The 105,975-nt window shown below is 70.1% G+C and carries 93 protein-coding genes, 4 tRNA genes and 1 pseudogene; 70 read left to right on the top strand and 28 right to left on the bottom strand.

Annotation, left to right across the window (positions count from 1 at the left end; translation table 11 throughout):
- The 3 genes from ACLBXX_RS02110 to ACLBXX_RS02100 all read right to left on the bottom strand — a co-directional run.
- The coding region (locus tag ACLBXX_RS02110) for a biotin/lipoyl-containing protein (RefSeq protein ID WP_447656599.1) at positions 1-381 on the bottom strand (381 nt) is incomplete at its 3' end.
- Positions 382-443: 62 nt separating this feature from the next.
- Positions 444-1,817, bottom strand: coding sequence for a dihydrolipoyl dehydrogenase (gene lpdA / locus ACLBXX_RS02105; protein WP_447656598.1), 1,374 nt, complete (start codon positions 1,815-1,817; stop codon positions 444-446).
- The gene (locus ACLBXX_RS02100; protein WP_447656597.1) at positions 1,814-3,301 is read right to left on the bottom strand and encodes a leucyl aminopeptidase; all 1,488 of its coding nucleotides are present in this window, start codon (positions 3,299-3,301) and stop codon (positions 1,814-1,816) included. The genes lpdA and ACLBXX_RS02100 overlap by 4 nt, the downstream gene beginning before the upstream one ends.
- Before the next feature lie 85 nt (positions 3,302-3,386).
- Between ACLBXX_RS02100 and ACLBXX_RS02095 the strand changes: the two genes are divergently transcribed.
- The 3 genes from ACLBXX_RS02095 (at position 3,387) to ACLBXX_RS02085 (ending at position 6,589) form a co-directional block, all read left to right on the top strand.
- Positions 3,387-4,307: a proteasome assembly chaperone family protein gene (locus ACLBXX_RS02095; protein ID WP_447656596.1), complete on the top strand. Its 921-nt coding sequence runs from the start codon at positions 3,387-3,389 to the stop codon at positions 4,305-4,307.
- A 249-nt stretch (positions 4,308-4,556) separates the two neighbouring features.
- The gene (locus tag ACLBXX_RS02090; protein WP_447656595.1) at positions 4,557-5,897 is read left to right on the top strand and encodes an RNA polymerase sigma factor; all 1,341 of its coding nucleotides are present in this window, start codon (positions 4,557-4,559) and stop codon (positions 5,895-5,897) included.
- Positions 5,894-6,589 (top strand): coenzyme F420-0:L-glutamate ligase, encoded by a 696-nt coding sequence (locus ACLBXX_RS02085; RefSeq protein ID WP_056367335.1) that lies wholly within the window; start codon positions 5,894-5,896, stop codon positions 6,587-6,589. The genes ACLBXX_RS02090 and ACLBXX_RS02085 overlap by 4 nt, the downstream gene beginning before the upstream one ends.
- A 67-nt stretch (positions 6,590-6,656) precedes the next feature.
- Here the strand turns inward: ACLBXX_RS02085 and ACLBXX_RS02080 are convergent, their stop codons facing one another.
- Positions 6,657-7,679, bottom strand: coding sequence for a sugar-transfer associated ATP-grasp domain-containing protein (locus ACLBXX_RS02080; protein WP_447656594.1), 1,023 nt, complete (start codon positions 7,677-7,679; stop codon positions 6,657-6,659).
- Positions 7,680-7,722: 43 nt separating this feature from the next.
- On the opposite strand from ACLBXX_RS02080, the gene ACLBXX_RS02075 reads away from it, so the two are divergent.
- Both ACLBXX_RS02075 and ACLBXX_RS02070 read left to right on the top strand, forming a co-directional pair.
- Positions 7,723-8,448, top strand: coding sequence for an alanine racemase C-terminal domain-containing protein (locus tag ACLBXX_RS02075; protein WP_447656593.1), 726 nt, complete (start codon positions 7,723-7,725; stop codon positions 8,446-8,448).
- A complete protein-coding gene (locus ACLBXX_RS02070) occupies positions 8,445-9,494 on the top strand; it encodes an alanine racemase (RefSeq protein WP_447656592.1) in 1,050 nt (349 codons plus the stop codon). The genes ACLBXX_RS02075 and ACLBXX_RS02070 overlap by 4 nt, the downstream gene beginning before the upstream one ends.
- A gap of 31 nt (positions 9,495-9,525) precedes the next feature.
- On the opposite strand, the gene ACLBXX_RS02065 is transcribed toward ACLBXX_RS02070, so the two are convergent.
- Complete coding sequence (locus ACLBXX_RS02065; RefSeq protein ID WP_387137527.1) at positions 9,526-9,744, bottom strand: DUF7455 domain-containing protein; 219 nt, start codon at positions 9,742-9,744, stop codon at positions 9,526-9,528.
- 168 nt (positions 9,745-9,912) lie between these two features.
- Here ACLBXX_RS02065 and ACLBXX_RS02060 point away from each other — a divergent pair, with 168 nt between their 5' ends.
- Positions 9,913-11,994: a DNA gyrase/topoisomerase IV subunit B gene (locus ACLBXX_RS02060; protein WP_447656591.1), complete on the top strand. Its 2,082-nt coding sequence runs from the start codon at positions 9,913-9,915 to the stop codon at positions 11,992-11,994.
- Positions 11,995-12,066: 72 nt separating this feature from the next.
- Here the strand turns inward: ACLBXX_RS02060 and ACLBXX_RS02055 are convergent, their stop codons facing one another.
- Positions 12,067-14,526 (bottom strand): DNA gyrase/topoisomerase IV subunit A, encoded by a 2,460-nt coding sequence (locus ACLBXX_RS02055; RefSeq protein ID WP_447656590.1) that lies wholly within the window; start codon positions 14,524-14,526, stop codon positions 12,067-12,069.
- Positions 14,527-14,594: 68 nt separating this feature from the next.
- Here ACLBXX_RS02055 and ACLBXX_RS02050 point away from each other — a divergent pair, with 68 nt between their 5' ends.
- Positions 14,595-15,716: an alkaline phosphatase family protein gene (locus tag ACLBXX_RS02050; protein WP_447656589.1), complete on the top strand. Its 1,122-nt coding sequence runs from the start codon at positions 14,595-14,597 to the stop codon at positions 15,714-15,716.
- A gap of 9 nt (positions 15,717-15,725) precedes the next feature.
- Here the strand turns inward: ACLBXX_RS02050 and sepH are convergent, their stop codons facing one another.
- Complete coding sequence (gene sepH, locus ACLBXX_RS02045) at positions 15,726-16,769, bottom strand: septation protein SepH (protein WP_447656588.1); 1,044 nt, start codon at positions 16,767-16,769, stop codon at positions 15,726-15,728.
- Between the two features lie 262 nt (positions 16,770-17,031).
- Between sepH and ACLBXX_RS02040 the strand changes: the two genes are divergently transcribed.
- Positions 17,032-17,325 carry a DUF4193 domain-containing protein gene (locus tag ACLBXX_RS02040; RefSeq protein ID WP_045302586.1) on the top strand — a complete coding sequence of 98 codons (294 nt, stop codon included), beginning with the start codon at positions 17,032-17,034 and terminating at the stop codon, positions 17,323-17,325.
- On the opposite strand, the gene ACLBXX_RS02035 is transcribed toward ACLBXX_RS02040, so the two are convergent.
- Positions 17,300-17,791, bottom strand: a complete 492-nt coding sequence (locus ACLBXX_RS02035; RefSeq protein ID WP_447656587.1) for a DUF3093 domain-containing protein — start codon at positions 17,789-17,791, stop codon at positions 17,300-17,302. The genes ACLBXX_RS02040 and ACLBXX_RS02035 overlap by 26 nt on opposite strands.
- Positions 17,792-17,815: 24 nt before the next feature.
- On the opposite strand from ACLBXX_RS02035, the gene dut reads away from it, so the two are divergent.
- The 6 genes from dut (at position 17,816) to pepN (ending at position 27,261) form a co-directional block, all read left to right on the top strand.
- The gene (dut, locus tag ACLBXX_RS02030) at positions 17,816-18,268 is read left to right on the top strand and encodes a dUTP diphosphatase (RefSeq protein ID WP_447656586.1); all 453 of its coding nucleotides are present in this window, start codon (positions 17,816-17,818) and stop codon (positions 18,266-18,268) included.
- Positions 18,265-18,864, top strand: a complete 600-nt coding sequence (locus ACLBXX_RS02025; RefSeq protein ID WP_387137549.1) for a DUF3710 domain-containing protein — start codon at positions 18,265-18,267, stop codon at positions 18,862-18,864. The genes dut and ACLBXX_RS02025 overlap by 4 nt, the downstream gene beginning before the upstream one ends.
- Complete coding sequence (locus tag ACLBXX_RS02020; protein ID WP_447656585.1) at positions 18,861-19,646, top strand: DUF3159 domain-containing protein; 786 nt, start codon at positions 18,861-18,863, stop codon at positions 19,644-19,646. Before ACLBXX_RS02025 ends, ACLBXX_RS02020 begins: the two co-directional genes overlap by 4 nt.
- A 133-nt stretch (positions 19,647-19,779) precedes the next feature.
- Positions 19,780-22,614: an aconitate hydratase AcnA gene (gene acnA / locus ACLBXX_RS02015; RefSeq protein WP_447656584.1), complete on the top strand. Its 2,835-nt coding sequence runs from the start codon at positions 19,780-19,782 to the stop codon at positions 22,612-22,614.
- A 98-nt stretch (positions 22,615-22,712) separates the two neighbouring features.
- A complete protein-coding gene (dxs, locus tag ACLBXX_RS02010; protein WP_447656583.1) occupies positions 22,713-24,671 on the top strand; it encodes a 1-deoxy-D-xylulose-5-phosphate synthase in 1,959 nt (652 codons plus the stop codon).
- Positions 24,672-24,753: 82 nt separating this feature from the next.
- Positions 24,754-27,261, top strand: coding sequence for an aminopeptidase N (gene pepN, locus ACLBXX_RS02005; RefSeq protein WP_447656582.1), 2,508 nt, complete (start codon positions 24,754-24,756; stop codon positions 27,259-27,261).
- Positions 27,262-27,328: 67 nt separating this feature from the next.
- Here the strand turns inward: pepN and ACLBXX_RS02000 are convergent, their stop codons facing one another.
- From ACLBXX_RS02000 to ACLBXX_RS01985, 4 genes are all read right to left on the bottom strand, one after another.
- Positions 27,329-29,473: a 3-hydroxyacyl-CoA dehydrogenase NAD-binding domain-containing protein gene (locus ACLBXX_RS02000; RefSeq protein ID WP_447656581.1), complete on the bottom strand. Its 2,145-nt coding sequence runs from the start codon at positions 29,471-29,473 to the stop codon at positions 27,329-27,331.
- Between the two features lie 6 nt (positions 29,474-29,479).
- The gene (locus ACLBXX_RS01995; protein WP_447656580.1) at positions 29,480-30,685 is read right to left on the bottom strand and encodes a thiolase family protein; all 1,206 of its coding nucleotides are present in this window, start codon (positions 30,683-30,685) and stop codon (positions 29,480-29,482) included.
- A gap of 72 nt (positions 30,686-30,757) precedes the next feature.
- Entirely contained in the window at positions 30,758-31,957 is a 1,200-nt protein-coding gene (locus ACLBXX_RS01990; protein WP_447656579.1) for a ribonuclease D, read from the bottom strand.
- The gene (locus ACLBXX_RS01985; RefSeq protein WP_387137572.1) at positions 31,950-32,540 is read right to left on the bottom strand and encodes a DUF3000 domain-containing protein; all 591 of its coding nucleotides are present in this window, start codon (positions 32,538-32,540) and stop codon (positions 31,950-31,952) included. Before ACLBXX_RS01985 ends, ACLBXX_RS01990 begins: the two co-directional genes overlap by 8 nt.
- 25 nt (positions 32,541-32,565) lie before the next feature.
- On the opposite strand from ACLBXX_RS01985, the gene ACLBXX_RS01980 reads away from it, so the two are divergent.
- Positions 32,566-33,819, top strand: a complete 1,254-nt coding sequence (locus ACLBXX_RS01980; protein WP_447656578.1) for an alpha/beta hydrolase family protein — start codon at positions 32,566-32,568, stop codon at positions 33,817-33,819.
- Between the two features lie 16 nt (positions 33,820-33,835).
- On the opposite strand, the gene ACLBXX_RS01975 is transcribed toward ACLBXX_RS01980, so the two are convergent.
- Both ACLBXX_RS01975 and ACLBXX_RS01970 read right to left on the bottom strand, forming a co-directional pair.
- On the bottom strand, positions 33,836-34,276 hold the full coding sequence (locus ACLBXX_RS01975) for a SufE family protein (protein ID WP_387137578.1): 441 nt from the start codon (positions 34,274-34,276) through the stop codon (positions 33,836-33,838).
- A gap of 33 nt (positions 34,277-34,309) precedes the next feature.
- The gene (locus tag ACLBXX_RS01970; protein WP_447656577.1) at positions 34,310-35,215 is read right to left on the bottom strand and encodes a sulfurtransferase; all 906 of its coding nucleotides are present in this window, start codon (positions 35,213-35,215) and stop codon (positions 34,310-34,312) included.
- A 186-nt stretch (positions 35,216-35,401) separates the two neighbouring features.
- Here ACLBXX_RS01970 and zapE point away from each other — a divergent pair, with 186 nt between their 5' ends.
- The 3 genes from zapE to ACLBXX_RS01955 all read left to right on the top strand — a co-directional run bounded on the left by zapE (position 35,402) and on the right by ACLBXX_RS01955 (position 38,482).
- Complete coding sequence (gene zapE / locus ACLBXX_RS01965; RefSeq protein WP_447656576.1) at positions 35,402-36,430, top strand: cell division protein ZapE; 1,029 nt, start codon at positions 35,402-35,404, stop codon at positions 36,428-36,430.
- Positions 36,431-36,634: 204 nt separating this feature from the next.
- Positions 36,635-37,876: an ammonium transporter gene (locus ACLBXX_RS01960; RefSeq protein WP_056367312.1), complete on the top strand. Its 1,242-nt coding sequence runs from the start codon at positions 36,635-36,637 to the stop codon at positions 37,874-37,876.
- Between the two features lie 84 nt (positions 37,877-37,960).
- Positions 37,961-38,482: a type II toxin-antitoxin system PemK/MazF family toxin gene (locus ACLBXX_RS01955; protein WP_447656575.1), complete on the top strand. Its 522-nt coding sequence runs from the start codon at positions 37,961-37,963 to the stop codon at positions 38,480-38,482.
- Between the two features lie 41 nt (positions 38,483-38,523).
- Here the strand turns inward: ACLBXX_RS01955 and ACLBXX_RS01950 are convergent.
- Positions 38,524-38,599 (bottom strand) — tRNA-Val (locus ACLBXX_RS01950).
- 155 nt (positions 38,600-38,754) lie between these two features.
- On the opposite strand from ACLBXX_RS01950, the gene ACLBXX_RS01945 reads away from it, so the two are divergent.
- The 3 genes from ACLBXX_RS01945 (at position 38,755) to ACLBXX_RS01935 (ending at position 39,056) form a co-directional block, all read left to right on the top strand.
- A tRNA-Gly gene (locus ACLBXX_RS01945) sits at positions 38,755-38,827 on the top strand.
- 56 nt (positions 38,828-38,883) lie between these two features.
- Positions 38,884-38,957: transfer RNA gene (locus ACLBXX_RS01940), tRNA-Cys, on the top strand.
- 24 nt (positions 38,958-38,981) lie between these two features.
- Positions 38,982-39,056, top strand: a tRNA-Val gene (locus ACLBXX_RS01935).
- 44 nt (positions 39,057-39,100) lie between these two features.
- Here ACLBXX_RS01935 and ACLBXX_RS01930 read toward each other — a convergent pair.
- On the bottom strand, positions 39,101-39,313 hold the full coding sequence (locus ACLBXX_RS01930) for a KTSC domain-containing protein (RefSeq protein WP_447656574.1): 213 nt from the start codon (positions 39,311-39,313) through the stop codon (positions 39,101-39,103).
- Positions 39,314-39,354: 41 nt separating this feature from the next.
- Between ACLBXX_RS01930 and ACLBXX_RS01925 the strand changes: the two genes are divergently transcribed.
- Complete coding sequence (locus ACLBXX_RS01925; protein ID WP_447656573.1) at positions 39,355-40,014, top strand: DNA alkylation repair protein; 660 nt, start codon at positions 39,355-39,357, stop codon at positions 40,012-40,014.
- Between the two features lie 9 nt (positions 40,015-40,023).
- On the opposite strand, the gene ACLBXX_RS01920 is transcribed toward ACLBXX_RS01925, so the two are convergent.
- Complete coding sequence (locus tag ACLBXX_RS01920; protein ID WP_447656572.1) at positions 40,024-41,064, bottom strand: alpha/beta fold hydrolase; 1,041 nt, start codon at positions 41,062-41,064, stop codon at positions 40,024-40,026.
- The gene (locus ACLBXX_RS01915; protein WP_447656571.1) at positions 41,061-43,481 is read right to left on the bottom strand and encodes a GMC oxidoreductase; all 2,421 of its coding nucleotides are present in this window, start codon (positions 43,479-43,481) and stop codon (positions 41,061-41,063) included. Before ACLBXX_RS01915 ends, ACLBXX_RS01920 begins: the two co-directional genes overlap by 4 nt.
- Before the next feature lie 367 nt (positions 43,482-43,848).
- Between ACLBXX_RS01915 and ACLBXX_RS01910 the strand changes: the two genes are divergently transcribed.
- Genes ACLBXX_RS01910 through ACLBXX_RS01895 form a run of 4 tightly spaced genes read left to right on the top strand, consistent with a single transcriptional unit; the run spans position 43,849 to position 48,398 of the window.
- Positions 43,849-45,693 carry a peroxidase family protein gene (locus ACLBXX_RS01910; RefSeq protein ID WP_447656570.1) on the top strand — a complete coding sequence of 615 codons (1,845 nt, stop codon included), beginning with the start codon at positions 43,849-43,851 and terminating at the stop codon, positions 45,691-45,693.
- Positions 45,690-46,157, top strand: coding sequence for a nuclear transport factor 2 family protein (locus ACLBXX_RS01905; RefSeq protein ID WP_310290855.1), 468 nt, complete (start codon positions 45,690-45,692; stop codon positions 46,155-46,157). Before ACLBXX_RS01910 ends, ACLBXX_RS01905 begins: the two co-directional genes overlap by 4 nt.
- A gap of 2 nt (positions 46,158-46,159) precedes the next feature.
- The gene (locus tag ACLBXX_RS01900; RefSeq protein WP_447656606.1) at positions 46,160-47,503 is read left to right on the top strand and encodes a cytochrome P450; all 1,344 of its coding nucleotides are present in this window, start codon (positions 46,160-46,162) and stop codon (positions 47,501-47,503) included.
- Between the two features lies 1 nt (position 47,504).
- Complete coding sequence (locus ACLBXX_RS01895; protein ID WP_447656569.1) at positions 47,505-48,398, top strand: alpha/beta hydrolase; 894 nt, start codon at positions 47,505-47,507, stop codon at positions 48,396-48,398.
- A 48-nt stretch (positions 48,399-48,446) separates the two neighbouring features.
- Here the strand turns inward: ACLBXX_RS01895 and ACLBXX_RS01890 are convergent, their stop codons facing one another.
- A complete protein-coding gene (locus ACLBXX_RS01890; protein WP_447656568.1) occupies positions 48,447-49,904 on the bottom strand; it encodes a hypothetical protein in 1,458 nt (485 codons plus the stop codon).
- 21 nt (positions 49,905-49,925) lie between these two features.
- Positions 49,926-50,894, bottom strand: coding sequence for an alpha/beta fold hydrolase (locus tag ACLBXX_RS01885; RefSeq protein ID WP_447656567.1), 969 nt, complete (start codon positions 50,892-50,894; stop codon positions 49,926-49,928).
- A 481-nt stretch (positions 50,895-51,375) separates the two neighbouring features.
- Between ACLBXX_RS01885 and thrS the strand changes: the two genes are divergently transcribed.
- The 5 genes from thrS (at position 51,376) to ACLBXX_RS01860 (ending at position 55,210) form a co-directional block, all read left to right on the top strand.
- Positions 51,376-53,370 (top strand): threonine--tRNA ligase, encoded by a 1,995-nt coding sequence (thrS, locus tag ACLBXX_RS01880; protein ID WP_447656566.1) that lies wholly within the window; start codon positions 51,376-51,378, stop codon positions 53,368-53,370.
- Positions 53,367-53,948, top strand: coding sequence for an HIT family protein (locus tag ACLBXX_RS01875; protein ID WP_387137681.1), 582 nt, complete (start codon positions 53,367-53,369; stop codon positions 53,946-53,948). Before thrS ends, ACLBXX_RS01875 begins: the two co-directional genes overlap by 4 nt.
- Before the next feature lie 101 nt (positions 53,949-54,049).
- A complete protein-coding gene (locus ACLBXX_RS01870) occupies positions 54,050-54,574 on the top strand; it encodes a hypothetical protein (RefSeq protein WP_447656565.1) in 525 nt (174 codons plus the stop codon).
- 7 nt (positions 54,575-54,581) lie between these two features.
- Positions 54,582-54,809 (top strand): FitA-like ribbon-helix-helix domain-containing protein, encoded by a 228-nt coding sequence (locus ACLBXX_RS01865; RefSeq protein WP_447656564.1) that lies wholly within the window; start codon positions 54,582-54,584, stop codon positions 54,807-54,809.
- The gene (locus tag ACLBXX_RS01860; RefSeq protein ID WP_447656563.1) at positions 54,806-55,210 is read left to right on the top strand and encodes a type II toxin-antitoxin system VapC family toxin; all 405 of its coding nucleotides are present in this window, start codon (positions 54,806-54,808) and stop codon (positions 55,208-55,210) included. The genes ACLBXX_RS01865 and ACLBXX_RS01860 overlap by 4 nt, the downstream gene beginning before the upstream one ends.
- Here ACLBXX_RS01860 and pdxY read toward each other — a convergent pair.
- Positions 55,207-56,058 (bottom strand): pyridoxal kinase PdxY, encoded by an 852-nt coding sequence (gene pdxY, locus ACLBXX_RS01855; protein WP_447656562.1) that lies wholly within the window; start codon positions 56,056-56,058, stop codon positions 55,207-55,209. The two genes, ACLBXX_RS01860 and pdxY, sit on opposite strands and share 4 nt — an antisense overlap.
- Before the next feature lie 7 nt (positions 56,059-56,065).
- Entirely contained in the window at positions 56,066-57,409 is a 1,344-nt protein-coding gene (locus ACLBXX_RS01850; protein ID WP_447656561.1) for an aminotransferase class I/II-fold pyridoxal phosphate-dependent enzyme, read from the bottom strand.
- A 129-nt stretch (positions 57,410-57,538) separates the two neighbouring features.
- Between ACLBXX_RS01850 and pdxS the strand changes: the two genes are divergently transcribed.
- The 11 genes from pdxS (at position 57,539) to ACLBXX_RS01795 (ending at position 68,380) form a co-directional block, all read left to right on the top strand.
- The gene (gene pdxS / locus ACLBXX_RS01845) at positions 57,539-58,429 is read left to right on the top strand and encodes a pyridoxal 5'-phosphate synthase lyase subunit PdxS (protein WP_447656560.1); all 891 of its coding nucleotides are present in this window, start codon (positions 57,539-57,541) and stop codon (positions 58,427-58,429) included.
- Positions 58,423-59,022, top strand: a complete 600-nt coding sequence (pdxT, locus tag ACLBXX_RS01840) for a pyridoxal 5'-phosphate synthase glutaminase subunit PdxT (protein ID WP_447656605.1) — start codon at positions 58,423-58,425, stop codon at positions 59,020-59,022. Before pdxS ends, pdxT begins: the two co-directional genes overlap by 7 nt.
- Positions 59,023-59,059: 37 nt before the next feature.
- Positions 59,060-59,581 (top strand): hypothetical protein, encoded by a 522-nt coding sequence (locus tag ACLBXX_RS01835; protein WP_375872140.1) that lies wholly within the window; start codon positions 59,060-59,062, stop codon positions 59,579-59,581.
- A 73-nt stretch (positions 59,582-59,654) separates the two neighbouring features.
- Positions 59,655-60,416 (top strand): YebC/PmpR family DNA-binding transcriptional regulator, encoded by a 762-nt coding sequence (locus ACLBXX_RS01830; protein WP_045302545.1) that lies wholly within the window; start codon positions 59,655-59,657, stop codon positions 60,414-60,416.
- Between the two features lie 75 nt (positions 60,417-60,491).
- Entirely contained in the window at positions 60,492-61,064 is a 573-nt protein-coding gene (ruvC, locus tag ACLBXX_RS01825) for a crossover junction endodeoxyribonuclease RuvC (RefSeq protein WP_447656559.1), read from the top strand.
- Positions 61,065-61,126: 62 nt separating this feature from the next.
- On the top strand, positions 61,127-61,753 hold the full coding sequence (gene ruvA, locus ACLBXX_RS01820) for a Holliday junction branch migration protein RuvA (protein WP_447656558.1): 627 nt from the start codon (positions 61,127-61,129) through the stop codon (positions 61,751-61,753).
- The gene (gene ruvB, locus ACLBXX_RS01815; protein WP_310290829.1) at positions 61,746-62,771 is read left to right on the top strand and encodes a Holliday junction branch migration DNA helicase RuvB; all 1,026 of its coding nucleotides are present in this window, start codon (positions 61,746-61,748) and stop codon (positions 62,769-62,771) included. Before ruvA ends, ruvB begins: the two co-directional genes overlap by 8 nt.
- A gap of 83 nt (positions 62,772-62,854) precedes the next feature.
- On the top strand, positions 62,855-63,316 hold the full coding sequence (locus ACLBXX_RS01810; RefSeq protein WP_387137702.1) for a preprotein translocase subunit YajC: 462 nt from the start codon (positions 62,855-62,857) through the stop codon (positions 63,314-63,316).
- Positions 63,317-63,359: 43 nt separating this feature from the next.
- Positions 63,360-65,084 (top strand): protein translocase subunit SecD, encoded by a 1,725-nt coding sequence (gene secD / locus ACLBXX_RS01805; protein WP_447656557.1) that lies wholly within the window; start codon positions 63,360-63,362, stop codon positions 65,082-65,084.
- On the top strand, positions 65,084-66,076 hold the full coding sequence (gene secF / locus ACLBXX_RS01800; RefSeq protein ID WP_387137708.1) for a protein translocase subunit SecF: 993 nt from the start codon (positions 65,084-65,086) through the stop codon (positions 66,074-66,076). Before secD ends, secF begins: the two co-directional genes overlap by 1 nt.
- A gap of 54 nt (positions 66,077-66,130) precedes the next feature.
- Entirely contained in the window at positions 66,131-68,380 is a 2,250-nt protein-coding gene (locus tag ACLBXX_RS01795) for a RelA/SpoT family protein (RefSeq protein WP_387137711.1), read from the top strand.
- Here ACLBXX_RS01795 and ACLBXX_RS01790 read toward each other — a convergent pair.
- The 3 genes from ACLBXX_RS01790 to ACLBXX_RS01780 all read right to left on the bottom strand — a co-directional run bounded on the left by ACLBXX_RS01790 (position 68,350) and on the right by ACLBXX_RS01780 (position 71,065).
- The gene (locus ACLBXX_RS01790) at positions 68,350-68,916 is read right to left on the bottom strand and encodes a hypothetical protein (RefSeq protein WP_447656556.1); all 567 of its coding nucleotides are present in this window, start codon (positions 68,914-68,916) and stop codon (positions 68,350-68,352) included. The genes ACLBXX_RS01795 and ACLBXX_RS01790 overlap by 31 nt on opposite strands.
- Positions 68,917-69,030: 114 nt before the next feature.
- On the bottom strand, positions 69,031-70,383 hold the full coding sequence (locus ACLBXX_RS01785; protein ID WP_447656604.1) for a DUF349 domain-containing protein: 1,353 nt from the start codon (positions 70,381-70,383) through the stop codon (positions 69,031-69,033).
- Between the two features lie 373 nt (positions 70,384-70,756).
- Positions 70,757-71,065, bottom strand: coding sequence for a dioxygenase (locus ACLBXX_RS01780; RefSeq protein ID WP_387137716.1), 309 nt, complete (start codon positions 71,063-71,065; stop codon positions 70,757-70,759).
- A gap of 190 nt (positions 71,066-71,255) precedes the next feature.
- On the opposite strand from ACLBXX_RS01780, the gene ACLBXX_RS01775 reads away from it, so the two are divergent.
- From ACLBXX_RS01775 to ACLBXX_RS01715, 13 genes are all read left to right on the top strand, one after another.
- Entirely contained in the window at positions 71,256-72,548 is a 1,293-nt protein-coding gene (locus tag ACLBXX_RS01775; protein ID WP_447656603.1) for a replication-associated recombination protein A, read from the top strand.
- 87 nt (positions 72,549-72,635) lie between these two features.
- Positions 72,636-73,172 (top strand): helix-turn-helix transcriptional regulator, encoded by a 537-nt coding sequence (locus tag ACLBXX_RS01770; protein ID WP_447656555.1) that lies wholly within the window; start codon positions 72,636-72,638, stop codon positions 73,170-73,172.
- Positions 73,173-73,185: 13 nt separating this feature from the next.
- Positions 73,186-73,569 carry a hypothetical protein gene (locus tag ACLBXX_RS01765; protein ID WP_447656554.1) on the top strand — a complete coding sequence of 128 codons (384 nt, stop codon included), beginning with the start codon at positions 73,186-73,188 and terminating at the stop codon, positions 73,567-73,569.
- A gap of 176 nt (positions 73,570-73,745) precedes the next feature.
- Positions 73,746-74,375, top strand: a complete 630-nt coding sequence (gene rpsD, locus ACLBXX_RS01760; protein WP_018170803.1) for a 30S ribosomal protein S4 — start codon at positions 73,746-73,748, stop codon at positions 74,373-74,375.
- Between the two features lie 105 nt (positions 74,376-74,480).
- Positions 74,481-74,777: an ATPase gene (locus ACLBXX_RS01755; protein WP_310290802.1), complete on the top strand. Its 297-nt coding sequence runs from the start codon at positions 74,481-74,483 to the stop codon at positions 74,775-74,777.
- A gap of 88 nt (positions 74,778-74,865) precedes the next feature.
- Positions 74,866-77,523, top strand: coding sequence for an alanine--tRNA ligase (gene alaS / locus ACLBXX_RS01750; protein WP_447656553.1), 2,658 nt, complete (start codon positions 74,866-74,868; stop codon positions 77,521-77,523).
- Entirely contained in the window at positions 77,520-77,987 is a 468-nt protein-coding gene (gene ruvX / locus ACLBXX_RS01745) for a Holliday junction resolvase RuvX (protein ID WP_310290797.1), read from the top strand. The genes alaS and ruvX overlap by 4 nt, the downstream gene beginning before the upstream one ends.
- Complete coding sequence (gene mltG, locus ACLBXX_RS01740) at positions 77,987-79,681, top strand: endolytic transglycosylase MltG (RefSeq protein WP_447656552.1); 1,695 nt, start codon at positions 77,987-77,989, stop codon at positions 79,679-79,681. Before ruvX ends, mltG begins: the two co-directional genes overlap by 1 nt.
- The gene (locus ACLBXX_RS01735; protein WP_447656551.1) at positions 79,648-80,526 is read left to right on the top strand and encodes a shikimate dehydrogenase; all 879 of its coding nucleotides are present in this window, start codon (positions 79,648-79,650) and stop codon (positions 80,524-80,526) included. The genes mltG and ACLBXX_RS01735 overlap by 34 nt, the downstream gene beginning before the upstream one ends.
- 30 nt (positions 80,527-80,556) lie before the next feature.
- Complete coding sequence (gene aroC / locus ACLBXX_RS01730) at positions 80,557-81,786, top strand: chorismate synthase (RefSeq protein ID WP_310290793.1); 1,230 nt, start codon at positions 80,557-80,559, stop codon at positions 81,784-81,786.
- The gene (locus ACLBXX_RS01725) at positions 81,770-82,330 is read left to right on the top strand and encodes a shikimate kinase (protein WP_447656550.1); all 561 of its coding nucleotides are present in this window, start codon (positions 81,770-81,772) and stop codon (positions 82,328-82,330) included. The genes aroC and ACLBXX_RS01725 overlap by 17 nt, the downstream gene beginning before the upstream one ends.
- Entirely contained in the window at positions 82,327-83,403 is a 1,077-nt protein-coding gene (gene aroB, locus ACLBXX_RS01720; RefSeq protein ID WP_387137742.1) for a 3-dehydroquinate synthase, read from the top strand. Before ACLBXX_RS01725 ends, aroB begins: the two co-directional genes overlap by 4 nt.
- On the top strand, positions 83,400-83,933 hold the full coding sequence (locus tag ACLBXX_RS01715) for a GNAT family N-acetyltransferase (RefSeq protein ID WP_447656549.1): 534 nt from the start codon (positions 83,400-83,402) through the stop codon (positions 83,931-83,933). The genes aroB and ACLBXX_RS01715 overlap by 4 nt, the downstream gene beginning before the upstream one ends.
- A 69-nt stretch (positions 83,934-84,002) precedes the next feature.
- On the opposite strand, the gene ACLBXX_RS01710 is transcribed toward ACLBXX_RS01715, so the two are convergent.
- The 3 genes from ACLBXX_RS01710 to ACLBXX_RS01700 all read right to left on the bottom strand — a co-directional run bounded on the left by ACLBXX_RS01710 (position 84,003) and on the right by ACLBXX_RS01700 (position 87,017).
- On the bottom strand, positions 84,003-85,328 hold the full coding sequence (locus ACLBXX_RS01710) for an MFS transporter (RefSeq protein WP_447656548.1): 1,326 nt from the start codon (positions 85,326-85,328) through the stop codon (positions 84,003-84,005).
- 23 nt (positions 85,329-85,351) lie between these two features.
- The gene (locus tag ACLBXX_RS01705) at positions 85,352-86,227 is read right to left on the bottom strand and encodes a shikimate dehydrogenase (protein WP_447656547.1); all 876 of its coding nucleotides are present in this window, start codon (positions 86,225-86,227) and stop codon (positions 85,352-85,354) included.
- Positions 86,228-86,384: 157 nt separating this feature from the next.
- Positions 86,385-87,017, bottom strand: a complete 633-nt coding sequence (locus tag ACLBXX_RS01700) for a TetR/AcrR family transcriptional regulator (RefSeq protein ID WP_447656546.1) — start codon at positions 87,015-87,017, stop codon at positions 86,385-86,387.
- Positions 87,018-87,101: 84 nt separating this feature from the next.
- Here ACLBXX_RS01700 and ACLBXX_RS01695 point away from each other — a divergent pair, with 84 nt between their 5' ends.
- From ACLBXX_RS01695 to gmk, 15 genes and pseudogenes are all read left to right on the top strand, one after another.
- Positions 87,102-88,937 (top strand): bifunctional sugar phosphate isomerase/epimerase/4-hydroxyphenylpyruvate dioxygenase family protein, encoded by a 1,836-nt coding sequence (locus tag ACLBXX_RS01695; RefSeq protein ID WP_447656545.1) that lies wholly within the window; start codon positions 87,102-87,104, stop codon positions 88,935-88,937.
- Positions 88,934-89,392 (top strand): type II 3-dehydroquinate dehydratase, encoded by a 459-nt coding sequence (gene aroQ, locus ACLBXX_RS01690; RefSeq protein ID WP_310290776.1) that lies wholly within the window; start codon positions 88,934-88,936, stop codon positions 89,390-89,392. The genes ACLBXX_RS01695 and aroQ overlap by 4 nt, the downstream gene beginning before the upstream one ends.
- Positions 89,393-89,510: 118 nt before the next feature.
- On the top strand, positions 89,511-90,071 hold the full coding sequence (gene efp, locus ACLBXX_RS01685; protein ID WP_045302503.1) for an elongation factor P: 561 nt from the start codon (positions 89,511-89,513) through the stop codon (positions 90,069-90,071).
- A gap of 19 nt (positions 90,072-90,090) precedes the next feature.
- Complete coding sequence (gene nusB, locus ACLBXX_RS01680; protein WP_378901536.1) at positions 90,091-90,501, top strand: transcription antitermination factor NusB; 411 nt, start codon at positions 90,091-90,093, stop codon at positions 90,499-90,501.
- 52 nt (positions 90,502-90,553) lie between these two features.
- Positions 90,554-93,826, top strand: a complete 3,273-nt coding sequence (locus ACLBXX_RS01675; protein WP_447656544.1) for a DEAD/DEAH box helicase — start codon at positions 90,554-90,556, stop codon at positions 93,824-93,826.
- Between the two features lie 104 nt (positions 93,827-93,930).
- Complete coding sequence (locus ACLBXX_RS01670; RefSeq protein ID WP_447656543.1) at positions 93,931-95,508, top strand: Rieske 2Fe-2S domain-containing protein; 1,578 nt, start codon at positions 93,931-93,933, stop codon at positions 95,506-95,508.
- Positions 95,509-95,682: 174 nt separating this feature from the next.
- Positions 95,683-96,216: a DoxX family protein gene (locus tag ACLBXX_RS01665; RefSeq protein ID WP_447656542.1), complete on the top strand. Its 534-nt coding sequence runs from the start codon at positions 95,683-95,685 to the stop codon at positions 96,214-96,216.
- Positions 96,217-96,339: 123 nt separating this feature from the next.
- Positions 96,340-96,870 (top strand): bifunctional pyr operon transcriptional regulator/uracil phosphoribosyltransferase PyrR, encoded by a 531-nt coding sequence (gene pyrR / locus ACLBXX_RS01660; RefSeq protein ID WP_056367273.1) that lies wholly within the window; start codon positions 96,340-96,342, stop codon positions 96,868-96,870.
- Positions 96,867-97,880, top strand: coding sequence for an aspartate carbamoyltransferase catalytic subunit (locus tag ACLBXX_RS01655; RefSeq protein WP_447656541.1), 1,014 nt, complete (start codon positions 96,867-96,869; stop codon positions 97,878-97,880). Before pyrR ends, ACLBXX_RS01655 begins: the two co-directional genes overlap by 4 nt.
- Positions 97,877-99,187: a dihydroorotase gene (locus ACLBXX_RS01650; protein WP_447656540.1), complete on the top strand. Its 1,311-nt coding sequence runs from the start codon at positions 97,877-97,879 to the stop codon at positions 99,185-99,187. The genes ACLBXX_RS01655 and ACLBXX_RS01650 overlap by 4 nt, the downstream gene beginning before the upstream one ends.
- Positions 99,184-99,693: a PH-like domain-containing protein gene (locus tag ACLBXX_RS01645; RefSeq protein WP_378901558.1), complete on the top strand. Its 510-nt coding sequence runs from the start codon at positions 99,184-99,186 to the stop codon at positions 99,691-99,693. Before ACLBXX_RS01650 ends, ACLBXX_RS01645 begins: the two co-directional genes overlap by 4 nt.
- Positions 99,690-100,847: a glutamine-hydrolyzing carbamoyl-phosphate synthase small subunit gene (carA, locus tag ACLBXX_RS01640; RefSeq protein ID WP_447656539.1), complete on the top strand. Its 1,158-nt coding sequence runs from the start codon at positions 99,690-99,692 to the stop codon at positions 100,845-100,847. The genes ACLBXX_RS01645 and carA overlap by 4 nt, the downstream gene beginning before the upstream one ends.
- Positions 100,847-104,131, top strand: a complete 3,285-nt coding sequence (gene carB, locus ACLBXX_RS01635; RefSeq protein WP_447656538.1) for a carbamoyl-phosphate synthase large subunit — start codon at positions 100,847-100,849, stop codon at positions 104,129-104,131. Before carA ends, carB begins: the two co-directional genes overlap by 1 nt.
- Positions 104,128-104,961, top strand: a complete 834-nt coding sequence (pyrF, locus tag ACLBXX_RS01630; protein ID WP_447656537.1) for an orotidine-5'-phosphate decarboxylase — start codon at positions 104,128-104,130, stop codon at positions 104,959-104,961. The genes carB and pyrF overlap by 4 nt, the downstream gene beginning before the upstream one ends.
- Before the next feature lie 121 nt (positions 104,962-105,082).
- Positions 105,083-105,961 (top strand): annotated as a pseudogene (gene gmk, locus ACLBXX_RS01625) (guanylate kinase); the annotation flags it as partial.
- Positions 105,962-105,975 lie beyond the last annotated feature (14 nt).

The following is a 105,975-nucleotide window of genomic DNA, read 5'->3' as shown; positions in this document are numbered from 1 at the left end:
GGCGGGGGCGGCGGGCTGCTCGGCTGCCGGCGCGGCCTCAGCGGGCGCGGCGGCAGCTTCGGCGGCCGGAGCCTCGGCGGGGGCCGCGGGAGCGGGCTCTGCGGCAGCGGCCTCGGGCGCCGGGGCGGCCTCGGAGGACCCGGAGCCGTCGCCGATCTTCGCCAGCACGGCGCCGACCTCGACGGTCTCGTCCTCCTGCACGAGGATCTCCTCGATCACGCCGCTGACCGGCGAGGGGATCTCGGTGTCCACCTTGTCCGTGGAGATCTCGAGCAGGCCCTCGTCCGCCTGGACCGTGTCGCCGACGTTCTTGAGCCAGCGGGTGACCGTTCCCTCGGTCACGCTCTCGCCGAGAGCGGGGAGGACCACGGATGTGCTCATGAGGATGTCTCCTTCTGAAGAAATATCGGATCTAGCTTAGTGATGGGGCGCGGCCCGACGGGTCACAGCGCGTGCAGGGGCTTGCCTGCGAGAGCGAGGAACGCCTCGCCGAGCGCTTCGGACTGGGTCGGGTGCGCGTGGATGAACGGTGCGATGTCTTCGGGGTGGGCCTCCCAGCCCACGACGAGCTGACCCTCGGTGATGAGTTCGCCGACGCGGTCGCCGATCAGGTGGACGCCGAGGACCGGCCCCTCCTTCACGCGGACGACCTTGACGATGCCGCTCGTGCCGAGGATCTCGCTCTTGCCGTTGCCCGCGAGGTTGTACTCGTAGGCGACGATGCCGTCCGCGCCGTGCGCGTCGGCCGCCTGCGCCTCGGTGAGGCCGACGGACGCGACCTCGGGGTGGCTGTACGTGACCTTCGGGATGTGGGCGTCGGGAATGAGGACGGGGGAGAGCCCGGCGATCTCCTCGGCGACGAAGATGCCCTGCTGGAAGCCGCGGTGCGCGAGCTGCGGGCCCGGGACGATGTCGCCGACTGCCCAGACGTGGTCGACGCCGGTGCGCAGCCGCTCGTCTGCGATGACGAAGCCGCGGTCGATCGTCACACCCGCCTCCTCGTAGCCGAGGCCCGCGGTCGCGGGTCCGCGCCCGACGGCGACGAGCAGGTAGTCGGCGGTGAAGGTCTTGCCGTCCTCGAGCGTGACGGTCACGGCGTCGGCGGTCTGCGTCGCGGTCTGGAAACGCACGCCGAGCGAGTACTGGATGCCGCGGCGCCGGAACGCGCGCTCGAGGCCCTTGCTGAGCGACAGATCCTCGTTGGGCACGAGGTGATCGAGCGCCTCGACGATCGTGACGTCGGCGCCGAACGAGCGCCAGACGCTCGCGAACTCGACGCCGATGACGCCGCCGCCGAGGATCACGACGCTGCCCGGGATCTCATCCAGCTCGAGCGCGTGCTCGCTGGTGAGGATGCGGCCGCCGATCTCGAGGCCGGGAAGGGTCCTGCTGTACGAGCCGGTGGCCAGTACGACGTCGGTGCCGCGATAAAGGTCGTCGCCGACACGGACGGCCGGGCCTGCCTCGAGGCGTCCCTCGCCGTTCACCACGGTGATGCCGCGCGCCTTGACCAGGCCCTCGAGCCCCTTGTACTTCTTCGCGACGATGCCCTCACGGTAGGCGCGCACACCCGCAGGGTCGACGCCCTCGAAGGTCGCGCGGATGCCGATGGCCGAGGCATCCCGTGCCGACTCGGCCACCTCGGCCGCGTGCAGCAGGGCCTTCGTCGGGATGCAGCCGCGGTGCAGGCACGTCCCGCCCACCTTGTCCTTCTCCACGAGGGCTACGGTCTTGCCGAGTTCCGCGGCGCGGAGCGCGGCTGCATAGCCGCCGCTTCCACCGCCGAGAATGACGAGATCGAAGGAGTGGTCGGTCATCGTGCCTCCTCATCGAGGTCTGCCAGGACGAAGCGGATCAGGCTGCGCACGGTGGCGGCAGTCGGTCCCTTGTCGGTGAAGCCGTACGGCGCGCCCTTGTGGGTCCCGCTGCCGGCGATGTCGAGATGCACCCAGGGGATTCGGGGTGCATCCGTCTCGTCGGCCGTGCGGCCGACGAAGTGACGCAGGAACAGTCCTGCGAAGAGCGAGCCGCCCGCAGGGTCGCCGATCTTGGCGTTCTGCAGGTCGGCGATGGGGGAGTCGAGCTCCTCCACCATGTGAGCGGGAAGGGGCAGCTGCCACGCGGGCTCGCCGGTCTCGGCGGCTGCCGCGAGGTAGGCGGCCACGGCGTCGTCGTCGCCCATCACACCCGTGTGGCGCGTGCCGAGGGCGACGAGGATCGCGCCGGTGAGCGTGGCGACGTCGACGATCACGTCGGGGTTCTCGCGGCTGGCGGCGACCAGTCCGTCGGCGAGCACGAGACGGCCCTCGGCGTCGGTGTTGAGCACCTCCACGGTCGTGCCGTCGAGGAGGCGCAGCACGTCGCCGGGGCGCGTGGCGCGGCCGGACGGCATGTTGTCCGCCACGCAGAGCCACGCCGTCACCTTGACGGGAGCGCCGACGGATGCCACGGCCCGCAGCACACCCAGAACGGTTGCGGCGCCCGCCATGTCGTACTTCATGCCGACCATCGAGGCGGCGGGCTTGAGCGACAGGCCTCCGGTGTCGAAGGTGATGCCCTTGCCCACCAGCGCGACGTGCCTGCCCGCGCCCTCCGGCGCGTACTCGAGGCGGACGAGACGCGGCGGACGGTCGGACCCCTGCCCCACGCCGAGGATGCCGCCGAAGCCCTGCTCGCGCAGCGCCTCCTCGTCGAGCACCTGGACGGTGACCGGCAGCTCGGCGACGGACTCGGTGGCGCGCTGTGCGACATCGGCGGGTCCGAGCCATTCGGCCGGGGTGTTGACGAGGTCCTTGACGAGGGCGATGGATGCCGCGGTCTCGACGATCAGCTTCAGCGCCGCGTCGTCCGGCTCGGCGCTGCCGTGGACGACCACGCGCTGCGCGCGCGGCTTCGGCGCCTCGGTCTTGTAGCCCTCGAAGCGGTATCCGCCGAGGGCGGCGCCCTCCGCGGCGGCGGTCCACAGCGAAGGATCGGCGTACGGAGCGGCCACGGCGACGGTCGCGAAGCCGGTGATGGCGCGGATCGCCGCGCCCACCGCATCGCGCAGGGCCGCGGCATCCGGAGCCGAACCGGTCCCGACGACGGCCAGCGGCAGAGTCGTCGCGTCCGGCGCATACGCGCGCACCCAGGCGCCCGCGGCGCCGGTGAAGCCCACCCCCGACAGCGCCTCGCGCAGGCCCGGCCAGTCCGATAGATCCGGGGATCCCTCGGCGTCGAGCGGGGGGAGCGCGAGGAGAAGAAGGTCGGCGTCGGACTCTCGGACAGGTGCGGTGCGGTACTCGAGGTCGGGGAACGACATGGTCTCCATCCTAGGGACGACGACTGTTCGCTCTGAGCGCGACCATCGCGACCCGACCTCGGCGGACGGCTCGTAGCATGGGTGCATGCCTTTTCCCGGCCCGCTGTTCGAGCGTGCGGCTTCAGCGCCGCCCGTCCCGCGCGGGTTGCCGCTCGTGATCGCCCTCACCGGGTTCACCGATGCCGGCAGCGCCGTGAGCCGCCTGATCGACTACTTCCGCGACGAGCTCTCGCCGTCGCCGCTCGCCGTGTTCTCCAACGACACGCTGCTGGACTACCGCGCGCGCCGCCCGATCGTGTCGTTCGAGAAGGACCATCTCACCGACTACCGCCCGTCGCGCCTGGAGCTGTCGTTCGCCCACGACGCCCTCGGTCAGCCGTTCCTGCTGCTCGCCGGCTACGAGCCCGATTTCGCGTGGGATGCCTTCACCGAGGCGGTGCTCGAGTTCACCGAGGTGTACGGCGTCTCCACGGTGACGTGGGTGCACGCGATCCCGATGCCCGTGCCGCACACGCGGCCGATCGGCACGACGGTGAGCGGAACGCGGTCGGAGCTCGCCGAAGCGCACTCGGTGTGGCAGCCCCACACCCAGGTGCCGGCGACGGCGGGCCACCTGCTGGAGTACCGCCTCGCCGCCGCGGGCGTGCGCGTCGCGGGCTTCGTGCTGCTGATCCCGCACTATCTCGGCGACACCGAGTACCCGGCAGCGGCTCTGGCCGCCCTCGACAGCCTCACCGTCGCGACGGGACTCGTGTTCGCGGGCGACGAGCTGCGCGAGGAGAACCGCGAGTACCTCGAGAAGGTCACCGAGCAGATTCAGGGCAGCGACGAGCTCGCGCGCATGGTGCAGGGCCTGGAAGAGCGCTACGACGCCTACATGGCGGGATCCACGCTGGCGACTCCGATGATCCACACGGGCGATCTGCCCAGCGCCGATGAGCTGGCGGCAGAACTCGAGCGGTTCCTGGCGACCCGCCCCGGAGAGGACGACAAGCGCGGCTCGTGATCGCGCTCTCGCCGCGCGTCGGCGGAATTCGACGCCGGACCGGTGCGTTGACACCAGCGATGGAGGTGCGCCGGTCTCGGCAGGGCGATGCTGGCGGCGCACGGCAAGTATGAGATACTAGACGCTCTGACCCGTTGTCAACCGTCTTCGTGGGGTATCCCTTCGAAGATGTGGACTTGACAAGGGTCTTACTAGTGTCCGAAACCGACCGGAGAGGCGCAGGGCGCCTCGACCGGTGAAAGGCGAAACGTGACTCCAGGCACGAACACCAAGGCTCGCTCGGCCGCGAAGGACACCGAGACGGACGAGACGAAGACGGCGGCCGCCAAGAAGGCTCCGGCAGCCAAGGGCGCCGCGAAGACCAAGGCCGCTCCGAAGACCGCGTCCAAGCGCGCGAAGAAGTCGGACGACGAGTTCGAGGACGACGTCGAGGAGCTCGACGACGACGTCGAACTCGAGGAGGACGGCGACGACAGCGAGGGCGACACGGCGGAGGCCGGCGAGTCGGCGAAGGGCGCGAAGGCGTCGGGCGACGACGCCAACGCGACCGACGACGAGGAGGAAGAGGAGGAGAGCACCAAGCCGGCGTTCACCGAGCCCCTCCCGACCGGCGCGATCGTCATCTCGTCGAGCGACGAAGACGACGTCCCCGTCTACTCGACCCAGATCACGGGCGCGACGGCCGACCCGGTCAAGGACTACCTCAAGCAGATCGGCAAGGTGCCGCTCCTGAACGCGGCCGAAGAAGTCGAGCTCGCGATGCGGATCGAGGCGGGTCTGTTCGCCGAAGAGAAGCTGTCGCACATGTCGGCGGCCGAGAAGACCTCGCAGCTCGGACTCGACCTGCAGTGGGTCGCCCGCGACGGCCAGCGCGCGAAGAGCCACCTGCTCGGCGCGAACCTGCGCCTCGTGGTGTCGCTCGCCAAGCGCTACACCGGCCGCGGCATGCAGTTCCTGGATCTGATCCAGGAGGGCAACCTCGGCCTCATCCGCGCGGTCGAGAAGTTCGACTACACCAAGGGCTTCAAGTTCTCGACGTACGCGACGTGGTGGATCCGTCAGGCCATCACCCGCGCCATGGCCGACCAGGCCCGCACCATCCGCATCCCGGTGCACATGGTCGAGGTCATCAACAAGCTCGCGCGCGTCCAGCGTCAGATGCTGCAGGACCTCGGTCGCGAACCCACGCCCGAGGAGCTCAGCCGCGAGCTCGACATGACCCCCGAGAAGGTCATCGAGGTGCAGAAGTACGGCCGTGAGCCGATCTCGCTGCACACGCCCCTCGGCGAGGACGGCGACAGCGAGTTCGGTGACCTCATCGAGGACACCGAGGCCGTGGTCCCCGCCGACGCGGTGGGCTTCACGATGCTGCAGCGTCAGCTCGAGTCGCTCCTCGACTCGCTCTCGGAGCGCGAGGCCGGCGTGATCCGCATGCGCTTCGGCCTCGGCGACGGCCAGCCGAAGACGCTCGACCAGATCGGCGACACGTTCGGGGTCACCCGCGAGCGCATCCGCCAGATCGAGTCGAAGACGATGGCGAAGCTGCGGCACCCGTCGCGTTCGCAATCGCTGCGGGACTATCTCGAGTGAGTGAGGCGAACGCCGGCAAGGCGCTCACCGTCCAGGTCGAGGGCTCGTCGTTCGCCCGCATCCCGATCCGCACGCGGGTCGTGATGCCGGGCGACGACCTCGACGAGTTCGTCCGCGAGTACGCGGCCGATGTCGTGCGCGAGGGCGACCTGCTGTTCGTGACCGAGAAGATCGTCGCGATCACGCAGGGCCGCTCGTACCTCGTGGAGGACATCAAGCCGCGCAAGCTGGCGCTCTTCCTCTCGAAGTACGTCACTCGCACGCCCTACGGCATCGGCCTGGGAATGCCCGAGACGATGGAGATGGCCCTCCGCGAGTGCGGCACGATCCGCATCCTGTTCGCGGCCGCCGTCTCCGCCGTCACCAAGCTGTTCGGGCGCAAGGGCGACTTCTACCGCATCGCGGGCGACAAGGCCCGGGCGATCGACGGACCGACGTCGGGCACCATCCCGCCGTACAACAAGGCGGTCGTGCTCGGACCCGAGCGCCCGCGTGAGGTCGCGACGCACCTCAAGGCGCTGCTGGGCGGCGTGCCCGAGGTGGCCGTGGTGGACATCAACGACCTCGGCGGCAACATCCTCGGCTCCACGCTCGACAAGGGCGAAGAGAAGCGGCTCGTCTCGATCCTCAAGGACAACCCGCTGGGTCAGGGCCACCAGTCGACCCCGCTCGGCATCGTCCGGACGATCTGACGGTTTCAGCACGAAGGCGCGGCATCCTTGCGGATGCCGCGCCTTCCGCGTGCGTGGTGAAGCCGGCTCAGAACCCGATCGCCGCGCGATACCGCGGCTTGTGACCGGTGCGGATACCGGTGACGCTCGGCTTGTTCTCGTACACCCCGGCGCCCCAGTTGCCCTCGACGAGCACCGGACCGTCGGGCGTGACGACGATGTCCCAGCCGACGTACTGGATCTGGGGCACGACCCGGGCGACCTGGTCGACGAACTCTTTGACCTGATCGATCATCGGCAGCTGGAAGTCGGCGATGACGAAGCCGCTGTCGGGGTGCTTCTCGTGCACATGGCTGTGCGAGTCGTAGCCCGGTCCGACCGCATGACCGTTCTCGTCGAGCATCGTGTAGAAGCCGCCGAACGTCATCTGGTCGCTCACGGCGCCGCGTCCGAACTTCTGCGCCATCGCCAGGATGTGGGTCTTCTCCCCGTCGAAGAATGCGGTGACACGGGTGGTGTTCACGGTTCCGGGGCACACCGCCGCGAGGTCGGCGTGCTGGCGGATGACCTCCTCGATGAGCAGCTCGCCGCGGGAGAGCAGACCGCGGTGGAACTCGTCCCAATCCGAGACGTCGGCCGCGTGGTAGCGGTGCACGCCCGTGCCCGCCTGGCCCACCGGCTCCTTCGTGACGATCGTGCCGTGCTTCTCGGCGAAGGCGCGCACCGCGTCGGCGTTGCCCTCCTCGACCACCATCCAGTCGCGGCGGAGGAAGTCGCTGAAGACGCGGTCGAACTCGACCTTGTCCTGGAACTGGCCGCGGTAGTCGGGGTGGTCGTACTTCTGCGAGATCTCGTTCGACACCGGGTGCGTCATATAGGTCGCCCGCTCGGCGCGGTTCAGGATCGCGAAGTCGTAGTCGACGTAGTCCTGGAAGCCGACCTGCTGGAACCCGGCCGACCACAGCATGTCGACGAGGACCGCGGGGGTCCACTTGCCGTGCTCGTGGGCGGTCTCCTTCGCGCGCTCCAGCACGGATCCGACGTCGATGCGACGGACACGCCAGGCGAGGTAGCGAAGACGGTTCGAGAGGGCGAGGCCCTGAGAAGACATGCGTGCTCCGGGTTCGGTTCGGGGACCCCGATAGTCTAGAGGCGTGAGTTCCGCGATCCCTGGGCACGACCATGCCGTGCCGGGATCAGGTCCCCGCAGCGCCCCCGTCGCGCGGATCTCGCGGGCCGTGCTGACCGCGAACGCGCGCACCGCGTGGGATCGCGGCATCCGTTCCTACGATGCGTCGATCCTCGAAGCGGATGCCTGGGGCCACGGCGTGGAGCTCGTGCGCGACGTGCTGGCGACCGTGGGCCTCGAGGCCCGCACGCCCCACGGCGGGCCCACCGCAGCCGACTCGGCGCCGATCGCGGCGCGGAGCGACTCGCTCTCGGCGGCGGCACTCCTCGGGCTCCCCGGCGCCGAGCACCCCGCCGTGCCCGCGCTGCGACTCACGGGGACCGTGCTCTCCGTGAAGGATCTCCGCGAGGGCGAAGGCGTGTCGTACGGCTACGCGTACCGCGCGCCCGCAGACACGCGCGTCGCGCTCGTCACGGGCGGCTACGCGCAGGGCATCGTGCGCGCCCTCGGTGGCGCGGTGGACGTCGCGATCGTGGGGGAGAGGCATCCCGTCGTCGGACGCGTCGCCATGGACGTGTGCGTGGTGGACATCGCGGATGCCGCGGTCCGCCGCGGCGACGAGGTCCTGTTCCTCGGCGACCCGGGGGAAGGCGAGCCCTCGCTCGCCGACTGGGTCCGTGAAACGGGACTCACCGCCGGTGAGCTCGTCACCATGGTCGGGTTGCGTGCCGGTCGTGAGGAGACCCCATGACCGCCCGCCTCCATGTCGACCTCGACGCCCTGGTCGCGAACATCGCGCAGGTGCGCGCGACGGTGTCTCCCGCGGAGCTGATGCTCGTGGTCAAGGACGACGCCTACGGCCACGGCCTGGAGCCTGTCGTGCAGACGGCGGCCGCCGCAGGCGTGAGCTGGTTCGGCGCCTTCGATGTGCGGACGGGCTGCGCCGTGCGAGATGCCGTCGGCGACGACGCCCGCATCTTCGCGTGGATCGCCGCCTCGCGCGATGACCTCGAGGCCGCCGTCGCCCGGCGGATCGACCTCGGCATCGGCGACGCCGACCTGCTGGAGGAGCTCGCAGAGGCCGCCCGCGATGCCGGTGCCCCGGTGCGCGTGCACCTCAAGATCGACACCGGACTGCACCGCAACGGCGTGCGGCCGGAGCAGTGGCCGGCCTTCGTGTCGCGCGCTGCAGTCCTCGAGGCGGACGGCGTGATCGAGGTCGCGGGTGTCTGGAGCCACATCGCCGAGGCTTCCGATTCCGAGGACGACGACGCCCGAGCCGTGTACGAGTGGGCCCTGGACCAGGCCACGGCTGCGGGCCTGCGCCCGGCCATGCGCCACCTCGCCGCCAGCGCCGCATCCTTCGCTCGCCCCGAGTTCCGCTACGACATGGTCCGCGTGGGGGCGTTCTGCTACGGCATCCGCTCCGCCGGGGGACCGTCTGCCGATCACCTGGGCCTCCGCCCGATCGGCCGGCTCGACGCGGACGTCGTCGAGGTCGGCGAGGGGTTCGTCCGGATCGGTCTCGGTGCGCTGGAGGGGCTCCCGTCATCGCTTCAGCGGCGCGCGTCCGTCGGCACACCGGCGGGCGGACGCGCACTCGTTGCCATCGGCGGCACGCAGTCCCTGGTCGCCGCGTGGCCGGACGCGGTCGTCGGCGACGTCGTCACGGTCTACGGACCGGGCGTCGCCGGGGAGAGCACGGCGACGGATCTCGCGGAGATCATCGGCACGATCGGTGAAGAGCTCGCCCTGCGCGTGTCACCCCTCGTCGAACGCAGATACACCCGCCGCTGAAGCGACGGGTGCGAGTCTGCCGAACGGGCGCCTACTCGGCCAGGCGAGCGGTCTCGTCGTGCCACGAGGTCGCGATGGCGCGGAGCTTCTCTTCGTACTTGCGGCCGTGGTGGGCGCAGAAGAGCAGCTCGCTGCCGTTGACCTCGGCTGCGATGTAGGCCTGTGCGCCACACGAATCGCAGCGGTCCATCGCCGTGAGGCGGTATTCGAGGACGGCGCCGGTCTCGGTCGGTGTCGATAGCGTGTTCATCTCGGTGCCTCCTCGTACTTGTAGAACTCTCTAGCGGTCATGAAATACAACCACGCCGACGTTTCGAGAATGCCGCGAAGTGATGACATTTCGCTGAGCGCGTACGCGTACCGGCCCTGAAGCGTGTCTGTGCAGGGCTGTCGGGCGCCCCGATTACGATGGGAGATTGTGACCGCCGAGTACTCCGCCCATCATCTCCAGGTGCTCGAAGGGCTCGAAGCGGTCCGCAAGCGCCCCGGCATGTACATCGGCTCGACCGACTCGCGCGGCCTCATGCACTGCCTGTGGGAGATCATCGACAACTCCGTCGACGAGGCGCTCGCCGGCCACGGCTCGCGCATCGACATCGTGCTCCACGCCGACGGCAGCGTCGAAGTGCGCGACCGCGCCCGTGGCATCCCCGTCGACATCGAGCCGCGCACGGGGCTGACCGGCGTCGAGGTCGTCTTCACCAAGCTCCACGCGGGTGGCAAGTTCGGGGGCGGCTCGTACGCCGCATCGGGCGGTCTGCACGGCGTCGGGGCATCGGTCGTCAACGCGCTCTCGGAGCGCCTGGACGTCGAGGTCGACCGCGGCGGCAAGACGTGGGCGATGTCGTTCCACCGCGGCGAGCCCGGTGTCTTCTCGAACGGCAGCCCCGATTCGGGCTTCACCCCGTTCGAGGAGCGCAGCGAGCTGCGGGTCGCTGGCCGCGCCGCGAAGGGCGTGACCGGCACGCGCATCCGCTACTGGGCGGATCGCCAGATCTTCACGAAGGACGCCGCGTTCAACCTGCAGGAGCTCGAGCAGCGCGCGCGCCAGACCGCCTTCCTGGTCCCGGGCCTCGAAATCGTCATCCGCGACGAGCGACCCGGCACCGAGGCCGGCGAGCCCGTCGAGACGAGTTACCGGTTCGACGGCGGCATCTCCGAGTTCGCCGACTTCCTCGCGCCCGACTCCGGCGTCACCGACACGTGGCGACTCACCGGTGAGGGCAGGTTCACCGAGACCGTCCCGGTGCTGCAGCCCTCGGGCGCGATGGTGCCGACCGAGGTCGAGCGCGAGTGCCACGTCGACATCGCCGTCAGGTGGGGCACCGGCTACGAGACGGTGTCGCGCTCGTTCGTCAACATCATCGCCACGCCCAAGGGCGGCACACACCAGCAGGGGTTCGAGCAGGGCCTCATGAAGGTGCTGCGCGATCAGGTGGCGCAGAACGCGCGTCGCCTCAAGGTCGGCAACGACAAGCTCGAGAAGGACGACATCCTCGCCGGGCTCACCGCCGTGCTGACCGTGCGCGTCGCCGAGCCGCAGTTCGAGGGCCAGACGAAGGAGGTGCTCGGCACGCCGGCGGTCCGCCAGATCGTCTCGAACGTCGTCACGCGCGAGCTCACCGCGCGCTTCACGTCGCCGAAGCGCGACGACAAGGCGCAGACCTCGCTCCTGCTCGACAAGGTCGTCTCCGAGATGAAGGCGCGCATATCCGCGCGCACCCACAAAGAGACGCAGCGCCGCAAGAACGCGCTCGAGTCCTCGTCGCTGCCGGCGAAGCTCGCGGACTGCCGGTCGAACGACGTCGCCGAGTCGGAGCTGTTCATCGTCGAGGGCGACTCGGCCCTCGGCACCGCCAAGCTCGCACGCAACAGCGAGTTCCAGGCGCTGCTGCCGATCCGCGGCAAGATCCTCAACGTCCAGAAGGCGTCGATCAGCGACATGCTGTCCAACGCCGAGTGCGCCGCGATCATCCAGGTGATCGGCGCCGGCTCGGGCCGCTCGTTCGACCTCGACACCGCCCGATACGGCAAGATCATCCTGATGAGCGACGCCGACGTCGACGGCGCCCACATCCGCACGCTGCTGCTGACCCTGTTCTTCCGGTACATGCGTCCGCTCATCGACGAGGGCCGCGTCTACGCCGCCGTCCCGCCGCTGCATCGCGTGGTCGTGATGAACCCCGGCTCCAAGCCCAACGAGACGATCTACACGTACTCCGAGGCCGAGCTGCACGGACTGCTCACGAAGCTCACGAAGGCCGGCAAGCGCTGGCAGGAGCCCGTCCAGCGCTATAAGGGCCTCGGCGAGATGGACGCCGACCAGCTCGCGACCACGACCATGGATCGCAACGGCCGCACGCTGCGACGCGTGCGGATGCAGGATGCCGAGGCTGCGGCATCCGTCTTCGAACTGCTCATGGGCAACGACGTGGCGCCGCGCAAGGAGTTCATCATCGACTCCAGCGACCGGCTGGTGCGCGAGCGCATCGACGCGTGATCTGATCGCCGTTCCCCGCAACAGCGAGAGGCGCACCGGCTGAGCCGGTGCGCCTCTCCTGTGGATCGGAGCTCAGCGGATGCCGGTGCCGACAGCGCCGATGACGCCGTCGAGCGCGGTGCCCGATGCGTCGCGCTTCGCGCCGGACTCCGGAAGAGTGCGAGTCGCACCGTCCGAGCCGATGGCACGGGGATCCGTGCCGACCCAGGCGATGGTCAGGGCGTCCTCGCCCTTCAGGAAGCGCTGGGCGCGCACGCCGCCGGTCGCGCGCCCCTTGGCGGGGAACTCGCTGAACAGCGACACCTTGGCGCTGCCGGCGTCGGTGCCCGCGAGCGCCGTGGTCGAGCCGGCGATCGTGACCACGACGGCGTCGAACTCGGAGGGGCCGACGACATCGAAGGAGATGACCTGCGCGCCGTCGGTGAGACGGATGCCGGCCATGCCGCCGGCCGAGCGGCCCTGCGGGCGCACCGAGGACGCGTCGAAGCGGAGCAGCTGGGCGTCGCTCGCCACGAACACGAGCTCGGCACCGTCGGACGCGGGCGCGGCGCCGACGACGCGGTCGCCGTCCTTGAGGGCGATGACCTCGATGTCGTGCTTGTTCGCGATCTCGCTCGCGGCGACGCGCTTCACGATGCCCTGCGCCGTGCCGATCGCGATCGGCGGGCCCTCGACGAGGGGCACGAGCGCGACGATGTGCTCGCCGCCGCTGAGACCCAGGTACTGGTCGCCGCGGGTGCCGGCGGCGAGCTGCACCGAGTTGCCGGGCACCGACGGCAGGTCGACGGGGGAGAACCGAACCAGGCGGCCGAGGTTCGTCACGGCCCCGATGTCGCCGCGGGTGGTGGTGTCCACCGACGAGCGGATGGCGTCGTGCTTCGAGCGCCGTGCCGGCGCGACGATGCCGCCGCCCGGGGCGTCGGCCGCGAGCTCGGCACGCACCATGCGGCCGGTGGCGGAGAGGAAGACGCGGCACGGCGCGTCCGCGATCTGCAGGTCGGCGACCGCCGCCGCGGCGCGCGAGCGCGGCTGCACCGGACCGCCGTTGAGGAGAAGTGTGCGCCGCGGCGTGCCGAACGCCTCGGAGGCGGCATCCAATTCGTGCGCGACCTGCGCGCGCAGCAGCACGTCGCTGCCGAGCAGCTCCTCGAGCTGCGCGATCTCCTTCTTCAGGTTGTCGCGCTCGGTCTCGAGCTCGATGCGCGAGAACTTCGTGAGGCGACGCAGTCGCAGTTCGAGGATGTACTCGGACTGCGGCTCGGACAGGTCGAAGACGCTCATGAGGCGCGTGCGCGCCTGCTCGCTGTCGTCTGACGTGCGGATGACCTGGATGACCTCGTCGATGTCGAGGATCGCGATGAGGAGGCCCTCGACCAGGTGCAGGCGTTCCTTGCGCCGCTCGAGGCGGTAGCGGCTCCGGCGCGTGACGACGCTGATGCGGTGATCGAGGTAGACGCGCAGGAGCTCGCGCAGACCGAGGGTCTGCGGCTGCCCCTCGACCAGGGCGACGTTGTTGATGCTGAAGGAGTCCTCGAGCGGCGTCAGCCGGTAGAGGTGGTCGAGCACCGCCTGGGGGTCGAAGCCGGTCTTGATGCCGATGACCAGACGCAGGCCGTGGTGGCGGTCGGTCAGATCGGTGACGTCGGCGATGCCCTGCAGCTTCTTCGCGTTGACGGCGTCCTTGATCTTCTCGATGACGCGCTCGGGGCCGACGAGGTAGGGGAGCTCGGTGACGATGAGGCCGGTGCGGCGAGGGCCGAGCGACTCGATCGAGACCTTCGCCCGCGTGCGGAAGCTGCCGCGGCCGTTCGTGTAGGCGTCCTTGATGCCGTCGAGGCCGACGATGATGCCGCCGCCGGGGAGGTCGGGGCCGGGCACGAACTCCATGAGCTCTTCGACCGTCGCCTCGGGGTTCTCGAGCAGATGGGTCGCGGCGCCCACGACCTCGATGAGGTTGTGCGGCGCCATGTTGGTCGCCATGCCGACCGCGATGCCGGTGGTGCCGTTGACGAGCAGATTGGGGAAGGCGGCCGGCAGCACCTCGGGCTGCTGGAACTGGCCGTCGTAGTTCGGGATGAAGTCGACGACGTCTTCATCGAGGTTCTCGGTGAGCGCGAGCGCCGGCGGGGCGAGGCGGGCCTCGGTGTAGCGGGGCGCGGCGGGGCCGTCATCTAGCGAGCCGAAGTTGCCGTGCCCGTCGACGAGGGGCACGCGCAGGGAGAAGGGCTGGGCCAGACGGACGAGCGCGTCGTAGATGGGGGCGTCGCCGTGCGGGTGGAGCTTTCCCATCACCTCGCCGACGACGCGCGCGCTCTTCACATGGCCGCGGTCGGGACGCAGCCCCATGTCGGCCATCTGGAACAGGATGCGTCGCTGCACCGGCTTGAGCCCGTCGCGCGCGTCGGGCAGGGCACGCGAATAGATGACCGAGTACGCGTACTCGAGGAACGACGTCTGCATCTCCGAAGAGACGTCGACGTCCTCGATGCGTCCGTGGTCGGCGGGGGAGGAATCGGTGCGGGAAGCGGGCATGTGTCGAAGAAGCCTCGGGTGACGGCGGAGAGCGAGGGGGCGCGGCCGCGTGTGCGAGACTGGCCCCGATGACCCTCAGCCTACCCGTGGACCCGCCGCGTGCCCGGAGCCTCACCCGTGTCGTGACCGAGATGTCGGCGGCGCTGGACGGCAGCTCGGAGTGGTTCGCCCCGGCGCGGAGCGCGATCGTGTGGGTGCTCGACGGGCTCGGTGCCCACAACCTCTCGGCGCGGGCCGGCCACGCCCGCTTCCTCAGTGAGGCGCGCGCGAAGAAGGACGTCGCTCGCTCGGTCTTCCCCTCGACCACCGCCGCCGCGCTGACCAGTCTGCTCACCGGGGCGCTGCCGGGGGAGCACGGCATCGTCGGGTACCGCGCGCGGGTGCCCGGTACCGACGACGTGGTGAATCTGCTCCGCGGCTGGGACACCGACGGGCTTCCGCTCGAGTTCCAGCGCGCCGCCCCGCTGTCCGCGACGCTCGGCCGGCCGTTCTTCGCCGTCTCGCGCAACGAGTACGCCGGCACCGGCTTCACCGCCGCGACGCTCGGGGACGCCGAGTTCCACGGCGCCGACGACCTCGATGAGCGCGTGAGCCTCGCCGCGGACCTCGCGGCGCAGCATCCGGGGTCGCTCATCTATCTCTATGCCCCCGATCTCGACGCGATCGGTCACAAGCGCGGCTGGGAGTCCGACGAATGGGTCGCGGTGCTGGAGCGGGTGGATGCCGCGGCCCGCACGCTCTCGAAATCCCTCGACCGCGGCACCGGGGTGGTCGTGACGTCCGACCACGGCATGATCGACGTGCCACGCCATCGGCATCTCCTCCTCGAAGAAGGGGACGACCTGCTCGACGGCGTCCGCCTCCTCGGCGGCGAGCCCCGCATGCTCCACCTCTACACGGAGCCGGGTGCGGCCGATGCCGTGCTCGCGCGATGGCGCGAGGCCGAGGCATCCCGTTCGTGGGTGTTCTCGCGCTCCGAGCTCGAGGCGTCGGGTCTCGTGGGCCGGATCGACCCGGAGGTGCATGCCCGCATCGGCGACGTGATCGTCGCGGCGCGCGCGGGAATCGCGTACTACGACGACCGCCTCGCCGACAAGGCACCGCAGAAGATGATCGGGCAGCACGGCTCCCTCACGGACGAAGAGCGGGTGGTCCCGCTCATCCGGCTCGGCGCGTTCGCCTCGGCCTGAGCCCCGCCGTCAGTCGTCGGAGCGGGCGCCGAAGACGATCTCGTCCCACGACGGCATCGACGTGCGCCCCTTGCGCCGGCCGGCCTCGGCGACGGCGGCCGGAGTGGGTGCCTGGAATTCGGACGCCGTCGGCTCCTCTTCGGACGCCGATTCGTCGTAGCCCGGCTCGAGCGCGTCGAACAGCGCGACCGGGGCGGACGAGCGGGGCGCCGATGCGACCTCTTCGGCCCCCGGAAGCGGCTCGCGCTGGCCGCGGCGGCGACGCAGCGCCTCGAGCAGATCGGCGGTCTCGGCCGAGGTCACGACGGCGGGCTCGGTGGCGCGCTTGATGGCGGCCTCCTGCACGGCAGGCGCGGCGGGGGACGGGATCTCGGGCGACTCGATGTCGGCGTCGGGGAGGCGGCGCGGGCCGAACGCTCCGCTGTCGAAGCGGGAGTCGTCCTTCGGGGGCACCGCGTCCAGGGCGCGGAGCCGGGGGATGAGCCCCTCGGGGAGCGACCCCTGGCGGGACAGCTGGATGGCGTCGGCGTTCAGCGGCGACAGCGTGCTGCGGCGAGGGTCGAAGCCCCAGCGGGCGTCGTGGCCGATGTCGTTCGAGGTGAACTCCAGCTTGACGGTCCAGCCGGTCGGCTCTTTCCAGCTGGTCCACCGTTCGCCGATCGCTCCGGCCTCGGCGAGCTTGGCACGCACCGCGGAGCCGAACGTCGTCTGTCCGTCACCTTCGAAATCGCCGCCGAGCAGCACCGGAACCGCCAGCGCCTGACCGACGATGTGCTCCCGCTCGGCGAGCACGGGGCCCTCGAAGCGCACGATGTCCTCGACGCGGGCACCGAGGAGTTCGGCGACCTCCCGCGCGGACAGCCCCGACCGGATGTGGGCCTGGATCTCGCGGGGACTGGGGCGCGGCGTCTGCACGTCGGACTCGCGCTCGCGGCGCGCCTTGCGCAGCTCACCGCGGAGGACGTCGTCGACCTCGAGCGTGAATCTCTCGCCGGACTCCGTCGCCAGGATGAGCTTGTCGTCCTCGGTTCCGATGACTTTGAGCTGTTCCATGCGGACGCTCCCTGCTTCTCGTGCCGGCTCTTGGCTGCGCTTTCCCGGCGGACTCACGGCTTCAGAGCCCGCCTGTCCGCCCCATGGTGTCACAGCGCACCACGACGACCGGGAATATCCCGCGCGTGCCGCGAGTTTCACGCGAACGCACGGTCAGGATGGCGCCGGATCGCATTTGCGAAAAGGGGAATGGTCGTGCAAACTATCGCCGCCCGCAAGGGCGAGCGCAACCGCGAATACCCGGAAGTTGAGATCTTCACGCATGGCCACCGATTACGACGCCCCCCGCAAGACCGAGGACGACAGCGAGTCGATCGAGGCGCTCAAGGAGCGCGTTCCCGACAAGCTCTCGGGCTCGGTCGACGTGGAGGACGCCGACAACCCGTCGGGCTTCGAGCTGCCTGGTGCCGACCTGTCGGACCTCGAGCTCGACGTCGTCGTTCTCCCCGCACAGGAGGACGAGTTCACCTGTTCGAACTGCTTCCTCGTGAAGCACCGCTCGCAGCTCGATCACGAGACCGCAGACGGCCCTATCTGTACTGAGTGCGCCGCGTGATCTGAGCCCGCCGCACTGCGGCGGCCAGCCGGTCCGGCGTCCGCGAGGAGATGACCCACGCGGTCGTCGGATCATCGGCATCCGTCACCGGGAGCACGACGACCCCGTCGATCCCGCCCCGGATGAGATGCCACGACCGCGGGTCGAGACCCGCACCGCGCGCATGGCGCGCGTCCTCCCCGACATGCACCTCGCCGTCGCCGAGGTACTCGACACCGATGTGCGCACGCCCGGCCCTCAGCTCTCCGTCGCGGACCTCGACGACGGGTGCCGCCAGGATCAGCAGCGCGATCAGCAGGACGCCGACGACGGCGCCCACGATCAGGGCGATCGTCGTGTCGATCGGCGTGACGACGAGCGCCGCCATCGGCGCCGCCATTCCCGCAGCGACCAGGATCCACAGCGATGGGCCGAGCCGCTCGCGATAGGCGTCGGCACGGCCGGTTCGGGCACCGGCGTGAGGCATTGAGTTCTGCATTACCCTCGTTGGGTGACTGAAACGGTGGACGTCCCCATTATCGCCCCCGACGTCCCGGTGTACGCGCACCCTGGGGACGCCGGAGCCGACCTCGTCGCAGCCGAGGCGGTGCGCCTCGAGCCCGGTGAGCGTGCCCTCGTCGGCACCGGCGTGCGGATCGCGCTGCCCGAGGGGTATGTCGCCTTCGTGGTCCCGCGCAGCGGCCTGGCGGCCAAGCACGGGATCACCGTCGTCAACGCGCCCGGCACGATCGACGCCGGCTACCGCGGCGAGATCAAGGTGATCCTGCAGAACACCGATCGGGCGCAGGCACACGACATCGCCGTGGGCGACCGCATCGCGCAGATCATCGTGATGCCGGTGCCGCGCGCCGTATTCATCCCCGTGGAAACCCTGCCCGACAGCGTGCGCGGCGAGGGCGGCTTCGGCTCCACGGGCTACCAGAAGGACGGAGTCCTCGCATGACCGACCCCTCATCCGTCGACGGCCCGCGCAAGGTCGCACCCGACGACCGCGCCACGACCGGCCCGTTCGACGAGTCCGAGGCCAACCCGGTCCGCCCCTACATCGATCTCGGCGGGATCAAGATCCTCCCTCGTGAGGGCCTGAACCTGCGCCTCGAAGTCGAGGAGCAGACCAAGCGCATCGTCGCCGTCGGCCTCGACTACGCCGACTCGACCCTCCAGGTGCAGCCGTTCGCGGCACCGCGCTCGGCCGGCCTGTGGGAGGAGACGCGCGAGCAGATCCGCCAGCAGATCCGCCAGCAGGGCGGCCGCGTCGAGGAGCGCGAGGGGCCGCTGGGTCCGGAGCTCCTCGCCGAGGTGCCGGTGATCGCCGGTCCCGACGGCACCGCGGGCAAGCGCCTCGCGCGCTTCGTCGGCGTCGACGGCCCGCGCTGGTTCCTGCGCGGCGTGATCGGCGGTGCAGCGACGGCCGACGTCGAGGCGGCGGCCGCCGTCGAGGACCTGTTCCGGTCGATCGTCGTGGTCCGCGGCGGCTCGCCGATGCCGCCCCGCGACCTCATCCCGCTGAAGATGCCGGCGACGCCGGGCTCGGCGTGAGCGACCCCTCGCGCCCCGACGACGCGTCGGAATCCCGCGCGAGCGGTGCGGCCGGCCCCTCCGAGGGGACACCGGATGCCGCACCCTCCGCGTCCGAGATGCTCGGCGCCGCCCTGGGAGGTGCCGCGCGTCGCGCCGGCCTCGACCCGGCCGAGGGCAAGACCACCGGGCACGTCGTGTGGGCCGCGATGGGCGGCTGGCGCGGCATCCTCGAATCCGTCCTTCCGGGCGTCGTGTTCCTCGTCGCCTGGACGGCCACCTACGACGCCGAGGCGAAGTCGGGGAACCTGCCCCTCAGCCTCGCGCTGTCGGTCGGTCTCGCCGCGGTCTTCACGATCGTGCGCCTGATCCAGCGGCAGTCCGCGAGCGCCGCGATCGGCGGCCTGATCGCCGCGGCCGCGGCGGCGGGCCTGTCGCTGTGGACCGGCAGGGGAGAGGACAGCTTCATCCCGGGCTTCCTCACCAACACGCTGTACGGCACCGCCTTCCTCGTGTCGGCTCTCATCGGGTGGCCGCTCATCGGCCTGGCCGTCGGCTTCCTGATGGGGGAGGGCACCGCCTGGCGCGCCGACAAGCGCAAGCGACGCGTCTTCTTCTGGCTCTCGATCGCGTGGGCAGGCCTCTTCGCGCTCCGCCTGATCGTGCAGCTCCCGCTGTACTTCGCGGGCGACGTCGCCGCGCTCGGCACGATCAAGCTGATCATGGGCCTGCCGCTCTTCGCGCCCTTGGTCGCGGTCACATGGCTCGCCGTGCGCGCGCTCTACCCGCGCGCCCCGAAGTGATACATTTATCTCGACATCAAGATAAATTTCTCCCGAACCGTTAGGTCGACCTCACTAGCCGAGGGCTTCGGAGCGGGGGAAGATGGGGATGCCGGACTCCGGCACGATCCCGCCGCCGACGAAGGAGACAGACGTGTCCACGGTTGACAGCTTCGGTGCGAAGAGCACCCTGACGGTCGGCAGCACCGACTACGAGATCTTCCGCGTCGACACCGTCGCGGGCTACGAGAAGCTCCCGTTCAGCCTCAAGGTGCTGCTCGAGAATCTGCTGCGCACCGAGGACGGCGCCAACGTCACCAAGGAGCAGATCCAGGCGCTCGGCTCGTGGAACCCCGACGCGGAGCCCGACACCGAGATCCAGTTCACGCCCGCACGCGTCGTGATGCAGGACTTCACGGGCGTCCCCTGCATCGTCGACCTCGCCACGATGCGTGAGGCCGTCACGGCGCTCGGCGGCGACCCCAGCAGGATCAACCCGCTCTCGCCCGCCGAGATGGTCATCGACCACTCGGTCATCGCCGACCTCTTCGGCCGCGAGGACGCCCTCGAGCGCAACGTCGAGATCGAGTACGAGCGCAACGGCGAGCGGTACCAGTTCCTGCGGTGGGGCCAGACGGCGTTCGACGACTTCAAGGTCGTCCCACCGGGCACGGGCATCGTGCACCAGGTGAACATCGAGCACCTCGCGAAGGTCATCTACGACCGGCAGGTGAACGGCGTGCTCCGCGCCTACCCCGACACCTGCGTCGGCACCGACTCGCACACCACGATGGTCAACGGCCTCGGCGTGCTCGGCTGGGGCGTCGGAGGCATCGAGGCCGAGGCCGCGATGCTCGGCCAGCCGGTGTCGATGCTCATCCCGCGCGTCGTCGGCTTCAAGCTCACCGGCTCGATCCCGGCCGGCGTCACCGCGACGGACGTCGTGCTCACGATCACCGACATGCTGCGCAAGCACGGCGTCGTCGGCAAGTTCGTCGAGTTCTACGGCGAGGGCGTCGCCTCGGTGCCGCTCGCGAACCGCGCCACCATCGGCAACATGAGCCCCGAGTTCGGCTCGACCGCCGCGATGTTCCCCATCGACGACGTGACCCTCGACTACCTGCGCCTCACCGGCCGGGACGAAGACGCCGTCGCGCTCGTCGAGGCGTACGCCAAGGAGCAGTCGCTCTGGCACGACCCGGCCCGCGAGCTCGTCTTCAGCGAGTACATGGAGCTGGACCTCGGCACGGTCGTGCCGTCGATCGCCGGACCCAAGCGCCCGCAGGACCGCATCCTGCTGTCGGAGGCGAAGTCGCAGTTCGAGAAGGACATCGTGAACTACGCGACGGCCTCGACGAGCGACGACATCGTCGACCTCGAGTCGAAGCACTCGTTCCCGGCATCCGACCCGGGCGCGGTGCCCGGCGAGGAGGCGCCCACGACGCGCCCGGTGCACATCAACAGCGGTGCGCCCGCGACGGCCTCGAAGCCGGTCAAGGTCACCACGCCCGATGGCGAGGCGTACATCCTCGACAACGGCGCGGTGACGCTCGCCGCCATCACGTCGTGCACGAACACGTCCAACCCGTCGGTCATGATCGCCGCGGGCCTGCTCGCCAAGAAGGCGGTCGACAAGGGCCTCAAGCGCAAGCCGTGGGTCAAGACGACGCTCGGCCCGGGCTCGAAGGTCGTCACCGACTACTACGAGAAGTCGGGCCTCGACAAGGCGCTCGAGGGCCTCGACTTCTTCACGGTCGGCTACGGCTGCACGATCTGCATCGGCAACTCGGGCCCGCTCATCGAAGAGGTCTCCGAGGCCATCAATGAGAACGACCTCGCCGTCACCGCCGTGCTGTCGGGCAACCGTAACTTCGAGGGCCGCATCAGCCCCGACGTGAAGATGAACTACCTCGCCTCGCCGCCGCTGGTGGTCGCGTACGCGCTGGCCGGCTCGATGAACTTCGACTTCGAGACCGACCCGCTCGGCAAGGACACCGACGGCAACGACGTCTTCCTCAAGGACATCTGGCCGTCGCCCGAAGAGGTCCAGCAGATCATCGACACGTCGATCTCGCGCGAGCAGTTCATCACGCAGTACGCGACGGTCTTCGAGGGCGACGAGCGCTGGAAGAACCTGCCGACGCCCGAGGGCCCCGTGTTCGAGTGGGACGCCGACTCGACGTACGTCCGCAAGGCCCCGTACTTCGACGGCATGTCGATGGATCTGACCCCCGTCGCCGACATCTCGGGCGCCCGAGTGATGGCGACCCTGGGCGACTCGGTCACGACCGACCACATCTCGCCCGCCGGCAACATCAAGGCCGGCACTCCCGCCGCTCAGTACCTCACCGAGCACGGCGTCGCGCAGAAGGACTTCAACTCCTACGGCTCGCGCCGTGGAAACCACGAGGTCATGATCCGCGGCACCTTCGCCAACATCCGCCTCAAGAACGAGCTGGTCTCCGCCGTCAACGACGGCCAGATCGTCGAGGGCGGGTACACGCGCGACTTCACGCAGGAGGGCGGTCCGCAGTCGTACATCTACGACGCGAGCCAGAACTACCAGGCGCAGGGCACCCCGCTCGTCGTGTTCGGCGGCAAGGAGTACGGCTCCGGCTCGTCGCGCGACTGGGCGGCCAAGGGCACGAGTCTGCTGGGCGTGAAGGCGGTCATCACCGAGAGCTTCGAGCGCATCCACCGCTCGAACCTCATCGGCATGGGCGTCGTGCCGCTGCAGTTCCCCGCCGGCGAGAGCTGGAAGTCGCTGGGCCTGGACGGCACCGAGATCGTCTCGATCTCGGGTCTCGAGCAGCTCAACGAGGGCGTCACGCCGAAGACCGTCAAGGTCACGGCCGAGCCCAGCGAGTTCTCGCCCGAGGGCAAGCAGACGGTCGAGTTCGACGCGGTCGTCCGCATCGACACGCCCGGTGAGGCCGACTACTACCGCAACGGCGGCATCCTGCAGTACGTGCTGCGTTCGCTGGTCTGACAGGTGATTCACGGGGGACCGGATGCCGCGGCATCCGGTCCCCCCTTCACGCCCCGGGTAGACTTGCAGGGCCCTTCCGGGGCCGGAAAGGAGCGGGGATGTCGCTGTTGTCGTCCATCACCGGACCCCGCGACCTCGACGCGCTGAGCCTCGATCAGCTCGAGCAGCTCGCGGACGAGATCCGCGGCTTCCTCGTCGAGAACGTCGCACGCACGGGCGGTCACCTCGGCCCCAACCTCGGGGTCGTCGAGCTGACGATCGCGCTGCACCGCGTGTTCGACTCGCCGAACGATCCCATGATCTTCGACACGGGCCACCAGTCCTACGTGCACAAGCTGCTCACCGGGCGCCAGGACTTCACGAAGCTCCGCGCGCGCGAAGGCCTCGCCGGCTACCCGCAGCGCTCCGAGAGCCCGCACGACGTCGTCGAGTCGTCCCACGCCTCCAGCTCGCTGAGCTGGGCGGACGGCGTCTCCCGCGCGCTGACGCGCACCGGCCGCAAGGACCGGCATGTGGTCGCCGTCGTCGGCGACGGCGCGCTCACCGGCGGCATGACGTGGGAGGCGCTCAACAACATCTCCGACGACAACGACCGCAACCTCGTCATCGTCGTCAACGACAACGGACGCTCCTACGCCCCGACCATCGGCGGCATGGCGCGCTACCTCAACCGCGTCCGCACGGCGGACGCATACCGCAACCTCCACCGCGGCTCCGACACCGTGTTCCGCAAGCTCGGCCCCGCGGCCCGCGCCGTCTACCGGGGCGTGCGCGGCGGCACGCACGGATTCCTGTCGCGGTTCACGAACAACGCCGCGCTCTATTCGAACCTCGACATCAAGTATCTCGGCCCGGTGGACGGGCACGACCTGCCTACCCTCATCGAGACCCTCGAGCTCGCCAAGGAGTACGGCGCCCCCGTCATCGTCCACGCGATCACCGAGAAGGGCCGCGGCTACGCGCCGGCGCTCGAGGACGAGGCCGACCAGTTCCACGCCGTCGGCAAGATCGACCCGATCACGGGCGAGGCGCTCGGCGCCGCGGGCGGCACCGCCTGGACCGATGTGTTCGCCGACGAGCTGGTGCACGTGGGCGACGAGCGCGACGACGTCATCGCGATGACCGCCGCCATGCTGCGGCCGACCGGCCTCCTGCCGTTCGCACAGCGCTTCCCGGACCGCGTCTACGACGTCGGGATCGCCGAGCAGCACGCCGTCGCATCGGCCGCAGGCCTCGCGTTCGGCGGCCTGCACCCGGTCGTCGCCATCTACGCGACGTTCATGAACCGCGCATTCGACCAGGTGCTGATGGATGTCGCGCTCCACCGTGCGGGTGTCACCTTCGTGCTGGACCGCGCCGGCGTCACCGGCCCCGACGGCCCGAGCCACCACGGCATCTGGGACCTCGCGATGCTGCAGATCGTGCCGCACATCCGCATCGCCGTGCCCCGCGACGAGGCGCGACTGCGCGAGGAGCTGCACGAGGCGGTCGCCGTCGAGGACGCCCCCACCGTCATCCGCTTCCCGAAGGGCGGCGTGAGCCCCGAGCTCCCTGCCCTCGAGCGCCTAGAGGACGGTGTGGACGTGCTGGTGCGCTCCGACGCACAGGACGTGCTGCTCGTCGGCATCGGCCCGATGGCGCACATCGCGGTCGACGTCGCCGAGCGTCTGCGCGCGCAGGGCATCGGCGCCACCGTCGTCGACCCGCGCTGGGTGGTCCCGGTGCAGCCGTCGATCGTCGAGCTCGCAGCATCCCATCGCCTCGTCATCACGATCGAGGACGGCATCCGGGTGGGCGGCATCGGCACGCGTGTGCGCCAGGTGCTGCGCGAGGCGGGGGTCGACACCGCGGTCGACGAGCTGGGCGTGCCCGACGAGTTCATCGACCACGCGAGTCGCGAGCAGATCCTCGAGGACGCCGGCCTCACCCCGGCGAAGATCGCCCAGGATGTCGTCGCACAGGTGCTGGGCACCCGCATCCCGGTCGCGCGGGGGGCACAGACCTCCGAGATCCCGACACTGCCGGACCTCGCCCGCAGCCGCGAGGAGCGCGGCTAGCGCGAGGCGTTGTCTGCCGACGCCCCCCCCCCCCGGACCGGACCGGCCGAGGGGGACCGCGCGGGCGTGAAAGCATGGGGGCATGACCTCCGCGAACCTCACCCGTGACGAGACCGCGGCCCGATCGAGCACCATCCGTCTGGACACCGTCGAGGTCGACCTCGACGTGCGTGACGCGCAGGATCCGGCGACGCAGACCTTCCCGACCACCGCCACACTGACCTTCGCGGCCGCCACCGACGCGACGTGGCTGGACTTCCTCGGCGAGTCCGTCGACAGCGTGACGGTCAACGGCGTCGCGCGCGAGGTCCAGTGGGACGGCGCCCGCGTCCGCATCGACGGCCTCGCTGCGCACAATGTCGTGACCGTACGGGGACGCGGCCGGTACAGCACATCGGGCGAAGGGCTTCACCGCTTCCGCGACCCGGTCGACGGCGAGGTCTACCTGTACACGCAGTACGAGCCCGCCGACGCGCGACGTGTGTATCCCGTCTTCGAGCAGCCCGACATGAAGGCGCGGTGGCGGTTCACGGTGAACGCGCCGTCCGGGTGGCAGATCCTCTCGAACGGCGCGGAGACCGCGCGCGAGGACCTCGCCGGCGGTGTGCGCGTCGAATTCGCCGAGACCCTGCCGCTGTCGAGCTACATCACGGCCGTCGCCGCGGGGCCCTATCACCGGGTCGATGGCGAGTGGCGCAGCGACGACCGCACCGTGCCGCTCGGCGTCCTCTGCCGGGCCTCGCTGGCACCCCACCTCGACGCCGACGAGATCCTGGACATCACCCGGCGCGGCCTGGAGTTCTTCGAGCACGCGTTCGCCTACCCCTACCCGTGGGGCAAGTACGACCAGATCTTCGTGCCCGAGTACAACCTCGGCGCCATGGAGAACCCGGGCCTGGTGACTTTCACCGAGGCCTACGTCTTCCGTGGTGCCTCGACGGCGGCGCAGCACGAGGGCCGTGCGAACACGATCCTGCACGAGATGGCGCACATGTGGTTCGGCGACCTGGTGACCATGCGCTGGTGGGACGACCTGTGGCTGAAGGAGTCCTTCGCGGACTTCATGGGCGCCCACGCCGCCGTGGCCGCCGGCGGCTTCCCTGACGCCTGGGTGACCTTCGCCAGCCGCCGCAAGGGCTGGGCGTACGTGCAGGACCAGCTGCCGACCACGCATCCGATCGTCGCCGACATCACCGACCTCGAGGCCGCCAAGCTCAACTTCGACGGCATCACGTACGCCAAGGGCGCGTCGGTACTCAAGCAGCTCGTGGCCTTCGTGGGGGAGGACGCGTTCTTCCGCGGCGCGCAGCGCTACTTCGCCGACCACGCCTTCGGCAACACCACGCTGCCCGACCTGCTGTCCGCGCTCGAGGCGGAATCGGGACGCGACCTGACGACGTGGAGCCGCGCGTGGCTGCAGACCAGCGGCGTGTCGGAGATCGCGATCGAACGCGGCGACGCCGGGGACCTGGTGCTGACGCAGACCGATCCGCGCCCGCACCGGCTGACCTGCGGGCTCTTCACCGTCAGCGATGGACGTCTCGTGCGGCGGGGCACGCTGCAGGTCGAGGCCGTCGACCCTCGTACACCCCTCGAGGGCGCGACGGCCGCGGGGATCGATCTCGTGCTCGCCAACGTCGACGATCGCACCTACGCGAAGGTGAGCCTCGACGCACCGTCGACCGACGCGGTCGCGGCGCATCTGTCGTCGATCGAGGATCCCGTCGCCCGTGCGGTGATCTGGGCGGCCCTCTGGAACTCCACGCGGGACGGGAACCTGCCTGTCACACGATTCGTCGAGATCGCGGGCGATCACGCCACCCGCGAGACGAACATCGCGCTGACGACGGACGCGATCACCCACGCCGCCGTCGCGATCGGGCGCTACGCGGCGTCCGACGCGCGCGCTCCGCTCGCCGAGGCCTGGCTCGACACGTGCTGGGCAGCGCTGTGGGCCGCCGCCCCCGGCTCGGACGCCCAGCTGGCCTGGGCTCGCGCGCTCGGCGGCGCCGCGGCGCGGTCCGCGAACCGCGCAGGAGAGATCCGGCGCATGCTGGCGGGCACCGCGGCAGCACCTGCGGGGCTCGCCCTCGACCCGGATCTGCGCTGGGCGTGGCTCGTCGCGCTGGCGGCCACCGGGCACGCGTCGGCCGAGGACGCGGACGCCGAACTCGCGAGCGATCCGTCGGCACAGGGACACATCGCGCACCGGACCGTGCTGGCCGCGCGGCCGGACGCCGCCGTGCGTCAGGCGGCCTGGTACGCGGCCTGGGACGACGAGAGCCTGACCAACGACCACCTCGCGGCGACCATCGCCGGCGTGCGCGCGGGCGACCGTCGTGACCTCATCGCCGACTTCGACAACGAGTACTTCGCCCGGATCCGCCCGACGTGGGCCGCCCGCAGCATCGAGATCGCACGACGGCTCGTGGTCGGGCTCTTCCCCGCATCGGACTCACTCGACCAGGTCGATGCCTGGCTGACGCAGAATCAGGATGCTGCGGCCGCGCTCCGCCGCCTGGTGATCGAGCAGCGGGACGGCCTCGCGCGGGATCTCCGCGTGCGCGCCGCGCAGCCGGCGGCACACTGAGGATCGGAACCCTCCTGCAACGCAGGCGACCCCGGGCACACGCCCGGGGTCGCCTTGTCCGTGGACGTCAGCTCGCGATGCCCTTGATCACCGGGTGGTGGAAGGTGTCGCCGAAGGCGCGGTCGGACGCGCCCTCGCGGTCGAGGTACGGCGACGCACCGCCGTCGATGAACGGCCAGCCCGCGCCGAGGATGAGGCAGAGGTCGATGTCCTCGACCTCGGGGACCACGCCCTCGTCGAGCATGAGCTTGATCTCCTGCGCGAGGCCGTCCTGCACGCGGCGGAGGATCTCGGCGGCGGGGGCCGGCGACGAGCCCACCACGGGCTTGAGCGTCTTCTCGGCGGCCTTGGTCCAGCCGGTCACGCGGCCGCCCTTGTCCTTCTCGACGACCTCGCCGAGCTCCGCGAGCGCGTGGAAGTTCTCGTTCGCGTAGAAGCGGTCGGGGAAGGCGTGCACCATCGTGTCCTGCACGTGTGCGGCGACCTTCCAGCCGACGAGGTCGATGAGCTGGAACGGCCCCATCGGCAGTCCGAGGGGAGCGAACGCCTTCTCGACGTCGGCGACCGGTGTGCCCTCGTATACGGCGCGCGCGGCCTCGCCCATGACCTTGGCCAGCAGGCGGTTGACCACGAAGCCCGGCGCGTCGGCGGTGAGCACCGCGTTCTTGCCGAGGTTCTTCGCGACGACGAACGCCGTCGAGAGCGCGGCGTCCGAGGTCTGCGGCGTCTTCACGATCTCGATGAGCGGCATGACCGCGACCGGGTTGAAGAAGTGGAAGCCGACGAGACGCTCCGGGTGGGTGAGCTTCGCGCCGATCTCCTCGACCGACAGCGACGAGGTGTTGGTCGCGAGGATCGCGTCCTCGGCGATGATCTGCTCGATCTCGCCGAACACCTGCTGCTTCACGCCGACCTCTTCGAAGACGGCCTCGATGACGAAGTCGCAGTCCGCGTAGAGGCTCTTGTCGGTCGTGCCGGTGACCAGAGCGCGCAGCTTGTTGGCGGAGTCGCCGTCGAGGCGCCCCTTCGCCTCGAGCTTGCCGATCTCGTCGTGGATGTACGCCACGCCCTTGTCGACGCGCGCCTGGTCGAGGTCGGTGATCAGCACCGGCACCTGCAGCTTGCGCACGAACAGCAGCGCGAACTGGCTCGCCATGAGACCGGCGCCGATGATGCCGACCTTGGTGACCTTCTTCGCGAGCTCCTTGTCGGGGGCGCCGACCGGACGCTTGGCGCGCTTCTGCACCAGATCGAAGGCATACATGGATGCCGCGAACTGGTCGCCCGTGACGAGCTCGGCGAGAGCCTCGTCCTCGCGTGCGAAGCCCTCGGCCTTCGAACCGTTCCGCGCCTTGTCGAGGAGGTCCAGCGCCACGTACGGGGACTTCGGCACCGTGCCGATCTTCGACTCGAGCATGCCGCGGGCCATCTTGACGGCGATCGGCCACTTGGTGAGACGCTCGATCTTGCCCGGCTCGTTCTTGCGGTCGATCTTGATCTTCCCGCCGAGGACGCCGTCGGCCCACGCCAGTGAGTCCTCGAGGTAGTTCGCGGCCGGGAAGATCGCGTCGACGATGCCGTAGTCGAACGCCTGCTGGGGCTTCAGCATGCGGTTCTGCTTCAGCGGGTTCGAGATCACGACCTCGAGGGCGTTCTCGATGCCGATGAGGTTCGGCAGCAGATAGGCGCCGCCCCAGCCGGGGATGATGCCGAGGAACACCTCGGGAAGTGCGATCGCGGCGGCCGAGGCATCCACCGTCCGGTAGGTGCTGTTGAGCGCGATCTCGAGACCGCCGCCGAGCGCGAGCCCGTTGACGAAGGCGAACGTGGGCACGCCCAGCTCGGAGAGCTGACCGAACACCTTGTGGCCGAGCTGCGCCACCATGCGGGCGTTGTCCTTCGAGCCGACCTTGCTGATGTCGCTGAGGTCGGCGCCGGCTGCGAGGATGTACTGCTTGCCGGTGATGCCGACCGCCTGGATCTCGCCGGCGGCCGCGCGCGCCTTCAGCGCGTCCAGCGTCTCGCCGAGCTGGAACATCGTGGCCGGGCCGAGCGTGTTCGGGCGCGTGTGGTCGCGTCCGTTGTCGAGGGTGACGAGTGCCAGCACCTTGCCCGAGCGCAGGCGGATGTCGCGCACCCGCGAGTGCGTGATCACCTCGCCCTCCGTCATGGCGAGGATGGGGGAGAAGTCGATGTCGTCGTAGTTCGTCATTCGTGCTTACTTCCGCTTCTTGCCGTCGAAGTACGGGTTCTCCCAGATGACCGAGCCGCCCTGGCCGAGGCCGACGCACATCGCGGTCAGGCCGTAGCGCACGTCGGGGCGCTCGGCGAACTGGGCCGCGAGCTGGATCATCAGGCGCACGCCGGAGGCCGCGAGCGGGTGGCCGAGCGCGATGGCGCCGCCCCACTGGTTGACGCGGGGGTCGTCGTCGGCGATGCCGAAGTGGTCGAGCAGCGAGATCACCTGGATGGCGAACGCCTCGTTCAGCTCGAACAGGCCGATGTCGCCGATGGTCAGGCCGGCCTTCTTGAGGGCCTTCTCGGTCGACGGGATCGGGCCGATGCCCATGATCTCGGGCTGCACGCCGGCGAAGGCGAACGACACGAGCTTCATCTTGGGCTTCAGGCCCAGTTCCTTGACCGCCCCGCCGCCGGCGAGCAGCGACATCGTCGCACCGTCGGTGAGGGGCGACGACGTGCCCGCCGTCACACGGCCGTGCGGGCGGAACGGCGTCTTCAGACCTGCGAGGTCCTCCATCGTGGTCTGCGGGCGGCGGCCCTCGTCCTCGGTGGCGAGACCCCAGGAGCCGTCGGCGTCCTTCGTGGCGACCGACACGAGGTCGGGCTGGATCTTGCCGGCGTCGTAGGCCGCCTGCGCCTTCTGCTGGCTCAGCATGCCGTAGCGGTCCGAGCGCTCCTTGGTGAAGTGCGGGAACCGGTCGAAGATGCGCTCCGCGGTGACGCCCATGTTGAGCGCACCCGGGTCCACCATCTTCTCGGCGACGAAGCGAGGGTTCGGATCGGCGTTGCCGCCGATCGGGTGGTGTCCCATGTGCTCGACGCCGCCGGCGAGGGCGACGTCGTACATCCCGACGCCGATGGAGCCGGCCATCGTGGTGACGCTCGTCATGGCGCCCGCGCACATGCGGTCGATCGCGAAGCCCGGAACGGTCTGCGGGAGCCCGGCGAGGATCGCGACACTGCGGCCGAGGGTCAGCCCCTGGTCGCCGGTCTGGCTGGTCGCGGCGATGGCGACATCGTCGATGCGGTCCCGGGAAACGCCCGGGTTGCGCTCCATGAGCCCGATCGTCGCCTTGACGGCGAGGTCGTCCGCGCGGGTGTTCCAGTACATGCCTTTCTCGCCGGCGCGCCCGAACGGGGTGCGCATGCCATCGACGAAGAAGACGTCCGAAATCTCGGCCACTCTGCCTCCAAAAGTAGGGATGTCGCCAGCCTAGGAGGGCGCGTGGAGCGGTCGGAATCGGGTGGGGGAAACCTACGAAGCCGTTTCCGACGCCTCCGACACGGCTTGCACGGAATCCACAAAGGCATCGGCGATCACCTGTGAGGTCTGCGCAATCTGCCAGGATCGTGCGCCCAACGCGGCCAGGGCTTCGCCGATGGATGCCGCGGTCAGCGGCTGCGGGGGAGTCCAGGCGACACGCCGCAGCAGCTCCGGCGTGAGGAGGTTCTCGGTCGGCATGTGGAGCTCCTCCGCCCGCTGCTCCACGACGGGACGAGCCGCCTTGAGACGGGCATCGGCCTCGGGGTTGCGATCGGCCCACGCCCGCGGCGGCGGCAGCGTGTCGCCGCCGGTGGCGCGCTCCAGCGGGAGCTGCGTGACGGCGCGTCCGGCTTCGATCGCCGCCCACCACCGATCCAGCTGCGACCGGCTCGCACGGCCGGTGAAGTCCTTGACGGCCGCGAGGGCGCTCTTCGACGCGGGATCCGCGAGGACGGCCGCGACCAGGGCGCGGTCGGGGACGAGGCGGCCGGGCGCGACATCCTCCTCCCTCGCGTACTCCTCGCGGGCGGTCCAAAGCTCGCGGGCCACCGCCAGGGCCTTGCGGCCTCGCACCGTGTGCAGGCCCGAGAGGCGGCGCCACGGCTCCTCCCGCGGCGGCTTGGGCTCGCGCTCGAGCACGGCGCGGAACTCCTCCGCGGCGAACTCGGTCTTGCCCTGCTCCACGAGCTCTGCGACCAGCTTGTCGCGCACGTCGACGAGGTGCTCGACGTCGAGCGCCGCGTACTCGAGCCACGACTGGGGGAGCGGTCGCGTCGACCAGTCCGATGCGGAGTGGGCCTTCGCGAGCGTGATGCCCAGCGTGTCCTCGACGACGGCGCCGAGGCCCACCCGCTCATGACCGAGGAGGCGGGCGGCGAGCTCGGTGTCGAAGATGGACGCCGGTTCGAGCCCGATCTCCCGCAGTGACGGCAGGTCCTGGCTCGCGGCGTGCAGCACCCACTCCTCGGCGCCGATGGCGTCCTCGAGCGCGCGGAAGTCGCCGATCGGCGGGGGATCGAACAGGAACACGCCCGCACCGCGCCGGTAGACCTGCACCAGGTACGCCCGCTGCGAGTAGCGGAACCCCGAGGCGCGCTCGACGTCGACGGCGACGGGACCCTCCCCGTCGGCCAGGCGCCGCGCGACCTCTCCGACGCGCGCGACCTCGTCGATCACGTCGTAATCAGCCACGTGGCGACCTGTGCGAACCGAGCATCGCGATCCCTTCCGAGCCGGGCGGGAGCCCGGCCAGCATGCATACCAACTCCGCCCATGCTTCCACGTGCGGAGCGATCGCGCCTTCCGGGGACCAGGATGCGCGCAGTTCTATCTGCGCGCCGTCGCCCTCCGCGGCCAGTGCGCCGAACCCCTTGGAGAGGGTCTTCGTCGCTGTGCCGGAGGCTGAATGGAAAGCGGCGCGTCGTGATTCGAGCGCGTCGGTGAGCCAGGTCCACGCGACGTCTGCGAGCAGCGGGTCGACGCCGATCTCGGGCTCGAGCGGAGCCTGGGCGAAGCACACGATGCGCCACGGCCCGTTCCACGGCGCCGGCTCCTCCGGGTCGTGCAGGAGGACCAGCCGGCCCGTGCCGTACGGCGAGTCCGTGGCGTCGGGTTCGGGGCGGACGTCGCCCGCGATGGCGAACGCGTTCGGAGCGAGACCCTGCGGCGCGGCGATCTCACGGACGGTGAGGTCGTCGCGGAACGAGATCGCCCGCACCGCCTCGGCGGCCTGCTCGAAAGAGCCCGGTGCCGCCGGGGGACGCTGCTCACTCACGCGGACAGACTAGAGTGATGCCTCGATGGTCGCCTCCAGGCGCGCCGCATGGGACGGCGCACGCAGTTACCCGGGAGGGCCGAAGGCTCTCACTCCTCGCCGCAGGCGCAGGACGCCCGCCCTCGTCGCCGGTGTGAAGGCCGCGCTCACGGTGCTGAGCGTGGCGCTGGCCGCCGTGCTCGGAGCGCTCGCGGCGGGCTCCGTCGTGATGGCGCGAAAGGTCGTGACACCCGCGCGCCGGCAGGCCGACACCCGCATCCTGGCGCTCGACACGGCCGCGCAGACGATCACGTTGTCGCGCACGGCCGACACCGAGCTGCCCGGACGCTACGGCCTCTTCACGAGCGGCACGTCCGACTACATCAAGCTCGGTTCGGTGCTCTCGGAGGACGCCTCCAGCGTCAAGCGCAAGCTGCTCACGCATGTCGCCGCCGACGCGAGCCTCGCTCCCGAGGCTGCGTTCAGCGGCTGGTACTACGACCACCCCGAGCAGCTGCACCTGCCCTTCACCCCCGAGCTCATCGGCTCGACGGTCGGGCCGTGCCCGGCGTGGCTGTTCCCGGCGGGCGAGGGCGACACCTGGGTCATCCAGGTGCACGGGCGCGGCACCACGCGCGCCGAGTGCCTGCGGGCGGTGCCGGTGTTCCACGGCCTCGGCATCACCTCGCTCGTCGTGTCGTACCGCAACGACGGCGAGGCGCCCCGCAGCCGCAACGGCACGTATGCGCTGGGTGCCACGGAGTGGCGCGACGTCGACGCGGCGGTCGGATTCGCACGGCGCCGCGGTGCACGCCGGATCATCGTCATGGGCTGGTCGATGGGCGGCGCGATCGCGCTGCAGCTCGCCCTCAACTCGGCGCACGGCGACGCCATCGCGGGCCTCATCCTCGAGTCGCCGGTCGTCGACTGGCGGATCGTGCTCGACTACCAGGCCAAAGCGGAGCGGGTCCCGGGCGCGGTCAGCCGACTCGCGATCGAGGCGCTTCAGGCCGAGTGGGCGTCGCCGCTGACCCGCACCGGCGCGGCCATCCGCCTCGATCAGCTCGACGTCGTCGCGCGGGCCGCCGAGCTCCGGCATCCGATCCTCATCCTCCACAGCGACGACGACGGATTCGTGCCGTCGGATGCGTCGCACGCGCTCGTCGCCGCCCGTCCGGATCTGGTCGAGATGCAGGTGTTCGAGGTGGCGCGGCACACGAAGCTCTGGAACTACGACCAGGAGCGCTGGAGCGCCAGCATCGGCACGTGGCTCGCCGCCCACGGGATCGTCGCGGACTGACGAGCCCGGTTCGGCGTCAGACCGCGGTCTTGGCGCGCACCTGACGCTGGGCGCGAAGCAGCATCCCCGTCATGCCGGAGATGCGCAGCGGCGACACGACCCGGGTCAGACCCAGCGTCTGCGGGAAGTCGCCGGGCACCGCGAGCACCTCGGCAGCCGTGAGGCCGGTGAGACCCTGCGCCAGGATGCTCGCGAAGCCGCGAGTCGTCGGCGCCTCCGGCGGAGCCGTCGCGTGCATCGCGACAGTCCCGTCGGCGTCGACGTCGATGACGATGAAGACCGGGGACTGGCACTCGACCACCCGCTCGTACAGCTCGGGGTGACCCTCGTACTCCGCGGGCACCGGAGGCAGCTCGTAGGAGTACTCGAGCAGCAGCTGCAGCCGATCGGGCTCGGGCAGCTCGAGGAACTCGTCGCGGATCTCGGCGAGACGGTCGGGCAGTGCGGTGTCGGTCATCCCCGCCATTTTCTCATGCGTGGATGCTGCGGCTCAGCGAGCGGGCGCTTCGCCCGGCTCCGCACCCGCCACGATCGGCACGCGCACGGCGCTGCCCCACTCGGTCCACGAGCCGTCGTAGTTGCGGACGTCCTCGAAGCCGAGGAGGTGCTTCAGCACGAACCACGTGTGGCTCGACCGCTCGCCGATGCGGCAGTAGGCGACGATCGCGTCGCCGTCCGCGAGCCCGACCTCGCCGCGGTAGATGGCGTCCAGCTCGGCGCGGGGCTTGAAGCCGCCGTCCTCGGCGACCGCGCGTGCCCACGGCACGCTCTGCGCCGACGGGATGTGCCCGCCGCGCAGGGCACCCTCCTCGGGGTACGCCGGTGCCGACGTGCGGGAGCCGTCGTACTCCTCGGGGGAGCGCACGTCGATGAGCGGTCCGTTGCCGAGGTGCGCGAGCACGTCGTCCTTGTAGGCCCGCAGCACGGAGTCGTCGCGCTCGACGACCGGGTAGTCGGTCGGCGCGGGGGTCGAGGCATCCGTCGTGATCGGCCGCCCCTCGGCGATCCACTTGTCGCGTCCGCCGTCCAGGAGGCGCACATCCTCGTGCCCGAACAGGGAGAACACCCACAGCGCGTAGGCGGCCCACCAGTTGTTCTTGTCGCCGTAGATGACGACGGTGTCGTCGCGCGAGATGCCCTTGCGACTGAGGAGCTCGGCGAAGCCCTCGCCGTCGACGTAGTCGCGCACGACGGGGTCGTTGAGCTCGGTGTGCCAGTCCACCTTGACGGCGCCGGGGATGTGCCCGGTCTCGTACAGCAGCACGTCCTCATCGGATTCGACCACGACGAGGCCCGGCTCGCCGAGGCGCGCCTGGAGCCAGTCGCCCGTCACGAGCCGCCCCGGCTCGGAGTACTCGGCGAACTTCTCGGACGAGGCGTCGGTCTCGACGGTCATGGGAACTCCTGGATCGGGTGCGAGGACTCCGGCTGCTGTCATCCCGCGTCAAGCGAGGACGGGCGCGCACGGCTGACGGTTAGGGTTGAACCGTCGCCTCCGACCCTAGATTCCCGGGCGGGGCGACACACCACTTCTGTAAGACTCCGTCACAGGCCCTCTGTACGATTCCGAAGCAGGATCCGCATGACCGTCTCCACCACCCGCACCGGCGTCGTCCACCTCGCGGAGCGCACTCCGCAGCTCGCCGGCGCCGAGATGGTCGCCGCACTCGTTCCGCCGCCCCAGTTCGCCGACGCGACGTTCGACACCTACCGCGCCGACCCCGCCTATCCCTCGCAGCAGGGCGCGAAGGATCTGCTCCAGGCCTTCTCGGGCGCCGCCGCGCCGGTCAAGGGCGGCCTGTTCCGGCGCGCGAAGCGCCCGGAGCTCAAGCCCGGCGTCTACCTCGACGGCGGCTTCGGCGTCGGCAAAACCCACCTGCTCGCGTCCGTGTATCACGCGATGCCCGCCCGCAGGAAGTACTTCGGATCCTTCATCGAGTACACCGCACTCGTCGGCGCGCTCGGCTACCAGAACACCGTCGAGCTCTTCCGGGGCGCCGACCTGCTCTGCATCGACGAGTTCGAGCTGGACGACCCGGGCGACACGATGGTCATGACACGTCTGCTCGCCGAGCTCGTGGGCTCGGGGACGCGGCTGGCCGCGACATCCAACACCCCTCCCAATGCACTCGGCGAGGGGCGGTTCGCCGCGCAGGACTTCCTCCGCGAGATCCACGCGATGGCCTCGAGCTTCCAGACGATCCGCATCGACGGCACCGACTTCCGCCACCGCGCGGTCGACGGGCACGCCGTCGTGCTCGAGAAGCCGCAGTACGAGGCGGCGATCGCGGATGCCGCGGCGACCGGCCTCGCGTCGGACGACACGTTCGACGCGCTCGTCGCCCACCTCGCGCACGTGCACCCGTCCCGGTACATCCGCCTCATCGAGGATCTGGCGCTGGTGGGACTGCGCGATGTGGCGCCGTTCACGGATCAGTCGGCGGCCCTGCGGTTCGTCGCCTTCATCGACCGCGTCTACGACGCCCAGCTGCCCATCCGCGCGACGGGCTCGTCGCTCGACCTCGTCTTCCCCGAGGAGATGCTGGCCGGCGGCTACCGCAAGAAGTACCTGCGCGCCGTCTCGCGGCTGGTGGCATCGACCCTCGCGTGATGCACCCGGTCGACCGGCGCCTCTTCGCGGCGGGCTCTCGCCCCGCCGAAATCTGATGTTTACATCACAGGGGTCGACGTAACCATCGCGAAACACGGTACGCACGGCGGGTGAAACCGGCCCTCGCAAAACTGTGGTCAGCACAAGGCGGACCCCCGTGACGCCTCGTGGACATGTCACCGACCCGATGCGAGGTATCACCCCATGGACGCACCCGGCAACATCGCCTGGGCGGTCACCGCAACCGCCCTAGTCCTTCTCATGACGCCCGGTGTGGCGTTCTTCTACGGCGGTCTCGTCAAGGCCAAGTCCGTCGTCAGCATGATGATGATGAGCTTCGGCGCGCTGGGCCTGGTCGGCGTGCTCTGGATCCTCTACGGCGCCAACATGAGCGTCGTCGACGGCACCTGGAGCTTCGCCGGCAACCCGTTCAGCGACTTCGGCCTCTCGGGCCTGTCGAGCGGCGAGGGCGCGAACGTGGGCCTCCTGGGCACCGCTTACGGCGCGACGTTCGCGATCATCACGGTCGCCCTGATCTCGGGCGCGATCGCCGACCGCGCGAAGTTCGGCGCGTGGATGATCTTCGCGGGCCTGTTCGCCACTCTCGTCTACTTCCCGGTCGCGGCCTGGGTGTGGGGCGGCGGCTGGATCTACAACCTCGGCACGACGATGTTCGGCGAGGAGAGCGGCGTGGCCGTGATCGACTACGCCGGCGGCACCGCGGTGCACATCAACGCGGGTGCCGCGGCCCTCGCGCTCGCTCTGGTGCTCGGCAAGCGCATCGGCTTCCAGAAGGGCATCCTCAAGCCCCACAACGTGCCGCTGACGCTCCTCGGCGCCGCGCTGCTGTGGTTCGGCTGGTTCGGCTTCAACGGCGGCGCGGAGTGGCTGTCGGAGGACATGGGCAACGTCGGCCTCATCACGATCAACACGCTGGGTGCGACCGCCGCGGCCGTCATCGGCTGGATCGTCGTCGAGAAGTTCAAGGACGGCAAGCCCACGTCGGTGGGTGCCGCCTCGGGTGCGGTCGCCGGTCTCGTCGCGATCACCCCCGCGTGTGCCAACCTGACCCCGGGCTGGGCGCTCCTGCTCGGCGTGCTCGTCGGCGCGATCTGCGCCCTGGCCATCGAGCTCAAGTTCAAGCTCGGCTTCGACGACTCGCTCGACGTGGTCGGCATCCACCTCGTCGGCGGCCTCTTCGGAACGATCTACCTCGGCTTCTTCGCGACCGAGACCGGCCTCTTCCTCGGCGGCGGTCCCGACCAGCTGATCGTGCAGGTGATCGCCGCCGTCGGCGTCCTGCTCTACTCGTTCATCGTCGCCTTCGTCATCGGCTTCGTGATCGAGAAGACGATCGGCTTCCGCGTCAAGAACGAGGACGAGCTGGCCGGCGTCGACACCGTCGTGCACGGCGAGGAGGGCTACCTCCTGGACGAGCGCGTCTGATCCGGACGGATCCCCCGGATCCGAAGGCGCCGTGGCAACGCCACGGCGCCTTCGCCGTGTCCGGGCGTTGGCTAGGGTGACGATGTGACACAGCGAACCGGGCTGCGAGGCATCCTGAGCGGCATCTTCCGGCCCCGCCGGACGGCGGTGCCCTCCAGGACCGCACCAGGACCCGAGGAGGGCCGGAGCGGGCCGACGGCGACCGTGGAGGTCGCACCTCCCGGCAGGGGAGCCCTGCGGATCACCTACGCACCCGATCACGACGGCGACCCGGATGCCGGCGAGATCATCTGGACCTGGGTGCCGTACGCCGAGAACGACGGCCGCGGAAAGGACCGCCCGCTCCTCGTGATCGCGCGCCAGAGCGCCGACCGCGTCTACGCGGTCCGGCTCACCAGCAAGCCGCACGACGGCGACCGGGACTTCCTCGCGCTGGGCACGGGGGAGTGGGACGCGCAGGGGCGGCCGTCGTGGATCGACATCGAGCAGCTCTACAGCGTGCATCGCGAGGGCATGCGGCGCGAGGCATCCGCTCTCGACCTGAACCGGTTCGTGCGCGTGGCCGACGCGCTCCACCGCCGCTACGGGTGGGACGTCGGCAACTGACGCAGAAGACCCGATCACATTCGTGACCGGGTCTTGTGTGGTGGTGGGCGATACCAGACTCGAACTGATGACCTCTTCCGTGTGAAGGAAGCGCGCTACCAACTGCGCCAATCGCCCGTTCCCCGAGGGGGACGAGTAACAACCTTACCGGATGCCGGGGCGTGCCTCGAACCACATCGGCGAGACACGCGCGGGGTGCACTCGGTTTTGCAGGACGCTCAGGATCGGTTAGAGTCTTTCAAGTGCCCGGGTGAACAAGCCGGAAACAAAATGCGGATGTAGCGCAGTTGGTAGCGCATCACCTTGCCAAGGTGAGGGTCGCGAGTTCGAGTCTCGTCATCCGCTCGAGTGCAGGGACCTCTTTACGAAGAGGTCACGGCACGTGGGGTCAAACCACACGCGGTGGCGTGGCCGAGCGGCTAGGCACCGGCCTGCAAAGCCGTTTACACGGGTTCGAATCCCGTCGCCACCTCCACTCGAATTGAATAGCCCTTCACGGGCGCGATTGGCGCAGCGGTAGCGCGCTTCCCTGACACGGAAGAGGTCACTGGTTCGATCCCAGTATCGCGCACCACCTGAAACCCCCGCTTCGGCGGGGGTTTTGCCGTTCACGGCGGTTCAGCGGATGAGCTCCGACGGGTACACGTCCCTGATCCGCTCCCGGAAGAACCTGCCGGCGCTGTCGGCGTCGCGCAGCGCCCGGTGCACGGACGGCGGCACCGCGAAGTAGCGGTACACGTCGCCCGACGTGAATTCGAGCTCGAGCACGGCCGTGTCGGCGTCGTAACCGGCCGACGCGATCGCCGCGGAATCCAGACGGTGTCGTCGCACGGCTTCAGGCTACGCGGACGGGCCGCGCTACCGTGGTCGGCGTGACCGACGATCTCGCCGCCCGCATCCGCGCCGAGCTGCGGACCGTCGCCGACCCGGAGCGCGCGCCGGGACAGCAGACGTACATGAAGTCGGCCATGCCGTTCCTCGGCGTCCGCGTCCCCGACGCGCGGCTCGTGGCGAAGCGGGCGGCGAAGGGGATGGATGCTGCGACCCTGCGCGCGACCGCACTCGAGCTGTGGGACGCCGCCGGCTACCGCGAAGAGCGGTATGCCGCCCTCGCGCTGCTCGCCATGCGCCCGCTGCGCGGCGACCTGGCGCTCGTGCCGCTCGTCGAACACATGGTGCGGACGGGACAGTGGTGGGACTTCACCGACGAGCTCGCCCACCGCCTCGCCGATCTGCACGACGCCCGCCCCGCCTCGACCGGCGTCCTCGCGCGAGCCTGGGCGCACGATGACGACCTGTGGATCCGGCGCATCGCGATCCTGTCGCAGCTGGGCCGAGGTGACCGCGTCGATCCGGATCTGCTGGCCGACACGATCGAGCCGAACCTCGCCGACCCCGAGTTCTTCCTCCGCAAGGCGATCGGGTGGGCGCTGCGCGAATACGCCCGCGTCGCGCCGGAATGGGTCCGGCAGTACGTCGACGGGCACGCGCTGAGCCCGCTGTCACGCCGTGAGGCGCTCAAGCACCTCTGACCGCGCCGGTCACGCGTTCAGCTCGGCGAGGACCCGCGGGTACACGTCGATGTGAGCACGCGCGCCCAGGAAGACGTCGGCGTGGCCGTATCCGCGGAGCACGGTGAGCGAGTGCCGGCCCGGCTGATGCCGCTCGAGGTAGGCGTGGGTCTTCCGCTGGCTCTCGGGGAGGAACGCGCGATTCTCCGCTCCCGTGAACAGCGCGAAACGGGCCTCTGTCCGGGGAGCCGTGGCAGTGAACCTGACGGGGAGTCCGCCCTTGGCGCGGATCGGCACGACCTGCCCGGCGCGGTCGGACGCCGCGAGCTGCGCGTAGAAGCTCATGGGAATGCGGCCGAACTCGGTCGCCACCCAGTCGTGGGTCGCGGCATCCAGATTCGCATGCCGCCACAGCGCGGGGTGTCCTGATCCGAGCGCGAAGCTCGCCATGTTGCAGCTCGCGTTGCCGCACTCGGCGTGCCACATGCGCACGGCGTTGCGGGTCACTCGAGGAAGCGCGCCCTCGGGTCCGTCGCGCCAGGGGACGTCCACGTACGACTGCGTCAGCTGGACGAGGGGTCGGAGCGCATGCAGCTTCACCCGTGCGAAGGTCGGCATCACCGGGTGCAGCGAGACGCCGTTCGACACGATCACGTCGACCTCGGGCACGAGCCCGCTGACCGCCGCCATGCTGAGCGCGGTCGATCCCTGGCAGTGGGCCACCGCCCGCAGCGACGAGGCGCCCGTCTCCGCGAGCACGTGGCGGACCGCGGAGGGGACGTCGTGCAGCGCGACGTCGTCGAGCGTCCACGGCCGCGGGTCGAGATCGGTCGAGCCGCGCCAGTTGAGCATCCACACGTCCCAGCCGTCATCGAGAAGCGCGTCGACGAGCGTGCGGGCGACCGGAGGGCGGAACGACTCGGCGCGCATCGCGACGCCGTGCAGCAGCAGCACCGGCCCCTTCGTGGGCCCGGTGTCGGTGCGCACCCTGATGAGGGTGATCGCCACGCCGTCGCCCGCGTCGATGAAGTGCACCTCGTCGTGATGCCGGAAGCGCGCTGTCGCCCTCACGATCCGTCCTCCGCCGGCGACGCCGACGAGACCGCGGCCGGAACAGTCCCGGGTGCGGGCGGTCCTGGACGCAGGTACACGTCCTTCATCGAACCGGCGAAGAACGCCCCGAAGCGTGCGATCGAGCCGAGCGGACCCGATCCCGACCCGCGGAAGGTCGTCAGCTGACGCGCGAAATCGAGCGGCAGGATGCGCAGGATGCCGGCGCCGATCACGTCGGCCGGAGCATCCTGCGCGCCGTTCTCGCCCGGCGGGACGTGCCCGCGCATGAGGGTGATGTACAGCGTGGAGGTGTCGGTCCACATGTCGAACCCGCGGTCGTTGCGGACGGTCTTGAAGCCGTACATCGTGAGCGGCTGGCCGGACAGGTCGCTGAACCAGAGCCGGTAGCGCATCTCGCGGGTGAGGGCGGCCTCCGCCGTCACGAACAGGTTGGCCCATCCGCGCTGCACGGGCAGCCGTCCGCCGAGCAGGTCGCAGTCGACGTACCCTTCGGCGATCGCGGTGTGATCCTCACCGGCCGCGAAGCGCTCGACATCCGGCGCGGTGATCGTGAGCTGGAACATGAATCGCTGCGCGAGCTGGCGTCCGAGCTCCCAGCCGGCGAGCGGATCGGTCTCGCCCAAAGCCAGGTGGCCCTTCATCTTCTCGGTGAACTCCATGCCACGGCCGGCGACCGGGTCCGCGGGCGCCTCGACGACCGGCGCGGGAGCCGAGTCCGCCGCAGCGCGCCGACGTCGGGGCTTCGGCTTCTCGAGGGCGTGCTCGAGGGCGCGGTCGGCCATCGCGGCGATCGTGAGCGAGGGGTTGGGCCCGACGGGGCCGGGCACGGCGGAGCCGTCCACGACGAACAGCCCGGCGTGGCCGAACGACTCGCCCCAGCTGTCGACGACGCCCTCCTGGGGAGCGCGGCCCATCGGCGTGCCGCCCAGCGGGTGGACGGTCACGACGCGTTTCGTCCACCAGAGCGGGTTGTCGCGGAACTTGCCGCCGAGCGACTCGGTGATGCCCTGCATGGTCTCCCGCATGGCATCGAAGTACGCCTTGCTGGTCGCGGTGGTCCACTCGACGTCGATCTCGCCGTCGACGAGCGTGATGCGTCCGTCGGGCGTGTCCCGGCCCATGCCGAGCAGGGGCAGAGAGCTGGAGGTCAGCCGCCCCTGGCCGACGAGCTTGGCGACCTCGGCCGAGATGGTGGACTCGTTCTTGTTCGTCAGCCGATGCGCGACCATCTGCGAGACGACGCCGGCAGCGCGGCGCATCGACGCCGTGACCTGGGCCGTCTCGACCAGCCAGCTGGTGAACTCGGGGAAGCCGGCCTCCTGGACGTAGTACCCGCGGCCCTGTCCCTCCTCGTCCAGCCCATCCGGCTTGCGGATCGCGGTCGTGATCACCGGCCCGTAAGCCGGGTCGATCATCCTCGTATGCCCGGCCTCGGTCGTGGACTGCGCGCCGAAGCAGAAGGTGAGCAGGTCGCCGTTGCCGCTGAAGCGCGTTCCCAGCGCGCGCCCGAGGGCAGGCAGCGCCACCCTGTTGCGCAGCAGCAGCGCGGTGGTGCCGAACGTGCCCGCGCCGAGGAACAGCTGGTCGCAGGTGATGCGCAGATGCGTGCGCTCGTGACGGCCGCTCGCGTCAGGCTCGCCGTACCGCACGTAGCGCACTTCGTACCCGCCGCCGTCGAGCGGCGTGACGCCGTACACCTCGCACAGGGTGCGGAGCTCGGCGCCGTGCGCGGCCGCGGCGGAGAGGTAGTTGTGGTCGAGGGTGTTCTTCGACCCCTCGTTGCAGCCGATGTCGCACTCGCCGCACAGCCGGCACGTCAATCTCGTCGCGTTGTGCAGGTTGCCGTACGAGGGGACATCGATCACCTGCTTCGGGATCGCCTCGGCTCCGGGCCTCGACGAGAACGACACCGCGAGCGGGGGAGAGAAGGCCTGCAGTCCCAAGGTCTCGGCGGCGTCGCGCAGCGCCCGCGCCTTGGGGAGATCGGGATACGGGTTGGGCACCGGCGTCATCATCGCCTCGACGGCGTCATAGTGCCGGTCGAGGTCGTTGCGGCCGATCGGCCAGTGCTCGTACCCGCCGCCGGGAAGCGGCGAATCGTGGACGAACCAGCGCTCGTCCTTGCGCAGGAGCACGTTGGCGTAGATGAGCGATCCGCCGCCGAGGCCGGCCGACACGATGCCCTCGAGCTTGCGGAAGGAGCGCACATCGAAGAGGCCCAGCAGTTCGTCCTTCGGCTCCCAGAACGCCCGGCTCATCTCGTACGGATTGCGCGCGAAGCTCCCCGGCGGATAGGCGCGTCCCCGCTCGAGCAGCACGACGGAGCGGCCCGCTTCGGCCAGTCGGTAGGCGCTGACCGATGCCCCGAATCCGGAGCCCACCACCACCGCGTCGACGTGTTCGGCCGCGGGCATGTCAAGCCACCTCCGTACGGAGCTCGGCGTGCCTCTGGTCGTTCTCGTGTTGCGTACGGATCATCGACTCCCTCTCTGCGGGGCTCGGCGACACACTCGGTGGAGACGGTCGTACACCGGAGGAGTCCCGCGCGCCGCAGAAGATACGTCGCCCCGGAACCACCCCCTCGGCACTCAAACTAGTGATCCCGGCGACGGCGCCGCAACGGATGCCTCACGCCCCGAGTCATGCTGCGGAGCAGGACTTCCGAAAGATCTGCGCAGCGCATGTACGAAGGATGGCCCGTGCGTGCTCTCTTCACTATGATTCGGGCAGATCCACGGACCTGCCCTCCCGCGTTAACCGCCGGCTACGAGGAGACCCAAGGTGCTCAGACGCTTCTACGCACGGATCAATCGCACGAGGCCGTGGTATCGGCTTCCCTTCCTTCTGGGCCTGCTCAACCTGATCGCGCTGCGCGACGAGCTGCGGGAGGAGAACCTCGTCGACACCCGCACGCCGGGCGGATCCGGCCGTGCACCCGGCGTGACCCCGGCTACGGCCGGCGAGGAGCGTCGGCGGTTCCGCACCGCCGACGGCTCGTTCAACGACCTGGGCGATCCCGACATGGGCAAGGCGGGCACGCGGTTCGCGCGCAACGTGCCGCTGGCGCACGCCTGGCCCGCCGAGGGCGACGAGCTCATGACACCGAACCCACGGGAGGTGAGCCGGAAGCTGATGCGCCGCGAGACGTTCACCCCGGCGACCTCGATCAACCTCCTCGCCGCCGCCTGGATCCAGTTCCAGACGCACGACTGGTTCGCGCACGGCAGGGAGCCCGCCGACGTCATCGAGATCGACGTCGCCGACGGCGACGACTGGTTCGAGCAGCCGATGCGGATCCCGCGCACGAAGGCGGACGACACCCGCACGGACGCCGACCGGGACCTGCCTCCGACATTCATCAACAACAACTCCCACTGGTGGGACGCGTCGTCGATCTACGGCAGCACTCCCGAGCGGCGCGAGCAGGTGCGCAGCCACGTGGACGGAAAGCTCGTCCTCAAGGACGGGAACCTGCCGCTCGACCCCGCCACCGGGGTTGCGCTGACCGGGTTCAGCGAGAACTGGTGGGTGGGCCTCGGCCTCCTGCACACGCTGTTCACCCTCGAGCACAACGCGATCTGCGATCGGCTGAAGAAGGACTACCCGGGCATGACCGAGGACGAGCTCTTCGGCACCACGCAGCTGGTGGTCTCGGCGCTCCTCGCCAAGATCCACACGGTGGAGTGGACGCCCGCGATCATCGCGCACCCCGTGCTCAAGGTCGCCATGCGGGCGAACTGGTGGGGGCTCGCGGAGGAGAAGCTCCACCGCATGTTCGGCCGCCTGAGCAAGAGCGACGTCATCAGCGGCATTCCGGGTTCCGCGTTCGACCACCACGGCTCGCCGTATCAACTGACCGAGGAGTTCGCGGCGGTGTACCGCCTCCACCCGCTTCTGCCCGACACCCTCGAGGTCCACGCGCTCGACGACGGCTCGCTGGTGGACAGCATGGAGTTCCAGGAGATCATCCTGCTCAACGCCCACCGAGTGCTCACCTCGGGCGCGAAGGTCCAGGATCTCTGGTACTCGTTCGGCGTGCAGCATCCTGGGGCGGTCCAGCTGCACAACTTCCCGCGCTGGATGCAGGACATCACGCTGCCCGACGGGCTGCGCCTCGACCTCGCCGCGCTCGACGTCATGCGTGATCGCGAACGCGGCGTCCCGAGGTACAACGAGTTCCGCCGTCAGCTGCACCTGAAGCCCGCGGCGACGTTCGATGAGCTCACCGACAACCCGACGTGGGCTCGGGAGCTCGAGGCCATGTACGGCGACGTCGAGAAGGTCGATCTGCAGGTGGGCATGCACGCCGAGACGCCTCCGCCGGGATTCGGGTTCAGCGACACCGCGTTCCGCGTGTTCATCCTCATGGCCAGCCGCCGGCTCAAGAGCGACCGGTTCATCACCGACTGCTACACCGAGGAGTACTACACGAAGACGGGGATGCAGTGGATCGCCGACAACACGATGGCCTCGGTGCTGCTTCGCCACTACCCGCAGCTCGCGCCGTCGCTCGACGGCGTCAAGAACGCATTCGCCCCGTGGAACGTCGTCGGCTCCACAGCCGCACGCGCCACCAGCACGGCATCGGCCGCGGCGAGCGCCGCGGGGATGAGGGGAGTGTCATGACCGTCACCGAGGCGGACCGCGAGGCGCGGTTCACCCTGATCCGCACTTACTGGGACGTGCTGATGGCCGCCGACATGCCGGCGTTCCGGCGGCTGCTCGCACCCGACGCCGTCATCCACTATCCGGGTCAGAACCACATGTCGGGCGACTACCGGACGACCGACGACATCGTGGGGCTGTACACCCGGCTCACGCAGTTCATCAAGGACGGCATGTTCGTCGGCGAGGTGCTCGACATCACCGCGGGCGAGACGTTCACCACCGTCATCCTGAAGTACGAGATCCGGATGCCGGTCAAGACCCTCCACGGGCGCGCCACCGGCATCTTCATCCTCGACGAGAACCACCTGATCAAGGAGTACTGGCTCCACGAGTGGAACCAGCAGATGATCAACTGGGTGTTCCGCTCCTCGCGCTGGTTCGGATGGACGATGAAGCTTCTGCCGAAGAAGAAGGCGACGTGACGATGGCGAAGCCGAAGGCTGCGCAGAAGCCCCTGCCCCCCGGACGGTTCGGGCTGCCCTGGCTGGGCGAGACCCTGTCGATCCTGCGCAACAACCACCGGTTCTACCAGGACCGCATCGAGAAGTACGGACCGATCTTCAGAACGCGGCTGTTCGGCAACAGCTTCGTGATCTTCTCGGGGCACGAGGCGTTCCACACCTTCGCGATGGACGAGCGGATCGTGCGCGGTGACGCGGACCCGATCTCGGCCGAGCAGATCTTCATGAACTCGCTCGCGCTGATCGACGGCGTCGAGCACCACACGCGCAAGGCCGTCATGCTGCGCGCGGTCGGCTATCGGTCCGCGATCGCGTCGTACCTGCCCACGATGCAGGAACTCCTCGAGCGCAGCATCGATCCGTGGCTGAAGAGCGGCACCGGCCACGACCTGCGGGCGGACCTGCAGCGGTTCGCGGCACGGCTCACCGGGGCGCTGTACACCGGCGACCGCAGCGAGGAGCACGCGGCAGAACTCGACCACCACCTCGCCAACATGCGCGATGCGTTCATGACGCTGCCGGTGCCGATCCCCGGCACGAAGTACGGCAAGGCGATCGCAGGTCGGCGGCGCATGGACGAGATCATCGGCGACGCCCTCGCGAAGCACCAGCAGGGCGGCTACGACGACATCGTCTCTCGCATGATCGTCGCCGCGAACGACGCCGACGTGCCGGTCGAGGCGCTCCGCGGCGACATCCGTCACCTGATCTTCGCGGGCCAGGGCGGCTATTTCGTGCCGCTCACGCTCACCACGATGATCGTCGGGCAGCACCCCGACGTCATGGAGCGCGCCCGCGCGGAGGTTCTCGCGGTCTCTCCGGACGGACCGATCACCATGGAGCAGATCGAGCGCATGGAGTACCTCGAGCAGATCTCGAAGGAGGTGCGCCGGTACTTCGCCATGAACTCGGCGACCTTCTTCGGCCGGGTGCAGGCCGACATGGAGGTCGGAGGCTTCCGCATCCCGAAGGGGTGGGGCGCGATGGGCGGCATCCACATCAACATGCGCAACCCCGACGTCTTCCCCGACCCCGACCGCTTCGACCCCGACCGCTTCGAGGCGAAGGCCGAGGCCGCGCTGCCCCCGGGAAGCTACGTCCCGCACGGCGACGGCCAGAGCACGCACCACCGCTGCCCGGGCGAGAACATCGTGACTGTCGCGGTCAAGATGTACCTGACGCTCCTGCTCCGCACAGCGGAGTGGTCGATCCCCGATCAGGACCTCACGCTCACCAACGAGCTGTTCCCGCTGCCCGCAAGCGGACTGCGGGTGAACTTCCGCCAGCACGTCCCCGTCGCGGGCTGACATGGCGGACGTGACGCGCGAGCGCGGGCTGCGCAAGCTCATGCACCTCACACAGCTCATGGTGTGGGGGGACCGCCAGCCGATCACACGCACGCCCGCCGACGTCGGCCTCGACGCCGAGGACGTCTCGTTCACCGCGACCGACGGCATCGACCTGAAGGGCTGGTTCGTCCCCTCCGGCGCTGCGGCGGGGCCGGCCGTCGTCTTCGTCCACGGCTGGCTCTGGAATCGCACCGGGAACGCGGCGGGCCGTGTGCCCTTCGTCGACCGGGACGTCGACTTCCTCCCCGCGACGAAGGCGCTCCACGACGCGGGCATCCATGTGCTGCTCTTCGACCTGTCCAACCACGGTGAGAGCGGCAAGCGCCCGCCACTCACCATGGGCCGCTGGGAGGCGCGCGACTTCAACGGAGCCGTCCACTATCTGCGCGGCCGCCACGACGTCGACGCCGCCCGCATCGGCGCGCTCGGCACCTCCGCCGGCGCGAACACCGTCATGTATGCGATCCCCGGCGGCCCGCCGGTCAAGGCGCTGCTCGCGGTGCAGCCCACCCGGCTGCCGGTCTTCAACCGCAACTTCGCGCGCGACGTGCTGGGTCCGCTCGGACCGGCCGCGGCGGCGAGCACCGACCTCGTCTACGTGTTCCTGCGCGCGCCGCTGCCCAGCCGCCACGACCCGGCGATTCCGGCACGGGAGCTGGGCGACACCGTCGTGCAGTATGTCCAGGGCACGGGTGACCCGTGGGGCGAGATGGGCATCGTGGAGGGGTTCTCCTCGGTCACGCCGCACTCGCTCGGCGTCCTGCGGTATCCGTCGACGGGTCGCTACGAGGGCTATCAGTACGTGAGCAAGGAGGCCGACGACATCGCCGCCTTCTTCACGGCGCACCTCTGAGCTCGGAATCGGGCGGCCGCGGCATCCGTTCGCGGCCACCCCACCCGATCAGGGGTGCCAGAGCGAGTCGTGGGCCGCCTGACGGGTGTACTGTCGCGGGTCGAAGAAGCGGTCGTAGTACTCCATCTCGAGATGCGAGAACTGCAGCCACATGCCGGGCGTGTAGAACGCATCCACGTGCGCGGGGAACCGGCCGTAGGTGTCCCAGATGTAGTTGCAGATCTCCTTCGTGTACGCGATCTCCTCCGGACCGAACCGGGTGCCCTTCTCGAGGAAGGCGCGCGCGTCGTCGGAGTTGCGGTACGGGCTCGAGAACACCTTCTCGTTGCCGTACGCCGGCCCGGTGGCGCTGTACTTCGACTCGACCACCCGGTCGACGGCCTCGTCCATCGACGACACGTAGGGGGGAGTGAGGCCCTCGAGGATGCCGTCGATCCCGACCGGGTTCGCCTGCGACGCCGGCACCGGCGGCCACTTGCGGTGCTTCTTCGGCTCCTCGAGGCGGAACCCCAGGCCGTGCCAGCCCTTGGCCTCGTCCTGCTGCCAGATGTAAGGCGGGAACACAGAGCCGTGGATCCAGCCGCCGAGCCCCATCGACTGGCCGAGGAGCATGAGGTTCTGGAAGTAGAAGAACGACTCGTAGTCGGTGCGCAGCGCGCCGCCGAAGCCGAGCGGTGCCTGGCTCTCCTTGTTGAGGTAGCCGCTGCGCACGCGGTCGAGCCCGCCGATCGGGTGGTAGGGGATCTTCGGACCGATCCCGAGCCCGCTGCCGATCTTGGCGATCCACTCGACCGCGTTCTTCGGGTGGAAGCTGCGCCAGTCGTCGAGGAACAGCGGCCGCATGCCTCCGGGCTCGGTGAGCAGGATGATGATCGCGTTGATGTACTGCCACGTGCAGTCGACGACCGGGAAGAAGATCGTCGTCCCCGGGGCGTTGGAGGCCTGGTTGTTCCAGCCGAGGTAGTAGGGCCACTCCCGCGGGAAGTCGAGCCGGCGGTCCGACACGCGCACCAGGCACTCATCGGCCGCGCCGATCCAGTCGGCTTCGCTCCAGTCGCCCCACTTCGGCGGCAGATCCTTGAGGAGCTCGAGTGCGCGCTCGCCGCGGGGCGCGCGGAGCAGGGAGATGCCGTCGTCGTTGATCATGAAGAAGTGGGTGGCCTGCGCGTTGTCGGCGCTGCTGCCGGTGCGGGCCATGATGTTGAGGAACGGCGTACCCAGCTCGTCCAGCCCGTTGTTCTCGACGAGCGGTCCGTCGTGGGTCGTGATGCCGGTGATCCCCGTCACGCACGTGATGAGGATCGCCTCCTCGAGCTTGCTCAGCGGCGCCGGAGAGTTGTGGCTCTCGTGGCTGAGCGGGCCGGCGTTCACCGAGAAGCCCCGCGGGATGCGCCTCGTGCGCCGTTCGGTGAGCGCGGACAGGAACGGATACGCGGCGAGGTCGGCGAGCGCCGGGTGGGTCGCGGCAGCCGTGGCCTCGGCCGGGGACGGGTCGATCGATGTCATGGCGCTCTCCTCGTTCTCGTATCAGTTGTGCCGGTCGAGCCGGCCGGTGATCACGGGATAGACGTCGCGCGCGGCATCCTTCCCGATGAAGCAGTCCATGTGGGCGTACCCGGGGATCACGTCCCGCGTGTAGAGCTCGTCGCCGTTGCGCTCGCGCAGCACGTCGTAGGTGATCTCGCTGCCCTCGGGAAGGAAAAGGCGGTTGTCGGCGCCATGCAGGAACGCGATCGGCACGCGGAGGCCCGACACGTCGTCGAGGTAGTCGTGGTCTCCGTCGGCGCTCACGGCGTGGTCCTCGCGAAGGATCTTGGTGATGTGGCGAAGCGTGGTCATGTTCGCCACGCCGAACGCCTCCTCGAGGTGGTCGTGCGTCGCGTCGTTCAGCTGCGCGTGGTCGTACACCTCGCCGTACATGAACATCACGCGCCGGCAGAACGGGCGGTCGCACGGCTCGTCGCCGGAGGGGTAGACGGCGAGCGCCTTGTCGTACAGCGTCTCGCCCCACGACGGGTCGTCGTCGAACTCGGTGGTGAGCGTGTCGAAGCCCAGCGCCTGCAGGATGTTCCCGGCGTAGATCCCCGCGCGCAACTCGTTGAGCGTGCCTCCCCGCGGGTGCAGGGTGACCTGCGACGCCACCGCCGAGCGCACCCCCTCGAGCCCCAGCCCGAGCGCCATCAGCATCGTGAGCGATCCGACGCAGTGCGCCACGATCTGCACCGAGTCCGCCCCCGACACGTCACGCACCTTCGCGACCGCGGCGGGGTAGTCGTAGGCGGCGATGTCGTCGAGTGTGAACTGGGTGCCCCCGGACGGCAGCGCGGGGCTCGCGCGGTAGTCGAGCACCCACACGTCGTAGCCGCGCTCGTACAGGTACTCCGGGAAGTTCGTGTCGGTCGTGTCGATCGTGTACGCGAACGCCGACGTGCCGAACCCGGGGGACAGGATGACCGGACCCTTGCGACCGCCCTCGAAGCGCGTGAGCCTCAGCATCACAGCGTCTTCGGTGTCGAACTCGTAGATCGTCGGCTCGCCGCAGCGCAACGGCCGTCGAACGCGTTCCTCCGAGGCTGGGCCCACGCGACCAGAGGCTCCGCCCGACGCGCCAGCGGCGGGTGGAGAGGTCGTGGGGACCGTCGCCGTCGATGCGGCTTCGTGCTCGCTCATATCGACCCCCCAGCATCAGCCGTACGGAGATCGTCGCGGCGAGGCGGGACCGGCCCACGGGCGACGACGGAGTCAGCATATTGCCCGGCACGCGCTCTCGTCACGAAGTTCAGGAGCGGCGTCGGGCACCCCTGATACCCGGCCCGTGAGAACCACTGGCTAGACTCGTCGCGTGGAACTCGTCTGGTCGACCGCCGCAACGGCATGCACGACCGACACGCGAACGCTCGGCGCCTGAGCGGGCAGGGCGCGTCGTGCGCCCGAAGCTGAGTAGCCTTGAATCCGAGCCATTCCCAGGAGAGTTTCCGTGACTGACGCTGTGCCCTATCCCGCCGACGGCTTCGCCCTGTTCCCCGACCGCTCCGTGGTCGCGCTTCGCGTGAACGGCGAGCTGAAAGACCTCGCGACGGTGGTGGAGGAGACGGATGCCGTCGAGCCCGTCACCATCGACAGCCCCGACGGCCTCGCGATCCTGCGCCACTCCACGGCGCACGTCCTCGCTCAGGCGGTCCAGCGCATCAACCCGCAGGCCAACCTCGGCATCGGCCCGCCCATCACCGACGGCTTCTACTACGACTTCGGCGTGGAGCACCCCTTCACCCCCGAAGACCTGAAGGCCATCGACAAGGAGATGGCGCGCATCATCCGCGAGGGCCAGCGCTTCGTCCGTCGCGTCGTCAGCGACGAGGAGGCGCGTGTCGAGCTCGTGGACGAGCCGTTCAAGCTCGAGCTCATCGGCCTGAAGGGCGGGGGAGCCGAGAAGACCGAGGGCGCCTCCGTCGAGGTCGGCGCCGGCGAGCTCACGATCTACGACAACGTCGACCGCGACGGCCAGACGGTCTGGAAGGACCTGTGCCGCGGGCCGCACCTGCCCAACACCCGCATGATAGGCAACGGCTGGGCGCTGCAGCGCATCGCCGGCGCGTACTGGCGCGGGAGCGAGAAGAACCCCCAGCTCCAGCGCATCTACGGCACCGCGTGGCCGACCAAGGACGAGCTGCGCGCCTACCAGAGCCGCCTCGAGGAGGCCGCCAAGCGCGACCACCGCAAGCTCGGCAAGGACCTCGACCTGTTCTCGTTCCCCGACGAGATCGGCTCCGGCCTGTCGGTGTGGCACCCGCGCGGCGGCGTCGTGCGCGGCGAGATGGAGCAGCACGCGCGCCGTCGCCACATCGCGGGCGGCTACACCTACGTGTACACCCCGCACATCTCGAAGGAGGACCTGTTCCTCACCTCGAACCACCTCGTCACGTACAAGGAGGGCATGTTCCCGCCCATCGTGATGGACGAGGAGCGCGACGAGCACGGCGAGATCACCAAGCACGGCCAGGACTACTACCTGAAGCCGATGAACTGCCCGATGCACATCCTGATCTACAAGGAGCGTGCGCGCAGCTACCGCGACCTGCCGATGCGTCTCGCCGAGAACGGCACCGTGTACCGCAACGAGCTGTCGGGCGCCCTGCACGGCCTCACCCGCGTGCGCGGGTTCACGCAGGACGACTCGCACCTGTTCGTCACCCCCGAGCAGCTGGAGGAGGAGGCGACCCGCGTCCTCGAGTTCGTCATCTCGATGCTGCGCGACTTCGGCCTGGACGACTTCGAGCTCGAGCTGTCGATGCGCGACGACGAGAAGGACAAGTGGATCGGCTCGGACGAGTTCTGGGACTACTCCACCAACGCACTGCGCAACGTCGCGATGGCGAGCGGTCTGAAGCTCACCGAGGTGCCCGGCGAGGCCGCCTTCTACGGGCCCAAGATCGACCTCAAGACCCGCGACGCCATCGGACGCGTCTGGCAGCTGTCGACCGTACAGGTCGACCCGAACCTGCCCGAGCGCTTCGAGCTCGAGTACACGGACCGCGACGGCCAGAAGAAGCGGCCGATCATGATCCACCGTGCGCTCTTCGGCTCGATCGAGCGGTTCTTCGCGATCCTGCTCGAGCACTACGCCGGTGCGTTCCCGGTGTGGCTGTCGCCAGTCCAGGTCGTCGGCATCCCCGTGGCGGAGGACTTCGCGGACTACGTCGGCGAGGTCATCGACCAGCTGAAGGCGGAGGGCGTCCGCGCCGAGCTCGACCACTCCGACGACCGCATGCAGAAGAAGATCCGCACGCACACCACGCAGAAGGTGCCGCTCCAGCTCATCGCCGGAGCGCAGGACCAGGCCGGCGGCACCGTGTCGTTCCGCTTCCGCGACGGCTCGCAGGAGAACGGCGTGCCGATCGCCGACGCCGTCCGCCGAGTCCGCGACGCGATCGCCTCCCACGCGCTGGTCAACACGGCGGAGGACTTCGCGTGAGTGACGACGAGGTCGGGTCGGCGGTGCCGGGAACGGATGCCGCGGACCCGGCGCTCGTCGACGCCGCGACGCTTCCCGGGGTCCCTGATGAGTTCCAGCGCCTCTGGACACCGCACCGGATGGCCTACATCCAGGCCGGACCCGAGGTGCTGCGCAAGGAGTGCCCGTTCTGCGCGGCGCCGCGCAAGTCCGACGAGGACGGTCTCATCGTGTTCCGCGGGCGCACGGCGTACGCGCTGCTGAACCTCTTCCCGTACAACTCCGGACACCTCCTGGTGTGCCCCTACCGTCACATCGCGACGTACGACGAGGCGACCGAGGAAGAGGTCGCCGAGATCGGCCTGCTGACGCAGCAGGGCATGCGGGTGCTCCGTCAGGTCTCGCGCTGCGACGGCTTCAACATCGGCATGAACCAGGGCCACGTCGCGGGTGCAGGCGTCGACGAGCACCTCCACCAGCACATCGTGCCGCGGTGGGGCTCGGACGCGAACTTCTTCCCGATCATCGCGAAGACGAAGGCGCTGCCTCAGCTGCTCGGCGACGTGCGCCGCGCGGTGTCCGACGCCTGGAACGCGTGAGTCCCGCGCCTCTTCCTCAACAGGGCGCCCCCACAGAGCAATAGCCCACAGAATCACCCGAGGGCATCGTGGTGGCGGGCGCGCGCTCTAGCGTCTGCAGCATGATCATCGACAGCGGGTGGGACTTTCTCTCGATCGCACAGTTGCGCTGGGCGGACAGCGTCGGAACCGGCCGTCGACAATTCGTGGTGCTCGGCGACCATCATTGGTGGTTCGACGGCGTTCATGACCTGCATCACGATCGCCAGTTCGAACGCGAAGAATGGGTCAACGAGGTACTGAGGCACGCCGACATCGATTACGTGCGATACACCGCCGTGGTGGTCGAGACTGCGGACTCCACTCTGGACTACTCGCTCGACGCCTACCCTTTCGATCGGCTCCTCCGTGATCGGGCGAAACAGTGCGGCATCCATCACATGGGCACCTACTTCGTCGATCCCGGGAGGTGGTCTGGCACGGGCCCCATGAAGACGTTCTCCACCTATGTCGGGGCGGAGAATTGCCCGACAAACGAGAGTCGGTGCGCGCTCGCCTACCCGGAACCACGACGTGCGCCGGAACAACTCGCTCTGGAAGAGCGCGACAGTGCTGACCGGCCCTGGATCGGCTCCGCGCATGCATAATGAAAGCATGCCGAACGTACTCGTTCGCGATCTTCCCGGAGAGGTCCACGCGGAGCTGACGCGCCGCGCGCAGGCACGGGGGCAATCGCTTCAGCAGTTCCTCGTCGCCGAGTTGACGCAACTCGCGACGCGGCCCACGTTGGACTCCGTGTTCGCCCGCGTCTCGCAGCACACGGGCGGGCGGGTCGGGCTCGACGAGGCAGTCGAAGACATTGCTGCCGACCGCCGGCGATGATCGTCGTCGACGCGAGTGTCGTCGCGAATGCCCTCGCCGATGACGGTCAGGACGGCCACGCGGCTCGGTCGCGACTCCTGCAGGCCGACCACCTTCTCGCTCCCGACCTCATCGATGTCGAGACGATGTCGGTGTTCCGCCGGAGGTGGCTCGTCGGAGCACTGACCGCGGATCGCTTCGCCCACGCCGTCGGAGATCTCATCGCGCTGCCGGTCGAGCGGGTCCCGATGCGATCTCTGATCTCGCGAGCCTTCGACCTGCGCGCGAACGTCACCCCCTACGACGCGATGTACGTCGCCCTCGCCGAGGGACTCGGATGCGCGCTGCTCACCGCTGACAGACGCCTCGCCGACAGTCCTGGGGTTCGATGCGAGGTCGAAGTCCTCACCCTGACGCCCTAGCGGACCTGCGTGACCTCGAACTGGAGGCGCGGGTTCGCGTAGGCGTCCTGCGATTCCACGAGCTGCAGCTCGCGCTCACCCGAGGCGTGGGTGCGCTCGAGCAGGTCGTAGACGCTCGACGTCGTGCGGGCGAGCGCGTCGGCCGCGTCGCCAGTGCGGCGGTAGTGCGCGGTGAACAGAGCCGCCGTGACGTCTCCCGAGCCGTTGGCCTTCATCGGGATGTGCGGTGTCTGCACGATCCATGCGCCGTCGTCGGTCACGGCGAGCATCTCGATCGTGCCCCCGGGGCGGTCCGGACGCTCGACGCTCGTGACCAGCACCGTGCTCGGCCCCATCGCACGCGCGGCATCGGCCGAGGCGAGCGTGGAATCGAGGTCGGACGGGTCGGTCTCGGTGAGGAAGCCGAGTTCGAACTGATTGGGGGTGATGATGTCGGCGGCGGGCACGACGCGGTCCCGCAGGAGCACCGGGATCGCGGGGGCCACGAAGCAGCCCGACTTCGCGTTGCCCATCACCGGGTCGCACGCGTAGATCGCCGCGGGATTGGCCTGCTTGACCCGCGCGACGGTGTCCAGGATGACGTCGGCGATGCCCTCGCCGCCCTGGTAGCCCGACAGCACCACGTCGATCTGCGGGAAGACGCCCCGGTCCTCGATGCCGAGGACGACATCGCGCACGTCGTCGGGGCTGATCATCGGCCCGCGCCACGCGCCGTACCCGGTGTGATTCGAGAAGTTGACCGTGTACACCGGCATGACCTCGACGCCGATGCGCTGCAGCGGGAAGACGGCGGCGGAGTTGCCGACGTGGCCGTAGGCGACCGCGGACTGGATCGAGAGGATCTTCACCGCTCGATCATGCCACTTCGCGCGTGACGAGCCGTCCACCGGCCGCGCGTACGGCCGCGGCCACATCGGAGGCGAGCCGTTCGGCGTCGGCGTCGTCGAGGTCGTGCACCGTGAGCCGGAGACGGCGGGACGGTCCGCTCTCACCGAGTACGAAGTCGTCGCCCGCACGCGCCAGCCAGCCGCGCCGCATGAGCTGTTCCGACACCGCCCGCGCGGGCACCGGCAGAGGGATCCACAGGTTCAGTCCGTCGCCCGCGTCCGCCGGCACGCCCTGGGCGGTGAGCCGGTCGACGAAGGCGGCGTTGCGCGCGGCGTAGTGCGCACCCGCGCGCTCGATCGCGGCCATGGTCGCGGCATCCGTCACCAGTGCGAGTGTGAGCCGCTGCAGCAGGTGGCTCACCCACGTCGTGCCGGGAGTGAGACGCATCGCGAGCCGTTCCGCAGTCTCGGGATCGGATGCCGTCACCGCCAGGCACATGTCGGGTCCGAGGAACTTCGACACCGATCGCACGAGCGCCCACCGGCGATGACCGGCCGAGATGAGCGAGTGGAACGGCTGCCGCGAGAGGAGAGAGAAGTGGTCGTCCTCGATCACGAGCACGTACGGGTGGTCCCGGAGCACGGTGCGCAGCTCTTCGGCGCGGCGCGCGGACAGACTGGCGCCCGTCGGATTCTGGGCGCGCGGCGTGTGGACCACCGCACGCACACCCTGCTCGAGCGCCGCACGCAGCCCCGCGACCGTCATCCCCTCGTCGTCGACGGGCACCGGGACGGGGCGGTAGCCGCCGATCCGCACGGTGTGGATGCTGGTGAGGAAGCACGGATCCTCGAGCGCGACGGCGTCGTCCCGCGTGAGCGCCTGTGCGAGCAGCCGCTCGACGGCATCCGCGGCGCCGCTCGTGATCGTGAGGCGCAGGTCGGCGGCGGGTGCGAGACCGTCGCGCATCCAGTCGAGAGCCCAGCGCTCCAGACCGGGATCGATGACCGGTTCGCCGTAGAGGACCGGCCGCCCCGCCATCGCCGCGAGCGCCCCGGAGAGGTCGGGGATCAGCTCGGGGTCGGGGTTGCCGGTGCCGACGTCGCGCAGCACGCTCCCCGCGGCGAAGCCCTCCTGTGCGACGGGGGAGAGGTCGGCCACGCGCGTGCCGCCGCGGCCTCGCGTGACGATCACGCCCGCCTGGGTGAGCTGGCGATACGCGGCGACCACCGTGTTGCGGTTCACCCCGAGCTCGTCGGCGAGGGAGCGCACGGGCGGCAGGATGTCGCCCGGATGCAGATCGCCGCGCTCGATGCGCGCCCGCAGGCTGTCGGCGATCTCGGAGGCGGATCGCCCGCTGATGTCGAGATCCATGCCCGCCCTTCCGATGACGCCCTGCCCCGCCGAGTGTACGGCCCAGCCCATGCTATCTTTTGGCCTAGGCCAATACCCGCATTGTCCTCACCCGTTGCGCGCCCCGCGCTCCGATCGAAGGGAAACCTCGTGACCACTGCCGACACGGGAACCGACCGCGTCAAGCGCGGCCTCGCCGAGATGCTCAAGGGCGGCGTCATCATGGACGTCGTCACCGCCGACCAGGCGAAGATCGCCGAGGACGCCGGCGCCGTCGCCGTCATGGCCCTCGAGCGCGTGCCCGCCGACATCCGCGCGCAGGGCGGCGTCTCGCGCATGAGCGACCCCGACATGATCGACGGCATCATCGAGGCCGTCTCGATCCCGGTCATGGCGAAGGCGCGCATCGGCCACTTCGTCGAGGCCCAGGTGCTGCAGGAGCTCGGCGTCGACTACATCGACGAGTCCGAGGTCCTCTCGCCCGCCGACTACGTGAACCACATCGACAAGTGGAACTTCACCGTGCCGTTCGTGTGCGGCGCCACCAACCTCGGTGAGGCGCTCCGCCGCATCAACGAGGGCGCCGCCATGATCCGCTCGAAGGGCGAGGCGGGCACCGGCGACGTGTCGGAGGCCACCAAGCACATCCGCAAGATCACGAGCGAGATCAACATGCTGCGCTCGATGACCAAGGACGAGCTGTACGTCGCGGCGAAGGAGCTGCAGGCGCCGTACGACCTCGTCGCCGAGATCGCCGAGACCGGCAAGCTGCCGGTCGTGCTCTTCGTCGCGGGTGGCGTCGCCACTCCCGCCGACGCCGCGATGATGATGCAGATGGGCGCCGACGGCGTGTTCGTCGGCTCGGGCATCTTCAAGTCGGGCAACCCCGCGCAGCGTGCCGCGGCCATCGTGAAGGCCACCACGTTCTACGACGACCCCAAGGTGATCGCGGACGTGTCGCGCGGGCTCGGCGAGGCCATGGTCGGCATCAACGTCGCCGACCTTCCCGCGCCGCACCGGCTCGCCGAGCGCGGCTGGTGACGACGCCCCGCGTCGGCGTCCTCGCACTCCAAGGCGACGTCCGTGAGCACGTGCGTGTGCTCACGGACCTCGGCGCCGATGTGACGAAGGTCCGCCGCCCCGAGGAGCTCGCCGAGGTGGACGGGCTCGTGCTCCCGGGCGGCGAGTCGAGTGTCATCGACAAGCTCTCACGCGCCTTCGGCATGCGCGAGCCCGTGCGCGAGGCGATCGCCGCGGGGATGCCGGTGTACGGGACGTGCGCCGGACTCATCCTCCTCGCCGACCGCATCATCGACGGCATCGAGGGCCAGCAGACGTTCGGCGGCCTCGACGTGACGGTGCGCCGCAACGCCTTCGGCAGCCAGGTCGACTCCTTCGAGGTGGACCTGGACATCCCGGCACTGGGCGAGCCGGCGGTCCACGCGGTGTTCATCCGCGCGCCCCTCGTCGAGCAGGCGGGCGCGGGTGTGGAGCGTCTCGCCACCCTCGACGACGGCCGCGTCGTCGCGGTGCGCCAGGGCTCGCTCCTCGGGACCTCGTTCCACCCCGAGGTGACGGGGGAGCACCGCTTCCACGCGCTGTTCCTCGACATGGTCCGCGAGCGCGACCGGTGACGGGGCAGAAACGGCACGTCGGGGTAGATTCGGAATCATGACGATCAACGACTGGTGGCGCGAGCACCCAGAGGAGCGCTACTGGATGATCGCCCCGTCGCGCGGCATCGTCGGCGACGCCCTGTCGGCACCGAAGGCACAGGACGAACGCCGGTTCGAGTGGTCGCACGAGCTCGTCGGCTTCACGGAGCCCGGCGACACCCTGTTCGTCTGGGACCGCACCCTGCCGGTGCCCGGCATCGCCGCGTGGGGCCGCGTGCTCGGCCCGCTGGGGGAGGAGACCCGCGATCGCCGCGGCGACGACCTGCCCCACTGGCGCATGCCCATCAGCGACACCCTGCGTCTCGCCTCGCCGATCACCCTCCCGAGCCTCCGCCGCGTCGGCAGCGAGATCGTCACGGTGCGCGACCGGGTGGAGGGGCTCACCGAGGGCCCCGTCTACTTCCCCTTCATCGGCTCGGCCGAGACGCTCGCCCCCGCCCCCGCGTACCTCACGAAGGTCCCGCGCGACCTCGTCGCGCTGCTGTCGTCGCGGTTCGGCTTCGAGTTCGCGCTGTAGAGCGGGGATAAACTAGTCCGTCGGGCGAGGCGTTCACGCGCCCGCACCCGACGAGCGTGAATTCAGGAGGACCATGTCCGGGCATTCCAAGTGGGCCACGACCAAGCACAAGAAGGCGGTCATCGACAGCCGCCGTGCCAAGTCGTGGGCGAAGCTCATCAAGAACATCGAGGTCGCCGCCAAGCTCGGCGGACCCGACCTGCAGGGCAACCCGACCCTGTTCGACGCCGTGCTCAAGGCGAAGAAGACGTCGGTCCCGAAGGACAACATCGACCGCGCGATCAAGCGCGGCGCCGGCATCGGCGGCGAGTCCGTCGAGTACTCGTCGATCATGTACGAGGGCTACGGCCCCAACGGCGTCGCCCTCATGATCGAGTGTCTGACCGACAACAAGAACCGCGCCGCGGCCGAGGTGCGCACCGCGCTCACCCGCAACGGCGGCACGCTGGCCGACCCCGGCAGCGTCGCGTACAACTTCACCCGCAAGGGCGTCATCGTCGTGGGCGGCGAGGGCACCAGCGAGGACGACGTGATGCTCGCCGTGCTCGAGGCCGGCGCTGAAGAGGTCGAGCCGCACGCGCAGGGCTTCGAGGTCATCACCGAGGCGACCGACCTCGTGACCGTCCGCTCCGCCCTGCAGGACGCCGGCATCGAGTACGAGTCGGCCGACGTCGAGTTCGTGCCGAACCTCAAGGTCGAGGTCGACGCCGACACCGCGCGCAAGGTCTTCCGCCTCATCGACGCCCTCGAAGACAGCGACGACGTCCAGAACGTCTACAGCAACTTCGACCTCACCGCCGAGGTGCAGGCGGAGCTCGAGAACGACGAGGACTGACCTCGTGGGACGAACGGATGCTGCGGCCAGGCGCGCCTGGCCGCAGCATCCGTCTTCCTCGCCTAGCGTGGAGGAGTGGCAACCTCCCGCGGTCGACTGCGCGTGCTCGGAATCGATCCGGGCCTGACGCGCTGCGGTGTCGGCGTCGTCGACGTCGCCCCCGACCGATCCGCCGTGCTGGTCCACGTGGGCGTCGTGCGGTCCGATCCGGGCGCTCCGATCGAGCAGCGGCTCGCGGTCATCGCGCGAGGCCTGCGCGCCGTCGTGGACGCGCACGAGCCCGATGTCGTGGCCGTGGAGCGGGTCTTCGCCCAGCACAACCGCGCGACGGTGATGGGGACGGCCCAGGCCAGCGGCATCGCGCTGCTGATCGCGGGAGAGCGGGGCCTCGCCGCGGCCACGCACACCCCGTCCGAGGTGAAGGCCGCGATCACGGGCTACGGCAACGCCGACAAGCGCCAGGTCCAGACCATGGTGGCGCGCGTCCTGCGGCTGGAGGAGCTGCCGAAGCCCGCCGACGCCGCGGACGCCCTCGCACTCGCCCTCTGCCACGCCTGGCGCGGCGCTCCCGCGCAGGCGGCGGCATCCGGTCCGCTCACCCCCGCGCAGCGCGCCTGGGCGGACGCGGAGCGACTCGCCCGACGGTGATCCCGCACGTCGCCGTGCGTGTCGCTCGAACAAACGTCCGAACCGCCCCGTAGGCTCGACGCATGATCTCCTCAGTCCGCGGCACCGCCGTGCACGTCGATGCGGATGCGGTCGTCGTCGAGGTCGGAGGAGTCGGCCTCCACGTCGCCGTGACCCCCCAGGTCGCGCGCACCACGCACCTGGGCGACACCGTCACCCTCCACACGTCGCTCATCGTCCGCGAAGACGCGCTGTCGCTGTTCGGCTTCGAGACCCGCGAGGAGCTCGTCGTGTTCGGTCAGCTGCTCGGCGTCACCGGGGTGGGCCCCAAGTCTGCACTGGGGGTGCTCGCGACGCTCACGGTCCCGCAGATCGCGGACGCGCTCTCCGCCGACGACGACGTCCCGTTCCGCCGCGTCTCGGGCATCGGCCCGAAGACGGCGAAGCTCATCGTGGTGCAGCTGGCCGGCAAGATCGCGGTGACGCGCCCCGCCGGTTCCGGGGGGACGGATGCCGCGGGCTCCGCCGCGATCCCGGCACAGGTCGTGCAGGCCCTGGTCAGCCTCGGCTGGTCCGAGCGCGTGGCCGTCGAAGCCGTCGAGAACGTCGCCGCCGACGCACCCGAGTCCGACCGATCGTCGGTGCCGGCACTGCTGCGGCGCACGCTCGCGGCGCTCGGCCCCGCCCGGAAGGAGACGGTGAGTGGCTGACGTGCGCGAAGCCGAAGAGCCCGTCGACGAGTCCGAGCTCGCGATCGAGGGCGCGCTGCGCCCGACGTCGCTGGCCGAGTTCGTCGGGCAGCAGAAGGTGCGCGGTCAGATGCAGCTGCTGCTGGATGCGGCCCGCATCCAGCAGCGGCCCGCCGATCACATCCTGCTGTCCGGGCCCCCCGGGCTCGGCAAGACCACGCTCGCGATGATCGTCGCGTACGAGAGCGGGCGCCCGCTGCGGCTGTCCAGCGGGCCGGCGATCCAGCACGCGGGCGACCTCGCCGCGCTGCTGTCGAGCCTCACGCCCGGCGAGGTCCTCTTCATCGACGAGGTGCACCGCATGGCGCGCTCGGCCGAAGAGATGCTGTACCTCGCGATGGAGGACTTCCGCATCGACATCATGGTCGGCAAGGGCGCAGGCGCGACGAGCATCCCGCTCGACCTGTCGCCGTTCACCCTCGTCGGCGCGACGACGAGGTCGGGCCTGCTGCCCAACCCGCTGCGCGACCGCTTCGGGTTCACGGCCCACCTCGAGTACTACGAGCCCGAAGAGCTCGAGCGGGTCATCGAGCGCTCCGCGGTCATGCTCGGGGTCTCGCTGCCTCCCGCCGCCCGCGCCGAGATCGCACGACGCTCGCGGGGCACACCGCGCATCGCGAACCGCCTGCTGCGGCGCGTGCGCGACTACCTCGTCGTCCACGGCCGCACCGGCGCCGACATCGCGGCCGTCGACGCCGCACTCGACCTCTACGACGTCGACCGGATCGGGCTCGACCGGCTCGACCGCGCGGTTCTCGACATGCTCGTGAGGCGATTCCGGGGCGGACCCGTCGGCCTCAGCACGCTCGCGGTCGCGGTCGGTGAGGAGCCCGACACCATCGAGTCGGTGGTCGAGCCGTACCTCGTGCGGATCGGCTTCATGGGGCGCACCCCGCGCGGACGCATCGCGATGCCCGAGGCCTACGCCCACCTGGGGGTGCCCATGGCCGACTCGGTGCTCGGATTCGATGTCCTATAATCGCTGGAGGTTCACACCCAACCCCTCCCTGCAAGGCAGCGCCGCCCTGGCGCCTGCCTGACTCGAAAGGTGCTTCCAGCTCCATGGACTTCGCTTCCTTCCTGAGCAATTACGGCCTCATCATCCTGCTGGTCGTGCTCCTCGTCTTCATGTTCTGGAGCTCCCGCCGTCGTATGCAGAAGCAGAAGGCGGAGCAGGAGCAGAAGGCCCGCCAGACGGTGCCCGGCTCCGAAGTGCTGCTGCAGGGCGGCCTCTACGGCACGATCGTGTCGTACGACGCCGAGAACCTCGACCAGCCCGCGATCGTCGAGCTCGCGCCCGGCGTCGAGATCAAGGTGCACAGCCAGGCGATCCTCCGCGTCGTGAACCCCGGCGAGCACGCGGTCACCGAGGACGAGTACCTCGCCGCCGAGGAGAGCCACGCCGAGTACGCCGAGGGCGTCGCCAACGGCGACATCACCTCGATCAGCGACGACCAGAGCTCGGCCGCGGGCAAGGAGAAGACCGACCCCGACGCCGAGACCGGCACCAAGTCGCAGGGCTGACGCCCCTCCGTTCGCCCGTTCGGGCTCTCAAGAAAGCAAAGACGTGGCGACATCCACCCCCGTCCGGCATGCATGGCGCGCGCTGACCGGACTCCTCGCGATCACGGCGCTCCTGTTCGGCATCAACGCGCTCGGCGTGTACGTGTTCGGACAGAGCTCGTGGACCCCCGCGCTCGCGCTCGACCTCCAGGGCGGCACACAGATCGTCCTCGAGGCGCAGACCGAGGACGGCGCCGCTCCGTCCGAGGAGCAGATGCAGCAGGCGGTCACGATCATCCGCCAGCGCGTCGACGCCTCGGGCGTCGGCGAGGCCGACGTCACCACCCAGGGCGGCAACCAGATCGTGGTGCAGATCCCCGGTCAGGCCGACGAGGAGACTCGCAACCGCATCGAGGCATCGGCGCAGCTGCAGCTGCGCGCCGTGCTGTACGCGGGGGCGCCGGCGAACACCTTCGTCGGGGACGACGGGCAGGCGACGCCGTACCCGACGCCCGACCCGTCGCTGCAGGCGACGCCGACCACGTCGCCGACGAACGGCAGCGACCTGGCATGGATCACGCCCGCCCTCCAGGCGGAGTTCCAGGCGTACGACTGCGCCGATCCCGCGAACGATCCCGCGAACGCGCCGGCCGACGAGCCGCTCATCACGTGTGATGCCGACGGCACGGTCAAGTACATCCTCGGCCCGGTCGAGCTCGACGGCTCGTCGATCGACGACGCGACCTTCGGCCTGCAGCAGAACAACGGCCTGTGGGCGGTCAACCTCTCGTTCGACGCCGAGGGCACTCAGACGTTCGGCGAGATCAGCCAGCGCCTCTACGGCGCTCAGGCCCCGCTGAACCAGTTCGCCTTCGTGCTCGACGGCTACGTCCTGTCGGCTCCGTCGATGAACGGCGTGATCCTCGACGGCAAGCCGAGCATCACGGGCAGCTTCACGCAGGAGACCGCGAAGGTCCTCGCCGACCAGCTGAAGTACGGCGCGCTGCCGCTCAGCTTCACGGTCGAGAGCTCGAACTCGATCTCCGCGACGCTCGGCTCGCAGCAGCTGCAGATCGGCCTCATCGCAGGTCTGATCGGTCTGCTGCTCGTGGCGATCTACTCGCTCATCGTCTATCGCGCGCTGGGCTTCATCATCATCGCCTCGCTCGCGGTGATGGCGGTGCTGACGTATGTCACGCTGTGCATCCTCGCGTGGCGCATGGGCTTCCGCCTCTCGCTCGCCGGTGTCGCGGGTCTGATCGTGACGATCGGCTTCACGGCCGACTCGTTCATCGTCTACTTCGAACGCATCCGAGACGAGCTGCGCGACGGCAAGTCGATCACGGGTGCCGTCGAGGACGGCTGGGGCCGCGCCAAGCGCACGATCTACATCTCGAAGTCGATCAACATCCTGGCCGCCGTGGTGCTGTACATCCTCGCGGACTCCACGGTGAAGGGCTTCGCCTTCACGCTCGGCCTCACGACCGCGATCGACGTCCTGATCTTCATCCTGTTCACGCACCCCGTGCTGCAGCTGCTGGCCCGCACGCGGTTCTTCGGGTCGGGGCATCCGCTGTCCGGGCTCGACCCGACCGCGCTCGGCGCCGTCTATCGCGGTCGCGCGCAGTTCCGCGAGCCGGTGCTGGCCACCGGCGCCGCCGGCCGCCGCAACGCCAAGTCCCGCGGTGAAGCCGCACGTCGCCAGACCATCGCCGAGCGGAAGCAGGCCGAGCTGGCCGCCGCCGACAGCGCGAAACCCGGCACGAACGTCAAGGAGGGAGACGACTGATGCGCTCCATGAGCCAGTTCGGCAACGACCTCTACACCGGCAAGACGTCGTTCCCCTTCGTCGGCCGCCGCCGCCTGTGGTTCCTCATCGCGGCGATCCTCGTCCTCGGCTCGGCCCTCGTGCCGCTGCTGCGCCCCATCCAGTTCTCGATCGAGTTCACGGGCGGGTCGCAGTTCACGGTGAGCGGCGTCGCCGCGCCGATCGACCAGTCGCTCGCCACCGACGCCGTCCACTCGGTCGTCCCGGACGCGACCACCAAGGTCGTCACGATCGGCGACGACGCGGTGCGCGTCCAGACCGACCAGGTGACGGATGCCGAGAGCCGCGAGATCTCTGCGGCCCTCGCCGAGACGTACAACGTCCCCGAGAGCGAAGTCAGCTACGCCTTCATCGGCCCCAGCTGGGGAGCCGACGTGACGCGCCAGTCACTCTGGGGTCTCGCGATCTTCCTGGCGCTGACGGCGATCATCCTGGCGCTGTACTTCCGGACCTGGAAGATGTCGCTCTCGGCGATCATCGGCCTCGTGGACGTGCTCATCATCACGATCGGCGTCTACGCGCTGTTCGGCTTCGAGATCTCGCCCGCCGCCGTGATCGGATTCCTGACGATCCTCTCGTACGCGCTGTACGACACCACGGTCGTCTTCGACAAGATCAGGGAGAACACGAGCGAGGACGGCGAGGTGTCCGGGCGCACGTTCGGCGAGTCGGTCAACCTCGCGGTGAACCAGACCCTCGTGCGCTCGATCAACACGACCGTCGTGGCGATCCTCCCGACCGGCGCGATCCTGTTCATCGGCGTCATCTGGGCCGGCGCGCAGACGCTCACCGACCTGTCGCTGTCGATCTTCGTGGGAACGATCGTGGCCGCCTACTCGACGATCTTCGTCGCGGCGCCGCTGTACTCGCTCTTCCGCGAGAACGAGCCGGCCATCAAGACGCGCGACGCGCGCGTCGTGGCGGCCCGCGAGCTGGCGGGCGTCCCCGCCTGAGCGTCCGCCACGCGGGCGTAGGATTGTGAGGTCCGGCGGAGGGGAGGGGATCGAATGACCGAGACCGTCCCCCCCGCCCAATCCTCGTCGCTGCGGCGTCTCGTCCCCCGGATCTTCTCGAGGTCGGCCCGCCGCGACGACGTCGAGCAGCTCCTGCGAACGGTGCGCACGCACCACCCCAAGGGCGACCTCTCGATCGTCGAGCGCGCCTACTCTGTGGCCGAGACCGCTCACACCGGTCAGCTGCGCCAGAGCGGCGAGCCGTACATCACGCACCCGCTCGCGGTGGCGCAGATCCTCGCGGATCTGGGTCTCGGACCCCGCGCGATCGCGGCGGCGCTCCTCCACGACACCGTGGAGGACACCGAATACTCGCTCGAGATGCTCACGAGCGAGTTCGGCGACGAGGTCGCCATGCTCGTCGACGGCGTGACCAAGCTCGACAAGGTCAAGTACGGCGAAAGCGCGCAGGCCGAGACGGTCCGCAAGATGATCGTCGCGATGTCGCGCGACATCCGGGTTCTGCTGATCAAGCTCGCCGATCGCCTGCACAACGCGCGCACGTGGGGATTCGTGCCGCCCGAGAAGTCGCGCAAGAAGGCGACCGAGACGCTCGAGATCTACGCGCCGCTCGCGCACCGGCTCGGCATCCAGGCGATCAAGTCCGAACTCGAGGACCTGTCGTTCGCCGTGCTGCACCCGAAGCTGTACGCCGAGATCGACAGCCTCGTGAAGCAGCGCACCCCCCAGCGCGAGCAGTACGTGCAGAACGTCATCGACGCGGTGGACAGCGACCTGCGGGAGCTGCGCATCCGCGGCCGCGTCATGGGGCGTCCCAAGCAGCTGTACTCCGTGTACCAGAAGATGGTCGTGCGCGGCCGCGAGTTCGATGACATCTATGACCTCATCGGCATCCGTGTGCTGGTCGGGAGCGTCCGCGACTGCTACGCCGTCCTCGGCGCGATCCACGCACGATGGACCCCGCTTCCCGGGCGCTTCAAGGACTACATCGCGACCCCGAAGTTCAACCTCTACCAGTCGCTGCACACGACCGTGATCGGCCCCGGAGGCCGCACCGTCGAGATCCAGATCCGCACGCACGAGATGCACCAGCAGGCGGAGTACGGCGTCGCCGCCCACTGGAAGTACAAAGAGCAGATGAACGGCGGCAAGGCGGATTCCAAGTCCGTCGACACCGACATGGCCTGGCTCGCCCACATCTCCGACTGGCAGGCCGAGACCGCGGATCCCGGCGAGTTCCTCGACTCGCTGCGGTTCGAGATCGGCGCCAAGGAGGTCTACGTGTTCACGCCGAAGGGGCGGGTCATCGGTCTGCCGTCCGGCGCGACGCCCGTGGATTTCGCGTACGCGGTGCACACCGAGGTCGGCCACCGCACGATGGGCGCGAAGGTCAACGGGCGCCTGGTGCCCCTCGAGTCCGAGCTCAAGAGCGGCGACGTCGTCGAGGTGTTCACGTCGAAGAACCCCGACGCCGGCCCCAGTCAGGACTGGCTCGGATTCGTGCGCAGCACCCGCGCCCGCAACAAGATCCGCGGCTGGTTCACGAAGGAGCGCCGCGAGGAGGCCATCGAGCAGGGCAAGGAGTCGATCGCCCGGGCCATGCGCCGGCAGAACCTGCCGCTCCAGCGGCTGATGAGCCAGGACTCGTTCACCGAGGTCGCCCATCAGCTGCGCTACGAGGACGTCTCGGCGCTGTACGCCGCGGTCGGCGAGGGGCACGTCTCGACCCAGTCGGTCCTCGAGAAGGTCACCGCACTCGTCGCGGCGAACGACACCACCACCGGTCCGATCGACCTGCCGGTCGTCGGCAGAGCCCGCGCCCCCCGCAACGGAGATTCCGGCATCCTGGTGCGCGGCGCGCCGGACATCCTCGTCAAGCTCGCGAAGTGCTGCACGCCGGTGCCCGGCGATCAGATCGTCGGCTTCGTCACGCGCGGCAGCGGCGTCTCGGTGCACCGCGCCGACTGCACCAACGTCAAGTCGCTGATGGAGGACCCCGAGCGCCTCATCGAGGTCGAGTGGGCACCCACGACGAAGAGCGTCTTCCTGGTGCAGATCCAGGTCGAGGCGCTCGACCGCTCGGGCCTTCTGAGCGACGTCACGCGCGTGCTCAGCGAGCACCACGTCAACATCCTCTCGGCGACGGTCTCGACCTCGAACGACCGGCTGGCGCTCAGCCGCTTCGTGTTCGAGATGGGCGACATCGTCCACCTCGACCGCGTGCTCAACGCCGTGCGGCGCATCGACGCCGTCTACGACGTGTACCGCGTCACGTCGTCCTGACGCTCGTCCACGAGCGCCCGGAGGCGCGCGAGCGCCGCGCGCTTGTGAGGGAGCGCACCCGCCTCCAGCCGCGCGATCGCCCGGTACGCGGCATCCGCGTCGATCTCCGCGAGAAGGCGCGCCGCCTCGGTGTGCACGTCGTCGCCCACGCGGGCGAGGTCGGCGAGGGTGCGCTCCGGCGTCGTGACGAGGACGCCGCCGACCAGCTGGAGATCCTCACCCGGGACCTGGAGATCGCGGTAGACCACCCGGCGGTCCGGTCGCACGTGGAGGCGGCGCGGCACCCCGCGCTGCACGGTGTGGCGCGACGGAGGCAGCGGCAGTCCGCCGTGCACCCACGCCGCCGACAGGTGGGTGGCCGCGAGCGTGTCGCCGAGGGTCTCGGCGAGCGAGCCCGCGCGGAGCGCCGCCGTCTCGACGGCGTCGGCGGGGATGTACGCGTCGCCGAGCGCCACGAGGTCGCCGTCGAGGCACGCCGCCGTCAGCTCGGCGCGCGAGAGCCGCTCATCGGCGAAGTACAGGAAGGGCGATCGCACGGAGGCAGTCTGCCGCACCGCGCATGATCCGTGGATGCCGCAGCCGGCCGATTGTGGAGAACCCGGCCGCCGCGCACGCGACGACCGGGTTCTCCTCGGCACAGGCGGGGCTGATCAGCCGCCGAGCGCCTTCAGCCACGTGCGGCGGGCCTCGAGCGCATCGGTCGCGTTCGCGATCGCCTTCTTGTCGCCCGACTTCTTCGCGGCCTCGAGCTCGTCCTCGAGCTTCTGGATCGCGTCGGTGAGCTGGCGCGTCATGTCGTTGGCGCGGGCCTTCTGCTCCGGGTCGTTGCGCTTCCAGTCGGCGTCCTCGCGAGTGCGCAGCGCGTTCTCGACGCGACGCAGCTCGTCATCGAGCGAACGCTCGGTGTCGCGCGGGAAGATCCGGCCGATCTCGTCCCAGCGGCGCTGGATCCCGGTGAGGATCGAGCGGGCCTTCGCGATGTCGCGCTCGTCGCCGACCGCCTTCGCCTCTTCGAGGAGGGCGCGCTTGAGGTCGATCTTCTCGCGAGAGGCTTCGGCGTCGGCTGCCTCGCGCTCGATCCGCGCGCCGTACAGCGCGTCGCCGGCGGCCTTGAAGCGGGCCCACAGCGCGTCGTCGACCTTCTTGCCGGCGCGACCGGCGGTCTTCCACTGGTCGAGCAGCTCACGGTAGGCGGCGATGCCGTCCTCGCCCTTGGGGGCGAGGGCCTCCGCCTTCTCGACGAGGCGCGTCTTGCGGTCGCGGACGCCCTTGTGCGCCTCGTCCAGCTCGGCATAGAACGCGCGGCGGTGCTTGTCGACCGTGGCGCGTGCGTCGCGGAATCGCTTCCAGAGCTGCTGCGCGGTCGACTTCGGCAGGCGGGGACCGTTCTGCTGCTGCGACTGCCACTGGTCGAACAGGGAGTTGAGGTCGGCCGTCGCCTGCTTCCACTGCACGGTGCGGGGGTCGCGGGCGGCCAGGGCCTCGGCCTTCTCGACCAGCTCGGTGCGCGCCTTGACCGCGTCGTCGACGGCTTCGCGCGCCGCGACGGCCTCGGTCGCGGATTCGGCCGCGAGGGTCTCGGTGAGTGCGGCGACGCGGGCGACGAGGCTCGCGAGGTCGCCGACGGCGGCGGCTCCGTCGAGCTTGCCGTTGATCGTGCGCGCGGTCGAACGCAGGTCTGAGGCCGAGGCGCCGCCGCGGCGGTGGCGCACCTCCAGGAGCGTCACCTCGCTTGCGAGGTCGGTGTACTTGCGCTCGAAGTAGGCGAGGGCCTCTTCGGCCGACCCGTCGGGATACTGCCCGACGACGCGCCAGCCGTCGGCCTCGCGGACCGAGACGGTGCCGTCCTCGTCGACGCGGCCCCACGGCTCGTCGGCGGAGGGCGCGGCCTCGACGACGACGTCCACGACCTCGACGGCCACGACCTCGCCGTCTTCGACGACTTCGGCGACCTCGATCACCTCGACGGCGACGGCCTCGGAGTCTTCGACGACCTCCACCATGTCGATCTCGACGACCTCGACGTCGACGTCCGCCGGAGCGGACTCATCAGCCGGCGTCTCGTCCGACGGCTGCTCGGTCTCGGCGGCGTCGTCGGCCGGAGCGTCGGCGGAGCGTTCGGAGTCCTCAGAGGTCGCGGCATCCGCGTCCGCCGTGACATCCGTCGCGGTGGCGGCGTCGTCATCGACGGCCGGGGTCTGGTTCTCGTCGGCCCCAGTCGTCTCGGGGGCGTCGGTCTCGGGCTGGAAGTCTGCTGCGGCAGTCACGGGTTGCACCTCATCGCGGCTCGCGCCGTCTGTAGGGAGTAGGACGGCTCACAGCCTAGTACGGCGGACGCCCCGCCCGAGGTGCGGTTGCGGCGCGAGACCCGAGATGTCAGGGCGTGGGCGTCGGCGTCGCGCTCGGTTCCGGCGTCGTCGTCGCCGACGGGGTCGGCTCCGGGGTCGTCGCGGTCGGCGTGGGCGTCGACGAGGGCGATGGTTCGGGGGCACCGGGCCCGGCCACGAAGTACAGCGTCTGTGCACCGATCAGGCCGAGGACGAGAACGCCGCCGACGATGCCCGCGATCAGATTGTCGCGCGTGCGACGGCGCGCCTGGTCGTCGTGGAACTGACGTCGCGCCTCGTACAGCCGCGTGCGCTCCCGCGCAGCCCGTGCGTCACGGTCCTTGCCACCGGTCGCCACGTGACCTCCTCGTTCCGTTCGTGTCGGGCGCATGCGCCTCGTGCCAGGCAGCGCCCGGGCGGCTTGATCCTACGGGCCCGCACCGCGGCGGCCAAACCGCGGCGGATCCCGTGTCGTGAGCGCGGGATAGCCTGGTGACGTGACTGGTCCGACTGCGCTCTTCCAGGGGCTGACGCCCCTCGCGGTGCGCATGCGCCCGACCTCGCTGGACGAGGTCGCGGGGCAGTCGCATCTGCTGCGGGCGGGGTCTCCGCTGGTGACCCTCGCGAATCCGGATGCCGCGGCCCGCGCCGCGACGTCGGTCATCCTGTGGGGCCCGCCGGGCACGGGGAAGACGACGCTCGCTCAGGCGATCGCCCGTTCCTCCGGGCGCCGGTTCGTCGAGCTCTCGGCGGTGACCGCCGGCGTGCGCGATGTGCGCGAGGTCATGCAGGAGGCCTTGACACAGCGCGATCTGTACGGCCAGTCCACGATCCTGTTCCTCGACGAGATCCACCGCTTCACCAAGGCGCAGCAGGACGCGCTCCTGCCCGGCGTCGAGAACGGCTGGGTGGTGCTCATCGCGGCGACCACCGAGAACCCGTCGTTCTCCGTGATCTCGCCCCTCCTGTCACGGTCGCTGCTGCTGACGCTCAAGCCGCTCACCGACGAAGACCTCGGCATGCTCCTCGACCGCGCGGTGGCCGATGCCCGCGGACTGTCCGGCGCGGTCGTGCTGGGCGACGAGGCGCGCGCCGCGCTCGTTCGCCTCGCGTCCGGCGACGCGCGGCGGGCGCTCACGGCCCTCGAGGCCGCAGCATCCCTCGCCCTTCCCGATGAGGACGACGACCAGGACGAGGCCACCACGCCCGAGATCTCGGCCGACAACGTCGCGCAGGCGGTCGACCGCGCGCTCCTGCGCTACGACCGTCAGGGCGACGAGCACTACGACGTCATCAGCGCGTTCATCAAGTCGATCCGCGGATCGGATGTGGATGCCGCGATCCACTACCTCGCCCGCATGATCGAGGCGGGGGAGGACCCGCGGTTCATCGCCCGGCGCCTCATCATCTCGGCCGCGGAGGACATCGGACTCGCCGACCCCCAGGCGCTGCCGATCGCCGTGGCCGCCGCGGACGCGGTGCAGTTCATCGGGATGCCGGAAGGCCGCATCCCGCTCGCCGAGGCGACGGCGTACCTCGCGACGACAGCGAAGTCGAACGCCGCCTACCTCGCCATCGACGCGGCGATCGCCGACGTGCGCTCTGGCGGCTTCGGCCGGGTGCCGATCCACCTGCGCGACGCGCATTACCCGGGGGCGAAGCGCCTCGGCCACGGCAAGGGCTACGTGTATCCGCACGACGCCGAGATCGGCATCGCGCCGCAGCAGTACCTGCCCGACGAACTGCACGGCCGGCGCTACTACGAGCCGAAGGCGCTCGGCGCTGAGCGCGACGTCCAGGCGCGTCTCGAGAAGATCCGTCGCATCCTCGACGGCGGCTGACCGCCCCGCGTTGACGCACGACATCCCTCAGAGGTAGATTGATATCCCTCAGAGGGATATTGTCCGTGTCACGCCGGGAGGCGCCGAATGCAGTTCGTGATCCTGGGCCTGCTGCTCGGCGGACCACTCTCGCTCTACGACGTGCAGAAGCGATTCGCCGCGGGCATCTCGCTGTTCTACAGCGCGAGCTCCGGCAGCATCCAGCGCGCTCTGCAGCACCTCGTGGACGACGGCTCCGTCATCGTCGCCGAGGCCGACGGCAGCCGGCGCGGCCGCAAGGTCCACCGGATCACCGACGAGGGGCGCGAGCGGTGGCGCGCGTGGATGCGGGCGCCGCTCCCGGGAGGAACGGATGCCGAGACCACGGTCCTCGCGAAGGTCTACCTGCTCGGCCTGCTCGAGGCGCCGGAGGATCGGGCGGCCGTCGTGCGCGGCATCCGTGAGCATGTCGACGCATCCCGCGCGGCGCTGGAAGCCCTGGCGACCGAGGTGGACGCGAAGGCTGCCGGGCTCGATGACGCGTCGCGCAGGATCTTCGCGTTCCAGCGAGCGACGCTCGAGTACGGGCTGCGTTCGCACGCCCTGACGCGCGAGTGGATCGATGACGTGGGGGAGCAGGCATGAACGGACGACGCCCGTGACTCTGCCGATCGTCGCCGCCGTCATCGCGTGCCTCGTGCTGGGCGGTCTCGCCGTCCTGCAGATCTGCGTCGCCGCGGGGGCGCCGTGGGGACGGCTGGTCTGGGGCGGGGCGCACCGCGTCCTGCCGCGCGGTCTGCGCATCGCCAGCGCGGCATCCGTCCTCCTCTACGCCGGCTTCGCCGGGGTGCTCCTCAGTCGGGCCGGGATGCTGCCGGGCGGCGACAGCATCGCCGTACGCATCCTGACGTGGGTGCTCTTCGCCTACTTCGCCGTCGGGGTGGTCATGAACGCCGTCTCCCGGAGTCGCGCCGAGCGCCTCACGATGACGCCTGTCTGCCTGGTGCTCGCCGCCTCGACGCTGGCCATCGCCCTCTCATGAAGGGCCGACCGCGCGTCTGGTAGGCTTGAGCGGCTCGAAACGCAGTTTTCGGGCATCCCCTCTCTTCCTGACCTACCTTCCGGCATGCCCCGGCGTGCAGTCCGGACAGGGCGAAGACAGGGCGATACGTCCGCGGGCCGTGAAAGACACGGCCGCGTCATCGAAAGGAACACTTCGTGGCAACGAAGTCCCAGGACCGCCGCAAGGTCCGTCTCTCCCGCGCCCTCGGCGTCGCGCTGACCCCCAAGGCAGCCAAGTACCTCGAGAAGCGCCCCTACGCGCCGGGTGAGCACGGCCGCACCAAGCGCAAGCAGGACAGCGACTACGCCGTCCGCCTCCGCGAGAAGCAGCGTCTGCGCGAGCAGTACGGCATCCGCGAGAAGCAGCTGCGCATCCAGTTCAACGAGGCCCGCCGCACCCAGGGCCTGACGGGTGAGAACCTCGTCGAGCAGCTCGAGATGCGTCTCGACGCCCTCGTGCTGCGTGCCGGCTTCGCCCGCACCACCGCGCAGGCGCGCCAGCTCGTCGTGCACCGCCACATCCTCGTGGACGGCCAGCTCGTCGACCGCCCGTCGTTCCGCGTGAAGCCGGGTCAGCTCATCCACGTCAAGGCCAAGAGCGAGGGCATCGAGCCCTTCCAGGTCGCAGCGCTCGGCGGTCACGCCGAGGTCCTGCCGCCCGTTCCGGGCTACCTCGAGGTCGAGCTCGACAAGCTCCAGGCCCGTCTCGTGCGTCGCCCCAAGCGCGCCGAGGTTCCCGTGGTCTGCGACGTCCAGCTCGTCGTCGAGTATTACGCAGCTCGCTGATACTCAGCAACGCACGGAGGGCGTCGGGGAGACCCGACGCCCTTCGTCGTTTCCGCATACGATGGGGGGATGCCGCGCCCCGGCGGCCCGCGAGGAAGTGGTGACATGAAGAACCTCCTGTGGTTCCTGCTCGGCATCGCCGGCGGTTTCGTTCTCGCCCACCTGGTCAACAAGGACCCGCGCGGCCACGAGATCCTCGCCGACGTCGACGCCCGCATCACGGAGTTCACCGACCGTATGGGCGACGCGTACCGCGAACAGGAGGCCCGCTTCGCCGGCCTCGTCGACGACGTCAGGGATGCCGCGGCCGACGCCGCCTCGAGCGCGCGGGCCGCAGCATCCGACGCCGTCGGGAACGTCGCCGACGCCGTCGACGACGCGGCCCGCAAGATCGCCGACTGAGACGCCCCGGCGGCGCGCCGCCGGCACGCTCGAACCTCGCCAGACTCCCCGAACACGCACGCATTCGCACGCACACGCAAGGACCCGCATGAAGACCGCCGAGATCGCACAGCGCTTCCTCGATTACTTCGAGAAGAACGGCCACACCATCGTCCCCTCGGCATCGCTGGTGACCGACGACCCGGCGCTGCTGTTCACGGTGGCCGGCATGGTGCCCTTCATCCCGTATCTGTCGGGCGATGTGCCCGCGCCGTATCCGCGCGCGGCCGACAACCAGAAGTGCATCCGCACCAACGACATCGAAGAGGTCGGCAAGACCCCGCGTCACGGCACGTTCTTCCAGATGCTGGGCAACTGGTCGTTCGGCGACTACTTCAAGGAAGGCGCGATCCGCTACGCGTGGGATCTGCTGACCTCGCCCGAGGCCGACGGCGGGCTCGGCTTCGACCAGAAGGACCTGTGGGTCACCGTCTACGAAGAGGACGACGAGGCCCACGACCTCTGGCTGAAGCTCACCGACCTGCCCGAGGAGCGCATCCAGCGCCTCGGCAAGGACACGAACTACTGGAGCACCGGTCTGCCGGGTCCCGCCGGCCCCTGCTCGGAGATCTTCTTCGACCGCGGCCCCGAGTACGGCATCGACGGGGGCCCCGCGACCGACGACGACCGGTACGTCGAGATCTGGAACCTCGTGTTCATGCAGTACGAGATCACGAACGTGCGCTCGAAGTACGACTTCGACATCGTCGGCGAGCTGCCGAACAAGAACATCGACACCGGCATGGGCCTGGAGCGCATCGCGTTCATCAAGCAGGGCGTCGACAACATGTACGAGACCGACCAGGTTCGTCCGGTGCTCGACAAGGCGGTCGAACTGTCGGGCCGCACGTACGGCGCGAACCACGACGACGACGTGCGCTTCCGCGTGGTCGCCGACCACGTGCGTTCGTCGCTCATGCTCATGTCGGACGGCGTCACGCCCTCGAACGACGGCCGCGGCTACATCCTGCGCCGTCTCATGCGCCGTGTGATCCGCTCGATGCGCCTGCTCGGCGTCGACGGGCCGACATTCGAGGTGCTGTTCATGGCATCGCGCGACGCCATGAAGGCCGCCTACCCGGTCGTCGAGACCGACTGGGCCCGCATCTCGCAGTACGCCCTGGCCGAAGAGGCGACGTTCCTGCGCACGCTCGCGGCGGGGGAGTCGATCCTCGACGAGTCGCTCTCCGAGACGAAGGCCTCCGGCGGCACGACCCTCACCGGCGCCGAGGCGTTCCTGCTGCACGACACGTACGGCTTCCCGATCGACCTGACGCTCGAGATCGCCGAAGAGGCCGGCCTCAGTGTCGACCGCGCGGCGTTCGACGGCCTCATGCAGGAGCAGCGCGCACGTGCCAAGGCCGACGCGCGGGCACGCAAGCGCCAGCTCGCCGACACGAGTGTCTACCGCGACCTGCGCGCACAGGGCGAGACCGTCTTCACCGGCTACACCGACCTCGAGGCCCAGTCGCAGGTGCTCGGCATCCTCGTCGACGGCGTGTCGGTCGACCGCGCGAGCGTCGGCCAGATCGCCGAGGTGATCCTCGCCGAGACCGCGCTGTACGCCGAGTCGGGCGGCCAGGTCGCCGACAAGGGCGTCATCGTCGGACCGGGCTACGAGCTCGAGGTGCTCGACGTGCAGAAGCCGGTGCCGGGTCTCATCAGCCACACCGTCGAAGTGTCGACGGGAGAGGTCGGCGTCGGTCAGGCCGCGACGACGGTGGTGGATGCTGCGAACCGCCGCGCCGCTCGTCAGGCGCACTCCGCGACGCACCTGGTGCACGCCGCGCTGCGCGACACGCTCGGAAAGACCGCGACGCAGGCCGGATCGCTCAATCGCGCCGGCTACATGCGCTTCGACTTCTCGTGGGGCCAGTCGCTGTCGGACGAGACCAAGACCGAGATCGAGGAGATCGCGAACAACGCGGTGCGCGACAACCTCGAGGTGACCACGCGCGTCCTGCCGCTGGACGAGGCGCGCTCGCTCGGCGCGATGGCGCTGTTCGGTGAGAAGTACGGCGACACGGTGCGCATGGTCGACATCGGCGGCCCCTGGTCGCGCGAGCTCTGCGCCGGCACGCACGTGTCGACGAGCGCCGAGATCGGGCTGATCAACCTCGTCGGCGAATCGTCGGTGGGCGCGTCGAACCGCCGCGTCGAGGCGCTGGTCGGTCTCGACGCCTTCCGGTCGCTCGCGGCCGAGCGCGCCCTGGTGTCGCAGCTCACGACCTCCCTCAAGGCACCGCGCGAGCAGCTGCCCGCGCGCATCGCCGAACTGCAGGCGAGCCTCAAGGCGGCCGAGAAGAAGATCGCGGCATTCGAAGCCAAGGCCCTCGGTGACCGGCTCCCGGCCCTCGCCGCCGCGGCGACGCGGGTCGGCGACACCGTCGTCGTCGCCGAGTCGCTCGGCAACGCCGCATCCGCCGACGACGTCCGCTCGCTGGCGCTGCAGGTGCGCGAGCGGCTGGGCTCCGAGGCCGCGGTCGTCGCGCTCGGCGCGGTCGTGAACGAGCGCCCCGTCGTGATCGTCGCCACCAACGACGCGGCCCGTGCAGCGGGCGCCAAGGCGGGCGTCCTCGCCAAGGGCGCCGCCGGCGTGCTCGGCGGCGGTGGCGGTGGCCGCGACGACGTCGCCCAGGGCGGTGGAACGGATGCGGCGGCCCTGCCGGCGGCGCTGACCTCGGTGAAGGACGCGCTCGGCGCGTGAGCGGCTTCCGGCGCGGCACCCGGCTCGGCATCGATGTGGGCAAGGCCCGGGTCGGGGTCGCGAAGTGCGACCCCGACGGTCTGCTCGCGACTCCGGTCGAGACCGTGCCGCGTGACGAGGCATCGGTGACCCGCATCGTGGCGCTGTCCGACGAGTATTCGGCGGTCGAGCTCTACGTCGGCCTGCCGCTGAACATGCGGGGCGAGGACACGGCGTCGACGCAGGATGCCCGGGACTTCGCTGCGGCGCTGGCGGCGGCATCCGGGCTCCCCGTGCGCCTCGTCGACGAACGGCTCTCCACCGTCTCTGCACACGCGGCACTGCGCAGTTCGGGCAGAACCCAGCGTTCGTCGCGTAACATCGTGGACCAGGTCGCCGCGGTCGTCCTGCTCCAGCAAGCGCTCGACGTCGAGAAGAGCACCGGACGACCTCCCGGAACCCCCGTCCCCCAGGAGCCCGCCTGATGTCCGACTCATCGCCCGACGGCGAAGCCGTCCCCCAGTCGCGCCGCGCAGCCCGCGAGGCCGCCGCGCGACAGGCGGCGACGGGGGAGACGCCGACGACGCCGGCTGCTCCCGCGCCTGCGGCGCCGGAGGAAGCCCCCGCGGCCCACGCGGCCTTGTGGGAATCGCTCATCACCGGCTCCACGCCTGTCGTTGGGACCGCTCCCGCTGCCGCCGCCTCCGCGGCGCCCTCATCGGCCCACCCGGTGGACGAACCGGTGCCCGGCAGCGGCTTCCAGCCGGTTCCGCTGCGCACCCCGCGCCCCACGACGCAGCCGATCGACGTCGAGGCGCCCGTCGAGGACGACCCCTGGATCTTCGCGTCGGCCGGCGTGAGCCCCGCGATGCCGTACAGCCGCGGAGGCACTGCCCCCGCTGCGGCTCCCGCGACCGCGGTGACTGCGCCGTCGGCCGCGCGCGCCACCCCGCCCGCGCGCGACGAGAACGACGAGCCGTCCGCCCCGTCCGGCTCCCTCGAGGACCTGTTCAGCGGATCGGCGTCGACCCACGACATCGGGCACGCCCCACCGCCGCCGAACAAGAAGCGCCGGCGCATCGGCGGCTGGATCGCCCTGGGCGTCGTGCTGCTGATCCTCGGGGGCATCGCCGCCGGTGGCCTGTACGTGTGGAACACCTACGAGGACAAGATCCGCGAGGTCATGGGCTGGGAAGAGCCCAAGGACTACGAAGCCGGACTCGCCACCGGAGAGACGTTCGTCACGATCTCCCAGGGTGACACCGGATCACCGATCTCGCAGTCGCTGTACGACGCCGGCGTGATCAAGACGCCCGACGCCTTCTACGACTACCTCATCACGAGCGGCCAGAACCCGACCTTCCAGCCGGGCGTCTACAAGCTGCAGAAGAAGATGACGAGCGAGGCGGCCCTCGCGGCCCTCCTGGACCCCGCGAACAGACAGGAGTTCACCGCGCAGATCCCCGAGGGCTACACGGTCGAGGGCACGCTCGAGCGCATCTCGGAGGGCACCGGCATCCCGTTGGAAGAGCTCACCGCGGCCACCGCCGATCCGTCCGTGTACGGGGTCCCCGTGGACCCGGCCATCGTCGCGGCGGGCGGGCAGCCGCTCGAAGGCTGGCTGTTCCCGGCGACCTACACCTTCGACCCCGGCGTCACCGCGCAGTCGGCCATCCAGACCCTGGTGAACCGCACGATCCAGTCGCTCGACGCCGCCGGCGTGCCGGTGGAGAGGCGTCAGGAGATCCTGACCACCGCGTCGATCATCCAGCGCGAAGCCCGCTCCGAGGTCGACATGCAGAAGGTGTCGCGCGTGATCCTGAACCGCATGGACCCGAACAATCAGGAGACGTTCGGGCTGCTGCAGATGGACTCGACGGCGCAGTTCGGCTATGGCGAGCTCCATGAGGGCTCCGCGAGCACCTCGGAAGAGGCGCAGTACGACCCGAACCCCTGGAACACCTACGTGCACGCGGGCCTGCCGATCGGACCGATCGCCAATCCCGGCGACGTCGCGATCGACGCGGCCATGCACCCGGCCGACGGCCCGTGGATGTACTTCGTGACGGTCAACATGGAGACGGGCGAGACGATCTTCTCGGCGACCTACAACGAGCACCTGAAGTACGTCCAGCAGATGCAGCAGTGGTGTTCCGAGCACCCGGACTCGGGGTGCTGAGCCCCCACGCGTCGCGTCTGGAGGTCTGGGGCGACCCGATCGCGCACAGCCGCTCGCCGCAGCTGCACGCCGCGGCGTACGACGTCCTCGGGCTCGACTGGACCTACGGACGCCGTCGGGTGAACGAAGCGTCCTTCGCCGGCGAGCTCGCCGGGCTCGACGACGCGTGGCGGGGCCTCTCGCTTACGATGCCGCTCAAGGGGGTCGCGTTCGCGGCCGCGGCGGTGCTCGACCGCCGCGCCGAACTGACCGGAGCGGTCAACACGCTGCTGCTCGACGCCGACGGCGCCCGCGGCTTCAACACCGACGTGGGCGGCATCGTCCGCACCCTCGCCGACGACGGCATCATGACGGTGCCGCAGGCGCGCATCGTCGGCGCCGGCGCGACCGCGACCTCCGCCCTGGTTGCTCTCGGTGAGCTCGGCGCGCGCGAGGTCGACGTGATCGCACGCCGCCCCGAAGCCGTCGCGCCGCTCGCCGAGCTCGGCCGCCGCATCGGCATCGCGGTGACGACGACGCCGTTCGCCGCATCCGTTCATGCCGACGTGCCGCTCACCATCGCGACGCTGCCGGGCGATGCACCCGTTCCGGATGCCGCGGCCGACGCCCTCGCCCGCTCCGGCGGCCACCTGCTCGATGTCGTCTACGGACATTGGCCGACCGCGCTGTCGGCCGCGTGGGAGCGCGCGGGCGGCACCGCCCGATCGGGACTCGGGATGCTGCTGCACCAGGCCCTGCTGCAGATCCGGATCTTCCGGGACGGCGACGCCGACACGCCCCTCGATCGCGAGGACGACGCGCTGAAGGCGATGCGCCAGGCGCTCGGGGAGCCGGCCGCGGCGTAACGGCCTCCCGGGGCGTGGGAGACTGGACCAATGCTCCGCGTGCTCACGGCCGGCGAATCGCACGGCCCCGAACTCGTCGCCGTCATGGAGGGCCTGCCTGCGGGCGTCCCCATCTCCCGCGCCGCGATCCAGGCGGATCTCGCGCGCCGCAAGCTCGGCTACGGCCGCGGTTCGCGCATGAAGTTCGAGGAGGACGAGCTCACGATCTCGTCCGGCGTCGTGCACGGCACGACCCTGGGCAGCCCCATCGCCCTGCGCATCGGCAACACCGAATGGCCGAAGTGGGTCGAGGTCATGAGCGCCGAGCCCGTGGACCTCACGGAGAAGTCGCGCGGACGCGGTGCCGCGCTCACGCGCCCCCGCCCCGGCCACGCCGACCTCGTCGGCATGCAGAAGTACGGCTTCGACGAGGCCCGCCCGATCCTCGAGCGCGCGAGCGCCCGCGAGACCGCCGCCCGCGTCGCCCTCGGTGCCCTCGCACGAGCGTTCCTGGCCGAGCTCGGCATCCGTCTCGTCAGCCACACCCTCTCGATCGGACCGGTGCAGGTCCCCGAGGGCTCGGCGCTGCCGACTCCCGACGACGTCGACGCGCTCGACGCAGACCCGCTGCGCTGCTTCGACGCGGCGACGAGCGCGGCCATGGTCGCCGAGGTCGACGACGCCCGCAAGGACGGCGACACGCTGGGCGGCATCGTCGAGGTGCTCGCCTACGGCCTGCCCCCGGGGCTCGGCTCGCACGTGCACTGGGACCGCCGCCTCGACGCGAAGCTCGCGCAGGCGCTCATGAGCATCCAGGCGATCAAGGGCGTGGAGGTCGGCGACGGGTTCGAGACCACGCGCCGTCGCGGCTCCGCCGCGCACGACGAGCTGTTCGTCGCCGGCGACGGCATCACCCGCTCGAGCGACAAGGCGGGCGGCACCGAGGGCGGCATGTCGACCGGCACCGTGCTGCGCGTGCGCGCCGGCATGAAGCCGATCGCCACGGTGCCGAAGGCGCTCCGCACGGTCGACGTCGCCACCGGCGACGCCGCCTCGGCTCACCACCAGCGCTCGGACGTGTGCGCCGTGCCCGCCGCGGGCGTCGTCGCGGAGGCGATGGTCGCGGTCGTGCTGGCCGACGTCGTGCTCGAGAAGTTCGGGGGCGACAGCGTCGCCGAGACGCGCCGCAACATCGAGGGCTACCTCGCGGCGATCCCCGACGCGCTGCGCAGTGCGGCGGCCAGCGACGCCGGCCTCGCCGACCATGACCTCGCCCTCTGACGCCGTCGTGCTCATCGGTCCCATGGGGGCCGGCAAGACGAGCATCGGCAAGAAGGTCGCGCGCGCGCTGAGCCTTCCGTTCTTCGACACCGACGCCGCGGTCGTGCGCGACCACGGGCCGATCGACCAGCTCTTCGTCGAGCACGGCGAGGCGCAGTTCCGCGCCGCCGAGCGCGCCGCCGTGGTCGAGGGGCTCGCAACGGGCGGCGTCGTCTCGCTGGGCGGCGGAGCCGTGCTGAACCCCGAGACGCGCGCCGACCTCGCCGGACACCGCGTCGTGCTGCTCACCGTCTCGCCGCGGGTCGTCGCGGGCCGCGTCCGCGACTCGAACCGGCCGCTCCTGCAGGGCGGCGACGATGCGATCGAGCGCTGGACCACGATCTTCGAAGAGCGCCGGCCCGTCTACGAGGAACTCGCCGACATCACCTTCGACACGTCCACCGGTCCGCTGCAGGACGTCGTCGACGCCCTCGTCGCGTGGGTGCGCGGCGTCGCCGACCCGTCGGCCCCCACCGGCGACGAGCACAAGGAGCAGACCGCATGACGGATGCCACGACCATCACCGTGAGCGGAGACGCGAGCTACGACATCACCGTGGGACACGGCATCCTGTCGTCCGTCGGCGAGGCGCTGCCGCCCGCCGCGCGCAAGGTGCTCGTGATCCACCCGCCGACCCTCGCCGCCGAGGCGGAGCGCCTGCGCGCACAGCTCATGGCCGACCGCGAGGTGCTGCTGGCCGAGATCCCCGACGCCGAGGCGGGCAAGCGCATCGAAGTCGCCGCTTTCTGCTGGCAGGTCATGGGCAAGGCGGACTTCACCCGCACGGACGCCGTCGTCGGGTTCGGCGGGGGATCGGTGACCGACCTCGCCGGGTTCGTGGCTGCGACCTGGCTGCGGGGCGTCGAGGTCGTGCAGGTGCCGACCACCGTCCTGGGCATGGTCGACGCCGCCGTCGGCGGCAAGACCGGAGTCAACACCGCCGAGGGCAAGAACCTCGTGGGTGCGTTCTGGGCGCCACGCACCGTGATCTGCGACCTCGACCTGCTCGACGGCCTGTCGCGCAACGAGCGCGTCGCCGGCTACGCCGAGGTCGTCAAGGCCGGCTTCATCTGGGCGCCCGAGATCCTCGAGCTGATCGAGGCCGATCCCGAGAACGCCGTGGACCCGCAGAGCGACGCGTTCCGTCGCACCATCGAGCTCGCCATCGAGATGAAGGCGCGCGTCGTGGGGGAGGACCTCCGCGAGGCGGGTCTGCGCGAGATCCTCAACTACGGCCACACCCTGGGCCACGCCATCGAGCACGCCGAGCGCTATCGCTGGCGTCACGGCGCCGCGATCTCCGTGGGCATGGTGTTCGCCGCCGAGCTGTCGCGCCTCGCAGGCCGGCTTCCGGATGCCGCCGCCCAGCGCCACCGCGACATCCTCGAGTCGCTCGGACTGCCGACGAGCTACCGCCCCGGCGCGTGGCCCCAGCTGCTGTCGACGATGCAGCGCGACAAGAAGAGCCGCGGCGGAATGCTGCGCTTCATCGTGCTCGACGACATCGCCAAGCCCACCGTCTTGCAGGCGCCGGACGAGTCGCTGCTCTTCGCCGCGTACCAGGAGGTCGCGGGGTGAGCACCGTGGTCGTGCGCCGCATCCGCTCCGACGAGTGGCACGCGGTGCGCGAGCTGCGGCTCGAATCCACGAGCGATCCCGACGCGAACATCGCCTTCCTCGAGACCCCGGCGCAGGTCGCGGCCCGCTCGGAGCAGTTCTGGCGCGAGCGCGCCGAACTGGCCGCCGGGAGCGAGACCGCCGCGCAGTTCGTGGCGGTGGTGGACGACGTGTGGGTGGGCAGCCTCTCGGTGCTCATCCGCGCGACCGGGCAGACCGATCACCTGGGCCGCTTCGTCGACGACCGTCGGGCGGATGTCGTCGGCGTCTACGTCAACCCGGCTCATCGGGGCACGGGGGCGATCGACCTCCTGCTCGCCGCCGCCGCGGAATGGGTGACCGCGCTCGGGCTCACCCGGCTCAGCCTCGACGTGCACCGCGACAACCCCCGCGCCCAGGGCGCGTATCGCCGAGCCGGGTTCGTGCCCACGGGCGAGACGTTCACCAGCGTCATCGGTCCCGAGATCGTGATGGCGCGCCCCCTGCCGTGACCACGAAGGCCCCGCCCCGCTCAGCGGGACGGGGCCTGTGACGGCCGCTGCGCTCAGCGGCCGCTGTGCTCAGACGGCCGGCACGAGCTCCTCGCGCTTCTCGGAGCGCAGACCGAGCTCGGCCGTGGGGATGCTCTTCGACTCGCGTGCCGTGAGGGCGCTGACGGTCGCGATGAGCGAGATCACCGCGGTGAAGACGCTGATGACGACCCAGCCGCCCTGCTGCACGCCGCCCAGCGCCGTGACGATCGACGGGGCGAAGCCCGCCATGAGGAAGCCGAGCTGCGTGCCGATCGCCATGCCCGAGAACCGCACGCGCGTGCTGAACATCTCGCCGTAGAACGACGGCCACACGGCGTTCGCGGCGGCGTACCCGAACGAGAAGGTGAGCACCGCGAGCAGGAACGTCACGAACTCGTTCCCCGCCCCCATCGACAGCATGTAGAAGGGCATGAACACCGCCGACGAGAGCGCGCCGTAGATGAACACCGGCTTGCGGCCGATGCGGTCGGCCAGAGCACCGAACAGCGGCTGCGTGCCGATCGCGACGAGGTTGGCGACGACGACGAGCCAGAGCGTGATGGCGGCGTTCAGCCCGACCTCCACGCCGTACGCGATGGCGAGGTTGCCGAACACCGTCGAGACGGCGGCGATGAACGCGCAGCAGATGACGCGGAGCACGTCGCGCCAGTGGTCGCGCAGGAGCGGGATGAGCGGCATCCGTGCGATCCGTCCTTCCGCCTTCGCCTGCTCGAACTCCGGCGTCTCGTGCAGGGTCCGCCGGATGAAGAAGGCGACGAGCACCACGACCGCGCTCAGCCAGAACGGCACGCGCCAGCCCCACGTGTACTTGATCTCGTCGGGGAGCGCGACGACCGGGATGAAGATCAGCGCGGCGAGGATCTGGCCGCCCTGGGTGCCCGTGAGGGTCCACGACGTGAAGAACGACCGGCGGTCGTCGGGCGCGTGCTCCAGCGTGAGCGACGACGCGCCCGCCTGCTCGCCGGCGGCCGAGAGGCCCTGCATGAGCCGGCACAGCACCAGCAGCGCCGGGGCGGCCCAGCCGATCTGCTCGTAGCCCGGTAGGCAGCCGATCGTGAAGGTCGAGATGCCCATGAGCAGCAGGGTGAACATGAGGACCTTCTGCCGGCCGATGCGGTCGCCGAAGTGGCCGAGGATGACGGCGCCGACCGGCCGCGCGATGTAGGCGAAGCCGAACGTCGCGAACGACATGACGAGGGCTGCCTGGTTGTCGGACGGGAAGAAGACGGTGGGGAAGATGAGCGCTGCGGCGGAGCCGAACAGGAAGAAGTCGTAGTACTCCACGGCGCTGCCCATGAAGCTGGCGACAGCCGCCTTCACGGGAGTCTTCCGCGTCGTTGCGGTGGTGGTCATCGGTCGTCCTTCTCTAGTGAGTGTCACGCCGGCACGGGGTGCGGCGCAACGAGGTCGTGGAAGTGGCGGATCATGCGGTCGGGGTCGGGCTGGTGGCCCGTGATCAGGCGGAAGGCGTCGACGGCCTGGTGGACCGCCATCCTTCCGCCGTCGAGCGTGGCGCAGCCGGCGTCGCGGGCAGCGCGCAGAAGCGCGGTGTCGAGGGGCCGGTAGACGATGTCGGCGACCCACAGCTCGGGCCGCAGCAGGTCGGGGGAGAACGGCATTCCCGGGTGCTCCTTCATGCCGGTCGGCGTGCAGTGCACCAGCCCCGATGCCGACGCGAGGAGGCTGGGGAGCGCGTCCGTCGTGGCGTGGCCCACCTCGACCGCATGACGACGCGCCAGGTCGGTCGCGAGCTCCTCCGCCCGTTCGGCGTCGATGTCGACGACCGTGAGGCGGCGGGTCCCGACGCGGAGCAGGGCGTCTGCGACGGCGGAGCCGGCACCGCCCGCCCCCAGCAGCGTCACGTCGTCGACCGCCGCGCGCGGAAGCCCCGTGCGGAACGCCGTCTCGAACCCGGTGGTGTCGGTGTTGTGACCCACGAGCCCCTGGTCGGTGAAGAGCACGGTGTTGACCGAGCCGAGCGCCAGGGCGAGCGGCTCGACGCGGTCGAGGTACTCGAGCACGAGGCGCTTGCACGGGTGGGTGACGTTGAGGGCGTCGAAGCCGAGGCGCCGCGCCCACGCGAGGATGTCGGGCAGCTGGTCGGGCGCAAGGCCGAGGGTCGTGAGGTCGATGGTCCGGTACACGTAGTCGAGGCCGAGGGCACGGGCTTCGGCCATGTGCATCGCCGGCGTCAGGGAAGGGGTCACGCCCGTTCCGACGAGCCCGACGAGATACGGCGGTGACTGGCTCATGGCACTCCTTCGTCCGACCGGTACGTCTATGTACTAACTGGTACGTTCAGAGAAAACCACGACAGATCGTCGATGTCAAGAGCGAGCGGGTTTCTGGAGCTCGGCGGATACCGCGGCGCGAGAGCGGGCTCGAGTGAGGCGGCGGCGGGGGCGCCGGCTAGCGCGGAGCGTTCGTGAGCCAGCCGACGACGACGTCGCCGATGAGGGATCGCAGGTGGTTGCGGCGTTCGGGATCGGTGAACGACACGTCGAAGAGGTAGCCGAACGTGTACTGGTTCGCGATCTGGAACACGCAGTAGGCGCTGATGACGAGGTGGACGTCGATCGCATCGACATCCTCGCGGAAGACACCCGCGGCGCGGCCGAGTTCGAGGATCTCGTCGAGAAGGGTCTTCGCGGGCTGCGCGAGCGTGCGGAGCGAGTCGATCCGCCGGATGAACTCGCCGCGATGGATGTTCTCGATGGCCACGAGCCGGATGAAGGCGTCGTGCGTGACGTGGTGGTCGAACGTGAGCTCGGCGAGCTGACGGATCGCCGCGACGGGATCCGTGTGGTCCACGTCGATCGCCTGCTCGGCCTCCCGGATACCCTGATAGGCATTCTCGAGCACCGCGAGGTAGAGCTGCTCCTTGCCGCCGAAGTAGTAGTAGATCATCCGCTTCGTCGTGCGTGTGCGCTCGGCGATGTCGTCGACGCGGGCTCCGGAGTAGCCCTCCTCGGCGAAGACCTCGGTCGCGACCGCGAGAAGCTCGGCTCGAGTCCTCTCGGCATCGCGTGTAACGGGGGGCACGATCGCCAGGATAGTGGGCGGCGCACGCGGCGCTTGTGAGGAAGGGGGTGCGTCACAATGTACCGACTGGTACATTGTGACGCCATGAGGACCTCCATCGCGACGGTGTGCATGAGCGGGACGCTGGTCGAGAAGCTGCATGCGGCGGCCGCAGCGGGCTTCGACGGCGTCGAGATCTTCGAGCCCGACCTGGTGTCGGCGCCGGAGAGCCCCGAGGAGGTGCGTGCTCTCGCGGCGCGCCTCGGGCTGACGCTGGACCTGTACCAGCCGATGCGCGACGTCGAGGGCGTCGACGACGATGCGTTCGAGGACGTGCTGCGGCGCGCGGCGGCGAAGTTCTCCCTCATGCGGCGGATGGGGATCGAGGTCGTGCTCTGCTGCAGCAACGTGGCGACCGCGACGGTCGACGACGATGCGGTCTCGGCCTCCCAGCTTCGCCGGCTGGGGGATCTCGCCCAGGAGCACGGCATCCGGATCGCCTTCGAGGCGCTGGCGTGGGGCAAGTACGTCGACGACTACCGCCGCGCATGGCGGATCGTGCAGCTCGCCGACCACCCGGCGGTCGGCGTCTGCCTCGACTCCTTCCACATCCTGTCGCGCGGCCACGACCCTGCGGCGATCGAAGACATCCCCGGCGACCGCATCTTCTTCCTGCAGCTCGCCGATGCGCCCGCGCTCTCGATGGACGTCCTCTCCTGGAGCCGCCACCATCGCCTCTTCCCCGGCGAGGGGAGCTTCGATCTGACACGCTTCCTCACCCACGTTCTGCGCGCCGGCTACGAGGGCCCGGTGTCCCTCGAGGTCTTCAACGACACCTTCCGGCAGGTCGACGTGAGCGGGACCGCCGTCCACGCGCGCCGGTCCCTGCGCTGGCTCGAAGACGCCGTCGCGCGGGAGCTCGGAAGCGCCGCGCCGGCCGACTTCGAGACGCTCGCCGACGGCGGCACGCCCGTGGGCTTCGACTTCGTCGAGATCAAGGCCGAGGACACCTCGAGCATCGAGGCGCTCCTGGAGACGGTCGGGTTCACGCCGCGCGGCAAGCACCGCACGAAGCCCGTCACGCTGTGGACGGCCGGAGACGCCCGCGTCGTGCTCAACGAGCAGCACGCCCGCGACCTCGACCCGCACATCGCGGCGGTCGGGTTCGACGTCCCGGACGCCGCCGCGCTCACCGAGCGGGCCGCCGAGCTCGGCACGCCCTTCGCCTACCGCCGCACGTACGCGGGGGAGCAGCTGCTCGACGGCGGCACGGCGCCGGACGGCACCGAGATCTTCTGGTCGTCGCGCGGCACCGAGACCGAGCCGACGTGGGCCGCCGAGTTCGAGCACGGCGAACCCCTGCGTTCCAGTCCCATCATCGCCGTCGACCACGTGAGCCTCGGTCAGCCCTGGCAGGTCGTCGATGAGGCGATCCTGTTCTTCTCCTCGGTGCTGGAACTCCCGACGGCGAGCTCGACCGAGGTGGCGAGCCCCCAGGGCCTCGTGCAGAGCCGCGTCATCCAGTCCCCGGACGGCGCCATCCGCATCCCGCTCAACGTGTCGCCGCCGATCCTGTCGGGGCGGCCGGCCGCCATGCCGCAGCACGTCGCCTTCGCGTGTGACGACATCGTGGCGCTCGCGCGTGCCGCCAAGGTGAGAGGACTGCACCCGCTGCCGATCCCGCGCAACTACTACGAGGATCTCTCGGCTCGATTCGACCTCGACGACGGGTTCCTCGAGACGCTCCGCGAGCTCGACCTCGTCTTCGACCGCGACGCACAGGGCGAGTACCTGCACTTCTACACCGCGACCGTCGGCGACCTGTTCTGCGAGTTCGTCGAGCGCCGCGGCAGGTACGACGGGTACGGCGCCGGCAACGCTCCCGTCCGGCTCTCCGCACAGCGAGCCGGTGCCGCGCGCGCTGATATCGTGCGAGCATGACCGCCCCTCGTCGCCTCCTGCTCGTCAACGGCCCCAACCTGAACCTGCTGGGCACCAGGGAGCCCGGGATCTACGGCACCGAGACACTGGCGGACGTCGTGCAGGTGGCCACGGATGCTGCCGCCCGGCGTGGCTTCGAGGTGCGGGCCGTCCAGAGCAACCACGAGGGGGTCCTCCTCGACGCGATCCACGACGCGCGCCAGGACTGCGCCGGCATCGTCATCAACCCCGGCGGCCTGACCCACACCTCGGTCGTGCTGCGCGACGCCCTCTCGGGCGTCGCCCTGCCGGTGGCCGAGGTGCACATCTCGGACGTGATGGCGCGCGAGGAGTTCCGCCACCACTCGTACGTCGCCGATGTCGCCGTGGTCCACGTGATCGGGGAGGGTGTGCCCGGCTACGCGACGGCGGTCGCGCGCCTCATCGACATCCTCACCGGGCAGGCCGAGGGCTGACGAATCGGCCGGGGACCAGGCATCCCGTAGAATCGAACGTCGGCATATCCGACCCCTGAGCTCGTTCACGGGGCAGCGATCGCCTCCACGCACTTCAACGAAACGGATTCGTACCCTCATGGCTTCCACCGCAGACATCAAGAACGGCGTCGTCCTGTCGATCGACGGACAGCTCTGGAACGTCATCGAGTTCCAGCACGTCAAGCCGGGCAAGGGCGGCGCCTTCGTCCGCACGAAGCTCAAGAACGTCGTCTCGGGCAAGGTCGTCGACCGCACCTACAACGCGGGCGCGAAGATCGACATCGAGAACGTCGACCGCCGCGACTTCACCTACCTCTACAACGACGGCGACAACTTCGTGTTCATGGACGTCGAGGACTACGACCAGATCAACGTCGGCGCGGCGACCGTCGGCGACGCGGCCCACTTCCTGCTCGAGAACCAGCAGGTGCAGATCGCCCTCAACAACGGCAACCCGCTGTACGTCGAGCTCCCGGCATCCGTCGTCCTCGAGATCACGTACACCGAGCCGGGCCTGCAGGGCGACCGCTCGTCGGCCGGCACCAAGGCCGCCACCGTCGAGACCGGCTACGAGATCCAGGTTCCGCTGTTCGTCGAGACCGGCACCAAGGTCAAGGTCGACACCCGCACGGGCGACTACCTCGGCCGCGTCAACTGACGTCGGCGGTCGCTGACAGATGAGTGCCCGTACGAAGGCGCGCAAGCGCGCTCTCGACATCCTGTTCCAGGCGGACGTGCGCGGCGACGAGCCCGCGACGGTGCTCGCGGCCGAGGCGAAGCGCGCGGCCAACGAGCCGGCGCGTCAGGCTTCATGGCTCTACGCGCGCGAGATCGTCGACGGCGTGATCGACAACCAGGACGCCATCGACGAGCAGATCACGACGTTCGCGAAGGACTGGACGCTCGCCCGCATGCCCGCGGTCGACCGTGCCGTGCTGCGCATCGGCGCGTGGGAGATCCTCTACAACGACGAGGTGCCCACCGCGGTCGCGATCGACGAGGCGGTCGAGCTCGTCAAGGAGTTCTCGTCCGACGAGTCGGGCCCCTTCGTGCACGGCGTCCTCGCCCGCATCGCGCGCGCGAGCTGACGACGAGCAGGCGCCCGTCCGGGTGTCGGCGGGAGCGGGCAGGATGGATGCCGTGACCCCGTCGTCGGCCGGACCCCCTCCGTTCGTCGACCCCGGGCACATCCGCCGGTTCGTCGACAGCGGCACCTACGAGCGCGGCGTCGGCTACTTCGCCGACGGCGCCGTCGAGCGCCTCGAGTGGGACCCGCTCACCTCGGTCATCGAAGCGGTGGTGGCCGGCAGCGGCGGCCGGACGTACCGGTGCCGCGTGAGGCTCGATCCGCAGCGCGTCGATCATCCCATCGCGGCGACGTCCTGCACGTGCCCGGTGCAGTTCGACTGCAAGCACACGGTCGCGACGCTTCTCGCGAGCAACCGGCTCGCCTCCGCCGCGCCCGCAGCCGACCGCGGCTCCTCGTGGCGCGACGTGTTCACCCCTGCCGCGGCGGCCGAGCGGGCCCGCACCGCGCTCGCCCTCGGCGTCGAGCTCCGGCAGCGCATCCGGCGCGGCGCGTCGACCTGGGCACCGGCGCGCGTCGAGTCGGCGACACCGCGCAGCCTGCACCAGCACGGGGCGGATGTGCTCGTCGGCCTGCGCCCGCTCGAGCGCTCGGCCCGCTCCGACACGTGGATCAAGGGCGGGGTCTCGTGGGACGCGCTGCGCCGGCCGACCACCACCTACGACCCCGCGCAGGCGCGGTGGTTCGCGGAGCTGCACAGCATCGGCCGCGACGTCCGCTCGTTCGGGGCGTTCTCCGACGTCTCGGAGTGGCTCACCCTCGACGACATCGAGTCGAGCCTGCTCTGGCCGCATCTGTCGACGGCGGCGGACCGCGGCATCCCGCTCGTCGCCACCAAGCGCACCACGGCGGTCGCCCTCGCGACCTCGGCGACCGTGACCGTCCAGGCGCACCACACCGGCCGCGGGCTCGAGATCGCGCCCGTCGTCACGATCGACGGCGAGCGCGCGGATGCCGCCGCCCTGCGCCCGGTCGGACGCACCGGCGTGTACCGGTTCGCCGTCGAGCGCGAGCGCATCGCCCTCGTCCTCGCCGCAGTGGACCTGCCGGACCCGGTTCCCGCGCTCCTCGCCGCGCGTGATGCCGTCGTCGTGCCGGGTCCGGAGGCCGAGGAGTTCGTCCGCGACCACCTGCCGCGGATCGCGCGCCGGGTCGAGATCGAGGCGCCGGGCCTCGACATCGCCCCGCCGCCGCGGCCGCGGCTCGTCGCGCGTGTGCATTTCGAGCCGAACCACCGGCTCGTGTACACGCTCTCGTGGCGGTACGGCGACGGCGACCTGCTGGGGCTCGACTCGACCGGAGAGGATCGTGACGCCGCGGCCGAGACGGCGATCCGCGGCCGCGTCGAGGCGCTGTGGCGCGACCACGCGCCCGTCGACTTCGTCTCCGCCGACACGCTCACGGGCCTCGACGCGGCGGAGTTCGCGTCGCGCCTGCTGCCGCTTCTCGAAGCCGACGCCGACGTCAGCGTCGAGATCTCGGGGGAGAGGCCGCAGTACCGGGAGCTCGCCGGCGATCCGCGCATCGACGTCACGACGGTCGAGACGAACGATCCCGACTGGTTCGACCTGGGTGTCGTGGTGACGATCGACGGCCGCCGCATCCCGTTCGGCACGCTGTTCACGGCGCTGTCGCGCGGGCGCAAGAAGATCCTGCTGAGCGACGGCGCGTACTTCTCGCTCTCGCATCCGTCGCTGCAGCGCCTGCGCGACCTCATCGACGAGGCCGGAGCGCTCGAGGAATGGGAGACCGGACCCCGCATCAGCCGGTACCAGACGGCGCTGTGGGCCGATTTCGAGGACCTGGCCGACGAGGCGCAGCCCGCCGTGTCGTGGCGCGCGACCGTGGAGGCGCTGCGCGATGCCGACGGCGTGCCCGCCGCCCCGATGCCCGCGGGCCTCCGCGCCGATCTGCGCCCCTACCAGCGCGTGGGGTACGACTGGCTCGCCTTCCTGTGGGAGCACCGCCTCGGCGGCATCCTCGCCGACGACATGGGCCTCGGCAAGACGCTCCAGCTGCTCGCCCTCATCGCCCACGCCCGGGAGTCCGGCGAGACGCGGCCGTTCCTCGTCGTGGCGCCGACGTCGGTTCTCTCGACCTGGCGCAGCGAGGCTGCGCGCTTCACGCCCGATCTGCGGGTCGCCGTCGTCGACGCGACGCGCGCGAAGCGCGGAACGACGGTGACGGATGCCGCGGCCTCGGCCGACATCGTCGTCACGTCGTACACCCTGCTCCGGCTCGACGAGCGCGAGTTCGGCGCGGCGCCGTGGGCGGGCCTCATCCTCGACGAGGCGCAGTTCGTGAAGAACAGCCAGACCAAGGCGTATCGCGCCGCGCGCGATCTGCCGGCCGACGTCGTCTTCGCCGTCACGGGCACACCCCTCGAGAACAGCCTCACCGAGCTGTGGGCGCTGCTCTCGCTGACGGCACCGGGGCTGTTCGCCTCGAGCCGGCGGTTCCGCGAGGAGTACGTGGGGCCGATCGAGAAGGGCAAGGTCCCCGAGAACCAGGAGGGCGGCGCGTACCGCGCCGGCCGCCTCGCGCGGCTGCGACGCCGCATCCGTCCGCTCGTGCTGCGTCGCACGAAGGAGCTCGTCGCCGCCGACCTCCCCGCCAAGCAGGAGCAGGAGGTGCGCATCGAGCTGGGCGCCGCCCATCGCGCCCTGTACGACACCGTGCTGCAGCGCGAACGCCAGAAGGTGCTGGGCCTCCTCGAGGACCTCGACCGCAACCGGTTCATCGTCTTCCGGTCCCTGACGCTCCTGCGCATGCTGAGCCTGGCGCCCGAGCTCGTGGACCCGGCGCACGCGAGCATCGCCCCGAGCAAGCTCGCCGCGCTCTTCGAACAGCTCGACGAGGCGCTGGCCGAGGGGCACCGCGCCCTCGTCTTCAGCCAGTTCACCTCGTTCCTGGGCCTGGTCGCGAAGGAGCTCGAGGCACGCGGCATCCCATACGCGTACCTCGACGGATCGACACGCGACCGCGACGCCGCCGTCGCCGCGTTCCGCGGGGGAGAGGCGCCGGTGTTCCTCATCAGCCTCAAGGCCGGCGGGTTCGGCCTGACGCTGACCGAGGCGGACTACGTGTTCCTTCTCGACCCCTGGTGGAACCCCGCCGCCGAGGCGCAGGCTGTCGACCGTGCGCACCGCATCGGCCAGCACCGCAGCGTGATGGTGTACCGGCTCATCGCGAACGGCACGATCGAGGAGAAGGTCATGGCGCTGCAGCAGCGCAAGGCGCGGCTGTTCCGCTCGGTGATGGACGACGACGCGCTGTTCGGGCAGGCGCTCACCGCCGACGACATCCGCGGGCTCTTCGACGACTGATCCCCGACGTCACCGGCGACCGGATCCGGTTTTGCACGGCGGGCGGTCCGGTGCGGCCCGCGAGCCTCACCTAGACTCGTCTGGTTCGACAGGAGGGCAACCCCATGCGCATCACGGGCCTCGGCCACGCCGGAATGTTCATCGAGACGGCGGGAGGAAGCATCCTCTGCGACCCGGTGATCGGGCCGACCTTCTTCGGGTCATGGTTCCCGTTCCCCGACAACCGGGCGCTCGACTGGTCGACCTACGGCAAGGCCGACTTCCTCTACATCTCCCACCGCCACCGCGACCACTTCGACCCCGCGCTCATGCAGAAGCACGTGCCGAAGACCATCAAGGTGCTGCTGCCGGACTACCCGACGGACGACCTCGAGCAGGATCTCCGCAAGCTCGGCTACGACAACATCGTCTACACGCAGGCCGGCGTGCCGCTGGAGTTCGGCGACCTGAAGGTCATGGTCACTCCGCTGCGGGCGCCGAGCGACGGCCCGATCGGCGACTCGTCGCTCTCGGTCGACGACGGCACCGCCAGCATCCTGAACCAGAACGACTCGCACCCGCTCGACCTCGAGAAGCTGATGTCGTTCTCCAAGCCCGAGGCGTACTTCACGCAGGTGTCGGGTGCGATCTGGTGGCCGATGGTCTACGACCTTCCCCAGGACGCCAAGCAGAACTTCGCGAAGCTCAAGCGCGACGCGCAGAACAAGCGCGCCATGTACTACATCGAGAAGGTCGACGCCGAGCACGTCTTCCCGATGGCGGGGCCGCCGATGTTCCTCCGCGAGGAGCTGTTCATGTACAACGGCTACGGCATCGACGACGATTCGATCTTCACCGACCAGCGGCAGTTCCTCGCGCACATGGCGGAGCTGCGTCCTGAGCAGAAGGGGTACGAGTTCGTGCCCGGCACGGTCGTGGAGCTGAACGGCGGCGAGATCTCGGTCACGCAGACGCTCTACACGCAGTCCGAGATCGACCGCATCTTCGACGACAAGTGGGCCTATCTCGCCGAGCAGCGCGACGCGCGCCAGGACGAGGTGCGCGCGGAGGAGGCCACGCGCGCCGCCGTGCTCCCGCCGGACGAGATGCTCGCGGCGATCAAGGAGTGGTGGGAGCCGCTGCTGCGGCGCGCCCGCACGATCCGCAACGGCGTCGGCGGTGTGGTGCGCTTCCGCATCGGCGAGCTCGACATGGTGGTGGACTTCCCGAAGGCGAAGGTGCGCGAGTACGCCGACGGCGACGAGTGCATCTACTGGTACACGATCCCCGCGGATCTGGTCTCGACAAACATCGCCGACCACGAGATCGACTGGTCCAACTCGATCTTCCTGTCGATGCAGTTCTCGGTCGGCCGCAGCGGCAAGTTCAACGAGTTCCTCACCACCTTCCTCAAGTGCCTCTCGCGGGACCGCATCGAGTACGTCGAGAACTGGTACGCCGAGCAGACGGACCAGACCGAGGACGCTCAGCTCGGCGACTGGATCGTGCAGCGCCGCTGCCCGCACCTGCGCGCCGATCTCACGAAGACGGGGAAGATCGAGGACGGCGTGCTCACGTGCTCCCTCCACGACTGGAAGTGGGACCTCGCGAGCGGGAAGTGCCTGACGAGCCAGGGGCACCCGATCCGGGCGTCCCAGGTCGAGGACGACCTGTACCGAGCGGCGACGAGCCCCGCGGCCTGACGAACCCGGAACGCCGGCGTGTTGTAGATCCTCCACAACACGCCAGGGTTCTCCCGTCGGTTCTTGTGTGGGGTGGGCGCTGATCTGCGCCCGTTCGTATCACCCCGTGTCCCCGGCGGGTCCTGATCACCGTGCCCGCGATCGCGGGCGATCAGAACCCGAAGGAATCACGCCATGACCACCGTTCCCATCCACGGCGCCGGCGGCGTCGTCCCCGCGTCCACCGTTCGCCCGAACCCGCTCAGCGCCGTCCTCGCGTGGGAGGCCCGCGCCGAGGCCGCGGTGAAGGCCTCGCTGCAGCGCTGGAGCATCCCGGCACTGCGCGTCGCCCTCGGCGCGGTGTTCCTCGTCTTCGGCGCTCTCAAGTTCTTCCCGGGCCTGAGCCCGGTCGAGGCCCTCGTCAGCCGCACGTGGGAGAAGCTCACGTTCGGCCTGGTGAGCGGGCAGGCCGCGCTCGTCGCCACCGCGGTCATCGAGGTCGCCGCAGGTGCGCTCCTCATCGCCGGCGGCGCTTTCGCCCGCGTCGGCCTGGTGGTGCTCGCCCTCGCGTTCGTGGGCATCCTGTCGCCGATCGTGCTGCTGCCCGCGGAGGTCTTCGGCCCTGTCGGCCCGACGCTCACGGGCCAGTACATCTTCAAGAACGTCGTGCTGATCGCGGCGGCGCTCGTCGTGGCCTCCCGCGTGCTGCGCGGACCCGCGCGCCGCTGACCCGCGCGCACGACTCGGCGAAGGCCGGACCCGGTTCGGGTCCGGCCTTCGCCGTGTCGTAGACTGGACGACGATCACAGCAACCTTTAACACCGTCCCGTGAGGCGGAGAAGGGAGCGGCGGATGAGCACGCGCACCGTGCTGCACGAGGCCGACATCGCCCGGGCCCTGACTCGGATCTCCCATGAGATCCTCGAGTCCAACAAAGGCCCGGAGGGACTGGTCCTCCTCGGCATCCCCACTCGCGGCGTCACCCTCGCCCACCGCGTCGGCGCGCTCGTCGCCGAGTTCGGCGGCGCCCCCATCCCGGTCGGATCGCTCGACGTCACGATGTACCGCGACGACCTGCATCGCAATCCGACCCGCGCGCCGCAGCCGACGCAGATCCCTGCCGGAGGCATCGACGGCAAGGTCGTCGTGCTCGTGGACGACGTGCTCTTCTCGGGTCGCAGCATCCGTGCCGCCCTCGATGCCCTGCAGGACATCGGGCGACCCGCCGCGGTCCGGTTGGCGACGCTGGTCGACCGCGGGCACCGCGAGCTGCCCATCCGACCGGACTTCGTCGGCAAGAACCTGCCCAGCTCGCGCGACGAGCGCGTGAACGTGCGCCTGGCCGAGACCGACGGCGTCGAGGAGGTGACGATCGAGTCATGAGGCACCTGCTCGACACCCAGACCCTCTCCCGCGAGGACGCACTGCGCATCCTCGACGTCGCGGAGGACATGGCCGACACGCAGCAGCGCGAGGTCAAGAAGCTCCCGACACTGCGCGGCAAGACCGTCGTCAACCTGTTCTTCGAGGACTCCACGCGCACGCGCATCTCGTTCGAGGCGGCCGCGAAGCGGCTGTCGGCCGACGTCATCAACTTCTCCGCGAAGGGCTCGAGCGTCTCGAAGGGCGAGTCCCTCCAGGACACCGCGCAGACGCTGCAGGCGATGGGCGCGGATGCCGTCGTCATCCGCCACGGCGCCTCCGGAGCGCCGCGCACGCTCGCCACGAGCGGCTGGATCAGCGCGGGCGTCGTCAACGCCGGCGACGGGACGCACGAGCACCCGACGCAGGCCCTGCTCGACGCGTTCACCATCCGCAAGCGCCGTTTCCGCGATGACAGCCGCGGGCGCGACCTCGCCGGCGTCAAGGTCACGATCGTCGGCGACGTGCTGCACTCGCGGGTCGCGCGCTCGAACGTATGGCTGCTGAATACGCTCGGCGCGAGCGTCACCCTGGTGTCGCCGCCCACGCTCGTGCCCCAGGACATGTCGCGCTGGCCGGTCGAAGTGCTCTACGACCTCGACGAGGCGATCGCCGCGGGCCCCGACGCACTCATGATGCTGCGCATCCAGCTGGAGCGCATGAACGCGGCGTATTTCCCCACTGAACGGGAGTATTCACGCCGCTGGGGCCTCGACGCGCGCCGACTTCAGGAACTGGGAGCGGATAGCATTGTCATGCACCCCGGACCCATGAACCGGGGCCTGGAGATCTCCGCAGAAGCCGCTGACTCGCCGCGCTCGACCGTGCTCGAGCAGGTCGCCAACGGCGTCTCGGTGCGCATGGCCGCGCTCTACCTGCTGCTGGCGGGCGCGGAGCGCACCCCGGCCGAGACCACGTCCACGGCGGATGCCCCCGCCCCGGACGGCACAGAGAAGGAGAACACCCGATGAGCGAGACCCTTCTCTTCCGCGGAGCGCTGGTCGAAGGATCGACCGCCGCCGACGTCCTCGTCGAGGACGGCGTCATCGCCGCCATCGGCGGTGACATCAGCCGCGCCGGCGCGACCGAGATCGACGTCGACGGCCTGGTGCTGCTGCCGGGTCTGGTCGACCTCCACACGCACCTGCGCGAGCCCGGGTACGAGGCATCCGAGACGATCCTCACCGGCTCGCGCGCCGCCGCGGCCGGCGGGTACACCGCCGTGTTCGCGATGCCCAACACCTCGCCGGTGGCCGACACCGCGGGTGTCGTCGAGCAGGAGCTCGCCCTGGGCGAGGCCGCCGGATTCGTGACGGTGCAGCCGATCGGCGCGGTCACGGTGGGTCAGAAGGGCGAGCGGCTCGCCGAGCTCGGCGCCATGGCCGACTCGCGCGCGAGGGTCCGCGTCTTCAGCGATGACGGCTTCTGCGTCTGGGACCCGCTGATCATGCGGCGAGCGCTGGAGTACGTGAAGGCGTTCGACGGCGTCATCGCGCAGCACGCCCAGGACCCTCGCCTCACCGAGGGCGCTCAGATGAACGAGGGCGCCGTGTCGGCCGAGCTCGGCCTCGCGGGCTGGCCCGCGGTCGCGGAGGAGTCGATCATCGCGCGCGACGTGCTCCTGGCCGAGCACGTCGGCTCGCGCCTGCACGTGTGCCACCTCTCGACCGCCGGGTCGGTCGAGATCATCCGCTGGGCCAAGCGCCGCGGCGTGAATGTCACGGCAGAGGTCACCCCCCACCACCTGCTCCTCACCGACGAGCTGGTGCGCGACTACGACGCCCGCTTCAAGGTCAATCCGCCGCTGCGCCGTGAGGAGGACGTGCTCGCCGTGCGCGAGGGCCTCGCCGACGGCACGATCGACATCGTGGCGACCGACCACGCGCCGCACCCCGCCGAGGCCAAGGCGTGCGAGTGGCACGCGGCCGCGAACGGCATGGTCGGCCTCGAGAGCGCGCTGCGCGTCGTGCAGCAGTCGATGGTCGACACCGGCCTCATCACGTGGGGCGACGTCGCGCGTGTCATGTCGCGCGAGCCCGCCCGCATCGGCCGCCTCACCGGTCACGGCACTCCGCTCACCAAGGGGCAGCCGGCGTCGCTCGCCTTCTACGACCCGTCGCCGCGCCGCACCTTCACGACCGACGACCTGCGCGGCCGGAGCGTGAACTCGCCGTACCTCGGCCGTGAGCTCCCGGGCGACGTCCGCTGGACCCTGCACCAGGGCACCGTCACGGTCGCCGACGGCGCTCTGCTCGACACCCCGGGGGTTCGCGCATGACCCGTGAGGCCGCTCTCGGCGTCATGGTCGCGGTCACCATCGCGCTGCTGGGCGTGCTGGTGTGGGCGTGGTGGCGACGAACGCGGCGCGACGCCGCGCTGGTCGCGCCTGTCGGCGAGATCCCCGCGGGCGCCGCGACGCTCTCGGCGTTCCCGACGCTCTACGTCGCGACCACGCGTCACGACGAGCCGCTCGAGCGCCTCGCCATCGGCGGCCTCGCCTTCCGCTCGCGCTCCGACGTGACGGTCACCGACGCCGGCGTCGCCCTCGATCTCACCGGCAAACCCCGCGTGTTCCTCGCGGCCGACCGCATCGAGGACGTCGCACAGGCGACGGTGGCGATCGACCGCGTGGTCGAGCCCGACGGCCTCGTGCGCCTCGCGTGGCGCCTCGACGACGGCACCGTCGTCGACTCCTATCTCCGACCTCAGGATGCCTCGGCCCGCGCCCTCGCGGACGCCGTGGCCGGCATCCTTCCCCCGACCCAGACGGGAACCGACGCATGACCTCCCTGTTCCAGACCGACCCGGCCGTCCTCGTGCTCGAGGACGGGACCCGCCACGTCGGACGCGCCTACGGCGCCCTCGGCACGACCATCGGCGAAGTGGTCTTCGCCACCGGCATGACCGGCTACCAGGAGACCCTCACTGATCCCTCGTACGCGGGCCAGATCGTGCTCCAGACCGCACCCCACATCGGCAACACCGGCATGAACGACGAAGACCCCGAGTCGCGCCGCATCTGGGTGTCGGGCTACATCGTCCGCGACCCCTCCCGCGTGGTGTCGAACTGGCGTGCCGACGAGTCGCTCGACGACGCGCTCGTGAACGACGGCGTGATCGGCATCAGCGGCATCGACACGCGCGCGATCACTCGTCACATCCGCTCGGCGGGCAGCATGCGCGGCGCGATCTTCTCCGGCGAGGCCGCGGCGATCGACCCGGACGAGCAGCTGCGCCTGGTGCGCGAGGCGCCCGAGATGGCCGGCCAGAACCTCTCGGCACAGGTCTCGGTGGCCGCCGCCGAGGTCACACCCGCGAAGGGCGAGCGCATCGGCAACCTCGCCGTGCTCGATCTGGGCGTCAAGCAGGCGACGGTCGACAACCTCGCCGCCCGCGGCTTCGAGGTGCACGTGCTCCCGCAGGACGTCACGATCGACGGCATCCGCGCGATCGACCCGGTCGCGGTGTTCTACTCGAACGGCCCCGGCGACCCGGCGGCATCGGGCGACCATGTCGACCTGCTGCGCGGCGTGCTCGACGACGGCCTGCCGTTCTTCGGCATCTGCTTCGGCAACCAGCTGCTCGGCCGCGCCCTCGGCCTCGACACGTACAAGCTGCCGTTCGGCCACCGCGGCATCAACCAGCCGGTCCTCGACAAGGCCACCGGCCGCGTCGAGATCACCGCGCACAACCACGGCTTCGCCGTGGACGCACCCGTCGAGGGCTCGTTCGACAGCCCGAACGGCTACGGCAAGGTCGAGGTCAGCCACGTCGGCCTCAACGACCAGGTGGTCGAGGGCCTGCGGGCGCTCGACATCCCGGCCTTCTCGGTGCAGTACCACCCCGAGGCCGCCGCCGGACCCCACGACGCCAACTACCTGTTCGACCGCTTCCGCGACCTCGTCGTCGCGAACCTCGAGAAGAAGGCCGCGAAGTAATGCCCAAGCGCGACGACATCAACTCCGTCCTCGTCATCGGCTCCGGCCCGATCGTGATCGGTCAGGCGTGCGAGTTCGACTACTCCGGCACGCAGGCCTGCCGCGTGCTCCGCGACGAGGGCGTCCGCGTCATCCTCGTCAACTCCAACCCGGCGACGATCATGACCGACCCGGACTTCGCCGACGCGACCTACATCGAGCCGATCAACTGGCGCGTGATCGAGACGATCATCGCGAAGGAGAAGCCCGACGCGATCCTGCCGACGCTCGGCGGTCAGACCGCGCTCAACGCGGCGATCGACCTGCACAAGCACGGCATCCTCGAGAAGTATGACGTCGAGCTCATCGGTGCCGACTTCGAGGCGATCAACAAGGGCGAGGACCGCCAGATCTTCAAGCAGCTGGTGCTCGACGCCGGCGCCGACGTCGCCGACTCGGTGATCTGCCACACGATGGACGAGCTGCTCGCCGGCGCCGAGAAGCTCGGCTACCCGCTCGTCGTGCGCCCGTCGTTCACGATGGGCGGCCTCGGCTCCGGCTTCGCGTACGACGAGGACGACCTCCGCCGCATCGGCGGCGCGGGCCTCCACGACTCGCCGACGAACGAGGTCCTGCTCGAGGAGTCGATCCTCGGGTGGAAGGAGTACGAGCTCGAGCTCATGCGCGACACCGCCGACAACACGGTCGTCGTCTGCTCGATCGAGAACGTCGACCCCGTCGGCGTCCACACCGGCGACTCGATCACCGTCGCTCCCGCGCTCACGCTGACCGACCGCGAGTACCAGAAGCTCCGCGACATCGGCATCGACATCATCCGCGCGGTCGGCGTCGACACCGGTGGCTGCAACATCCAGTTCGCCGTGGACCCGAAGACCGGCCGCATCATCGTCATCGAGATGAACCCGCGCGTCTCGCGCTCGTCGGCCCTGGCGTCGAAGGCCACCGGCTTCCCGATCGCGAAGATCGCTGCGAAGCTCGCGATCGGCTACCGCCTCGACGAGATCCCGAACGACATCACCAAGGTGACGCCGGCGAGCTTCGAGCCCACGCTCGACTACATCGTCGTCAAGGTGCCGCGCTTCAACTTCGAGAAGTTCCCGGCCGCCGACACCACGCTGACGACCACCATGAAGTCGGTCGGCGAGGCGATGGCGATCGGCCGCAACTACGCGACCGCGCTGCAGAAGGCGCTGCGCTCCCTCGAGAAGCGCGGCTCGAGCTTCCATTGGGGCGACGAGCCCCGTTCGGTGGACGAGCTCCTCGAGATCGCGAAGACCCCCACCGATGGCCGCATCGTGGTACTGCAGCAGGCGCTCCGCAAGGGCGCCACGGTGGAGCAGGCCTTCGAGGCCACCAAGATCGACCCGTGGTTCCTCGACCAGATCGTCCTCATCAACGAGGTCGCCGACTTCGTCGCGAAGGCGGGCGAGCTGGATGCCGCCACCCTCCGCATCGCGAAGGAGCACGGCTTCAGCGACGCCCAGGTCGCGCAGCTGCGCGGTGACAGCGAGACCCAGGTACGCGGCATCCGTCATGGTCTCGGCATCCGTCCCGTCTACAAGACCGTCGACACGTGCGCAGGGGAGTTCCCGGCCCTGACGCCGTACCACTACTCGAGCTACGACTTCGAGACCGAGGTCACGCCGTCGGAGCGCACGAAGGTCGTCATCATCGGCTCGGGGCCGAACCGCATCGGCCAGGGCGTCGAGTTCGACTACTCGTGCGTGCACGCGTCGTTCGCGCTGTCGGACGCCGGCTACGAGACCGTCATGGTCAACTGCAACCCCGAGACGGTGTCGACCGACTACGACACCTCCGACCGCCTGTACTTCGAGCCGCTGACCCTCGAGGACGTCCTCGAGGTGCTGCACGCCGAGGCGCAGTCGGGGAAGATCCTCGGTGTCATCTGCCAGCTCGGCGGCCAGACGCCGCTCGGGCTCGCGAAGGGCATCGAGGAGGCCGGCTACACGATCCTCGGCACCAAGCCCGCCGCGATCGATCTGGCCGAGGAGCGCGAGCTCTTCTCGCGCCTGCTCGACGACGCCGGACTCGTCGCGCCGCGCAACGGCACCGCGATCGACGTCGAGGGCGCCGTCGTGGTCGCCGAGGAGATCGGGTACCCGGTGCTGGTGCGCCCGAGCTTCGTGCTCGGCGGCCGCGGCATGGAGATCGTGTACTCGACCGAAGCGCTGCGCGACTACTTCGTGCGCGTCGCCGGCGAGGCGATCATCGGCCCCGGCCTGCCGCTGCTCGTGGACCGCTTCCTCGACGACGCGATCGAGCTCGACGTGGACGCGCTGTACGACGGCGACGAGCTCTACATCGGCGGCGTCATGGAGCACCTCGAGGAGGCCGGCATCCACTCGGGCGACTCGTCGTGCACGCTGCCGCCGGTGAGCCTCGGCCGCACCGACATCGACCGCGTCCGCGAGGCGACGCGCGCCATCGCCGAAGGAGTGGGCGTGCGAGGGCTCCTGAACGTGCAGTTCGCGATCTCGGCCGGCGTGCTCTACGTGATCGAGGCCAACCCCCGCGCGAGCCGCACGGTGCCGTTCGTCTCGAAGGCCCTCGGCATCCCGCTCGCGAAGGCGGCGTCGCGCATCATGGCCGGTGCCACCATCGCCGAGCTGAAGGCGGAGGGGCTGCTGCCCGAGCAGGACGGCTCGCGCGTGCCGCTGGACGCCCCCGTCGCCGTCAAGGAGGCCGTGCTGCCCTTCAAGCGGTTCCGCACGCGCGACGGCCAGACCGTCGACTCGGTGCTCGGCCCCGAGATGCGCTCGACAGGCGAGGTCATGGGCATCGACCGCGACTTCCCGACCGCGTTCGCGAAGTCGCAGGAGGCCGCGTACGGCGGCATGCCGCAGTCGGGCACCGTGTTCATCTCGGTCGCAGACGCCGACAAGCGCGCCGTCATCCTGCCGGCGCACCGCCTGCAGGAGCTCGGCTTCGATCTCGTCGCGACCGAGGGCACGGCCGAGATCCTCTCGCGCAACGGCATCGACGTGCGCGTGGTCGGCAAATACTCGGAGACGCAGGACTCGGGCGAGACCAACATCGTCGACCTGATCAACGCGGGCGAGATCGACATCGTCGTGAACACCCCGTCCGGCGGCGCCACCCGCGCCGACGGCTACGAGATCCGCGCGGCCGCCGTCGCGGGCGACAAGGCGCTGTTCACCACGATGGCCGTGCTCGGCGCCGCCGTCAGCGCCCTGCCGGTGCTGCGCGAAGGTTTCAAGGTCAAGAGCCTGCAGGAGTACGCGGCGGATCGGGCGGGCGCATGACCTCATTCGGCGAGCGCATCCGTGCGGGGATGGCGACGCACGGCCAGCTGTGCGTCGGCATCGATCCGCATGCCCACCTCCTTGCGGAGTGGGGATTGGATGCCTCCGCCGCGGGTGTGCGCGAGTTCGGCCTGCGCGTGGTCGAGGCCGCTGCGGGCCGGGTCGCCGTCGTCAAGCCGCAGGTCTCGTTCTTCGAGGTGCACGGCTCGGCCGGCTTCGCCGCCCTGGAGGACGTGCTCGCGGCGGCGCGTGGCGCCGGACTCCTCGTGATCGCGGACGCCAAGCGCGGCGACATCGGCACCACGATGGACGCGTACGCGCAGGCCTGGCTCACGCCCGGCTCGCCGCTCGAGGCCGACGCGCTCACCGTGAGCCCGTACCTCGGCGTGGGCGCACTGGACGGAACGTTCGACCTCGCCCTGCGCCACGGCAAGGGCGTGTTCGTCCTCGCCGCGACGAGCAACCCCGAGGCGCTCGGCCTGCAGCGCGCACGCCACGCGGACGGCGACACGGTCTCGGCGGGGATCGTCCGCGAGGTCTCCGCGCGCAACGCCCAAGCCACGCCCGACGGCGAGTGGGGGAGCCTCGGATTCGTCATCGGCGGCACCGTGGACTGGACGGATGCCGGACTCCGGACGTTCGCGCCGGTGGCGCCGATCCTCGGCCCGGGCTTCGGTCACCAGGGCGCGGAACCGCGTCATCTCGGTGAGCGCTTCGGCGTCCTGCAGGAAGCGGTGGTAGCGTCTGAGAGCCGCAGCATCCTGGCTGCCGGACCCGACCGGCTCGCCGCGCGCATATCCGAGCGCGCCCTTCTCTACCGTGGTGATTGAAATGTCCGATTCGCGCACCCTACCCACTGGGGCTACGCCCCAGACCCCCGGCGCGCAAGCGCGACCCGATCAGGAAACCCCTGATGAGGCCCCGCCCCACGTCCCCGGCGCACAGGGGAGGCCCCCCGAGGTCGACCGCGTCGCCGCCTCGCGCCGCGCCGTCGCCGCCCGCCGCGAACGCGCCGCCCTCAAGAAGGACGTCGCGATGCGCGTGATCACGCCGCAGGAGCTTCTGCGGCGTGCTCTCGCCGAGCCGACGTCACCCGCAGGCGCGATGCGCGTGCCCGAGTTCCTGACCGCGATCCCGGCGATCGGCGAGGGCAAGCGGGACCGCATCCTGCAGGACCTCGAGATCTCGCCGGTCAAGCGTCTTGGAGGCCTCGGCTCGCGCCAGCGCGCGGACCTGCGCCAGTTCCTCGACAGCCGCTGGCCCGAGTCCGAGCCCCGTGCCGGCCGCAGCCGCCTGGTGGTCCTGGCCGGACCCACCGCGGTGGGCAAGGGCACCGTGGCCGCCCACATCAAGGACCACCACCCCGAGATCCTCCTGTCGGTGTCGGCGACGACGCGAGCACCGCGCCCGGGCGAGGTCGACGGCGAGCACTACTTCTTCGTCGACGACGCGGAGTTCGATCGCATGGTCGCCGACGGCGAGCTGCTCGAGCACGCGACCGTGCACAACGCGTACCGTTACGGCACGCCGCGCGGCCCGATCGAGAAGGCCCTCGCCGAGGGACGCACCGTCCTCCTCGAGATCGACCTGCAGGGCGCGCGTCAGGTGCGCGAGGCCGATCCTTCGGCCACGCTGGTGTTCCTGCTGCCGCCGAGCTGGGACGAGCTCGTGCAGCGCCTCGTCGGTCGCGGCACCGAAGATGCCGCGGAACGTGCCCGGCGCCTGCGCACCGCGAAGACCGAACTGGCCTCGCAGGGCGAGTTCGACTACCGCGTCGTGAACGACGACGTCGCCCACGCGGCCGACGAGGTCGCCCGCCTCGCGCGCTGAGCGCATCCCGTCAC

The sequence above is a fragment of the Microbacterium sp. C23T genome, assembly GCF_053345975.1.
Note: the sequence above shows the minus strand (reverse complement) of the source record. Positions and strands in the feature narration are given on the sequence as shown.

What these genes read in the sequence shown, in the direction of transcription:
- sepH (WP_447656588.1), bottom strand. Translation starts at nt 16,769, where the DNA reads ATGGAACAGCTCAAAGTCATCGGAACCGAGGACGACAAGCTCATCCTG.
- ACLBXX_RS01665 (WP_447656542.1), top strand. Translation starts at nt 95,683, where the DNA reads ATGACCACCGTTCCCATCCACGGCGCCGGCGGCGTCGTCCCCGCGTCC.
- ACLBXX_RS02050 (WP_447656589.1), top strand. Translation starts at nt 14,595, where the DNA reads ATGACCCTCAGCCTACCCGTGGACCCGCCGCGTGCCCGGAGCCTCACC.
- ACLBXX_RS01960 (WP_056367312.1), top strand. Translation starts at nt 36,635, where the DNA reads ATGGACGCACCCGGCAACATCGCCTGGGCGGTCACCGCAACCGCCCTA.
- pepN (WP_447656582.1), top strand. Translation starts at nt 24,754, where the DNA reads ATGACCTCCGCGAACCTCACCCGTGACGAGACCGCGGCCCGATCGAGC.
- ACLBXX_RS01860 (WP_447656563.1), top strand. Translation starts at nt 54,806, where the DNA reads ATGATCGTCGTCGACGCGAGTGTCGTCGCGAATGCCCTCGCCGATGAC.
- ACLBXX_RS01670 (WP_447656543.1), top strand. Translation starts at nt 93,931, where the DNA reads ATGCGCATCACGGGCCTCGGCCACGCCGGAATGTTCATCGAGACGGCG.
- aroB (WP_387137742.1), top strand. Translation starts at nt 82,327, where the DNA reads ATGACGGATGCCACGACCATCACCGTGAGCGGAGACGCGAGCTACGAC.
- ACLBXX_RS01870 (WP_447656565.1), top strand. Translation starts at nt 54,050, where the DNA reads ATGATCATCGACAGCGGGTGGGACTTTCTCTCGATCGCACAGTTGCGC.
- ACLBXX_RS01695 (WP_447656545.1), top strand. Translation starts at nt 87,102, where the DNA reads ATGAGGACCTCCATCGCGACGGTGTGCATGAGCGGGACGCTGGTCGAG.
- ACLBXX_RS01830 (WP_045302545.1), top strand. Translation starts at nt 59,655, where the DNA reads ATGTCCGGGCATTCCAAGTGGGCCACGACCAAGCACAAGAAGGCGGTC.
- carB (WP_447656538.1), top strand. Translation starts at nt 100,847, where the DNA reads ATGCCCAAGCGCGACGACATCAACTCCGTCCTCGTCATCGGCTCCGGC.
- alaS (WP_447656553.1), top strand. Translation starts at nt 74,866, where the DNA reads ATGAAGACCGCCGAGATCGCACAGCGCTTCCTCGATTACTTCGAGAAG.
- ACLBXX_RS02095 (WP_447656596.1), top strand. Translation starts at nt 3,387, where the DNA reads ATGCCTTTTCCCGGCCCGCTGTTCGAGCGTGCGGCTTCAGCGCCGCCC.
- ACLBXX_RS01890 (WP_447656568.1), bottom strand. Translation starts at nt 49,904, where the DNA reads ATGACATCGATCGACCCGTCCCCGGCCGAGGCCACGGCTGCCGCGACC.
- ACLBXX_RS01770 (WP_447656555.1), top strand. Translation starts at nt 72,636, where the DNA reads ATGCAGTTCGTGATCCTGGGCCTGCTGCTCGGCGGACCACTCTCGCTC.
- ACLBXX_RS01710 (WP_447656548.1), bottom strand. Translation starts at nt 85,328, where the DNA reads ATGACCACCACCGCAACGACGCGGAAGACTCCCGTGAAGGCGGCTGTC.
- ACLBXX_RS01835 (WP_375872140.1), top strand. Translation starts at nt 59,060, where the DNA reads ATGACGATCAACGACTGGTGGCGCGAGCACCCAGAGGAGCGCTACTGG.
- mltG (WP_447656552.1), top strand. Translation starts at nt 77,987, where the DNA reads ATGTCCGACTCATCGCCCGACGGCGAAGCCGTCCCCCAGTCGCGCCGC.
- aroQ (WP_310290776.1), top strand. Translation starts at nt 88,934, where the DNA reads ATGACCGCCCCTCGTCGCCTCCTGCTCGTCAACGGCCCCAACCTGAAC.
- ACLBXX_RS01810 (WP_387137702.1), top strand. Translation starts at nt 62,855, where the DNA reads ATGGACTTCGCTTCCTTCCTGAGCAATTACGGCCTCATCATCCTGCTG.
- pyrR (WP_056367273.1), top strand. Translation starts at nt 96,340, where the DNA reads ATGAGCACGCGCACCGTGCTGCACGAGGCCGACATCGCCCGGGCCCTG.
- ACLBXX_RS02100 (WP_447656597.1), bottom strand. Translation starts at nt 3,301, where the DNA reads ATGTCGTTCCCCGACCTCGAGTACCGCACCGCACCTGTCCGAGAGTCC.
- ACLBXX_RS02080 (WP_447656594.1), bottom strand. Translation starts at nt 7,679, where the DNA reads ATGTCTTCTCAGGGCCTCGCCCTCTCGAACCGTCTTCGCTACCTCGCC.
- ACLBXX_RS01975 (WP_387137578.1), bottom strand. Translation starts at nt 34,276, where the DNA reads ATGACCGACACCGCACTGCCCGACCGTCTCGCCGAGATCCGCGACGAG.
- ACLBXX_RS02055 (WP_447656590.1), bottom strand. Translation starts at nt 14,526, where the DNA reads ATGCCCGCTTCCCGCACCGATTCCTCCCCCGCCGACCACGGACGCATC.
- ACLBXX_RS01650 (WP_447656540.1), top strand. Translation starts at nt 97,877, where the DNA reads ATGAGCGAGACCCTTCTCTTCCGCGGAGCGCTGGTCGAAGGATCGACC.
- ACLBXX_RS01900 (WP_447656606.1), top strand. Translation starts at nt 46,160, where the DNA reads ATGGCGAAGCCGAAGGCTGCGCAGAAGCCCCTGCCCCCCGGACGGTTC.
- zapE (WP_447656576.1), top strand. Translation starts at nt 35,402, where the DNA reads ATGACCGTCTCCACCACCCGCACCGGCGTCGTCCACCTCGCGGAGCGC.
- ACLBXX_RS01865 (WP_447656564.1), top strand. Translation starts at nt 54,582, where the DNA reads ATGCCGAACGTACTCGTTCGCGATCTTCCCGGAGAGGTCCACGCGGAG.
- ACLBXX_RS01775 (WP_447656603.1), top strand. Translation starts at nt 71,256, where the DNA reads ATGCGCCCGACCTCGCTGGACGAGGTCGCGGGGCAGTCGCATCTGCTG.
- ACLBXX_RS02000 (WP_447656581.1), bottom strand. Translation starts at nt 29,473, where the DNA reads ATGACGAACTACGACGACATCGACTTCTCCCCCATCCTCGCCATGACG.
- ACLBXX_RS01655 (WP_447656541.1), top strand. Translation starts at nt 96,867, where the DNA reads ATGAGGCACCTGCTCGACACCCAGACCCTCTCCCGCGAGGACGCACTG.
- ACLBXX_RS02040 (WP_045302586.1), top strand. Translation starts at nt 17,032, where the DNA reads ATGGCCACCGATTACGACGCCCCCCGCAAGACCGAGGACGACAGCGAG.
- ACLBXX_RS01895 (WP_447656569.1), top strand. Translation starts at nt 47,505, where the DNA reads ATGGCGGACGTGACGCGCGAGCGCGGGCTGCGCAAGCTCATGCACCTC.
- ACLBXX_RS02065 (WP_387137527.1), bottom strand. Translation starts at nt 9,744, where the DNA reads ATGAACACGCTATCGACACCGACCGAGACCGGCGCCGTCCTCGAATAC.
- ACLBXX_RS01755 (WP_310290802.1), top strand. Translation starts at nt 74,481, where the DNA reads ATGAAGAACCTCCTGTGGTTCCTGCTCGGCATCGCCGGCGGTTTCGTT.
- ACLBXX_RS02025 (WP_387137549.1), top strand. Translation starts at nt 18,265, where the DNA reads ATGACCGACCCCTCATCCGTCGACGGCCCGCGCAAGGTCGCACCCGAC.
- secF (WP_387137708.1), top strand. Translation starts at nt 65,084, where the DNA reads ATGCGCTCCATGAGCCAGTTCGGCAACGACCTCTACACCGGCAAGACG.
- ACLBXX_RS01980 (WP_447656578.1), top strand. Translation starts at nt 32,566, where the DNA reads ATGGTCGCCTCCAGGCGCGCCGCATGGGACGGCGCACGCAGTTACCCG.
- ACLBXX_RS01795 (WP_387137711.1), top strand. Translation starts at nt 66,131, where the DNA reads ATGACCGAGACCGTCCCCCCCGCCCAATCCTCGTCGCTGCGGCGTCTC.
- carA (WP_447656539.1), top strand. Translation starts at nt 99,690, where the DNA reads ATGACCTCCCTGTTCCAGACCGACCCGGCCGTCCTCGTGCTCGAGGAC.
- ACLBXX_RS01850 (WP_447656561.1), bottom strand. Translation starts at nt 57,409, where the DNA reads ATGGATCTCGACATCAGCGGGCGATCCGCCTCCGAGATCGCCGACAGC.
- lpdA (WP_447656598.1), bottom strand. Translation starts at nt 1,817, where the DNA reads ATGACCGACCACTCCTTCGATCTCGTCATTCTCGGCGGTGGAAGCGGC.
- dxs (WP_447656583.1), top strand. Translation starts at nt 22,713, where the DNA reads ATGTCGCTGTTGTCGTCCATCACCGGACCCCGCGACCTCGACGCGCTG.
- nusB (WP_378901536.1), top strand. Translation starts at nt 90,091, where the DNA reads ATGAGTGCCCGTACGAAGGCGCGCAAGCGCGCTCTCGACATCCTGTTC.
- ACLBXX_RS01645 (WP_378901558.1), top strand. Translation starts at nt 99,184, where the DNA reads ATGACCCGTGAGGCCGCTCTCGGCGTCATGGTCGCGGTCACCATCGCG.
- ruvA (WP_447656558.1), top strand. Translation starts at nt 61,127, where the DNA reads ATGATCTCCTCAGTCCGCGGCACCGCCGTGCACGTCGATGCGGATGCG.
- pyrF (WP_447656537.1), top strand. Translation starts at nt 104,128, where the DNA reads ATGACCTCATTCGGCGAGCGCATCCGTGCGGGGATGGCGACGCACGGC.
- ACLBXX_RS01785 (WP_447656604.1), bottom strand. Translation starts at nt 70,383, where the DNA reads ATGGTGGAGGTCGTCGAAGACTCCGAGGCCGTCGCCGTCGAGGTGATC.
- ACLBXX_RS01970 (WP_447656577.1), bottom strand. Translation starts at nt 35,215, where the DNA reads ATGACCGTCGAGACCGACGCCTCGTCCGAGAAGTTCGCCGAGTACTCC.
- ACLBXX_RS01705 (WP_447656547.1), bottom strand. Translation starts at nt 86,227, where the DNA reads ATGAGCCAGTCACCGCCGTATCTCGTCGGGCTCGTCGGAACGGGCGTG.
- ACLBXX_RS01885 (WP_447656567.1), bottom strand. Translation starts at nt 50,894, where the DNA reads ATGCTGAGGCTCACGCGCTTCGAGGGCGGTCGCAAGGGTCCGGTCATC.
- ACLBXX_RS02070 (WP_447656592.1), top strand. Translation starts at nt 8,445, where the DNA reads ATGACCGCCCGCCTCCATGTCGACCTCGACGCCCTGGTCGCGAACATC.
- aroC (WP_310290793.1), top strand. Translation starts at nt 80,557, where the DNA reads ATGCTCCGCGTGCTCACGGCCGGCGAATCGCACGGCCCCGAACTCGTC.
- ACLBXX_RS01725 (WP_447656550.1), top strand. Translation starts at nt 81,770, where the DNA reads ATGACCTCGCCCTCTGACGCCGTCGTGCTCATCGGTCCCATGGGGGCC.
- ACLBXX_RS02035 (WP_447656587.1), bottom strand. Translation starts at nt 17,791, where the DNA reads ATGCCTCACGCCGGTGCCCGAACCGGCCGTGCCGACGCCTATCGCGAG.
- ACLBXX_RS01905 (WP_310290855.1), top strand. Translation starts at nt 45,690, where the DNA reads ATGACCGTCACCGAGGCGGACCGCGAGGCGCGGTTCACCCTGATCCGC.
- ACLBXX_RS01915 (WP_447656571.1), bottom strand. Translation starts at nt 43,481, where the DNA reads ATGCCCGCGGCCGAACACGTCGACGCGGTGGTGGTGGGCTCCGGATTC.
- efp (WP_045302503.1), top strand. Translation starts at nt 89,511, where the DNA reads ATGGCTTCCACCGCAGACATCAAGAACGGCGTCGTCCTGTCGATCGAC.